Genomic DNA, 100,706 nt, shown 5'->3' on the forward strand with positions numbered 1-100,706 from the left:
CAGACTCCGTCAGTCCCGGACTCACACGCGGCATTCTAAGGACCTGGTGGCTTCCGCTCCACAGGGGAAACGCGCGTACGGCCGGACTAACAGAGTTTCAGAGAAACGCAGTTTCCCCCGCGTGTCAGCCGCGGGCGAGGAGTGGGCTGGCCTCAACTTCCCAACTCTGTTACTCCGTAATTACAGTGTTCTGTTGGCCCGGACTTACTCCCCAACTGCAGCCTGAGCTCATGAGGCGCAAAGCTGGCCGGGTCGCGGCATCTAGGTCACGGCCTACGACGCCAAACTCATAGACTCACAGACTCTGTTTAATGTGCAAAGGGGACATCTGCGTCCAGAGAGTGCCGGTGTGATGGACGGTCGGTTTAGAAAAGAGCTGGACAAATAGAACGAGCTGCCGGGCTTTTAGAAAGACAGACATTTGCAGGGTTGCGCAGTCCCTTATCGCTGGTTTCCTCGTGGTGCGGCATCAACCCTGCCTGAACGGGCCGGGGGAGCCGATATTGACGCTGGTGGGCAAGAAGCGGAAGCGGGCCGCGGTCACATGCTTCTCCAGCAGACTGACGGACTTCCAGAGTTACATACTCTCTCCGCACAGTTGTCACCGCTGGCTGCACCAAGGGCCCCGTGGTGAGTCCAGGTCCTTGGTGCACCCTCTTAACTCTGGGACTAACAGAGTTAAGAGGCTCTCCCGTAGACCACGTCCACTAGTGATTGGTCTTCTGGAGGTCCGTCGTCCCAGTATGGGTAGTCATCTGGCACCAACGCCAAAAGTGGCTCGCTGTAGAGGGTGCGTTTAGCCAGCCATTGGTGCCAAATTGCCCGTTCGGTGCGGTACCGCTTGAGTTGGGCTCCAATGGTTTCCAGGACGCCGAAGCGTTCAGCCAGTGCCCGGAGACTTGTCGCTTCTACGACCTCCCAGCCTTTGTGGGTGCGTTGGATCATGTTCCACGCCGCCAGGATTTCCAGTGCTTGAGTGGTGGCTCTGGGGGAGAGGCCGCTGGATCGCGCGATTTCGGCTGCTGTGGGGGTGATATCGCTTTGTTCGATGGTTTCGTAGACAAAGGCGCTGACAACGCCGAGTTCGCGGAAGACGGGTCGGAGTGCGTGCATTTTCCCTGGCTTCCAAGCTTTACGTTCGGCACTGTCTCTGAGCTCATCGGGGATGGTGAGCTCGTAGAGGTCCGCGTGCACACCGCGTCCTTCGTTTGCGAGCCGAATCAGGCGATGGCCTCCAGTGGCTAGGTCACGCAGTTGTCTGGCAACTGTGGTCTCGTGTGTGCCCGTTGCCAGTGCAAGAGACCTCACACCAAACTCGATGAAGCGGCTGCCGGCCTTGCTGGCTGCTTCGCCCATCGCCCGCAACAGCATTCGGGTTCCAAGCCCTGCCCTGGAACCGATCAGTGAACGTTCGTAGGTTGCTAGCGCATTGCGCCAGGTCAGCAGGTATTGGTATTCACCGGGGGACTTCGGTTGCGGCAGCAGGGTTAGTGCAGGGGGGTGTGTATTAGGCGGGCTTGTGTAGCTTTTATGCCGGTTGTTATTCCCTTCTGCGGGAGTCTCGTGTTTTTTGCGGAAGCTCTGGACGTAGGCGACGGCTTTTTGCCAGTCCCGGTGCAAGGCTTTGCTGCGGTGGGTGGAGGAGTAGCGGGAGTAGAAGGCGACCATGCCTGCCCAGATGTTTTGGTGCATCAGACGCTGAACATCTGTCAGGGACCAGCCGGCGGCGGCCGCCGACGCCAGAACGCCTTGGCGGGCTTCGGACGGGCTGGAGTACCGGCTGGTGTCGTAGTTGCCGCTTCGGGCAATGAACTCTTTGGCTTGGGGCAGTGCCCGGGGGCCGCCGGGGCGGGGGAGGGTTTCCGCGGGTTCCAGCAGCTCCAGGGGCTGGCTGCGGCGCTGCCTGACAGCGTCCAGCTCGTCGCGCAGGTCCTGGCGCAGGTGCTCCCAGGCCGGCCACTTGTTGCGCCTGGCCTTGGCGACGTCGTAGGCGGTGTTCAGGCTCATTGTGAGTCTCTGGTGACCACCTTTTTTCCAAACGCTGCCGGGAACGCGGATGGCTCCGGTGGCAGCGTTTTCGTGCGGGCCGGGGTCGATGCTGGTAAATCGCTTTGAGAGGGCTTGGACGAATTCCTTGGCGTCAGTGAACACCACGGCAAAAGCCAGAGGGATGTAAAGGTGGCGACCGCCGCTGGGGGACTGGTCTTCGATCCAGCGCACGTCGTTGGCCGTGAACCAGGTCCGCAGCCTGCGGTAGTCGTCGTCGACTTTGTTCTGGCCGCCGCGGCTGACGTCCAAGTCCAGGCAAAGGGTACGTACCATTCCGTCCCGGCCGCAGGTCCGCACGGCAGCCGGGAATGAGGGTAGGGCTTCGGTCAGGGCGCGTTCGCCGCTGTTCCGGTAGGTCTTGCCGCCGTCTTTAGACAGACGCATATACGGGCCGGAGGCTATCAGCGGTGCGAGGGCACGCCATTCTGCCGCTGCCTGGTCCCGGTCCGAGGAGACCACATTGGAGCCCTCTTTCGACACGCCGGGAGGCGTGGTCGTCGGGGCATCACCCATTGCAAATGCGCGTGCGTGTATGATGGACTCAATTCCATATGGAAGAGGGCATGAAAATACCCGGTTCTGTATGAAGCTCGCTGTTGAAGAATCTTGGCGGAGACGCAACAGTGAGCTTGGATAACTTGATAGGAAGGCCCGCTTCGTGCGGGCCTTCTTCGTTTAACTGGCCCGGCTGATAGGCAAAGCCTCCTGACCGTGCAGTGAATCTAGATCGATGGACATCAGGTGTTCGTGCATGACTCGGGCAACGTAATCGCTGACCGTGCTGCCTTCAGCCTCGGCGACGCTGCGGAGTTTGTCTGCGTCGGGTACCGGCATTCGGGCTCCAATAAGGTGACGTTCGCCTTTGCTGCGACGCCCACCGCGGCGGTTTCCTGAGATAGCCATGGAGCCATTCAAACGGTTACTGTAACCAATTGCTGTGAATTGGTTCGGCGTGTCGGGAAACACTTGGTTGATCCTCAAACCACTGCTCGAGCTGCCGCCGACGAACTCAGCTCGTCGAGTACGGTGTCCACTTGATAGAGCCAGGGCTTAGTCGAAGCTGGCCGGGGTGATTTGGATGCTGCAGCTGCACCTAGTGACGGAGTTTCGCGGGTAGTTGCAGCTGGCGGGGCGGGCTGCGCCGGTCGTGCTGGATCATGCTTGATTCCGGGCATGTTTCCTTCCTTGTGCTAAACATGGTCATTGGATTGCTCGGGGAATGGGCCTTCCACGGGCATGGATACCGTCCTATAAGAGTGTACTCACACATGCGTGAACCGTGTGTGAAAGTTCGTGTAGTGGAGATGTAGTGCGCAGAAGTAGGGATGGGTTCGCAGAGGTCGGCCTGCCACGTCAAACGCCACAGGCCACCGTTGAGCAGCTGCAACTTGCGGGTCAGGTATCTTTTGACCAGCTGCTTGCCGCAGTGGAAGCCGTGCATGGGAAACCTATTACTGTTCGGATAGTGCCAGAGTCCGCCATTCCTGGCCTTTCCGGACTTTGGCTCGAAACAGACGTCAAGTCCCACGTCCTGGTTCCTGAAGATCACTCGGACCTCCACCGAATGCACGTGATCTGCCATGAGTTTGGCCATATCCTGCTCGATCACGACGGGTGCGACGGGCTCGCCGCTTCCATGCCGTCGGTCTTCAGTCATGTGGGGCAGAGGAAAGGCATCAAACGGATGCTTGCCCGATCCCCGCAATGGAACGACATGGAAAAGGCCGCCGAGGAAGTCGCCTACCTGCTTTCTCGAATAGTGCTGGCCACGCCGGCTGCCCCGATCAGTGACTTCGAAAAGGTTTTTGGATGAGCCTGCTGCAGATACTGCCTGCTCTCATCCTCTGGAGTGTGGTGCTTACTCGGATCGTTGGGTTGAGGTTCGGCTGGAAGCCTGGGATTGTCACGGCGATGGTTCCCGTGGCGATTGGCACGACACTCAATATTGATCCGGTGTACCTGGCCGTTGACGCTGTACTTGGCGACCGAAATATTCTGAACTTGGTCGTCCACATTGTTTTGGGGCTTGGCATGACCGAGCTCAGTCGTCTGATCGTAGCCGCGACGGGAGCCTCAGACACCCGATGGCGCTTACTGGTACTGGCGGGAATCGCGTTCTCGATTGTTCAAGCAGGTCTGCTGCTTACCTCAGAAACACCAGGGTCAGCCACTAACTTCACCAACGCTTTCGCGGGTATTCCAACTATCGGTTGGTATCAGAGCCTGTTCTTCGTCTGGATCGGGATCATCTCCGGTTACACCGGAATCGAATGTCTTCGCCGGGACAGGACCGGCGAAACGGCGTCCTTTCGCGTCGGGTTCGATATCACCGCTGTGTCTTGCCTTATCGGCGTGCTGGCAGTTGGAGTCAAGCTGCTGCTGGTGGGGCAGGCAGCGTCTGGGGTCGAAAGTAACGTCTCGAATATTGTTTATGTGGGCTACCGGGCGTTGGTCGCGGTCACCTTGATTGGCTTCGCTGTGGGTTTCGCGCTTCCTGCCTACCAGCGCATCCGGTTGCAGTGGGCTGAACGCAGGCGGATCCGAAGTGCCCTTATGAGGCTTCGACCCATTGTGGGCCGGCTCGTTGAAACGGATGCGGGTCAACGAGCTAGGGAAGGAGCGGCCCTTAGCCTGCGTCCGCGGGCCACCCGCAACCAGCTATACCGATGGGTGATCTTCATTCACGATATACGGGTTCAAAATCCAGGGCTTCTGTCCGCCGACGAAATCGAGTTAGTAGACACCATTGAGGCAAGAATTGCACACCCAGGTCCGGTTGGCGCCGCCCAAGTCCAGATTGGCAGCTAGTTTCTCGAAGGTGTTCGCACCCGCAGTTGTCCTGCTGGTGGTTACCGCCCTGGCTGGAGTGAATGCCGGGCTCGGGTTCTTGGGTGTCGTTGCGCTTGCCGTCGGCATCATCGTCGTCCCCGGATTCACGTACAAGAAATATTCGCTGGTCTCCGAGAAGCTGGGTTTGCCTGCAACATGGCGGACAGGGGTGGTTACAATACTGACTGTTGTTGGGGTAATTGCTTGTGCTTTGCTGAATGTCCCGGCTCCGGTTTCGGCAACAGCTGTAGGACTCGTTGCAGGGAATGCGGGGTTGGCCTTGGCACGACGCTGGCTGAACGCCTCGGCCCACGTGTCAGTTATATCCTTCGCTGCTCTATGGGGGACGGCGGTATTCGGCCCTCCCCTCGGTTGGCTGTTGGTACTATCGCCAATGATGATGGTGAGTCGAACCGCTCTGAAGGAACACACGTGGGGTGAAGCCTTGGCCGGGGCCCTTATCGGAATAGCCACCTTCGGCTGTTTCGTCGGAGCTACAAATTGGAGCTGGATCACTTGAGCGATTTCGATCTGTCGCCAGAGCGGGCCGCTGGGATCCGCCGAGCAGAAACGCTCGCACGGAAGATCAATCTTCTGCTGGACGTGATCATGTCCGACAGCGGTAAGCCTTTTGACTACCCGGCCATCCGTGATGGGGCGCAGAAGGCCGGCTACTATCTTTCCCGGACCAGATGGTCACTGCTGAAGGCAGGCAAAGAGCAGGTGGTCCCGAACGAAGCACTGCGCGCGATAGCTTCTGTCTTTGACGTGGATCCTGAGTATCTCCTTCAGGAGGGCGGTAAATTGCCTGAACGAGTGGAAGCTGAACTGGAGCTGCTCCGCAGTATGAGGCGCGCGGAGGTGCGGAACTTCGCCGCCCGCGCCCTGGGACCGGTCGATCCCGAAGCACTGAAGGCGATTACCAAGATCTTGGACGAGGACACCTAAGGCAGCGTCCGGCAGGTACCTTTTTCACCGACGCAGGTAACACCACTGTTCCGTAACCAGCAGCAGCAGCACAGCTGAATTTCACGCATGTGTGACACATGCGTGATAGGGTCAATCCGATGCAACGGGATGCCTGCACACATCTAGTCGTCGATGATCGCACCATAGAGCGCACCTCATTCGCCCAACAGATACCTCATGTATGTGAGCCCATGCTCGCGCAGCTTGGCGAGGTCAATGGTGTAGCGGACACGCTGTCCGATACGTTCACCGACCTCCCCGTCAGCAGAGACGAGCCCTTCGGCTTCAAGGGTCTTGATATGGACGTAGACCTGTCGGTAATCGACGCCGATTCGTTTTGCGACATTGCCGGTGGTGTCACCACTCGATTGCTGAGCCAGGTCGCGGATAACCGCCGCCCTCAAGGTGTTCGCGTTGAAAACACTCAAAGCATTTCCAACCTCATGGGGCAGCCCGGAAATCGGCTTGTAGATGCGCGGCACTTCATAATTCTCGCCTACCTTTGCGAGCCATTGAACTTACATCATCATTAAAGTGATGCTAGTATCACTTTAAAAGTGATACTTGTCCAATCCTTTCTAATGCTCCGACGGGGGATCAACCTTTGCAATCGACAGGACTCCTTACCGGCGCCGTCGCTTCGGTGCCCGTGTTGTCACTAGGTTTGATCTTCGCGTTAGTGCTGCAGCCCGCCGGGTCGGAACCAGCCTCGGCAGTATGCGCACCGGCCGTTTCAGCCGCCTTCGACGGCAACGCAGCGGTTGAGGGGTACACGGCGGAGCAGCTGGAGAATGCTGCGGCCATCATCAACGCAGGCGACAGACTGGACCTGCCGGTCAAAGGGCAAATGATCAGCGTGATGGTTGCCCTGGGCGAGTCCGATCTTAGGGTCCTGGACCATGGCGATGGTCCAGGACCGGATTCCAGAGGCCTGTTTCAGCAGCGGGACAACGGGGCCTGGGGCTCGTACGAGGATCGCATGGACCCGGCTACTAGCACCACCAATTTCATCAGGGCTCTCCAAAAAGTGGACGGCTGGGAGCTGCTGGAGCCGACCATTGCCGGTAACAAGGTCCAGCGCAACGCTGACCCGTACCACTACCAGAAGTACTGGCCCGAGGCCGTGAAACTTGTCCAGGCACTCTCTGACGGCAAGTTCTCACTGGAAGGCAGCGACTGCGCCATCCCTGGGAATTCCGGTGCCGGGGATGACTACCCGTGGAAGGACTCTCCCACTTGGATGCAGGCCGGAGCGGGCGCAGCGGCCGCATCGCCCCTAGGCATGTTTTACCGCGAATGCGTGGACTTTGCCCTGTGGCGCGTGAACCAACAGATGGGGTCCAGCAGCGCACCGTTCAAGTTCCTCAACGCCACCTTCCGCCCGGACGGCCAGAAGTTGGGTTCTGCGCTGACGTGGAAGGCCGGCTGGGACGCCAAGGGCTGGCCCACCGGTTCCGTTCCTCGTGTCGGGGCGGTTGTCTGGTACGCGCCGGGGGTCGGGGGAGCGGACCCCACTTTCGGCCACGTCGCGGTGGTCAAAGCGGTCAAAGACAACGGCACCTACGTCGAAGAGGGATACAACGGCAACCCGCCCCCGGATGACCACAACTACTACACCCGGACCGTCAGCAGCGATGTCCCTTCAGCCTTCCTGTACCTGCCTACTCAAGAGGAGAGAACGTGAAAAAGTCTCTGGTCCTCATCGCGGCGGCCCTGCTCTGCGCCGCGTGCGCACCGGCAGCGAACACCACACCGGTCCCGGCGCCCAGCACGGCCGCCACAGCCTCAGCACCGGTCTCCCTGAGCGCGGGCAGCGGCCCGCAGGCTCCAGAAGGCACGGTGCCGGCCACCATCGGCATCAGCTGGGATCAGGCAAGCAAGGACGCCGCCGTAGACACCGCCCAGAAGGCCATGGCGGACTTCGCCCGCCCGGGCGTGGAGGAAAAGCAGTGGGTCAACGACCTGGCCCGCTGGCTCACGCCGCAGGCCACCGCCGATTACTCCGCCGTGGATCCCGCCAATGTCCCCGCCACTCGGGTCACTGGCCCCGCGACGCTGACGGTCGATGAGGCGAACGGCTACGGCGTTATGGCAGCCGTGCCGACTGATGCCGGGACCTACACCGTGCAGCTGCTCCGTACCGGCCCGGAGGCCGCGTGGAAGGTCAACCGGCTCACCCCGCCCACGTCCTAAGCGCCCGCACCTCACCAACCCCGTCAAATAAGGAATCAGGTTTCATGAGCACCACTCCAACAGAGGTCCTGGCCTTCCCGAACATCAAGGCCATCATCAGCGACAACGGCACAGCCGAGGTCATCGTCGCAGGAAACTCCCGCGTCGTCCCTGCAGGGGAGACGCTGCAGGACCTGCGCGACAACGCCCTGGCCCTTGTCATGGCCGAAGCCAGGACGCTGCAGCGCCCCGTCCGGGTCCGCATCGAAGATCCCGAAGGCCACGGCGAACTGATCGTCCACCCGGGCGGCAACGTCGAATCCGTCTCCTACGAGCCCCGGCCCGGCCGCCGCCGCACCGCCGCACCCGCCAACACGCCCGCTGCGGCCGCCGCCGAAGTCACCGACACCACTCCAGCGCCAACGCCTGCGGTGAAGCCTGAACCTGCCCAGCCGACGGTGGAACGCCAGCCGTGGCCGCGCCTTGCCGCCGAGACTGCATTGGCCGAGGACGTGGCTCCGGCCGCCGAGGCTCCGCAGCAGGCTGTTGCAACGGATGCGCCGGTGACCCGACGCAGTTTGAAGGAGACCTCCTTTCTAGTGAGCGCCCCGGTGCTGGAGCCGGCCACGCAGGGCTGGCGCGGGACCTTGACTCGCTTGGGCTTCCGGATGGACCCCTCAGAGGAGGAGCTGTCCGAGCGTGAGGATATCCGCACCGTAAGCCAGCACTGGCCCGGCCCGCGGACCATCGCCGTGGTCAACCGCAAGGGCGGGGCCAACAAGACGCCCACGGTTGTGATGCTCTCGGCGATCCTTGCCCGCTACAGCGGCGCCGCAACGGTGGCCTGGGACAACAACGAATCCCAGGGCACCCTGGGATGGCGGACCGAGAAAGGCGCCCACGACCGCAGCGTCCTGGACCTAATCGATTCCTCCACCGAACTCCTGTCCCCTTCCACGAACGCGGCCGAGATCGCCAAGTTCGTCCACCACCAGACCGCCGACAAGTTCGATGTGCTGCGCTCGGACGAAAACGAAGAAGGCGACCACGAAGTCACCGCAGAGGAAGTGGACATCGCCCACCAGGTCCTCACCCGGTACTACCGACTGGTCATCATGGACTCCGGCAACACCGCCAGGGCCGCCAACTGGCGGCGGATGATCGACCACACCAACCAGCTAGTCGTCCCCGTCACCGCCATCGAGGACCGTGCAGAAGCAGCCCGGCTGACCCTGCAGACCCTCGAATCCCGTGGTGGCCACGACGCCGAGCTGGCACGCAACGCCGTCGTGATCGTCTCCGAGTCCACCGACGCCAAGCGCAGCATGACCGGCGATGCCCTGAAGCGGGCGAAAGCCGAGGCGCAGCGGATCGCGGACGGCTTCGAGCCGTTCGTGCGCGCCGTCGTCCGTATCCCGTACGACCCCGCCCTGGTCAACGGGCCGATCCGTTACGAAGCGCTCCAGCCCGTGACCCAGCGGGCGTGGCTCGCGGCAGCGGCAGCTGTCGCCAAAGGCTTCTAGAACGATCCCTAGAACTTGAGAGTTGAGAGGAGGATCAATGCAACAGACCCTGAACCCCTGGGTTACACGCCCCACGGCTGATGAACCGGCTGAGGAAACCCGGGCTGCGGCTGTCCCGCCGGCGGCGGTCATCAGCACACCGCTGCGGGGCATGCTCGAGCCAGACGCGGCAGACCGGCTGGCGTCCCGCAGCATGGCCGGCACAGCCCGTCTCTGGGTTGTTGGTACCCATGGGGGAGCGGGTGAAAGCCGGATCGCTGACCTCATCGAATCTGCCCGTTCCACGGATCATTGCTGGCCTGTCCTCCCCAGCGGCGGCAGCCCGCAGGTGCTGCTGGTCTGCCGCGCAGACATGCGCGGCCTGACAACTGCCAGGAACGCACTCACCCAGTGGGCATCAGGCGCCGCCCCGCAGGTCGATCTGCTCGGCCTCGCCGTCCTTGCAGACGCCCCGGGAAAGACACCCAAAGCTCTTCGGGACTTCACCGCCCTCGTAGGCGGCGGAGCGCCACGATTCTGGACTCTGCCCTGGGTAGACGCCTGGCGGCACACGGACACCACAGCGCTGCCAGCCGTCCGCGAATACCAGCGCTTCATTACCGACGTGGCCGCCCTGGCCACGGCAACCAACCACTGAAAGGTCTCACCGTGAACACGCTCACTGCACTCTCAACCAGCGTTATTCCCAACCCCACCCCCGTCGTCCCGGCGCAGGCCGGCGGTCTGTTGACCATCCTGAACTGGGCCTCCGGCATCGGCCTGGTCCTGGGCGTCCTGGGCGTCATCATCGTCGGCATCGGCATGGTCATCCAGCTCCAGCGCGGTGAAGGCGCACAGGCCATCGGCAAGCTCGGCTGGGTCCTCATGGGCTGCATCATCATCACCGGAGCCGCGGGCATCGTCCGCGCCTTCGTCTAAGCCAGCACCATCAACGGGAGGTTCCGTATGAGCCAGTCAACAGAGAGCACCACCGAAAGCAATCCGTTCACCAAACCCGGATTCATCATCGCGGCCGTGCTGGTGGTCGCGCTGCTGGCAGCAGGAATTGTCATCTTCCTGCTCCCCAAAGGACAGAGTGACGCACAGCCAACACCACCGGCTACCGGAACCGGCAGCACGCCTGCTGCCAGCCCCAGCGCCTCTGCCGCTGGCAGCAGCGTCTGCGGTCTTCCAACCTCGACGGAAACGTCACTGGGCGCAGCACCGGAAACCAAATGGGAGCTGGTAGGAACGATGGCTGCGCCCACCGACCCACAAATTGGTCCGGGGAAGACAGACGCCCAGGGGATCAGATCTTGCTTCGCCCACACCCCAAAGGGTGCGCTCTACGCGGCTGTGAACCTTTGGGCTCTGGGCAGCGACCCTTCAAAGGAACGCGCTATCGCCGAACAGCTCGCTGCAAAGGGACCTGGTCGTGAGGCAGGCATGAAAGCGCCCCAGACTCAGGCTCCCGCTTCATCAGTGAAAATTCAGATCGCCGGATTCAACGTCTCCTATACGGCCAACCAAGCCGTCGTCGACTTGGCGTTCAAGGCAGACAACGGTGCGCTTGCCTCCGTTCGCACCACGTTGCTTTGGCAGGACGGTGACTGGAAAGGCGTCGTCGCCGATAACGGCGCGCCGCTGGAAGAACCGCGACAGGTACGGGACCTGTCCGGCTTTATCCCGTGGAGCGGAGCATGAAACCCACATGGAACCCCGTTGGGGACTGGGTTCAGGGCCTCGCCGATGATGCAATCAGCAACTTGGCGAAGTCCATCATGGAGGGAATGAGCCAGATGGTGACGACCCTGTCGACCTTCTGGGTCTCTATGCCAACGGTGAACCTGATCAGTGAGGACCGCACCGGAGCGAGCCCGGTTGTCTCCACAATGAACAGCCAGCTGTGGCCATGGACGCTAACCTTGGCCGTCCTGGCAGTCATCATCGGAGGAATCCGCATGATTTGGGAGCAGCGGGGCGCACCGTTGAAAGATCTTCTGCGCTCACTCATCACCCTCACTGTGGTGTCCAGTCTTGGTGTGGGTGTCATCTCCATCTTGATCATCGCGGCGGACACATTCGCGGCCGCCATTATTGACCGATCCACCGACGGGAAGGGCTTCGCGGAATCGATGCACGTCCTTGTCGTAACGGGACAGACCGGTGTCGGGGCTTTCGTTCTGATCGTTCTGGGCCTCGTCGGCTTGATTGCATCTCTGGTTCAGATCGTGCTGATGGTGGTCCGCAGCGGCATGTTGGTGATCCTGGCGGGCATCCTGCCCACCACGGCCGCATTCACGAATACGGAGATGGGCAGGCAGTGGTTCCAGAAGGCAGTTGGTTGGACCATCGCCTTCATTCTCTATAAGCCGGCTGCCGCCATCGTGTACTCGGTCGCATTCCTGCTGATGGGCAACACCAGCGGGAAGGATGCCCTGGTTGGCTCCATTACGGGGTTCACGTTGATGATCGTTGCCCTGTTAGCCCTTCCAGCCCTGATGCGGTTCGTCACGCCGATGGTGGGAGCCGTTGCCGCTGGCAGTGGGGCAGCGGCAGGAGCCGCCGTGGGTGCCCTTGCCACCGGAGCTGTGTCCATGGGCCGAGTTGGCAGTGGACGGGGCAATGCAGCGCCCACCCCAGCCAGCACCAGCACCAGCAGCACAACCAGCACGAACACAGGCAGCTATCCCAAGGGCAGTTCTGGATCTTCAGGCCCCCGCGGTGGGGGAGGGCAGCCAACGCCTGGCTCTTCGGGTCCGCGTGGCGCCGCTGGCACCGCAGGCAAAGCGGGACCGGCAGCACCGGCCGGAGGTGCTGGGGCTGCTACGGGAGCGGCAGCCACGGGCCCGGCTGGCATGGCCGTAGCCACAGGCGTACAGGTGGCGTCCAGGACGTCAGAGGCAATCAAGACGACCGCGCAGGATTCAACCGGGGAGGGCCCCAGTGGCAGCAATTAACACCGAATACAAAGAACCGTCCTACGGCAACTGGCGCGTTCCGCGCTCAGCCGGCCTGGGCAACCTCGGCGCTATCGGCACCGCGATTGTCATGGTCGGCCTCCTGCTGGGCATCGTCAGCTTCGCCATCTGGGGCCTCTTCGCCGGCCTTGGCGTCCTCGCGGTCGCCGGCTCCTGCGCCCTGCTGCTGACAGTCAAAGACAAGCACGGCCAGTCAGTAGTGGACCGTCTCGGTATCCGCATGGCGTTCAAGGTCTCAAAGTCCTCAGGGACGAATCTGTACCGTTCCGGTCCACTGGGCGTGACGGAGTGGGGCATGTACCAGCTCCCAGGGCTGGCTGCGAAGTCCACCCTCTACGAGTTCACCGACTCCTACAAGCGCCCCTTCGCCATGCTGCACGTCCCGGCCACCAGCCACTTCACCGTGATCTTCTCCACCGAACCCGACGGGGCCTCCCTCGTGGACCCGGAACAGGTCGATGCCTGGGTCGCGAACTGGGGCGGCTGGCTCGCCGGACTGGCCGACGAGGCCGGCCTGGACGCGGCCGCCGTCACCGTTGAGACCGCACCGGACTCCGGCCACCGGCTGCGGAATGAGGTCATGTTGAATATCGACCCGGACGCCCCTCAGTTCGCCAAGGACATGCTCCACGAGGTCGTCGAAACCTACCCGGAAGGATCAGCCACGGTCCGCGCCTGGGTTTCCCTGACCTTCAACGCCTCCCTGCGCGCGGGCTCGAAAAAGCGCACCCCGGAGGACGTCGCCCGCGACCTGGCCGCGCGGATCCCCGGGCTCTCGGCCCGGCTGCAGTCCACCGGCGCCGGGATCGCCCGGCCCATGTCCGCACAGGAACTTTGCGAGGTCGTACGGATCGCCTACGACCCGCCCGCAGCGCTGATCATCGACGAAGCCCACGCGGCCGGCACCCCGGTGTCGCTGACCTGGGGCGAGGTCGGCCCGACCGCGACGCAGGCAAGCTGGGACGACTACCGCCACGACTCCGCGTTCTCTGCCTCCTGGACCATGACCGGGGCTCCCCGCGGCTCCGTGAACTCCTCCGTCCTCTCCCGGCTTCTGGCCCCGCACGGCGACATTGACCGCAAGCGCATCTCCCTGCTCTACCGTTTGATGGACTCCGCCCGTGCCGCAGCGGTAGTTGAGCGGGACCAGAACAACGCCAACGTCCGCATCACCTCGGGCACCCGACCGACAGCCCGGGCACTGGTGGATGCCCGCTCTGCTGTGCAGACCGCCCAGGAAGAAGCCCAGGGCGCGGGTCTGGTGAACTTCGGCATGGTCGTCACCGCCACGGTCACCGACAAGGAACGTCTGCCGGACGCCGTTGCTGCCATTGAACAGACCTCCGGTACCGCCCGCGTGCTGCTGCGCCGCGCCTACGGCTCCCAGGACACCGCGTTCGCGGCGTCCCTGCCCCTGGGGTTGGTCCTGCCCAAGCACAGCATGGTGCCCTCCGAAATTAAGGACGCCCTCTAATGGCCCGCATGAAGCTTTTGACAGTAAAGAAGTCAAAGACAGTAAAAGCCCCGGCAAAGGAAGCAGGGCCTGGTTCGCGGGGCTGGACCGGACGGGGCGGCGGCATGGCCCAGCTGCTCCCGTCCGTCCGGGAGTACCGGGGAACCACCGTCCAGGTCTGCGGACTGTGGCCGTTCTCTTCGGGTGCATCCTCGCCCATGATCGGTGTCCCGCTCGGCCGCCACGAGGAAACCCAGGCAACGGTCTGCTGTGACCCGATCAGCTGGTTCCAGCGCGCACGGCTGATTTCCAACCCGTCCGCGTTCATCCTCGGCAAACCCGGCCTCGGAAAGTCCACCGTCGTCCGACGGATGTTCATTGGCCTCTCGGCCCAGGGAGTCCACCCCCTGATCCTTGGCGACCTCAAGGGCGAGCACGTCAAAGCCGTGAAAGCCCTCGGCGGCCAGGTCATCAAGCTCGGCCGCGGCGTCGGCTACATGAACATCCTCGACCCCGGCCAGGCAGTTGAAGCAGCCCAGCTGCTGGAAGACAGCGGCCACCATGAAGACGCCACCCGGGTCCGGGCCGACGCGCACGGCCGTCGACTGACCATGGTCGTCTCGCTGATCACCATCAGCCGGAACAACCCGCCGACCGACCAGGAACAGACCATCCTGGACCGGGCACTGCGGGTCCTCGATGACCGGTTCGACGGCATTCCGGTCCTGAAAGACCTGCTCGATGTGATCGTCTCCGCCCCGGATGAGCTGCGCCAGGTCGCGCTGGACCGTGGCGACATGAACATCTATCTGCAGGAAACCCGGGCGTTGGAAGCCACTCTCCTGGGCTTGACCGGCGGAGGAAAGCTGGGAGAAATCTTCTCCCGTCAGACAACTAACCCAATGAAGCGTGACCGGGCCGTGGTCTTCGATGTCTCCAGCATCGACGAGACCGAGACAGACCTGCAGGCCGCTGTGCTGCTGGCCTGCTGGTCTTACGGCTTTGCGACTGTGAATGTCGCCAACGCCCTCGCCGACGCGGGCCTGGAGCCGCGCAGGAACTACTTCGTGGTTCTGGATGAGCTGTGGCGGGCCCTGCGTGCCGGGAAAGGCATGGTTGACCGAGTGGACGCCCTCACCCGGCTTAACCGCTCCGTCGGCGTCGGGCAGATCATGATCTCCCACACCATGTCCGACCTGCTGGCGCTGCCGGCCGAAGAGGACCGGATGAAGGCCCGCGGCTTCGTCGAACGCTCGGGCATGGTGATCTGCGGCGGCCTTCCCGCATCCGAGATGCCGCTGCTGACCTCCGCGATACCCCTGTCCCGGCAGGAACAGCAAAAGCTCATTTCCTGGCAGGACCCGCCAGCGTGGGACTCCCGTGGTGTAGACGTCGAACCGCCAGGGCGTGGGAAGTTCCTCATCAAGGTCGGCGGCCGTCCCGGGATCCCGGTCCAGGTCGGCCTGACCTCGGTGGAGCACGGCCCCGACGGGGTCAACGACACCGACGGCAAATGGCACGGATCCCCGGAACCGATCCTTGACCCGGCCGCACCCATCGTGGCAACTGAAGGAGGCGTACTGTGAGCGCACCGAACCGCAAAGGCATGGGCCTCGGCGACGCCATCCTCGTATGGCTGGCCATCGGCTTTATCGTCGTCTTCGGTGGCGGCACGTATGCGGCCGCACACATCGGCTCCTGGATGGCAGGCATCGACGCGCCGCCGGCGCACCCCATTGACCTGATCGCCGGGCTCATCAAGGGCAAGGTGCCCTGGCCCGCCCAGTCCACCGTCGTCGTCTGCGTCATGGCCGGCCTGATCCTGGCACTGGGCGTCGTCGTCCTGGTGGCGTGGCGGCAGGGCGCGTCCAAGCGCGCCCGCGTGGACAAGGCCGCCCGCTACCTGGGCCGGGGAAAGTCCCTCGCCGCGTTCTCCGAAAAGGGAGCGCAGGCCAAAGCCGAACGGCTGGGAATCAAGGACAACCCGGGCATCGTCGTCGGCAAGGTGGTCTCCACCGGCCAGAAATTCATCCAGTCCTGGGAAGACCTCAGCCTCGATATCTGGGGTCCACGAACAGGTAAGTCGACCTCCCGGGTGATGCCCGCAATCCTGAACGCACCAGGGGCTGTGGTTTCGACGTCGAACAAGCGTGACGTCGTGGACGGCACCCGTGGCGTCCGCGAGGCTACGGCCCCGGTGTGGGTGTTCGATCCGCAGAAAATCGCCCAGGAGGAACCGGACTGGTGGTGGAACCCGCTCTCCTACGTAACGGACGAAGAGAAGGCCTACAAGCTCACCCAGCACTTCTCGGTCGGTTCACGGGTGCCGGGATCCAAGCCGGATGCCTACTTCGATCCCAAAGCCGAAGACATTCTCTCCTCGTACTTCCTCGCGGCCGCGTTGGGCGGGCTGCCCATCACCCAGGTCTACCTCTGGGTGACGGAGCAGGTAAACCGCGAACCCATCAACATCCTCAGAACACATGACTACGAGCTGCAGTACAAAGGCCTGGAGTCCACGCTGGAACTGGCAGACAAACAGCGCGACGGCATCTTCGGCACCGCCGAGAAAATGATTCAGTGCCTCAAGAGCAGGAACACGCTGCGGTGGGTCGCCCCGACCGGCGGCGCGAGCGTGGCTACCGATACGCGCCGTCAGTTCAAGCCGCGCGCGTTCGCTGCCTCACAGGAGACGATCTACATCCTCTCCAAGGAAGGGGCCGGCTCGGCTGCCCCGCTCACCACGGCACTGACGGTAGCCATCGCCGAGGCCATGGAAGAACGCGCCGAGCGCAGCGGCGGACGCCTGCCCAAGCCTGCGCTGTTCGCCCTCGACGAGTTGGCCAACGTCGTCCGCTGGGCCGGGCTGCCCGACCAGTTCAGCCACTACGGATCCAAGGGCCTGATCGTCATGGGCATCCTGCAATCCTGGTCCCAGGGCGTCGAACTCTGGGGCGAGGCGAACATGCGCAAAATCTGGTCCGCCGCGAACGTCAAGGTCTACGGCGGCGGCGTCGCGGAAGAAGGATTCCTCCGGGCGCTCTCGGATCTGATCGGTGACTACAGCTACATCAATGTCTCTGTCTCTTCCGGCAAGTCCGGGTCCAGCCGTTCCCGTCAGGAAGGCAAGGAACGCATTTTCGATGTCTCCAACCTCGCTGAACTCGACCGCGGCCGCGCGGTGATCCTCGCTTCGGGGGCACCGGCAACGCTGGTGCGCACACTGCCCTGGTACACGGGCCCGCACAAGGAAGCCGTGGAAGCGTCCATCCAGAAGTACAGCCCGCAGCCCGAAGTTGAGCCAGCCCCGGTCCCGGCCGTGCCGAACGCTAATCCCTGGGTCACGAAGTAAGGAAGCGCCTCCCTCATGGAAGATGATTTCGGGCTATTCGATACCGAGACCCCCGCCCCCACTCCAGACCGGAGAGGGGACGGAAAGACCGAGGAGACACCGGAGCTCGTCTACGGCTCGGCCGAAGAATTCCTGCACGAGCAACTGCTGCCCACCTACGTCCGCAGCGTCACCGGGAAATCAGCAAAATGGTGCATCGAGTGGTACTTCCACCCCGAAGCAGTCTCACGTGTCGCGGGCATGTGGCGTTCCTGGGAACACCTACGCCTGGACGCTGCCACCGGCATGAGCGTCTGGTGGCGGGACCACGCAGACCACCACATGAGAGTCCTCCTGGACCCACAAGGACCGTTCTACAACTGCGACATGAAAGAACACCGCGACCCCGAACACCTGGAACCGAAGAAAGCACCGGAGGGCTGGTTCCCAGACGTGCGAGTCCAGGACAGGTAGTTCTGGCAGAACCAGGTGACTCTAAGCTGTCCATGGCTGGGGTCAATCCGGGTTATCCACGGCTGGAAATCGGGAGCCAGCGGGGTAGCTCCCTCAGCAACAGCAGCGGTGGATAACCAACCAGAATTGTCCCCGGCTGTGGGCAGTGGAACTATTTGCGATCAACAACTGGGCCCTCGGACCGCCCGATGACCTGTCGACGATCACGCATCCGACGCTGATCGTCAACGGCGACAACGACCGCATGGTGCCGTCCCCTCTCTCCAGCGAGCTCGCGCAGCGAATCCCCGGGTCGGAACTGGTCATCTACCCCGACTCCGGCCACGGCAGCATCTTCCAGAACCACGAGGAGTTCACGCCGGTCGCCATCCGATTCCTCGCCGGCTGAACGACCCGACGAAGAGCCAGTCGGCTTCGGGGTTGCGCCGCGGGAGCGTACTGCGCCGAGTTGGCCAAGGTATCACCAGCCGCGGAGTGCAGTGGGGACGGAGTGCTTCCCTGGAGCAGACCTTGGAAGCATCGGCCGGGCGGGTCAGGTGCGTTTGGGCGAGGCGAAGGATGAGTCGAGAGCCGATGTTCGCATCCTGATATCGACGATCATGAGAACGAACAGGGAGGTGCTCAGGCCTGCCAGTGACAGCGCGGCGATGCCGACGGCGGTGCTTAGGCCGTTGCTGGTCGCGAGTGCGCCAACGCCGATGGCGGTGCCTGCCTGGAAAGCGTAGGCGATCAAATAGAGCAGAGACAGTGTCGCCCCGCGGTGACGTTCGGGAGCGGCTTGGTTAATGAGTCCGAGACCTCCGGTGAAAGCGAAGGAATAGGCGGTCCCGCCGACGAAACACCAGCCGAGGAAGAGCGAGATCGACCCGAATGCGCTGGCGGCAGCCATGAGTCCGAGGCTCAGGACCGTCAGGGCCGCACCCACCCAGACCGAAGCGCATGCCGGGACGCGGGAGAGGAAAAGTGCGGTGATTCCGATGGCCGCTGCCGAGCATCCCAGCAGGAGACCGACGATCGCGGTGTTCCCGGCTTGGGCGAACTCGGTGATCATGTGCGCGCCGAGCGAGAGGAAAATCGCACCCACGCAATAGGCCAGGGATACCGACAAGGTGGCGATGGAGAAACGCAGTCGAATGACCCGGGGCACGCTGGGTGCCTGCGGTTGCCAACGTTGGACTTGGCTCGGCCTGTCGTCGGGAGTGCACAACAGCGCAGCGATTGATGCCAAGGACAGGATGAGCAGGACGATGTAGCTCCAGAACAGTGGCATCGGGAAGAACTGCGCGAGCGCGCCACTGACTATGAGGGCAAGGGTGAGTCCGGTCGCGGTGGCCAGGGTTGCCATGGAGCTGGCGAAACGTGGGCTGCCGGTGGTGTTATTCTCGATCAGTGCCGCAGTCCCTGCTCCCATTGCCAGTCCTGCGCCAGCGCCTTGCAGCACGCGTCCGGCAAATAGGAATGCCACGTTGGGCGCGAGGGCGAAGATCACGGCGGAGGCGGCGATGAGCACGACGCCGGCAATCATGACCAATCGCCTTCCGAACCGGTCCGAGAGGTTCCCAAAGATCGGAAGGACGACGAGTAGTGCGAGCGGGTAGGTCGCGAATACTGCGGTGACGATGAGCGGGGTCAGGTCCCACTGCGCAGCGTAGATCGGATACAGCGTGCTTGGGGCTCCCGAGGACCAGAGCACCAAAGCGAGCACGGATGCCGACGCCCAGAACGCCCCGCGCCTGCCCATCCGGCTTCGACTACGGGGAGGGAACGTAGAATCCGGCCGCGCCGCGCTTATTCGCGTCATCGGCCATGACCCGGGTGGATGATCAAGCAGGTGCTCGATGCAGTGGCCAGCACCCTGCCGTCACTGTCCCGGATGTCGGCTTCGGCGAAGGCAGCGCTCTTGCCGCGGCGGGTGATCCAGCCGAGTGCAGTGACGGCGCCGGTTCCGGCGGTGATCGGCCGCAGGAACGAGACCTTGATCTCCAGGCTCGTGTACCCGACTCCCGCAGGCAGGGTGCTGTGCACGGCACACCCGGCCACCGAGTCAAGAACCGTCGCGAAAAATCCGCCGTGGACCGATCCGATCGGGTTGTAATGCGACTCGTCAGGCTGTGCTGTCATCACGACATCGCCATCGGCGACGGAGACGAATTCGAGCCCGATATGGCTGCTGATAGGGGGCGGTGGGGTCCGGCCGTCGGCCAGCGCGCGCAACTGCTCGACCCCGGTCCGCTCGAACAGCTTCGTTCTGTCTTCTTCGGGGCTGTGGTAGCGGATGGTGCGCGAACGGTTCGTCAAGGGGGCGAGCGGTGATGCCATTAGCGTTCCTCCGTGTGATCGATAAGAAATGGGGATCTCAGGCGACGGGGAGAATCGATCGGCGCCAAGTCGTCTTGGTCCGTGCGGATGGATTCACCGACCGGCTTCTCCCACTGGTCGAACTGGTAGGTGACGGGGGGTTGATGATGTTACCGGAGCACCGATGTTCTGCAGCGCACGCATCACCTCCTTGACGGAAGGTAAGTGATGTCGTGCGAGCAGTTGGTTTGATCCTATTGGTGCTAGCTTTGTTATAGCAACCCAGATCGGGCTGTAACGCGTGAATCTAGGCAACATGAGGAGCTTTTGGCAATGCCGGTATTTCAGGTTCATGTCCCTGAGGGTCGATTCTCCTCAGCTCAGAAGCGTGCACTGGCAAGCGCGCTGCCACGGACGCTAAACGAGGCTCTGGGGATTCCTGCCGAGGATCAGTTCGTCGCGATCACCTCGCATCACCCGGACGAGCTCTACTTGGATCCCGGATACATGGGGATGAATCGAAGCGGCGATGCAGTCATCATTACCGTGCTCTTCACTGCCGAGCGACCCCTGGCGGACAAGAGAATGTTGACGAAGGCAGTCTGTGAAAATGTCGTCGACGCGCTGGGTATTGGTGCTGACGACGTATTCATCGCACTGATTCCAGTGCCGAAGGAGAATTTCTCCTTCGGCAGGGGAGAGCTGCAGCTCGCGCCGCGCAGCTGAGTCGGGTGCCCCACCGCCTGTTGTGCACCGGATGTCCTTGGATTGGTTGTAGAGAGCCAGAGTTAGGATTGGAGCATGCCTAGAATGTCGCAAGCCTTGACGGATGCATTGACGGGCCAATGTGCCATCGCACGCAGTCTGGGGGTTCTCAGCGATTCATGGAGCTTTCTCCTGCTTCGCGAGGCACACCTTGGCAAGCGCACTTTCGCGCAATTCCGAGATTCTTTGGGCATTGCAACTGACGTGCTCAGCGCGCGACTGGACGCGCTGGTTGAGCACGGAATCCTAGAGAGGATTCCTTACCAGGAACCAGGGCAGCGCATGCGCGATGGCTATGGACTGACCGCAGCGGGCGATGAGTTGAAGGTCGTCCTGGTGGCAATGCAGCAATGGGGTGAAGTGCACGTCCCACGGGAGCAAGGTTTGAGCGTACTTCCCGTGACTCGAGACGGTCGAAAGCATGTGAGAGCAAGCTTGGTCGACGCCGAGGGCACGATCGTGGCCCACGAGAACGTAGAGTTCGTTCGCGTCACCACCCCTGGATGAGGAACGGCGCACGTCCTGGCACAGGGCACGAAAAATGACTGTGCCATAACCGTCAGGCCGTGATCCTCCGGCATGGCGCGATACCGGTTATGCTTTTTTGACGGACTTTTAGAAAGCGGATGGCGGAACCGGGGCGCCGGCCCCGGATCGGTGGGGCCGAATCCCTGGGGCCGCGACTTTGGTCTGTGATCCGTCGCCCTGTCTGCTGACACTATCCGTATCTGCCGCGGTTGGGGCACCTTCACCGGGCCTTTTTGCGGGTGGGGTTTACGCGAATCCAAGGAGTCCTGAAATCCGCTCCTTTTTAACTGTGGGGTTTTGCCGGGGGAGTAGTGCGCTGAAGGACCGACTTATAGGACCTAGGCATGATCGCGGCCGCTCCTCAGCAACTCTGAACATCGACGTTCAGGATCCCACGCCCACCAGCGTTTTCATGAGAGCATCATCGAGTGGAGAGCCTGCGTATAACCTGCAGATCGATGCGCTGGTTGTCGTTTGGAGCGGCTGCCCCCGCCATACGTCTTTCGAGCAGGTTTAGGATGGCTTCGGCGGATTTGTGAGCGTCGATGCGCAGTCCGGTGATGGGCACCGAAGCAAATTCTGCCAGTGGACCATCCGTCATTGTGGCGATCATCAGTCCTTCGGGGATGGGAATGGAGGCGCCTTGCGCCGCATCCAGTACCCCTGCCGCGAAGATGCTCGACGTAGCCACTATGGCATCAGGAGGGTTGGAGATGCGGAGTAACTTTGTGGCTATTTCTGATGCTGCGGGGCGTCCGCGTTCAGTATCTGCAACACGGATCAATGGGTCGCCTGTGTTGACACGTATGAAATGCATGTAAGCCGATACGACAGCTCGCCTGTACATGTTGTCGGTCCCGCCTACAAGAAGTCCGATTCGCCGGGCCCCGCTGTCGTAGAGATGTTTCAACAGTTGGATGGTTGACTGCTCGTATGCTGCGCCGACCCACCAGCGAAATTCGCGGGTCCCTGGGTCGGGGTCGTAAGACACTACGGGTAGGCCGGAGGCCATGATCTTCTTCAGTACTTCGTCGTTGTGGTTCGGGGAGATGAGAATGCATCCGTCAAGGCGGGGTATACCGCCCGCGACATCGTCGATGTCGCGGGCGGTGGTGACATTGAAGCCCTTGGTCATAGCCGCCACGGCCATTGCTCCGGCGAGATTGGGGAACGATGTGGTGCCAAAGCCCGAGGAGCGAAGCGATTCCGGTGGTCGCAGCAGGACCGCGACGTTTTTCGGTGCCGCGGAGGTGAGGTATCCGAGGTCAGTGGCGGCCTGCCAAACCCTTCGCTTCGTTTCTGGGGCCACGTAGCGTTTCCCGCTGAAGCTGTGGGAGGCAGTTGTCAGAGAGACTCCGGCGGCGAAGGCAACGTCAATGAGCCGCGCCGAACGATTTCCATCCGGTTCAGATGGAGGAGAGGTCCTTTTGGTTATCATCAATGTCCGCATTCGATAGGTGCGCGGTTTCGCGCAGTCCCAACGAGCATAGAACGAGCACGAGCATCGCAAAGGATCCGTATGCTGCCACCGAGGTCGGGTTGTTGTCCGAGGCGACGAGCAGTGCCGTGGCAATGAATGCCGCGGTCCCGCCACCGAGAGCAGCGCCCAGCTGGTACGACGCTGACATTCCGCTGTAGCGCATCCGAGCTGGGAACTGTTCCCCAAGAAAAGTGGGAACCGGTCCCTGAGTCACGCCTGTGAGCGCGCCGACAATTGCGAAACTCAGCACGACCATGAGAACGCTGTGCGTGTTGACCATCGGGAAATACAGGTAAAGGAACCCGGCCATAGCAATTCCTCCGGCGACCATGACCTTTTTTCTGCCGTACTTGTCCGACAGCAGGGCAAAGAACGGCGCGCTGAAGATCAATAGGGCGCTGTAGGCGAGCTGGCCAATGAGACTTTCAGACGCTCCGTATCCAATGCCGGTGAGATAGGACAGGAAAAACGTAAATCCGATGTAGGCGATCGTGTTGTAGCCGTAGCTCACACCGATGCCGAGGAGGATGGTCCGAGGGCTGCGACGGAAGGCCGCAACCAATGGGATCTTATGGTCATCAGTGTCGGCTTCAGTTTTCTCTTCCTCGGGCATGGACATCCGGGCGAAGAGCCCGACTATGACGAGCACGCCTCCGATCAGGAACGGAATCCTCCACGCGAACGGAGTGAGTTGATCTTGGAAAAGAAGGCTCACGACGGCGAACACTGCTATGCCAAGCACGCCTCCGATACCAACGCCCATGCTGGTGAAGCTGCCCCAGAAACCTCTGCGGTTCTTGGGAGCGTTCTCCATGCCGAACAAGGCGGCGCCGCCCCATTCTCCGCCGGCTGCGAAGCCTTGTATCAGGCGGAGCGTCACGAGCAGTACGGGCGCCCAGAATCCGATGGTGGCGAAATCCGGAAGTAGCCCGATCATGAAGGTGCTCACGCCCATAGTGATCAGGGTTAGGATGAGCATTTTTCGGCGCCCGAACTTGTCGCCGAAGTGGCCGATGATGATGCCTCCAAGCGGGCGAGCCAGGAAGCCAGTTCCGAAGGCGGCGAATGCGTACAGGGTTCCTATGAGTGGGTCGACGGCGGGGAAGAACACTGAGTTGAAGACCAAACCTGCGGCCAGGCCGTAGATCAGGAAGTCGTAGTATTCCAAGGCTGTTCCGAGCCCTGAGATCAGGAAAGCTCGGAGCGGTGACACTTTCGTGAGTTCTTTGTTCCTGGAGGGCGGGGTGTCGGCGATAGGGGTCATGTCAGAGCTTCTCTCAATCTCCGTATGCGGCGGATTCGATGGCGGAAGAGGTTGCGCCAGCACTGCTGACAGCAATGTTGGGGCGGGCGTAATCGATGGCGTAGGGGTCATTTACATCCGGCAGGATTGTGCATCCTAGGTCCTGCAGGGACGCTGAAGCGGCAGCACGGGCCTCGGGTAGGGCGATCGTGGGACCGCTGGCGTCGATTCTGGGTAGCTCCAGCGCGTCCCGGACGGACATGCTGCCGTCGATTAAGTTGATGATTATTTGTGCAACGGCGCTGATGATACGGCGGCCGCCGGAAGCACCAAGTGCAATGCTGCGGTCTCCATCCGTGACGATTGCTGGGCCCATGTTGGCCAGGGGGCGTGCGCCGCCGGAAATGCTGTTTGCCGCTCCCGGCAGGGCGTTGAACCAGGCCATCGAGGAATCGAAGAGCAGGCCGGTGCGGGGACAGATCATGCCGTTGCCGAAATGGTTGGCCGCGGTGTGGGTGATGGCCACCGTCCGCCCGTGCACGTCTGTAGCGGATATGTGCGTCGTTCCGCTTGTGGGGACAGAGGCTCCCCGAGGCGCCCAAACGGGGATATCCACGTCGTCGCCGAACGAGGGCGTGTGTGCGGGTCGGGCAGCAAACGTCCGCCAGGGAACTCCGTCATTCCAGTGGGGTACGTCCTCACCGTCAGCGCATAGAGAGGCGATGCTGCGGACGTACGCCGGCTGAAGCAATCCGGTTTCGGGGACCGGTACGACTTCGGGGTCGCCGAGCCAGTGGTAGCGGTCGGCGAAGGCGTGGCGGATCGCCAGAGCAAGGCTCCTTGTATGGGCCGGGCTCTCGTGCGATGTCGCGGGGTCTGGGGTAAGGGATTCCCAGATCTTGAGAATTTGCAGCTCCGTGAGCCCGCCGCCTGGGGACATGGGAACCGAGACGTACGCGTCGCGGTATTGAACTGTGCGGGCAGCGCCGGTGAGTGGGATAGCTGCCCGGAAGTCTTCGAGAGTGAGAAGTCCTCCAGCTTCTCTTGAGCTCTGCACTATACGAGAGGCAATGGCGCCATCAATGAGCGTCTGCAGTGGAGAACCCGCAGCTTCTTCCAACATGGCGCCAAGCTCGGGCTGCCTGATTTTCTCACCGTCACCGAATGAAGCGCCGTAGAAGCGCTGGGAGGACCGTCCTTTAGGCAGGCCATCATCTGCCAGAAATACCTTCTTGCACATCTCGTCTGCGCTCAGCCGTTCCAGATCGCTCATAGCATTCAGAACGAACCAGGAGTCCGACCTGAATCCTTCATAAGCTGCCTTGATGGCCGGTGCGCAGACAGTTTCCCGGGTGAGAATGCCCCACTTTTCGTGCGCCGATAAGAGGCCCAAGAGGGTCCGCGGAACGCCTGCAGCCAATGGGCCGTCGACGTTCGCGTTGCCCTTGACCGGGTGAATACCCAGTATGGCGGCATCTGCTGCGTCGTCGTCCAGATCGAACATCTGTGCTGACGCTGCCAGAGGGGCTTTGGGGCCGAATTCAACAGACCACGGTTTTTCTGATCCGTCGCTGTAGAGCAGGAATCCAGAACCGGCAAGAGTCGTTTCCGTAGGTTCAATAACTCCTGCCACTAGGGCCGCAGCAACGGCTGCATCGACCGCGTTACCGCCGCGCTGGAACATTTCCAGTCCAGCCTGCACGCTTTCGTCGCGTGCCCCGACTACCGTCCCGAACCGGGAATCGGCGTGGTGTGAGACGGGTGTGTGGGTGCGCGTGTGGGATCGCAAGGGTTCAAACCTCCAGGTCGGGAAAGCACTCAGAGGACTCTATGGTCCGCCCTATAAGCGGAACAATGGATTTTGCTGAATTTTGCATGATGGCTGTCACACGAAGTCAGGGAAGACAGTCTCTACTCCGCACTTGAGACCCACTAGCCATTGCACCCGGCGACGGGTTCGGCATCCGAGGAGGCAAGGTCGTTTCTAAGCGCCGGTCAGCGAACTGGCTTTTCTTGCCCCGGAACCGTGCGTGCAGCGCCAAGGTGCCTACGACTTGCACGGTGTTCCGACGCTGTCCTTCTTCTTTCGCGTCCGACCGTCGAAAAAGAACAGCCCGTTCCAAAGATTGGGGTCCGTAGCAATGCGGGTGACTGGGGACGACGGTCTCGGCCGCGTCGGTGCGCCGGTGGCGCTTTCCGGCGCGCCGCCACCGCGGCCGGTTGGGACGTCCTCGACGCGATCATGGGAGCGGGGAAAGAAAAGCGGCACCGCGCAGTTCGGAGAAGCCTCAGTTGAAGCTATGGTCCCAGTGTGACAGCAGGCCGCCGTCCACTAGGATGGACGATCCAGTCATGCTGCGTGAATCATTTGAGGCAAGAAATACCGCTGTAAGTGCGATGTCTTCAGGGGGAATCATCCCAACGAGCGGTTGATATGACGTCATCCACTTTTCGGCCTCTTTGCGGCCTCCGATGGCGTTGAAGTATGAGGTGTTCAGGGGAGTATCTGTGGTCCCGGGGCAGATCAGGTTGACCCTGATGCCCTTGTCCGCACATTCTGCGGCGGCGTTTTTCGTCAGCATGAGAACTGCTCCCTTGGAGGTCACATACGCCGTGTGCAGCTTTTCGCCAATGTAGCTGTTGATTGAGCCGATGTTGATGATAGAGCCGCCACTTCCTGTTTCCTGCATCGCCGGAATGGCATATTTGCAACCGAAGAATGCTCCGCGGACATTTGTTTCCATGATCTCGTCCCACATCTGCTCGCTGGTATCCACGAGCGGTGACTGGCGGAGGATTCCGGCGTTGTTGCACATGATATGCAGTCCTCCGAAGCGGTCGACTGCGGTCTCTATGAGGGCTTTTACGTCCGAGGCTTTTCGGACATCGCATGTCTGCGTCACGATTCGACCGAAGCCCCTGTTGGCGGTTTCCTCGAGTTTATCTGCGCTGCGCGCACCCGCGACCACCTGCGCACCTTCACGGGCGAAAGCAACGGCGATTTCACGGCCGATCCCCTGCGAGGCTCCGGTGACTACGGCAACCTTTCCTGTCAAACGCCGGCTGTCTCTTTCCATAACGTATCTCCTTGATAGGGGGTGGGGCTCCAGTTGTCGGTCCTTACGGAAGACATGAGTGCAGGGTTGAGGGCCGAATACGGCCTCAGCGTGACAGCAGCAGCGCCTCGCCCTGCCCGCCCCCGCCGCAGAGCGCGACTGCGGCCCTGCCTCCATCGCGTCGGAGGAGTTCATGGACGGCAGAGACCGTTAGGCGTGCGCCGGAGGCGCCGATGGGATGACCGATGGCGATGGCGCCACCATTAACGTTGACTTGATCCAGCTCTATGCCCAATTCGGTTGCGGCATGCACGGCGACCGAGGCGAAAGCTTCATTGATTTCCGCGAAATCCAGATCCTCAATGCTCCAGCCTGCGTGGTCCAGTGCTTTGCGGAGGGCGAGTGCTGGCTTGTCGGGCAGGGAAGTGTCCGGCCCGGCAATTTGGCCCGGGGAGTTGACGGTCGCCAGGATAGCCAGATCGTGCGTCTCGGCGTAGCCGCGTGTGGTTAGGACCAGGGCAGCGGCTCCGTCGTTGAGCGGTGACGCGTTCCCGGCGGTCACGGTTCCTCCGGAGGAGAAGGCCGGCTTCAGCCCAGCAAGCACTTCCGCCGTAGTATCGGCTCGAACACCCTCGTCCCTCGTGACCAGTATGGCTTCCCCGCGGCGCTGGGGCACCTTGACCGCAACGATTTCGGCATCGAAGAAGCCGCGCGCTTGTGCTGCCGCAGCACGCTGGTGGGAGGAGACGGCGAAACTGTCTTGTGCCTGCCGCGTGATCCCGAGCTGTTCGTTTGCGTTATCGGTGGTTAGACCCATTGACTCGTGGTCGAAAGCGTCGGTCAGTCCGTCATGGGCGGCCGAATCTAGGAGGGAGGTGTTGCCATAGAGCGTTCCGAAACGCGAGCCGGGCAGCAAATGAGGGGCGTTGCTCATGGACTCTTGGCCGCCGGCGATCGCTACGTGCGCTTCCCCCAAGCGCAAGAGCCGACTGGCATCGATGACCGCTGTCAGTCCCGAGAGGCAGACTTTGTTGATCGTGACGGCATGGGCGGTCAGCGGAATGCCCGCGGCGGCCGCTGCCTGCCGGGCCGGGTTCTGGCCCGTACCGGCCTGTAGCACCTGACCCATCACGACGGCGTCGACCGCCTCGGTGCTGATTTTCGCCATATCTAAGGCCCCGGCGATGGCCACGGCGCCGAGCTCGGGGGCGGTTAACGGTGCGAGCTGGCCCATTAGCTTGCCCTGAGGCGTTCGGGCGGCCCCGATAATGACGATGTCGCTGCTGTCCATCTCTCTCCTAAATGGCTGGATGACTAGTGTTTCGGTTGTCGGTTTGAGGGACGCCGACGCGAAGGTTGGGCTGGAAGCTGCTGCCCGTTTCGCGGTCAAGCAAGGGGGTTAGACCGCCGGTGTGCAACGGATAGTTGGCGCCGAGGATCATGCACAGATCGATTTGATCGGGTCCGGCAACCACGCCCTCGGCCAGCAGATGTTCCGCTTCGTCGGTGAGGGCGGTCAGGAGTCGGGTGCGCACCGTGTCAGGGTCGACAGGAGTGACCGGCGGCAGCAGTCGCGCCGCCGCGGGGGAGATCTTACCGTCGGCCGTTAGGTACCCAGGCAGGCCAGCGTCGGCCACGGCCGACAAACTGGGGCTGACGGCGAAACGGGCGGGGTACGCGCCGTGCAGGGTTTCGCAGATGTGCAGCTGAACCTGTGGGCCGATGAACTGCAGCAATTGCAGCGGTGTCATGGGCAGTCCAAGTGGGTCCAGCGCGCGGTCTACAGCGGCAGGGTCTGCGCCCTTGTCGATGAATTGGAGGATTTCGTTGAATAGGCGGGTCAGCAGGCGGTTGACCACGAATCCTGGGGCATCTTTGACCAGAACGGGTGTCTTCTGCAGTGCTTTGGCCATCTCGAAGGCTGTGGCAATAGTGGCCTCGTCCGTCCATGGGGTCGCGGCGAGTTCCACCAAGGGCAGCACTGCGACGGGATTGAAGAAATGGAAGCCGATGAGCCGACCGGGACGGGCCAGGCTGGCGCCCATCGCTTCGACGGAGAGCGACGACGTGTTGGTCAGCAGCAACGCATCCGGCCGCAGGACCGACTCCATTTCGGCGAAGACGCGGCGCTTAACCTCCAGCTCCTCAAACACCGCCTCGATCACCACGTCGCAGGCGACGAAGTCGTTCTTGTCGGTCGATCCGGAGACCAGTTCCCTGATCTGCCTGGCGTCTGCGGAGTCCAGCTCTCCGCGATCCACAAGCTTGTCCAACTGGGCGCTGATCCATGTTAGTGCACTCCCAATGCGATCCATGGACAGATCGGTCAGTCGTACGGGTACACGAAGCTGCCGGGCAAAGAGCAGGGCTAACTGGCTGGCCATAAGCCCCGCACCTACAACACCCACAGAGCCCACCGGACGCGGTGCAACTTCGGGGACGCCTGCCGGCTTACGCGCCAACGACTGCGTCAGGCCGAAGGCATAGATGCTGGCTCGGGCTTGATCGGAGAGCAGCAGGTCGGCGAATGCCCGGATTTCCTCGTTCCGTCCCGGAGAAATAGACCTATCAACACGGGGGAGACTGCGGTCCGCCGCCTCGATCAGCTCCAACGCTCGATACGGGGCGGGAGCCGCGCCCCGCAACCGTTCGTCCAGCTGGCGACGGATCCTCTCCAGGTTGCCGGATTGATGATCAGTGAAGTGTGGAGCCTGACGATTGTACTGGCCGGTGAGCACCTCAGTCGCGAAGTTGAGCGACGCCTCGAGGAATTCACTGTCCGGCAAGACTGCGTCTAGCAGATTAAGCTCTGCAGCGGCCCGAGCGGTGAGATTTTTGCCGGCGAGCGAGTTGGCGACTATTAACCGGGCCGCTGTTTCCGTTCCAACCAGCGAGCAGGTGAGGGGAATACCGCCCCAGCCCGGAATTAGCCCCAATCGAACCTCGGGAAAGCCCAAAGCCCGGACTGAACCCGCTGCAGTGCGGTAGTCAGCGTGTAATGCGAGCTCCAGCCCGCCGCCAAGCGCCAGCCCGTTAAGAAAGGCAAACGTTGGGATTGCCAGGGCCCGAAGACTGCCGAAAACCTCGAGTCCCCGGACCGCAACATCTTCGGCCTGCTCTCGGGTTGACGCGTGGGTCATCTGCTTCAAGTCCGCACCGGCGCAGAAAACGCGGCCCGTCCCGGTGATGGCGACAGCATCCGTTCCGGCGATTGCAACCGTGCTGATCGCGTTGTGCAGCTTAGCCAGGGACTCGGGGCCAAGGGTCGCGGGTCGGCCGCCGCCGTTGTCCAGGGTCAGTAGCCCGATGCGAAATCCTGCACGGTCCAGATATTCGATACGGACATCAGTAACGATCTCGTTAGTCACGAAGGCTCCTAGGCTGATTACCAGTGGAGCCAGTTCTACCTGAAACTCAGTCTCAGGTCAACAGGGACCGAGTATCACAATGGTCGAGAATGGTCGGTCCTGAGGGTGTCCTGCAGCCGACGGGCGATTTCCGTTGCCGGCATGGATCGAGGGAACACTGCCACGACGATGTCGTCCGCGGGGGACCTTCCATCCGGGTTGTCCACGAGCACGCCATGGAGGCGGCGAACGTCGTCAAGGGCAGATCGCAGGGCGGCTTCGGAGGCAGTTTTGTCTTCGCGGCTGAGCTCGCGCAGAAAGAAATTGTTAGTGGCAATGACGGCAGCGGTAAACCGAATTCCCTCCAGCGGCGTCAGTCCCGGTAGCGCGTGACGGAGGTACTCATTGAACAGCCGATCGTAGCGGAATACCGTGACCAGTTCCTTGTCACGCAGCGCAGGTACGGCGTTTACCACGCGGTAGCGCTGCAAGGCCAGCTGACCTTGGTCCGCGTAGTGATTGAATACCATCATCGCTGCGTCACAGACGGCTAGCCAAGGATTCTCGTGCCGGGCGGAGAGGAAGTCGGCTGTCCGTTCCAGCAGTTCGTCATGGTCGGCGAAGATGACATCTTCCTTTGACCGGAACTGCCGAAAGAACGTGCTGCGGGAGATGCCGGCAGCTTGCGCCATGTCCTCGACGCTGGTGGCTTCGTATCCGTGCTGCGCGCACAGCCGGACCGCTGCCGCTGCAACCTGGGACCGGAGCCTCAGCTTGGAGGCTGCGGGATCCGGTTGCTGTTCGGTGGTTTTGCCCATGACCGCCTATCCGTTTTAAGTGCCGTGTTCATCTTCCACGGTACCCGGCGGTGCGGGCGGCCCGGCTGCGTCTGCCGGGCCGCCCGCGGATCAGGGGTACAATCCGCGTCGCTGGTGGGCATCGGCCACCCGGCTGACTGCTAGCGAGGTGGCAGCGGAGCGTAACGTAACGTCCAGCTTCCCGGCCGTCTGCACTACTTCCTGCCATGACCGCTCCATTCGGTCTTCGAGCCTGGATTCCACTTCCGCCTTGCTCCACCAATAGGCCTGATTCGCCTGGACCCATTCAAAGTAGGAGACGATGACCCCGCCGGCGTTGGCCAGTATGTCCGGGACTATCAGCTGGTCGTTGGCGGCAAAAATTCGGTCCGCTTCTGATGTCGTCGGGCCGTTGGCGCCTTCCACAATGACTTTGGCCTTGACCCGTGCCGCGTTGCCTTCATGTAGTACGCCCTCGACGGCGGCAGGGACCAGAAGGTCCACGTCGGCCTCCAGCAGTTCAGCGCCACTGATTGGCTCTGCGTAAGGAAAGCCGACTACGGAACCGGTGGTATCGACATGTTCCTCGAGCTTGGGCACATCGATCCCACTGCCGGACCAGATCGCGCCGTATTGGTCTCCGATGCCGGTTACTGCGACGCCAGCCTCGGCCAGGAAGGCAGCAGCACCTCGGCCCACTTTGCCGAATCCCTGGACGGCTGCTGTAGCGCCCGCGACCCGCAATCCACGGTGTCTGAGCGCGGCCAGGGCCATATGAGCCACGCCGCGTGAGGTGGAACTGGCGCGCCCCAAGGACCCCCCTAGGGCCACAGGCTTGCCGGTCACGACGCCGAGCACCGTGTGCCCGGTGTTAACGGAATAGGCGTCCATCATCCATGCCATGGTTTGTTCGTCAGTTCCGATGTCCGGTGCTGGAATATCCGAGTTGGGTCCGATCAGGGGCATTATTTCGCTGGTGTAGCGGCGCGTAACCCGTTCCAGTTCGCCAGTTGAGTACTGCCTCGGGTCTAGCCGGATGCCTCCCTTTGCGCCGCCGTACGGAACGTCCAGCAGGGCGCACTTCCACGTCATCCACATGGCAAGCGCGCGCACCTCATCCAGACTGACATCGGGGCTATACCGCAGCCCGCCCTTGGCTGGGCCGCGCGATAAGTTGTGCTGAACCCTGTGCCCGGTCAGCACTTCGACGCTTCCGTCATCGCGGCGCAGCGGGATGCTCACCGTTACTTCACGTCGGGGGGCGGCCAGCATAGCGTACATGCCTTCGTCATAGCCAAGAATCTCAATGGCTGCTGCAAGCTGGCTGCAGGCCTCCCGCAAGGGGTCGGCAAGGACTGTTTGAGGGGCATTCACCATTGAATCTCCTGAAATTGGGTTAGGCTGGGTAAGGACTTGTTCAGCGGGCAACGCTTCAACGTGGCAGTTCTAGGTTTGTAGTTAACTGATTTGGCAGAGACGCCAATTGACGCCCGGGCCGCCAATTTGGTGGGCGATTGATGCAGGAATCCGGGCACGTTCACCGGGCGAGTAGTCGGCGGAGCTGGAGGCTACAACCCGGTTCTCGGGGCTGATGATGACGACCTCCATCTTGGACCCGGCAAACATCTTGAGCACAAGTGGCTCAAAGAGGGACACGGGAACATCGGCGGCGTTGACGCCGATGAAGTCGCCACCGACGCGGACCGGCACAGCGAAGGTAAGGACGTACTGATCCGAGCCGGCCAGATCCATATACGGGCCGAGCACGCTGTTACGTCCTTCCCGTGCGCCGGTGAACCAGGACATCTGGGAGTAATCGTAAATCTCTCCCGTTGACGAGCCTGTCTCGACCGAAAGGAAGCTCGGCTCCCCGCCCGGTTCCGGGCGCCACCACTCCTGGTAGCGCTGCGTGTCCAGAAGTGCTTCCGGGGCGGCTACAAAACCCGTGCCGTTGAAACCCGGGTGACGAGCCAGCCGGGCAAAAATTCCCGGACGCAACTGGCGGAAGTTGGCGGTAGCGATCCTGCCGCCCGCTGCCATGGCCCGCCACAGTTGTTCCACGTCAGCGGTTCCCGCAGTGAGGTCGCCGAAGATGTCCCGCACGACGTGGTCGATGTTAGAGGCGAGCGACTGGAGCAGCCCCTTTGTGTCGGCGATCATGTTCCTCCTTGGGCGACTGGCTGAGGAAGCCCCGCTTCAGTGTCCTCGGCGACTGCGCGCAGGAACATCCGGCGAATGCGCCGCGCATTCGCCTTCGCATGCTCTTGGGCCAGCTTTGACGCCTCCACCGGATCCTCGCTTTCTATGGCCAACACAATAGCGATGTGCTGCTTCGCTGCGGTTTCGGCTTCCAACGGCTCGTCATCGAAGGAGAGCCAAAGTACCTCGGCCGTTTCCGCCTGCAGCCTGACTTCCGCACGGGTAAGCCGTTCCGACTGCGAAACTACTGCGACGCCCAGATGGAACCTGCTGTCCGCCCGGTACCGATCAGCCGGATTCTTTGCCTCCGAGACCCGCGGAGCCAGGGAGTACAGCTTCTTGATGTCCGCCGCCGATGCCCGTTCCGCCGCGAAGGCGGCAGACGCGCCCTCGACAGCGAACTGTTCGTCTCCGATGTCGCGCCACTCGGTGGCGCTACGACTGAGTAGTTGCCTGATGAGGGCTGAAGAGGACGCACCGGTCTGCCTCCGGATGAAGGAACCCCCGCCACGGCCCCGCCGGGTCTCGACGATTCCCATCCCCCGCAAGGCAACCAGCGCCTCCCGAAGCGTGACCGTAGAGACGTTCAGCTCGGCAGCGAGGTCGGACTCCGGCGGCAGACGTTCACCATCCTCCATGAGCCCCAGATGCGCCGCCGCCGAAACCCGGCGCACAACGGAATCGACACGGCCGCCATCCGCCAAGGGGGAAAACACGGCCCCGCGCCATAGGGACTTTTCCGACTCGCTGCCCGCGTCCACCCTTTGACCCTCCTGTGCTCGGCAGCTTCAGGGCCTAACCTGTCGCTGAAAACCAATGACCTCAGATGCTATGTGTCATAGTTTATTCCCTGTTCGCTTCCCTAATGGCCGATTCGAGGACTTGCAGTCCTTCCACCAACAACTCTTCAGAGATGACCAGCGGAGGAAGCAAACGAATGACATTGCCGAACGTTCCCGTGGCCAGTACCAAGACACCGGCTCGGTGACATGCCGCGGTGACTTCTGCGCAGGCAGCGGCATTGGGCTCGGTGGTGCCGGGAATTACGAATTCGATTCCACGCATAGAGCCGCGCCCGCGAACCTCCCCGACAATGCCGTACTGCGCCTGAAGCTCTTGGAGCTTGGCTTCGATGATGTAGCCCAACTGTCGGGAACGCTCTACCAAGCCCTCATTCTCTATCGATTCAATGGTTCCCAGTGCCGCCGCGCAGGCCAGGGGGTTGCCTGCGTATGTTCCCCCTATACCGCCGATCTGTGCCCTGTCCATGAGATCGGCGCGTCCCGTGACCGCGGACAGAGGAAGCCCACCGGCCAGACCCTTCGCTGTGACGACCATGTCGGGGACGACGTCCTCATGCTCGACGGCGAAGAGGTCCCCTGAACGGGCGAAACCGCTTTGGATTTCATCGGCCACAAAGACGGCCCCCGTCTGGCGGCACCACTCGGCCAGTGCCGGCAAGAAGCCCTCGGCGGGGACAATGAACCCGCCCTCGCCCTGAATGGGCTCGATGACCACCGCGGCCACATTGTCGCGGCCAACCTGCTTCTCTATCAACTCGATGGTCCGCTGTGCAGCCAGGCGGCCGTCGGGTTCATGATCCCGGAACGGGTACGAGCCCGGAACCCGGTAGATTTCGTTGGCGAAGGGCCCGAAGCCCTGCTTGTAGGGCACGGCTTTGGCCGTCATGGCCATCGTGAGGTTGGTGCGGCCGTGGAAGGCATGGTCGAAGACGACGATGGCATCCCGGCCGGTTGCGGCGCGCGCGAATTTCACGGCGTTCTCTACCGCTTCGGCACCCGAATTGAAGAGAGCGGTCTTCTTGGCGTGGCTGCCCGGGGTGATCCGGTTCAGGGCTTCGCAAACTTGGACGTACCCTTCGTACGGCGCCAGCAAGAAGCAGGTGTGAGTGAAGGCGTCCGCGGCCTGGTGGATGCGTTCGACGACGGCTGGGGCTGAATTCCCGACATTGAGGACGCCGATGCCGGAACCAAAGTCGATGAAATGGTTGCCGTCGACGTCCACGACGATGGCGCCTTCGGCTCGTTCAACATAGACCGGTAGCACGGACGCGATGGTGTGCGCGACTTCTTTCATCCGGCGTTCATGCAGTGCCTGGGATTTTGGTCCCGGATAGGCAGCCTGCATGCGGCGTACCTGTGGGATGGACGTAGTTGTGGAGGTCATTTCTGTCGTACTCCTATTCGGAAACTGGTGCGTTGGCAGCGGCGCTGTTTTTCGTTGGGACGGCATCCCCGTAGGGTGCCTTGCTTAGGGTTGCCCGGCCTGTGGTGAACATGTAAATGAGCCCGGATCCCACGACGGCCATCCCGGAGATCAGCACGATGTAGTTGTCGTACCAGGGAACATCCGGCGTGCGCGGCCAGACCATGTTGATAATGGCCGCAACTCCCCAGACCAGGGCGGCAACGTTGACTGTCATCCCCCACTTGCCGAGCGTGAAAGGTCCGGCAGGCACCCATCCCTTGAGCCTGGCCCGCAGGGCGGCGAATACCACCATCTGGAAGCCCAAATAGATGCCGAAGGTCGCAAAGGACACGATCTTGGTCAGCGCGTCCGCGGAAATATAGGATCCGACCACGAGGGCGGCGGGCACGACGCCGGAAGCAATCAGCGCCCAGACCGGCACACCGAGTTTGTGGGAGAACCGGGAGAGCCAGCGGCTGCCGAAGATCATCCTGTCCCGGGCGTAGGAGTAGAGCAACCGGCTGGAGGCCGCCTGCAGGCTCAGCGCTCCGGAGAGAAAAGACAGCAGCACAATACCCAGGACTACTTTGGATCCCACGGGACCAAAAGAGGCCATCAGAATCGTGTTGATCGGGTCAACGTCTTCACCCCGGATAACGGCGCCGAAATCGGTGACCGCCAGGATGAAGCCCAGGGTCACGAAGATCGCGGCGCTGCCGCCGACGTAGATCGTCATCCGCATGGTCTTCGGAATCCGCCGGCCGGGATCTCTGACTTCTTCCGCCACATCGCCGCAAGCTTCGAATCCGTAGTACTGGTACACGCCGATCAGACCAGCAGCTAGGAATGCGGCGGCGTAGGATCCGTTGCTTTCGGAGCCGAATGACTGGAACAGGACGCCCAGATCATGTTGTCGGGCCGTGACTAGCAGCCACACGCCTACGGCCACGGCGCCGATCAGCTCGGCGGCGAAGCCGAACTTCGCGAATGTCGAGAGCGTTTTGGTTCCGCTGAGATTGACCACGGTGGCAACCGCGATGATGATGACACCGACGACGACGGTGTTCGTAGTTGTCTGCTCGATCCCCAGCAGGGCACAGACATAGGGCGCGGCACCGTAGGCCAGCGCGGCGATCGTAGTGAACAATGCCGCGGTATAGATCCAGCCGGTCAGCCAGGCCCATTTGCGCCCCCACAGCCTGCGTGCCCAGGGGTAAAGTCCGCCGGCCACGGGAAACTGGGAGACGACCTCGCCGAAAACCAGAGCCACCAGCAGCTGCCCCAGCCCGGCGATGACCAGTGCCCAAATCATCGGCGGCCCGCCGGCAGACAGCGCAATGGCGAAGGTGACGTAGATGCCGACTACCGGCGAAAGGTAGGTGAAGCCGAGGGCGAAATTCGCCCACGGGCTCATGTCGCGTTTGAACTGCGAGGTGTACCCCAGTTTCGCGAGTTGTTCGTCGTCGGTGTCGATACTGTCGTTGGGCGGTTCCCCGAATTTGTTAATAGTCACTGCAATGCTCCTTGCCTCACGTTTTCAAAGCGGGATTTATCGAAGGGCTAGCAGCGTGTTGCGCTGTTCCGCCGCTTCATGGAGGGCTGCCTCTGCCATGGACATGTTTGGGGCCTCCACGAGGCTCTGTTTGATGAGGCGTGCCAAGCGCGGGTTTTTTGCCGTTTGCCTGGCCAATTCCAGCGCTCTGGTCTCGACCTCGTCAGCGGGCAGGGCTTCAAGAGCCAGCCCGAGCCGGGTGAACTCTGCTCCGTGCAGCGGCTGGTCGAGAATGGCGAGCGTTACCGCAGCCTCGCGGCCGCCAAGGTCATGGATCATTTTCAGGTGCCCGCCGCCGGGATGGATTTTGTTGGCCATGAACATGGAACGCAGGTAGGCGTCTTCGGCCACCACCCGGACATCCGATGCCAGGGCTATGTTGAGCCCTGCTCCTACGGCCGGGCCGCAAACCGCGGAGATGATAGTCACAGGTGATTGTCGGATTTCCTCGAAGATCCGGTAGACATCTGCGATGTCTTCCTGGGCTACCGGGTCCCCCTCGGCAACGTTGGCCAGTAGCTCGCGGTGCGCTCCGGCACAGAACGCTTCGGACCCGCCGGTGATGATGCAGACGGCCACGTCTTCGGCGCGGGCGACCTGATCCAGGGCTTGCAGCAGCTGGCGCGCGCTCGAGCCGGTGAGGGCGTTTTTGCGTTCGGCTGCATTGAGACGAATCACTGCGATGCCGCCTGACGGGTGTTCGAGCTGGATATCGTCGCTCACGCGGTCCACCTCAGGTGTGCGGCACGGGTCTTCGTATAGAAGTCAACGGCCGCACCCAGCTCTGCCGTGCCCAATGCCGAAGCCTTGGCGCCGCCGAACGGCAGGTGCGGCTCCGCCCCGACGGTGGGCCGGTTGACGTGGACCATGCCGGTGTCGGTTTCACGGATGAAGCGGTGGGCAGCGTTCAGGTCACTGGTGTAGATGGAGGCGGACAGGCCGTACTCCACCGCGTTGTTGAGCGAGATCGCCTCGTCAATTGTGTCGAATTCATGGATCGAGACAATGGGGCCGAACAGCTCTTCATGGAACGCAGCGCCTTCGTTTTCGGCCTTTAGCAGGGTGGGCTCCATGAACCAGCCATGGGCGTATCCGCCCTTGTCCAGGCGGTTGCCCCCGCGTAGTATCTTCGCGCCGTCAATCAGGGCACGTTCGAGTCCTTCCATCGCGTCCGTGAGCGCCTGCTCCGATGCCATCGGACCGAGTGTTGTCTTCTCCTCCAGTCCCGGACCGACCACGAGGCGATCCACGGCGGCTTCCAAGCGTCGCTGGACCTCTTCTGCAACTGCCCGGTGCACGAGGACACGGCTGCTGGAGGTGCAGCGCTGACCGGAGGTACCGAACCCGCCAACGATGATGGAATCGAGGGCTTCGTCGAGGTCGGCATCAGCCATGACAACCAGCGCGTTCTTGCCGCCCATTTCGGTCTGCGCGCGTTTCCCGTTGCGGGCTGCCTCGGCCGCAAGCCCCAGCCCAACAGGCGTTGAACCGGTAAAGGTCACGCCCGCGACATCTTTCGCCTTCAACAATGCCGGACCCACCCGCGATCCTTTGCCGAGCACCAGCGAGAGGACCTGGGGCGGGAGGCCGGCCTGCAAGTAGGCTTCAGTTAGCAGGGTCGCTGACAGCGGAGCGATTTCGGCCGGCTTGAAGACGACGGAATTCCCGTGGACCAGGGCCGCCGCCAGTTTCCAGTTCGGAATCATCAGCGGGAAGTTCCACGGGCAGATTACTGCCACTACGCCGAGCGGGGCACGCAGTGTGAAGGCCATTTCGTTGTTGCCGGCCAGCCGCGAGGTGGTGCCTTCAGGTTGGCGGCCGGCGGTGGCGAAGTGGCGTGTGTGCTCGATGACACGGCCGACTTCCACCCGGGATTCGCGAATCGGTTTGCCCATTTCCAGCGTCACGGCTTCAGCGAATTCCTGCTGGCGTTCCGCGATAATGTCGCTGGCACGCTGCAGAACCGCTCCCCGCTCGAAAGCGGGGGTGGCGGCCCAGATCCGCGCCCCTTCCACCGCCACCTGAACAGCTTCGGCAATTTCGGTCTCCGTGGCCACCGGCACTGAGGCCAGAATCCGCCGTGAATCCGCTGGATCACGGACTTCCCCGCTGATGGTACCGGGCCGCCATTCACCGATGTGCTGCCGCGGCTGGAACGCGGTATGCGTTTCGATACTCATTTTTCTTCCGTTCTTTTGTCTTGGAACCGATACGTTCAGTGCTGTGCGACGGGCACGCTCGTCCCGACGACTCCGGCGTCTGCCAGCCGGGTCACTTCATCTGGGGTCATGCCCAGATAACTGCCCAGAATGTGGGCGGTGTCGTCGCCCAGTAGCGGCACGGTGGCCGGTGCGGTGTCATTGGCTGGCCCCGAGACCCGGGAGGTCAACAGCTTCGGCTGCCCCTCGACACCGGCGAACAGGCCCAGACTTGCCGTGTTTGGATCGGCAATCATGTCCGCGACGGAGCGGATGGGCGCGGCCAGCAGGCCCTGGCCTGAGAGGATGGCTACCAGTTCTTCCGTCCCGAACGCCGACGTTGCCGCGGCCACCGCGGACTCGACGCGTTCCCGGTTGCGGACCCTTCCGGCATTGGTCGCCATGGACTCATCCGTGAGCAGGTCCTCAGCACCGATGGCACGGCAGAAGGCCGGCCATGTGCGGTCGTTGACGACTCCCGTGATCACATCGCCGTCCGCGGTAGGGAAGCCACCGTACGGCACGATCGTCGGATGATGGGACCCCCAGCGTTGCGGCACTTCTCCCGACAGACTGGTTGAGGCCACTAGCGTGCCGAGCACGCCGACGGCTGTCTCGTACAGCGAACTTTCGATGTGAGTACCCTCACCGGTGGCGCGTGCGACCGGGAGAGCGGCGAGAATGCGTGTGGCGACGCCCAGGCCGGTGGCGATGTCGGTCATCGCAATGCCGAAACGCACGGGTTGTCCGTCGGGGCTTCCGGTGACGCTCATCAAGCCTGACATGGCCTCAACCACGATTTCCGTACCGGGATAGCCTGCATACTTCCCAGTCCGGCCGAAACCGGAAATGGAAGCCGTAATAATTGCTGGATTCGCCTTAGCCAGCGAGGCATGGTCCAGCCCATAGCGCTCGGCGACCCCCGGACGGAAGTTCTCGATCGCGACGTCGCTTTTTGCAGCTAGGGCATGGATGATGTCTTTGCCTTGGCTGGTTGTGATGTCGATTGCCAGACTGGACTTGCCTCTGTTTACTGCCGCGAAGTAGGTGCTGATGGAATCCGCGTCGTCTATGAAAGGCGGGCCCCAGGCCCGGGTGTCGTCGCCCACTCCGGGCCGCTCGATCTTGATGATTTCCGCACCCAGTTCGGCCAGGAACAATGTGGCGTAGGGCCCGGAGAGAATGCGGGTAAAGTCGAGGATCCGCACGCCCTGCAAAGGCTTGGCATGGTCCTGCAACGCAGCGTTCATAATCAACGTGCTCCTAGGGTTTGGGGGTAGACGTCAGGATCTGAGGGACTGCGGCTACGTCGTCTATACGTTTTTTGAGATCTTCGAGCAGGCGCGTCAGTGCCTCGGGAGCTGCTTCAGCGTGTTCGGGATGCCACTGGATGCCCACGAAGTTGAATTCTTCGGATTCGATGCCCTCGATCAACCCGTCGTCGGCGCGCGCCGATATCTGAAATCCTGCAGCGACGCGGTCGATCGCCTGATGGTGACCGTTGAGTACAGCGGCCAGGCGGCAGCCGTAGATTTTTGCAATGCGGGAATGCGGTTCCAGCCAGACCGGCTCCCGGATGAAGACCTGATCCATCCCCTCTCCGCGGTGAAGCGACCAGTTGGCGATGTCCGGGATGAGGGTACCGCCGAAGGCCACGTTGGTCAGCTGCATTCCCCGGCATATCCCGAGTACCGGCAGGTTCCGGTCCACCGCCCGCTTCAAGACACCGATGGTGAAATCGTCCACCTCCCGGTCTACGCCGTACATGTTCGGCTGCTCCGCAGGGAGCCCGTAGAGCTCAGGGGCAACATCTCCACCGCCGAGGATGACAAGCCCGTGGACCCCGGCCCGCGCGTCTGCCGTCAGGGGCAGGGGCCGCTCCGCAGTGTCGACGAAGACCGGTTCCATCCCGATTTCCAGCAGTGTTCGCAATGTTTTGTCGGCGTGGTTGACAGCGAGGTCGCGCAGCGGCAGGGGCAGGCTTCGGTCCTCGTAAGGCCCGATGACCAGGACCCGGCGGGGCTGGCCGGTCATTGGAGTGGCTCCGATGGCAGCGGGAAGCGAATTGACGGCATCCATCGTTCCCATGCCTGTTGGATTTCACCGGCGGCAATAGCTTGGGCTAAGACTTCGTCCAGCGCCCGGAGCAGAGCAGGCTGCTGTTTGGCCACTGCGACGGCCCACCTGTTGCCGGTGGGGCAGGAGAAGGCTACCTCCAGGTCTCCGGAATTTAGCAGCGGCTGCAGGACCACCTCGTCGTCGACGACGGCGTCGACGCGGCCGGCGCGCAGTTCTGCGACCATGTCACCGAGCACGTCTTCGGAATCGCCGGCGAAAGGCACCAGCTCCGCCCCCTTGAAGGTCTGGGCTAGTGCCATGTTGGTGGAGCCGGCAATGGCCAGTACCCGCCTGCCGTCCAGGTCTGCCGGATTGGTGATTCCGCTGCCGGTCCTGGTCAAGACGGCCTCGTCGAAGACAGCGTAGGGGCGGGTGAAGTCCACCAGCTGCTGCCGTTCGGCAGTGATGCCTTGCCCGCAAAGGATCGCGTCGCCGCGGTTTTCGCGCAGGGCGGGGATCATTTCGGCCCACGGCAGGAAAACCCACTCCACCTCTACTCCGAGTTGGGCGGCGATGGCGTTAGCTACATCGACTTCATAGCCCTCACGGGACATTGTGGGGGTCTGCTTAGTAAAAAGTGGCTCGGACGCCAGGTTGACGCAGATGATTCTTAGCGTTGCGGTCATCGCGTTTGTCCCCGCTTGGTGAAGGAAATGGGCAGTTTGGTCGGGCCGGTGTTCCCGGTGTTCGGCAACCAGACATCGCCGGGTAGCCGGGCGGGAGTGGCCATCCGGCTGGCCAGCAGGGGCAATGCCTCGCTCATGTCGCTGCGGGCGATGAAATGGCCGAGACAGTGGTGCACGCCGCCGCCGAAACCGAAGTGGGTACGCCGTTCGGCCGTGATGTTGAAGCTGACGTCCGCGCCGGAAGTGTCATCGGTGCCGGCGAGCCCGCTGAGCAGGTGGATCGTGGTGCCGGCCGGAATTTCCAGGCCTTGGAAGGTGAAAGTTTCGCGGGCCTCGCGCGTCACCCAGGTAACTGTCGGGGCCACACGCATGACTTCCTCAACTGCGGCAGGACCGAGTTCCGGACGGGCAGCCAGCAGTTCCCACTGGTCGGGATGGTCTATAAAGGTGGACATGGCCAGGCCAAGCTGATTCCGGGTGGTGTCCATTCCGGCGAAGATTAGATTTACCAGTGCTGTGCGCAGTTCGTCCAAGCTCATGGTGCCTTCGGCCCGCTGGCCGGCAATCAACTTGGTGACGAAATCTTCCTGAGGTGCGGCTGTACGGTCTGCAATGAGGCTGTCCGCGTAGCCGTACAGGCCCGCCATGGCCTCCTCGATCTTGTCCAGGTCCTCTTTGATGGTCACGCTCAGGGCCAGGCCCGCGGTGGCCGACCAGTCTGCGATGCGCTTCCATTCGCTTTCTGGCAGGCCGAGCATGATCGAAATGACCCGGGCAGCGTACGGTTCTGCGAATTCGGCGATGAAATCGCAGCTTTCCTCATCAATGAAAGCGTCGATCAGTTCGTTGGCCAGGGCCTGGAAGCGCGGGACGAGGCCACCGATGAGCTTGGGGGAGAAGGCCGGATTGTGCAGCCGGCGCAGGCGGGCATGTGCATCGCCTTCATAGTTGATGAGGGTTGACGACCAGAACTTGTAAAACAGTCCCTCAGTGACACCGTTCTTCTGGGGCCACGCCCAGCTGCCCTGGCGGAGCCGGCGGTCCTTGAGCAGCAGGGACACCTCGTCGTAGCGCAGTACTGCTATCCCATAATTGGTGCGGGCGTACCAGTGCCGCGCCCGTGCCGCCTTCGCCTCTGCAGAGGCAAGGTCAAAGGTGGGGTCACCTAGGTCAAGGTAGGCGACGTTCGGTTCGAGTGTCTGAGTGTCTTCCATTTTTGGGTCCCATCAGCGAAGTAAGTTTTTATAACCTTTGACTTCATAGGTTCAGTTGTCAAGAGTTTCGTGTGACATTAGTCTCTATGACATGACCGACGTCACATATGGCACCCTTCACGGGGACCCCCGCATCGCTGAAATAGTCATGGCGCGTGGCAAAGCGCTGAACGCCCTCTCAACCAGGCAGGCAGACCTGCTGGCTGCGGCGGCCACGCAATTGGCCTCCACCCCAGGGGTTAGGGTGGTGCTCCTCCGATCTGCCCTGCCCAAGGCGTTTTCGGTCGGAGCCGATCTCAAGGAGCGCAGCCAGATGGATGCGGATCAATTGCTTCAGGCACGTCAGAGTTCCCGTGCCGCCACGGCTGCCCTGCTGGCCATCCCGGTGCCGACCATCGCTGCCGTCCACGGTTTCGCCTTGGGCGGCGGCATGGAGCTGGCACTGGCATGCGATCTGATCGTTGGGGACGGAACGACGGTCGTTGGCCTGCCTGAGGCCAACGTCGGGATTATTCCCGGAGGTGGCGGGACGCAGTTGCTCGCACGGCGTGTGGGGATGGCCCGGGCGGCTGAGATGATCTTCACACGCAGAAAGATCGGTGCTGAGGACGCCCGCGGCCTCGGTGTACTCGATGTTCTTGCCTCGGATAACACCACTGCCGACGAAGCAGCCCTGGAACTGGCCCGGAGCATCAGCACCGGCAGCCCCACAAGCTTGCGCAACGCCAAGAGGGCCCTTCGCGAAGGCCTCGGAATGGACCTTCATCAAGCTTTGGACCTTGAAGACCGGTACTGGCGGGATTCAGCACTATCGCCGGACTACCGGGAGGGAGTGGCCGCGTTCCTGGAACGCCGTGAGCCGTCATGGCCGGAAAACTAACCGGCAGCGCGCCGGTTGCCCGGAAGGATACCCGGGCAACCGGCGCGACCTAGTTCAGAGCTGGATCCACGTGGTTTTCAACTGGGTGTACTTGTCCAGTGCATGAAGGGACTTGTCTCGGCCGATGCCCGATTCCCCGACTCCGCCGAACGGGACGGTAATATCGGCTGCGTCATAGCAGTTTACCCAAACGGTGCCTGCGCGGATGTCCCTGGCCGTCAGATGCGCGGTAGTAAGATCCTTCGTCCAGACAGAGGCTGCAAGGCCGTACGGCGTGCTGTTGGCCAGTGCCACTGCTTCCTCGGCTGTGTCGAAGGGGAGCACTACCAGTACCGGTCCGAAAATTTCTTGCTGGGCTGCGGTGGAGGTCGGGGTTACTGAGTCCAAAACCGTCGGGTCCATATAGAATCCGCCTGTTTCTTCTAAGACGCGTCTGCCGCCGGTCAGCGCCACTGCTCCTTCGTCTAAGGCGCCTTCCACGTAGCCCAGGACCCGCTGGAGGTGACTTTCTTCAACGAGCGCACCGAGTCTCGCCTGGGGATCCAGAGGGTCTGACGGTTCCAGAGCTTGTGCGGCCTCAACCACTGCCTGCGTGAGTTCCTCTTTTCTGGACCGGTGCACGATAAGCCGTGAACCGGCAGAGCAAATCTGTCCCTGATTGAAGAAAATGCCATCGGCAATGGAGGCGGCGACAAGTTCCACGTCCGGGGCGTCTTCCATTACGATCTGCGGGCTTTTGCCGCCCAGTTCCAGGGAGACCTGCTTAATGTTGCTATCGGCTGCGTACCGCAGGAACTGGCGGCCAACCGGGCCCGAGCCTGTGAAGGTAACCGCGTCCACATCCATGTGCAGACCTATGGCAGCACCTGCCGTCTTCCCGAACCCGGGCACAACATTGAGTATTCCATCCGGAAGCCCGGCCTCGGCGGCCAGCTCGGCAAAGCGCAGTGCCGTGAGCGAGGACTGTTCGGCGGGCTTGAGGACGATGCTGTTGCCGGCGGCGAGGGCGGGCGCCACCTTCCAGCTGGTGAGCATCAGCGGAAAATTCCACGGAACGACGGCCCCGACCACGCCGATGGGCTCTCGGGTGATCGTGGCGAGCGTCCGATAGTCGGTTGGAGCTACCTCCCCGTAAATTTTGTCAATCGCTTCCGCGTAGAAGTCAAGGCACTGAACCACTACCCGCATGTCGACGGAAACCGCATCGGAAACGGGTTTGCCCATGTCCAGGCTTTCCAGCAGGGCCAGCTCATCCTTGTGCTCTTCAACTAGGCGTGCCAGTCGCTGCAGGATCACGCGGCGCTGCCGTGGGGCCATTCGGGACCAGCGGCCGTCGTCGAAAGCCCTGCGGGCGGCTGCCACGGCCGCGTCGACATCCGGCGCATCGCACGCGGCGATCTGAGCGATTTCCTGCCCGTCCCGGGGTGAAATGCTCACGAATCGCTCGCCGCTCAGGGAGGGCAGGAACGCGCCGTCGATGAAGGCATCGGTTCGTGTCACGACCTCTTTGCTTCGGTTGAGATTACGTTCGTATGTCATTGTCATCGGAGAGCTCCTAGAGAGGTGTGCCAGGACTGCGGTACCAGCAGCGAGTTAAACAACTGCTGCCCGAATTTTTGTGTTTCCCCTTCGTCCTCCGGGTGCCATTGAACGGCCAAGATAGGGGCGGTCTCGTGCTCGATCGCCTCGATACAGCCGTCTTCTGCGTACCCGGTCGACCGTAGCCCGCGGCCGAGGATGCTTACGGCCTGGTGGTGGTAAGTGGAAACCGGTACGTTACGGGTGCCAAGAGCCCGTGCCAGGGCACTATCCTCATCCAAAGTAACGCGGTGGATGCCGCGACGGTGGTTCACCGGTCCTGTCGGCAGATCCTGAATGAGGGTGCCGCCGAGGGCAACATTGAGAACCTGCAGGCCTCGGCAGATGGCCAGCAGAGGCTTGGATAGTCTGAGGCATTCCCGAATGATCTCGAGTTCCACGCTGTCTTGCCGTATGTCGAAGCGGGCCTGGGCGTCCCGGGAGGTCTGTCCGTAGAAGCCAGGTTCCATGTCCCGACCCCCCGCCACGACGACGGCGTTGTAGCGGCTCAAGTCTGGGCAATGCTCGGCATGGACCGGTGGTAGTACAACGGGTTCACCGCCAGCGCGGTACACCGACTCCACAACCCTTTCAGCAACGGCGAAACCCGAGAACCTCAGTCCGTCAACCTGAGACGAAGCCATGGCGGTGATGCCGACCAAGGGGCGGCTCATTGGCCCGTCCTGAAGTACATTTCACGCTCCCAATCGGTGACAGCGCCGCTGTATCGCGCCCATTCGTCGGTGCGGAGCGAAATCAACAAATCGGACATCTCGGTGGGGAAAGCCGTGCGGATGACTTTGCTGTCCGAGAAGGCATGGACGGCTGCACCGAGATTTTTAGGGATTTCGGCGGACGTGCAGTTGTCGGGGTCGGTCTCGTGAAGTATTCCATCTTCGATGGCTGCCAGCAGCAGATTATGGGACAGGTAAGGATTGACGCTGGCGTCGGGCAGTTTGTATTCAAGCCGGCCATTAGCGGACAGACGGACCGTGCAGGTCTTGTCCTCCACACCCCAGTCGATCTTCGTCGGCGCGAACTGTCCGTCGTCCCAGTAGCGTTTGTAGCTGTTCACGGTCGGACCCATTACCATCATGGAGGCGGCCGCATGCTTGAGGAGGCCGCCCAAAGCAAAACGGCCCGTGTCCGTCAGATGCAGCTCGCTGCGCGTGGGGTCCTGCATAACGTTGATCCCGTTGCGCCAGAGGCTGAAGTTATGGTGGCAGCCGCTGCCCATTGATCCGGCGGTAATTTTGGGCATGAAACTGGCCGTGACGCCGAACTCTCGTGCTACCTGCCGGCAAATCATCCGGTAGGTAATCAACCTGTCCGCAGTCTTCTCAGCGTTGTCATACATCCAGTTCAGTTCCAGCTGGCCGGCGTCCTCATAGTCCCCTTCAGTCATCTCGAACCCGAGGGCGGTGGCGTAGCGTACCAACTGTTGGTAGATCGGCCGCATGCGTTCAAGCTGCTCGAATTCATAGGAAGGATTCGACCCGGGACGTGAATGTACTTCCAACCCGTCGCCTACCCACGTCATTTCCGGTTCGCAGCCCGTCCGCAGCTCGTACCCGAGCCGTTCCTGGAAGCCTGCGTGAGCCAGGCGCAGCTGGCCGCGAGGATCACTGGCGAACGGTGAGCCGCCGATTCCGGGCCGATGCTGCGGCTCGTAGATGGTGCACAGGAACCGTGCGGTGCTGTTGTCCCAGGGCAGCACCGCGAAGGTGTCGGCATCCGGCATTGCCTTGAATTCGGAGGCGGTAGCGCCGCCGCCCAGCAGTTCACCTGACCGGGTTGTTTGAAAGTCGGCAACCGCGGAACGGTGCATCAGAATCCCGTCCAGCAGATTGCGTCTCAGTTGGGTGGCGGGAACGACCTTGGCCAAAACCTTTCCGCTCAGTGTCACCACCTGGTAGTAGATAAATTCGACGCCGGCCTGCCTGACCCTTTCGGCGAGTTCCTCGGTGAGCCGGGCGTTTAATTCCTGGTGGTCGTTGAGGGCTGTCATCGTAGTGCTCCTGTTTGAAGGAATAATCCGGCAGCGCTTTCTGCAGCGAGCCGCTCCCTATACGGCACATGCTCGGCCGCCGGGATATTGATGGCGAGGAAGCCGACAAACTGCTCCCCCTTGTGGTACTCGACAATGACTCCGTTGGGCAGTCCTGCCGCGTCCAAGCAGCCGCGGGTGACCACGGTACTGTCCGCGAGAGCAGGGCTGCCGTAACCCTGCAGGCGCAAAGCGCCCTGATCACTCCAGAATGTCGGCAGCGGGGCAAAGGGCTCCGCGGGCAGGTCACTGCCCATAAGGGCTGCCAGAAGCGTTCTTGCGGCATACTTGGCTGTCTCTGTCGGCATGCACCAGTGCTCCACACGGCGCGGGACGTCATCAAAGCGCGGGTTAGGAAAGCGTGCAATGTCACCTACGGCAACAACATTCTCGCTGCCGACCACGCTGAGGTTGTTGTGGCACAGAACGCCGTCGGAAACATCCAAGTCATTTCCTGCTAGCCATTCCACATTCGTGTGCGAGCCAACAGACTCCACGATTACGTCGGCGACGATCTGCTGGTCGCCGGCCAGGGTGATGGCAGGTCCGGCGCCGTTCCCATGACTGTCAATGATCTCTTCGACGACGGTGCTAGTGAGGAAACGGACACCGGTGGACTCATGATATGCGCGGATGGCGTTTCCCACCTGCTGACCGAGGGCACGCATCATTGGTGCCGCCATCGGCTCGACAACGGTTACGTGGCATCCTATCTTTTGCGCAGTAACGGCAATTTCACACCCGATGAACCCTCCGCCGATCACGGTGACTCTGGTGCCTTCGCGCAACTGTCCGCGCAGCCGCATCGCATCCTCTAGCGTCCGCAGTACGTGGCGTCTAGCTGGAGTGGCTTGGAAGGGCAGGCGCCGTGGCCTTAAACCAGTGGCAATGACGAGTCCCGCATACGCAATGGTTGTACCGTCGGCCAGTGAAACTGTACGGCCGGACAGATCCGAGGCTACGACTTCCTGGCCCAGGAGCCATTCGACGTCGGCTACGCTCGCGCGCTGTCTGAACACAGTGTCCCGATGCCACTCGCCCACGGTTGCCCTGTCACCGCTCAGAAGCACGTCCTTGGACAACGGAGGTCGGTTATAGGGCAGATGCTGCTCAGCCCCGATTGCCGTAATTCGGCCTGACCAGCCTGCGGCACGGAGCTGTTCGCAGGCGCGCAGCCCAGCCATTGATCCGCCGACTACGACGATCGGAAGTCGAAGAGAACTTTCCCCCGCCATGACTATCCTCGGCCGACCAGAATGGCCTGCACCGGGCAGACATCAACGGCTTCCTCCACTAGCTCCAGAGCCGAATCCGCTGGTTGCGGGTCATACTCGAGCTCGTTGTCTGCATTCATCGTGAAAACCTCTGGCGCTGCAATAGCGCATTGACCGTGGTTCTCACATAGCTTCCGGTCTACCTCTATATGCATCCTGGTCCTCCTTTTCTGCGGGGCCATCGAGTTGTGATGTAGCTTACACATAAAGTTTATACATATGAGGTTTAGGGTCAAGCCCGTGCAAGCTTTCGCCGCTTCGTCAGTGAGAGTCATCGCGGAGCTCGCGGGCGATCCGCTCGATCTAGCCGCGCACGAGCTGAACAATTTTTGTCACATCTCACGCCGCTCAGGCCTGAGGCGGGCCACTCCGTGCTGCCGACACCATCGCTTGGTTCCCTACCCGCTGCGTACGTCACTGATGACTAGCGGTTATTCAGGAAAAGACCTCGGCGGAGCTGGGAGTCCCGCAGGCCTCCCAGGAGGGAACCAGTGACATCGACATCGAACTGATCAGGCGGGCTGGCGCATGCGGTACCTCCACAACAAGTGGTGTGACATCCGGCCACCTGGACGACGCCATCTCGCCGACCCGCTGGCAGCTCTATCTTGGTGGGGGCGCTGTTCATCCTCCACGAGTAGGCCTGTCGGGCGGCAAGGCGGATTAAGGAGTTGGGCGGCCCGGGGCTGAACTGTTGCCCACCTAGGGGCTGAAGTGTTGCCCGCCTGGGGGCGGCGTGGCCGAACGGGGCGGGCCGGAGCGCTCGAGCCGAAGTCACGTGCCGCTGTGTGCTCCCCTTCTTTAGCCGATAATCGACGTTATGTAAAGTAGTTGCCTGAGGCAACGGGAGGGCTGCTCTTTCGCGTCGTTCGTCGAGCCGGATAAAAACCGCAACGAAGCGGCGACCCTCCCCGTTCAAGAGGGCCGCCGCTGTCATATCGGAGTGGGCCACATCCCGCCAGTGTGGGACTGGTGGGCCGTTCGCATGAGGAGCCACTGACCCTACGCTGTCATCGCATTTGTGAAACGTCCAGCCTCTCGCGCCCTTACGCAGTAAACCGATGAGGAATCAGGCTTGGAATTGCCGATTGGTGTGATTAGGACAAGTAAAACAGTGATTATTGCATCCGATGCACGATGGCTCCCATAAAGATAGCCTGTTCACAGGAGCCTCAATAGATTCAGGCCAAGGGGCGGGAGGGACGAAATGCGCAGGACGGACGTTGTCGTCGTGAGCACGATGTTCGGAATCGTACTGGTCATCGCAGGGATGTTCCTGTCCGGCAACAGGGAATGGGCGGCGTATGTGTTCCTGGCTCTGATGCTGGTCACCGTAGTGCTCACCGTCATCAATACAATTCGAGGCGGCAAGGGCGCTGTCTCCAGGCCGAGTGCTGAGTCTGGCAGCGTTCTGAACGACCTCTATTTGGGAACCGTCTACAGCGGCCCAAGACATGTGGCCCCTCCGCTTGGAAAGCACATTGAACTGATTGCGGACGACACGGATCAAGTGGAGTTCCTAAAGGCGCTCGATGACGCTGACAGACGCAGCAGCAATAGCGACTAGCGGGACCATTGGCGATGAACCGAGTAGAGCCCGAGTGCCTGTCCCTCGGTTCCTCACGCTGGATGCCACGTTCTACCCCCTGGCAACCACTTGTTCAGGACAGATGGGCGTGTAAGACAGACAGGCCTGCTTCCGGCAATTAGATTTGGCGGAAACCCGAAGCGTCTGACGGAGGAGTACCCGCCGTGGTAAATGCCGACCCCGAGCACCTGTGGCTGACCTACGGAATGTCCACGGCCCCGGGACCTGATCGAGAACATGCGCTCTGTCGGGCTGCATCACCCGGGGCTAGAGCAAGGCCTCAGAGATCTGGACCCAGGTGGCTCGGACCCGGAATGGAACCCCGACCAGGCGAAGTAGGTTTCGGATGCCCTCGGGCCGCGGCCAGCGCGACAACGACTCCAGTGCCCGCCAGGATAGCGCCAAGACGCTTTCGACCCGGTGAACCGCTGCCGGCTATCTCGCCCGAAACGGGGTCGTAGGCGAACCACCCTCTGGACTCGGTCCCGCTGCTGCGCAGCACAAGGGCTGCGCCGAAGCCGATCAGGAAGCCCGATGCTACATGCGCTGACTGCGGTATCTTTGGCACGACTTGGCTCCGGTTCGGGCCATCTCGCTGCTAGAGCCCGATCACCAACAGGTTGGGATGCAAAAACTCCCACCCGTAGGCCAGCTCACTGGATGCGTCGTACCCGTCGCGGGTCAGCTTCGCCCTGACGCTCCCGGGACCGCCAACACTAACGACCGGGCCGAGTCCGGCGCCTTTCATATCGCTCGGCGGAGGCCCTCCGCAGCCAACAACCCAGTCTGAGTCGTCTACCGTACTGACGACGACGGCGCAGGCACCGCCGCTTACTTCATCGGCGGCGTAGAAGGCATAATCGCTTTTCTCAGCCAGCAGGACGATGTTGCCGCCCATCTCCTTCGGCGCCTGGACATGGGCTGGCAGTTGAGCCGGGGCCAAGGATGGCTCGGACAGCGCGGAAATGCCGGCTGGACCTTGTGCGCCGCAGCCCGTCAGCGAAAACAGCACGATCACCCAGAGAATCGTCTTCGACCAACCCTGCATGACACCTCCGTCGGCATTTGACCTCACGCTACCTGACCCCGTCTTAGTGGCGAAGCAAGGGACGTTGCGAAACTATAACTTCAAGAGTTGCGCCCGGAGAGCCCGCCGCCAGGAGTGGTCTGGGCACACTTCTTCGTGGTGTCGTACGCTCGCCTCCTAGGCGCGACGGCTAAGACTGGATGCTTGGGGCGCGGTAGCTGGCGTCGGTGAGCTCACCTTCTACACCGCGGATATGTGATCACTGCTTTGCCACAATCGGCCAAGCCACGCCCTTCCTCGTTGGTCGTGCAGGTTAGCCCGTCGTATCCTCGGTCCAGTCGAGAGCGGCGGTCAGCCGGTCGGCGTCGGGCAAATCATTGCGGACCTCGGCAGGCAGGGACTCATAGGTGTAGGAGGCGACGGCCATGGGTGAAGTGGACCTACCGAGGCTGTAGCGGACGGTGTGGTCGTTCTTGCTGCCGCAGATCAGGATGCCCACCGTGTCGTTGTGCGCTTCGCGGCGGAGCCTGTCATCGACGAGGGCGATGTAGAAGTTGAGCTTGCCTGCGTATTCGGGCTGGAACTTGCCGGTTTTAAGTTCGATGACGAAGTAGCGCAGCTGCTCGACGTGGAAGAACAGCAGGTCAAGGTAGAAGTCGTCACCGCCGACGTCGAAGTGAACCTGACGGCCGACGAACGCGAACCCGGGACCCATTTCCCGCAGGGTGTCGGTGATGCGGTCCATGAGCGCTTGCTCGAGATCGCGCTCGGCGACCTCCCCGGAGAGGTTAAGGAATTCGAAGTTGTAGGGGTCCCTGGCGGCCTGCTGGGCCAGCTCCGAATCCGGTGCAACAAGCCGTTGCACAAAGTTTGACGGCGCCGTGCCGGTCCGTTCCATGGACTTGTTCATCATCATGTTCATCAGGACGTTCCGCGACCAGCCGTACTCCACGGCGGCCGACGCATACCAGACCCGTTGCTCCGGTGTCTGCGCCTTGTCCAGCAGCACGGTGATGTGGCCCCACGGCAATTGTGCAACAGGCTGTTGCACAATTGGACCCGGCCAGGCAGCGGCGAATCCTCGCATGTAGAACAGGTTGCGCCGCGACAATCCCTTCATCTCCGGGAACTCTGCCCGCAGATCGTCTGCCAGCCGTCCCATCACACCACTCCCCCAGCTCTCGACCTCCTGGCGTTGAAGGATGGTCTGGCCGATGGACCAATACAACTCGATCAGTTCGGTGTTTACGGCCCGCAGCGCCTTGGTGCGCGCGGTCCTGACCCGATTTTTGAGTTCGCCCAGCAGGTCGGTGTAGCCGTTGGGGAGGGAAAGGTCGCCGGCTGGAGTCATGGATTCGATCCTATCTATCCGGAAACTACATTCATGGACCCGAAGGTGGTGGCGGGCAGTCGAAGACGCCCGGTTCGGGGCGTGTGTTGGGGAGATCAGGAAGCAGACCGAAGTCTGGAACCTGCTCTCCCCGGAGGAACAGCAGGATCAGCTTTGCCGGGCAGCTCAACAACGCGCGACTATCAGTCAGTAACTAAAGGTCAGGACCCTTCATCCAAAATCCGCAGCTATCACGACAATCTGCAAGATGGTGACTGCCAGGAAGGGAACCACGCCGAGCGTCAACGCCGTCCAACGCCACCGCAGATGTTCCGGCTGCAGCGTCATCCGTTGGACCAGCGCCACGATTGTGACGAGCAGCGTCACGGGCAGATACATATTGGTCACCAATGTCCTCATTGATGGGTAGACAGGGGCGTCGGGAAGAGTCATTGCAGCTTGGATCAATGCCACCGTGAGCCAGATCGCTGGCAGGACAAGCAGCAACAAGAGTACGAGCGCCCAAGCCGGTACGACGGCGCGTCCGGTAGGGAAGTAGAGCGTGGCCAGGATCCCGAACAGCCCGAAGCCTGCCATCGCAACTGCCCCCCACAGTGCAACGTCACCTACCGCAGCACCGAGCGTCTGGGAATTTGTCAGGTTGGCGTTCCCGGACAGGAATGCGAACCGATGCAAGAGGAGCACGTAGGCAGGGACCAACGCTAGGCCAATCGCCGTTCTTGTCCAGATGGACGACCACCATCGAGTAGTGGGCTGGTCGGTGAGTTGCGGCATCGGCTAACACGTTCCTAGTAGACGGCACACGAACCGGAAGGTTCTGTCCTTCTCTGTGTCTGGAGTCGGATGGGGGCAGGTGAGGGAGCCTGGCCTCTTGGCTAGACGGTCGGACGTTTCCTGTCATCGGCTTTCGCCGGCACACCCACGTCGCTGATGTTGTCGACTCTGCGTAAGGCGCGAAAGATACTGGCGATAATCATGACCGTTCCCGCGAGTATGAGGACGCCCCCGCCTAGCGAGAGGAGGGTGTAGAGATCTTCGTCGCTGCGATAGTTCGCATCAGCTGCCCGACCGCCGAGAGGAACGAAGAGTATCCAGCCGACGACAATCAAGATCACTCCGGCAAGGAAGGTCGGTGCGTGGTGTGTTTTGGCCATGTCTCCCGACCTTAGCTGCGGTTGTGCTCCTTGTAGAACGAGCAAGATGCGAAATACCCCTTGAGGGGTCTGGCATTGCCCTCCAGTGCCGGACCGAGTATTTCCTTGCGCCACACTTTGTATGGGTCTTCAACGTGCTGCTCGTAGTACGGAAGGCTTTCCCAATCGGTGGTCATCCGTTCGAAGGCTTCATCGGCTGCCGCCTGATCGCCTGAGGCGTCTGCCTTTAGGAACACGTCTAGCCATGAGCACAACCAGTAGAAGGCGGCCACGCCTTCGCCGGCGCCTGCTTCTGCTACGTAGTTATTCTTCAGGAATGCGGGAGGCAGTGTATTTGGGAAGCTGACGCCCGCGGGAAGCGCTTCCGGGAACTCGGACGCTGCCTTCTGGTACTCGGCCATGACTTCCTTGGCCTGCATCGTCAGTGGCTGTGGCTGCTCCACTGCCGCCGATTGGGTCGCCGGCGGCGTTGTTTCTGAAGCTCCTGCTGAAGCAGTGCAGGACATCAGCATGAGGGAGCCCGAAAGAACACAGAGCAGCCCGAGCGATGAAGTTGTCTTGGCCAATGCACTCCCCCAGCCCTTAAGCGATCGACGTCTATGTCAATTAGACGCCAGCCTACATGCTTCAATTGCCCGGCCTAGGAGGCGGCGCAGGAGAGCAGCGGCCAAACCTGGTCATTTTGGCGGACAGACAGCGCCCCATACCGGTCCTTGGCCACCCGGTATGCGGTTTCGCCGCAGCTTCGACCAAACGCAGCTGAGTGCTGGTGCAGGTGCGCTCCGTCACGCGGCGTGAACGTCGTTCACGAAGGCGTCCGCGGCGCCCAGCACCTCGCGAGTGCGCTGCTGCTGGATGTACATGACCGGAAGGTCTTCATCCAGCCGCGGGTTAGAACCCAACAGCCATGCCAGGGCAACGCTCCGGCCCTCAGCAGATTCAAGGGTTTTCCAAACGCGGTAGCCCAGCCGCAGCCTGGCCTCCACCTCGGGCCGCGGTTCCGGTCCGTCGGGCTGTGCCCACTTGTGCGGCGATGTCCGGTCTTTGACGCCGGCCATGGTTTGCACCACCGTGGTGCCGACGTTGGCGTTCAACTCCCGGACCAGATCGTGGATATTCATCCGGGTGGTGTCCCGGAAAATCTGGTTGCGTGTGGCTGATTCCATATCAGGATCGTCTCGGGAAAAATCCTTCCAGTCAACTAAAAAGCAACACAAAAGCAACGGCAGAGCCAATCGACTCTGCCGCGCAGCCCTTGCGCCTGCTTCGGTATGCCACGGCCCCCACTCCCCCGGTTCTTGCGCAGAGAACCGGCGGCGGCCGCGTACCCGCGAGCTCGGGAAACCGAAGGCACCGTCAATTGTCCAAACTTCCCTGGACAATTACCGTGCCGCACTGGCGTTCGTCTTTAGAGTCGTTCTCTGCACCTATACACTCCTGAGAATCGGGAGACCGGCACGGGAAGTCTCCCCATCGTTAGCCGGGCGGCCTATCGGGAGGGGCCGCTCTTGGTCCGCTCGGCACCCATGGCTGCCCCTGGTCGGGTCTTTTTGGCTTTGGCTGCGCCTTTACCTAGGGTGATGGCTGCGCTGGGGTGCGTGCCCTCGCTGCGTTCCGCGGCGGCGCGGCCTCGGATTTGGGTTTCGTTGGCCCCGGTTGTTGCCAGCGAGGCGGCGAAAGCTTCCTGGCGCTCGGCTGAGCCGTAGTCGGTGGCCGAAGCGGTTTCTGCTCTGAGGCCTTGGTCTTTGAGCCGGCTGCTGTCGTTGCCGGTGACGCGATACTCGATGTCGCGTCCGACGCCTTCGAGGCGGGCGAAGAGTTCCTTCTCGGCTCGTTCGTAGCGCTGTTCCATTGACGCGGACTGGGAACCGGTGAAGCCACCCTCGGCGAGGAGTTTGGCTTCGTGCATGTTTTGGGCGGCTTTGACGAACGCAGGATCTTTGAAGTGTGAGTCGTCGGCACCGTTGACGGTGGCGGCGGTTTCGTGGCGCAGCTGGTCAATGTCGGGTCCGTTGATCCCATCCTTGCCGATAAGGAACAGACGTTCCTTAATCTCGGCATCGGCCGCTGCCATGGCGTTGGGGGTTTTCGCGTTGTGCGCCCGTTCCAGCGCCTGGGCGAGCTCGGGGTTGGCCAGGTACTCGACGGGTACCTGGTGGCGTTCCATTTCAGGGGCCAGTTTCTGGGCCTGGGCGCGGAGTTCTTCGGCACGGGCCGCTGCGAGCAGCGCCATGGCCTTCTCGTGGTCGGCGGCCGCCTTGCGCGTCTCGTCCTGGCTGGCTGCCAGCGCGTCCTGCCGCGCTTTTGTCGTGGTGATGGTGTGGAGATAGGACTCCAGATAGGCGCCGTCCTTACCGACGTCGCGGGTGTCGATGGCGTAGCGCGTCAGGACTTCCTGACGGATTCGTTCCGAGGCTGCCAGGGCGGCGGGGTCGTGGCCTTTCCAGCTCTCTGCGACAGCATGCGCGGCGGCGATGTCATTGGGTTGGGCTTTGTCCCACCACTGGTCTTTCTCCACCGGTGCCAGTGCCGCGCGCGCGGCACTGCGCTCGGCTGCGAGGCGTGTCCCGGCTTCGTGTGCTGCTTGGGCGTCCAGGTGTTCCTGCTGCCGCAGGGATTCCTGCCGGCGCCGGGCCAGTGTTTCGGCAAGGCGTGAGGCCATGAGCAGGGCCTGCCGCATGCCGTTGTCCAGGACGTCATCCATTCCGTCTGAGTCACTCACGGTGTCCCCTTATCCCTTGGTATCCCTTGGTGTGGTTCTTTAGCGGTCGAGCACAGGTCCGGACCCGTGCCCGGTGTGTTGGCTGGTTCTTGCCGGGGTTGGAGTGGCCGGCACGGCCGACCCTGGGCGGACAGGTGCCATGCCGCGCAGGCCAAGCTCCACCGACTTCGGCACAGTCCTCCGCTCTGGTGCTGCCTGTCCCGGTGCGCCGGCCGTGACGGGTTGGGGCATGGTCGCTGCGAACGGTTTCAGCTGCTCGGTGACGATGGCACGGATCCGCTGCGCTTCTCTCGTTCGCCCGGACTGTTGGTGCATTTCGTGGATGGCGAAGGCCGTGTTGACCAGCTGCAGCATGAGCGCTGACTGGGCAGCCGTCTTGTTCTTGGACGAGGCCGCCATGAACAACATCGCCGTCCCGGCAATGGACGGCAGCGGCACGGGTTTTCCGTGTGCCTTGGGTGTGCGGAGTTGGGCTGTGCGGGAGAGTTCAGCCGCGGTGGCCGCCAGCGGTCCGGGTGTTGGTTCCAGCCGGTGCGACCATGCCGCAAACGCACCGGATACTTCCCGTGCAGCTTTCGCCCACGTGGCGTGATCATCATGCGGCAATACCCGCAGCTGCTCGACCAGGTGCGTAACGTTACGGGTGTACTCCACCCACAGTTCTGCCGGCGGAATGGTCTTCTCGGGGCCGGCTCTGGAGACCTTGCGCTTATTGCGTGCGGCGGCGTTCCATTCGGCTGCAGCTTCCATCGCCAACTGTGGCGAGTCCATCCATCCGTCCCGCAGGGCGGTGAGCTTGAGGTCGGAGGCGAGGGTGCCGCCACCGAACCAAATAGGCCGCTCCCCCGGTCTGGGGCGTTCAGCTACCGAGTAGCCAACAATGACTTCTGTGGTGTTCTTCGCGTAGCGCGGCCGGACCAGTAATCCGGTGTCGCGGGCGCGGCGGACGAACTCCGCCTCGGATACCGAGGCGCCTGCGCTGGCACGCACCTTCCGTGCCAGCGAGGACCGGTGCATTTCGCGCTCATCCCTGACCGCGGTGGCCTTCTCGGCACGATCGTAGCCTCGGGCGGCGTGCACCGTGGAGAGCTGTTCCAGCCCGTACTTGACCTCCAGCTCCCGGCAGGTTTTCTGCGCCCGCTTGTAATCACCGTGGGTGGAGGCTTTGGTGCCGTCCTCGCGGACCAGGGAGACCGCGATGTGGATGTGGTGGTTGCCGTTCTCGCTGGTTCCGTGGTTGATCGCCGCCCACCGGCACTGCGCCTTGCCGCTGGCCTCGGTGAAGCCCATCGCGTCCACGAAGTCGTTGGCGATGTCGCCCCACTGCTGGTCCGTCAGCGGGCCTTCCTCTGCGCGCAGGCTCAGCGAGCAGTGCCACACATCGGCCTGCTTATACCCGTTCTCCACCCGCCGCTTCGCCGCCTGGTCCCAGCGGAAGTCCTTCTGCCGGACCTCGACCCCGAAGGCCCTGCGCGGCTGGTCCAGATGCTTCGCGATCGCCAGCGCATCGGCGTGGTCCAGGACCCCGTCGTCGTACCACGCCATGATCGCGGCATCACCCGCGACCAGGTGCGGATCCGTGTGGGCGTTCTTCGTCTTATCCGCATCGGTCGACGCCAAATACACCAGCAGCCCGGCCATCCTCGAGCCACGGGTAATGTTCGGAATCATCTCCCTACATCAGCCCCTCGACCGCGCGGTCGATCCGTCCCGCCACCTGACGCACATACCCCAGCACCGCGGCCGCATCCTCTGGGAAATCCTTCCCCGCGTTGGCGTGCCGGGCGATCTGGTTCACGTTATTCGACACCCGCGCCAGCAGGGTGTGCAGGGCCATCAGCTCGGCCATCGCCGCCTTGCGCTCCGTGGGCGTCTCGGCTGACTCGGACAAAGCAGCGGACATCAGCAGGTTCGGCACCGTCACCCGCTCACGCGCAGCCCGGGCAACCAGCCGGGCTTCCTCCTCCGCTGTCACCCACACGGTGCGCCGCTTCTTAGAACCGGCCGGCGCGTTCTCCCGCCGCCGCTTCCCCAAACGGCCCCGCACCACGGGCTCCTCAACCAACGCGCTTTCACCGCCCTTCCCAACGACCCTCCGAATGCCCAACGCAGCGACCCCGGAACCCCGGGGACCACACCCCCAGTGTGCCCGACTCGACAACAAATGTCGAAAGGATTCACCACTTACGGGTACGTAAGTGTATAGCTTGCTCCGCCGGGGCTGAGTTTCGGAGGTGAGGCGCCCTGAGGGGCATGAATCGAACCTGTCGTTCCGTCCGGTTAGGCTGGCTCCATGGCTACCCTCGATATTGAACAAACACGCAACCAGGCCCGCGCACTCCTGGACTCACGCATCGAATCCGTCACCGCACTGGTGAAAACCCGCCAACGGATCACCGACCTCAAAGAACAGCTCGCCGAAGCCGAGCGCGACGACAAGCGCGCCTACGTCCGCGCCACCAAAGACGGCTGGAGCCCCGAGGAACTCAAGAAACTCGGACTCGAAACCGGCGCCGCCAGCCGCCGCAGAAAGGCCGCCGGCCGCCCCGCCGGAGACAATTCCGCGGCGCGCACAGAGAGTGCCACTCCCGCAAACCAGTAGCATCTCCCCTCGCCCACCTGTGCACGGCAAAAGCTAAATCCTCCGGGCTTTTCCCGCACACACGTGGACGACGGGACCCAGCCGGCCGGCTGCACACAACCGCCAGGCCACCACCGGTCCCGACACTCACCACCGCGCCCCGGCGGTCATGCACAGCCTCCACTTCGGGGCGGTTGCCAGCGGCAGACTTTCCACCGTCCCCGCCATGCTGTGCCCGGCCCGCCGGCGATGCGGGGCCGGTTCCTTTTAGCCGTGGACAAGACCGGCTGAGGACGGCACAGACACGAGAAGGCCGGCACCCGTTCCAGGTGCCGGCCGGGATCAAACGCCCTGGTGCAGCAGCCGAGCCTCCGGGACAGGTGTTGAGGGGCGCGCAAACGAGTGGAAAAGGAAGTCCGTGATCCGCGCCCAGCGGAATTGTCTCGAACCCGGGCACCCGACACGGCAAAGCACAGCGCCCGAAGATCCCACCTCGTCTGCCTCTTATCCCGCCGGGATCCGCGGCACTTTGTTGCTTGCGCGGTCGCTAGTATGGCCGCGAGCACTGCATGTGAGCACGGCTGGTCTCGACGCCCAAGGAGTTCACGCAGGCCAGGATTGCGGGCGAGGACCGGTGCAACTTCGCAATGTACCTATCGTTCCGACTTCGCAAACTTGGCGGTCACTGCACTTGCAAGCACAATGACTAAATAACTTACTTGTCCGGAAATGCTGGGGTTGAGGGGGAACCGATGGCCGGGTTCGACGCGTCCGCGTCCGCGCTGGGGTTCCTTCATCAGGTGCGGTGGGCGATGTACGAGCTACTCGTATCATCGCGCCGGGCGTCGGATCAGTCCATGCGGATGACGTTGGAAGTGTTCGACGACGTCGCGTTAACTGACGCGGCCGGCCGTCCGCTTAGTGCAATCCAACTGAAGCAGCATGTGTCGCAGACTTCGTTGACCGACAAGAGCGTCGACCTCTGGAAGACAATCCGGGTATGGCTTGAAACCCCTTCACTCGCCGCCGCGGACGGTCCGATGCTGACGTTGGTGACCACATCCCCGGTGCAAGCCGGCAGCGCGGCGTCGTTGCTCGGCATCGATGACGCCGAACGGAACGTTGCAGAGGCGCTGACCCTCCTCGATGCGGCCTCGGTGACCGGCTCCGTCGCAACGATGCAGGGACGGCAGGCGTGGACGCAAGCGCCTTCGTCCGTCCGGGCATCGTTGCTCACCCGCATGCGGGTGCTTGGTGAGCAGGCGTCCGTCGCGGAACTCGATGTCCTCTTGGATGCCGAATTGGCACCGTTCGTCCCAGCAAAGCATGTTGCTGAGTACCGTGCCCGGCTTTGGGGCTGGTGGGACAGCCGCGCGGTATCGATCCTTCGACAGAATCGCACCGTCGCCGGCGGCGGTTCCGTGTCCGCGGCGGAGCTGTACGACCGGATGCAGTATATTCGGGACGATTTTCGTGTCGATTCGCTCGTCGTGGATTTCACCCTTAACTTCGACGACGAGAAGGTTGCCGCCCGTCACAACGAGCGCTTTGTTGACCAGCTCCGGCTAGTGAAGGTCGGATCCGGCACGCTCCGTAAAGCGGTCGTGGACTACTTGCGTGCGTACGCCCACACGACAAAATGGGTGCAGAACGGCGACCTGTTCGACGACGAGCTTGAGCAGTACGAGTCGGCGTTGAAAGACGAATGGTCCCGCCGGTTCGACGAGATGCTTGAAGATCTGGAAAGCGACGGGGTTACAGACCCGCACGCGCGCGCGATCCGTGGACGTGAGCTGTTTCGCGCTCTTGGCCAATCGGCTCAGGTGAAGATCCGTCCGGAGTTCGACGTCCCGTTTCACGCGCGAGGCACCCGCCACAGCATCGCTAACGACGATGAAGACGGTAAATACGGGTGGCATCCCGACTTCGAACAACTCCTCGCCGGTGTTCTGTCAGGAGCGCGGGAATGACCGGCGGCATCGTAGCGTGGCCGCATCGCCCCCAGCCTGCATCGGACATCCTGAACCCTGCTATCAGCGCAGTCTGTGTGGCATGGTGCACGGCCCGCTATGAACGGGAGGCTAGGACGGTTCTGCCGTGGCCGCTGGCGTTTCTCGTCGCACCTCTGACGTTGCATGCTCCGACAAGGGCCCGTTTGCCCAGGTCAATCGCGACCCATTTCCCGACCTGGGTCAACGACAACGCCGACGTGCTTGCGGGTTTCCCTGCTCGAGCGAGAGCATTCGCTCCGTATGTACGTGAAGGGCTCCGTTTCGGGCTCCGGACCGGGCTGCTGAGCCTCGAAGGCGACGGCGGTCTGCACGCCACAATTGCCGATCACACGAAGGTCGCTTCCGGTACGGAACTGCGAAGCATAGCTGTAGCTTCGGCGTTGACCGGCGGATGGTTCGCCCGGTCCGGGTCCACCGCAAATGTTTTCACTCAACTTGGAGTCAGTCCGTAGTGCAACTGCTGAAAATCAGGATTTACAACCATGTCGGCGACATCCGCGATGTCGACTTCCGGCCGGGCGAGCTGAACATCATCACCGGCCAGTCGAGCACCGGCAAGAGCGCCCTGCTGACCATCGTCGACTACTGCCTCGGTAGAGACGAGGCGACCGTTCCGCGAACGGCTATGTTCAGCACCCTCGCCTGGTACGCGGTGATGTGGCAGTTCAACGACGGCAGCCGTGTTGTCACGGGTAGGAGAGCATTGCGGGCGAAAAGCAATTCTCGCGCAATGCTTCAGTTCGGTGGCTCGGACTTGAAGATGCCGACGTTCGATGAACTCCGCGAGAATGTGGACTCCGAGGCGCTCAGGGTGCAGATAGGCGCTCGCATCGGACTCGACAATGTGATGCTGGAAGCCAACGACTACGGCGCCGGCCCTCGCACCGTCAGTCTCGGCACCGCCGCACTGTTCTGCCTGCAGGAACAGGAAGAGATTGGCACTAAGTCGACGCTGTTCCACCGACAGGCAGAAGATGGCATAAAACTTGCCCTTCGGGACACCTTCCCGTTCTTCCTCGGCGCCGTCGACGGGGACCAGGCACGAAAACGTGAAGCTCTCCGGGACGCCAAACGGACCCTCCGCCGTGCCGACGCGGCCCTTGACCGTGCCGAGAGTGCCGCGAACGAACACGACAACGTGTTCCGGGACCTGCTCGGGGAGGCGCGCGCGGTCGGTCTCTTCCCGAACGACGTGCTCATCGATGCGGGGGACTACCGGGCTGCAGCGCTGTCCATCCTGTACGCAGGGCAGTCCACGACGCCGCAACCGGTCGATCCTGAGGCGGATGTTCGTGCTCAGGACGACCGACGGCGTCTGGAAGCAGACCTCGCACGCCTACGCAGCGAATTAAATCATGCCATCGCCACCCGTGACCTCGTTCTCGACCAGCGCGGCGGCGAAACCGAATACTCGGGATCACTTCAAGCGCAGGTCGGCAGGCTTGAAAGCATCGGTTTGCTCCCGGATCACGACGGGGACGCGCAGACGTGCCCGCTGTGCGCGCAGGAGCTTCCAGAACGCGATGCCACGGTCACGCAATTGCAGGAGCGGCTCGGCGAACTCCGCAACAGTCTCGCCGAGGTGCAGCAGGTGCAACCTCACCGCGCCCATGCAGTGACGAGAATCAGCGCCCGCATAGTAGAGATCCGGGACGCTCTCGACTCCGCCACCAGGGCCCTCGACGCGGCAGCACGCTCTGTCGGCGAGGCCGGACCGAGCGACATCACTGCCCAGCAGTCGTTCGTGCGTGGCCGCATCGACGCCATCCTGCGCGGCGCAGAATCCTCCGACCAGGAGGGACTGGACCGACTCCGCGCCGCGCAAAGCGCGGCGGAGCTGCGTGTCAAACGTCTCGACGCGGAACTCAGCAGCGACGAGGTGCGCGAGCAGACGACGTCACGCCTGAACGTTATCGGCACATACCTCGGTGAGTACAGCCGCGAATTCGAAGCGGAGAGCGCCGACCGGCCCGTCCGGCTGGACATCAACGCGCTCACAATAGTCGTCGATGAGGAGTTCGGACCCGTGGAGCTGACCGGCTTCGGCAGTGGTGCGAACTGGGTCGGCTACCACATCGCAGCACACCTTGCCCTGCACCGGTACTTCATAAATCAGAACCGGCCTGTGCCGCGATTCCTGATGCTCGATCAGCCCAGCCAAGCCCACTTCCAAGGTGATCTGTCGGCATCGGCCGCCGGAAACGCCGACCGTGAAGGCGAACGAGTGCGAGCCATGTTCAAAGTGGTCGCGGACTTCGCTGAGGCCCACGCCGGTGCGATGCAGGTCATCATCATCGACCACGCACGGTATGCGGACGAATGGTTCACCAGCCACGTTCGCTACGACTGGCACGGCGGAGAGAAGCTCATTCCCGACAACTGGAAGCAGTACGCACGGAAATCCAAGGGCGACGAAGGTGAACTGCAACAGTCATGACCCTCTTTTATCGTTTTGAGGCACGGACTGACCCGTGATATCGCCGGATGCGCCCCCCTGCCAGGCGGGTCGGCCCCAGTGCACTGTCCGTAAGCCGGTCCCTCACCGCGATACAGACGAGAGACTATGCAAGCCGGTGAATAGCTCGAGCGCGAGCGAAGTTCCGCCTTCACCAAGGCGCCCCTGCCCCTTTTGAACATGCTTCCACGAGACACCATGTCCGGACATACTCACGGTTATCGGCGTTTGCCTCATCAGGCTGTAACTCTGCCATTTCTGCGGAAACCGAGCCACCCGGGCGGCACGAGACAGCTCCGGTAGTCCTGGCCGGCCGACAATAGATTGCCAATGCTTACAGTTTCATCTGTTGGAGGATAGTGGCGGAGATTTCCTCGACTGACATGGATGCCGAGTTCACGTACGGGATTCGGTTGACCTCGTAAAGGTCCTCGGCGTTGCGCAGTTCCCAGCTGCACTGGGACAACGAGGAGTAGGTGCTGTCCGGCCGGCGCTCCTGGCGGATTTGGCTCAGCCGGACCGGCAGGGAGGTCAGGCCGAAGCATTTGCGGGCGAAGGCGCGCAGCGGTTCCGGCAGGGCCCGGCTGGTGAAGTCCTCGTCGATCAGCGGGAAGTTGGCGGCCAGGATGCCGTGCTGCAGCGCCAAGTACATTGTCGTCGGGGTTTTGCCGCACCGCGAGGGGGCGATCAGGATCAGCTCCGCCCGTTCCAGGGCGCGGATGGACTGCCCGTCGTCGTGCTCGATGGCGTACTCGACAGCGGTCATGCGGGACTGGTAGCGGATGGCGTCGCCAAGGCCGTGGGCCTTGCCAGGTTCCGCGCTGGCCGTGGTCTGCAGGACGTCCTCCAGCTGGGCGATGTGGGCGCCGAGCAGGTCGATGAAGTGCCCGCTGTTCTGCGAGAGGAGCGCCCGGATCTCCGGATTTACCACCGTGGAGAAGACGATCGGCCGCCTGCCTACCGCGGCGACGGCGTCGATGGCCTTCACCACGTTTTCCGCTTCCCCGGCAGAGGTGATGAAGGGAATGGTGCGGCGTTCGAACTGGTTGCCGGGAAACTGGGTCAGCAAGGTATTGCCCAGAGTCTCGGCGGTGATGCCGGTGCTGTCCGATAGGAAGAACACCGCGGGGGCGGGATGCTGTCCGGCCCCCGCGGTGTCCTTCCTGTGCATGTCGGTCACTCAGACCGCGGAGCGGTTGCCGGCCTTCGCTAGGCGAAGCCAGGTGTCGGTCACGGCGTCGGGGTTGAGTGAGATCGAGCTGATGCCCTGCTCCAGCAGCCATTCGGCGAAGTCCGGATGGTCGCTGGGGCCCTGGCCGCAGATGCCCACGTACTTGCCGCGGGCGCGGCAGGCGGAGATGGCCATTTCCAGGAGCTTGGTGACCGCCGGGTTGCGTTCGTCGAATGCCCCGGCGACCAGCGCCGAGTCCCGGTCCAGGCCGAGGGTGAGCTGGGTAAGGTCGTTGGAGCCGATGGAGAAGCCGTCGAAGTACTCCAGAAAATCATCGGCCAGCAGGGCGTTGGCGGGCAGCTCGCACATCATGATGATCTCCAGTCCGTCCTCGCCGCGGCTCAGCCCGTTGGCGGCGAGCAGTTCGGTCACGCCGCGCGCCTCGTCCAAGGTGCGCACGAAGGGGACCATGAGTTTGATGTTGGTCAGGCCCATCTCGCTGCGGGCGAACTTCAGTGCCTCGCACTCGAGCTCGAAGGCCTGCCGGAACGAGTCCGAGAGGTATCGGGAGGCTCCCCGGTAGCCGATCATGGGGTTCTCTTCGGCCGGTTCGAAGGCGGGACCGCCGAGCAGGTTGGCGTACTCGTTGGACTTGAAATCCGAGAGCCGGATGATCACCGGCTCGGGGGCGAAGGCCGCGGCGATGGTGGCAATGCCCTCGGCCAGGCGCCTCACGTAGTAGTCCCGCGGCCCGTCATAGGCCGTGACTTTTTCCCGGATCTGCTGCATGGTGTCGTCCGAGAGCGTGGCCGGGCGCTCGATCTCGCCGGCGACGGCCAGCAGGGCGTTGGGGTGGATGCCGATCTGACGGTTGATGATAAATTCCAGGCGGGCCAGCCCGACGCCGCTGTGCGGGAGCCGGGAGAAGCTGAAGGCCTGTTCGGGGGTGCCGACGTTCATCATGATCTTCACCGGTGCCGGCGGCATCGTGTCCAGGCTGGTCTCCTGCAAGGAGTAATCGAGCAGGCCCTCGTAGACGTAGCCGGCCTCGCCCTCGGCGCAGGAGACCGTCACCGGCGCACCGTCTGCCAGAACCTTCGAGGCGTTCCCGGTGCCGACTACGGCCGGGACGCCCAGTTCCCGGGCGATGATGGCCGCGTGGCAGGTGCGCCCGCCACGGTCGGTGACGATGGCGGCGGCTTTCTTCATGATCGGTTCCCAGTCCGGGTCGGTCATGTTTGCCACCAGGACGTCGCCGGGCTGGAACGAGGCCATCTGGTCGATCGAGGTCAGCACGCGGACCTGGCCGGCGCCGATTCGCTGGCCGATGGCCCGGCCCTCGGCCAGGACCGCCGAGCGCTCGTTGAGCGTGTAGCGGGAGACGGTGCCCGTGGCCTTGCGGGACTCGACGGTCTCGGGCCGGGCCTGCAGGATGTATAGTTCCCCGTCCACCCCGTCCTTGCCCCATTCGATGTCCATGGGTCGGCCGTAGTGGGCTTCGATCGCCACCGCATGCCGGGCCAACTGCTGGACTTCCTCGTCTGTGAGACTGAAGCGGCGGCGCTGCGCCGGGGGCACGGGCACAAAATCGACGGTCCGGCCGACCTCCCGGGACTCGGTGTAGGTCATCTGCACGGCCTTCTCGCCCAGCCCGCGTTTAAGGATCGCCGGGCGGCCCGCGGTCAAGGCAGGCTTGTGAACGTAGAACTCGTCCGGATTCACGGCGCCTTGGACCACCGATTCGCCCAGACCGTAGGAGGAGGTGATGAACACCGCGTCGGTGAACCCTGACTCGGTGTCCATCGTGAACATGACGCCGGAGGCGCCGAGGTCGGAGCGGACCATGCGCTGGATACCCGCCGAAAGGGCGACCTCGGAGTGCGTAAAGCCGTGGTGAACCCGGTAGGCGATGGCCCGGTCGTTGTAGAGCGAGGCAAAGACGTCCTTGATCGCCCGCAGGACATTCTCCACACCCCGGATGTTCAAAAAGGTCTCCTGCTGGCCGGCGAAGGAGGCGTCGGGCAGGTCCTCGGCCGTGGCGCTGGAGCGCACCGCCCAGGAAACCTCTGCATCCCCGCCGTGCTTATCGGTCAGCGCGGCGAAAGCGGTGCGAATCTGCTTCTCGAAACCGGCCGGGAACGGGGTCTGGACGATATGGTCCCGGATCTGCGTCCCTGCCTGCGCCAAGGCTTCTACGTTGTCGCTGTCCAGGCCCTCGAGGATCCCCGCGATGCGCCTGTCAAGGCCGGACTCACGCAGGAAGCGCCAGTAGGCGTCCGCCGTCGTGGCAAAACCGTCCGGGACCCTGACCCCGGCCCTGCTCAGGCTGCGGATCATCTCGCCAAGCGAGGCGTTTTTGCCCCCGACCTGGTCAAGGTCGTTCAGGCCAAGTTCGGAAAACCAAAGGACGTCGGTCATAAGTGGTGCTCCTTGTGGGGCCGCTTATAAAAGCGCGGTGGACAAAACATGTTGATGCCCAAGGCTGTACGATGTGGCCCTGCGGAGGCAACCAATCGTGATGCACGCAACAACGCATAAAGGGCCGGTCCCTTCACGGTTACTTTGGTGGGCTGCCGGCACAGCTGCCTGTTGTAGGTTCAGCTGTTTGGCTTGGGGTGGTTGTTTATGCGTTGGGCGCGGATGCGGTTCTGCAGATCTGGTTCTTAGTCATCCGGTAGCGGAGGCCGTCGGGCAGTTCCTGCGGCGTGACCCACACCTGGTGTCCCTGGGACGCTTCAAACATTTGGCGCGGGCCATTGGTGTCCGCGGCGATCCAGAGTACGGAGGAGTCAGGCATGGCGTCTTCGACGAAGCCAGTTCTGATGATCTGGCCGTTGTGCCGGATTTCCACCAGGGCGTTGATCAGCAGGCTCCATGCGCGGTGTTTACCGGGCGTTGCTCGGTTGCGTGTCACGTGGCTTACGGGGGCTTGGGTAGCAGCGGATGCGCCCGTTTGGGCCGGCAGCCGCCATTGCTGGGGAGGAGGAGGTGCGGCCGTGAACCGCTGGTTCGATGCGGTGCCTTCGGGTTGCCGCGCGTGATCTCTCACGACCAAAATTCCTCGCCAGCGCCCAGGGCCCAGTTACGTGCGCACGCCACGTCGTCCCTGATCTGGGTTACCAGTTCATCGGTTCCTTGGAATCTGCGCTGGGGGCGTATATAAACGTGCAGATTCACCAGAACGATGTGATCGTACAAGTCACCGGTGTAGTCCAGAAGGTGAGCTTCCAGCAGGCGAGTTCCTTTGCGGTAATAGGTTGGGCGGCGCCCCACTGAAACGGCGGCAGCATATGTCTCGCCCAGCCCTTCCGGCCCAAGGCAGACAGTGCCCGCCCAGACACCGTCCCGGATCTTCGCGTCCGGCACGGAGATGTTAGCCGTGGGGTAACCAAGCTCCCGGCCGCGGGCATCACCATGCTCAACTACGCCTTCAAGCCGGAGGGCACCGCTGTTTCGGGCGCCCGCTCTGCTCAAAACTTTCATTGGCTCACTCACTAATCTGGCAGGTTTGGGGAAATGGTTCGGCCTAGGGTTGGCATGCAGGGAGGGTTGCGGGGCTGTGACCGGTTGCCTCGAGCACGTTGTCCAGCCAGCTGACCCGGTTGGCAAAGCGCTTCGCCTTGTGCGGGGCGGTCCAACGGTAGGAATCGTGTTCCCAGTCGATTTTCAACCGCCGCCGGGAGGTGCGGGCAGTAAACGTGTGCACAAGCCAGGGGGTTCCCGAGCCGTCAGGGACCACTAGGTCCGGTCCCTGCCGAAGGTCCAAAAGGTCTTTGGCCTGCAGACCTGTTTCTTCAAACAGCTCTTCAAAGGCCTGCTGTTCAGGCGTGGCCCCGGCTTCCACAAACCCAGTAACACAGTGCCAACGACCGCTGTCATGGCCAAGGCTGCGGCTCCTCCTGAAAAGGGCAATCCTGCCCCGCCACTCGACCACCGCAGCGATGACAACGTGATCCGGTGTGATCTCAGCGTCAGAGGGAAACCTGACGCCAGGAGATGCATTGATCGTGCTCATTATCCTGTCCTAACAACATGCCCCTAGGGCGGGCACTTCACTTTCCTTGGCGACCACTGGCCATAACAACCAAGCCGCCGCCGCAACGTCCACTAAGGCAGCACACGCCGTCTAGCTCGCCCGTTGGGGGGGGCGAAGTCGGTCACAGCGCCAGCAACGTTCGCAAAGCGCTGAAGTTAGCCGTTCGTCGAACCGGTCAACGCTGAGATAAAAGCCGCGGCCCGGAACAATCGCGCCCAACTCCGCAAGAAGCGGGGTTTGCGTGTTGAACTGCTGCGAAGCCGAACACCGCAGCCGGAGGTTCTGTTCGATAGAGCCGCCCTCGAAACCCTAACCAGCTGGAGGGGAGACCGACCGTTCCTCGGGGCGTTCGCTGCAAAGGAACGGCCGATCATCCTCGGGAAAGTTCAAGACTCTGAGCCGACGCCATGACCGAGCGGCATTCGGAGCGAGCTAACTCGCGGCTGACTGTTCGTTGAGCCTATGCCATGTACGTGCGTGGTAGACGAGAGGGTCGATAGCCGTGGCGGCCTCGACGGAGTCCGGTAGCCGCGCCTCAGTCACATGGACGATGCAGATCGTTGAGTTGCCTGCTTCCAGTCGGAACACCACCTTGCCTCGGAGCCAGGCGTAGACGCCGTGGAACACCGGCTCACCGGTCTTCAGTCGTTTCCAGCTGTCCTTGTCGGCGAACCGGTCCACCCCGCTGGTTGCCCCCAGCTGCGCCAGCCGAAGATGATCGGCGCCAAGCATGTGGACGACAACGGTTTCCGATCTCTCAAGTGCCGGCGTCGACGATGAGAGAGCGGATGCCGAGAACATGAGGAGCGGAGGCTCGGTGCTCACCGACGCCAGCGAACTCACCGTCATGGCTACTGGCTCATAACCGGACGGATCAGCGGTTACAACCGCGACACCGGCGGGGTGCAGCCGGAAGGCGGATTTGAACTGGTCCGCGCTCACCGACTCGGCCAGATCCAACTCAGGGATTTGGATCGGATGGCGTGTCAGGTAGTCGTAGGTTTTCATGTCTGAGGGTTCCTAATCAACGAGTGGCACGATGAGGGAGTCCGAGGCGCTGACGAAGCGTCGGAGCTTCCTCTAATTCGGGGACCAATCCACGGCGCCGAAGCACCGGGACGACCAACCGCGTGAAGTCTTCGAATGTTCCCGGTGTGTCCGCAGGGACGATCGCGTAGCCGTCGCATCCCCGCTCGACAAACCATTCCTCGAGCTGGTCCGCCACCTGCTCCGGATTCCCCGTGAAGCGGAAGACACTGTTGCGGGTCTGGCTCTCCGCCAAGTCCCGCAGGGTCGCGTCGGGGCCAAACTCCTTTCGCGCAGCATCGACATACCTGGCCACAAGCCCCCTCGCCCCGCCTACGGAATCCAAAAGATCATCTGGCAGCGGCTTGTCCATCGCCAGCTTGCCGAAATCGAAGTTCGCCTGTTCGGAAAGGAATATCAGCTCTTCTTCGGGTGCGGAAAGTGAGTCAAAGTACCTTTCCTTCGCACGGGCGGTCTCCTCGTCCTCGCCTACGATGACCTGGACCCCGGGCAGAATCTTCATCATCGAACCGTCACGTCCCGCGTCTGGAAGCAGCCGGTGCTGCTCGGCATAGTGTTGCTGAGCTTTTTCCAGGTCCCGCGGCACTGTGAAGGTGAGGTCTGCCCAGCGCGACGCGAACTCCATGCCTCGTCCCGACTGTCCTGCCTGCAGCAAAACAGGCCAGCCCTGCGGGGGCTGCGGGACGGTCAGCGGCCCCCGTGACGACAGAAACTTGCCCACATAGTTGATCTCGTGGACCTTGTCCGGGTCAGCGAAGATGCCGGTCTCATGATCGAGTTTCAGGGCGTCATGTTCCCAGCTCTCCCACAACGACGTCACGATCTCGAGGAACTCATCGGCCCGGTCGTAGCGGCTCTCAGGATTTTTGTAGTCGGTGCCGTAGTTCTCCGCCTCGTTAGCGTTGAGCGAGGTAACGACATTCCAGACGGCGCGCCCGCCAGTCAGGTGGTCCAGCGTCGCAAAGGCCCGGGCGACCTGGTAAGGGGCATGGTACGTCGTCGAATAGGTCGCGCCCAACCCGATTCGCGTGGTGTGCGACGAGACCATCGCGAGGATCGTCAGAAGGTCGAGCTTGACCGCGCGGGACCCAAAGCGTGCGGTCTGTGCCACCGAGCCGCCGTAGACGCCAGGCATCGCGAGCCGATCGTCGAAGAACAGGACATCAAACCCGCCCCGGTCCAGGATGCGGGCCAGATTGATGTAGTAGTCGGCCGTGAGAATGCGCGGATCTGTGCGCGGATGTCTCCAGGCGCCAAGCGAGCCATAGGTGCTCGAGGCGGACGCGAAAGCGGCAAGGGTCATGTGATCGGTACGTGTCGTCATAGGGAAATCCACTCCTATTCATGGGTGCAAGGCGTTGTGAAGAAGGTCACCACCACCATGCTCGCCCGCCCCAATCCCATCTGTCCAATGCATGCTTTGCGTTGACAAATGTATTCAGTGCATGCCAGGTTGATGCACATGACGATCGACCTGCAAAAGCTCCGGTACGTCGTGGAGGTAGCCCGCGAGGGCAGCTTCACGACCGCCGCCACAAACTTGTTTCTCTCCCAGTCGGCGCTGACGCGAAGCGTGCAGAGCTTGGAGCGGGAGTTCGGACTGCGCATCTTCGAGCGAAGCCGCACAGGCGCCCGCCTGACCGAAGCCGGCGCCAAGTTCATCGCCTTGGCAGAGTCGCTGTTGAAGCGCTCTGACGGTGTGGCGGAGGAGATCAGCCTCATTGCATCGGAAGGCCGCCAGGCACGTGTACGGGTCGGAGTGGGCGCGGTTTCTGCACTTGCGTTCCTGCCCGAACTGCTGCCGGAACTGGCAGCGATGGGACTACGTGTGCAGGTTGTGGTCGAGACGAACAGCCGCTTGGCCGCGATGCTGTCTCACGGCGAACTGGACTTTTTTGTCGGAGGCGTGCCGAGGAACTCCGATGACTTTGCCACCGCAAAGGGATACATCACCCACCGGATTCTCGGCGGAGAAGTCGGCCTGCTTGTGCGGGCCGGTCATCCGCTGGACCAGGATGACTTCACCCCCGAGCACCTGGCACAGTATCCGGTGGCGGGTGGCAGCTTCCTGACCGACACATTGCAGCCCGGACTTCTGGAAGGACTCAACCTCCATCGGCCGACCGTCGAATCCGACGACTACGGGCTCCTCTGCGCGCTCGCGCGGAACACAGACTATATCGTTGTTGCGAATACGGTTCTTGCCCGGCTGCGCCCGGAGCTGGGTCTCGTGGCACTTCCCATCGAGCTTCCCTCACCCACGGATACGCACTGGGTTCTTCAATGGTCACCGCATCTGGGCCTATCGGGTCAGGCGGAGAAAGTCTTCGAGGTCGTGCGCGACTTCATCACCCGCGCAATGAGCTGATTTGCGACGAGCGCATAAGTCTATGCCAACTATGCAATGGACTCTGCCGGAGGGGCTTGGTTGCATTGTCCTCTGTGACTCCCGTCGCATTTGGTGTCCCTGAGGAAGGTTTTGGAATACCAAAAACGGGCCATCCTGCCGAAGAGGGCCGGGCACGGCCGCAGGGCTACCGATGTGACCAGACCCAGATCCTCAGTGGCGTCATTGCTAATCTCCGCCACCCCAGGTCGAACGCCCGACGGCGCGTAAAACCGTCTGTCCTCACGTTCACCCGGTGGCAGACTGAAAGGACAACCATGGAAGCTGCCGCAACAGCGCCCCAGCTCACCGCATCGAATCTGAACTCCCGGCTCGACCGATTACCAATTACGGCGACCCACATAGCTTGGCTCACGCTTCTAGGACTTTTTTACCTTGTAGAGACTTTTGACGTCACCGTCTTCTCGGCTCTGGCGCCGTCCATCCGAGCGGAATGGGGCCTTTCCATCGGCCAGATCGGTGTCCTGACTTCGGCCGTCTTCATTGGGATGGCCTTCGGCGCAATCATCGGCGGCCAACTCTCCGACAAGTTCGGACGACGACCGGTCCTCATCTACTCTGCAGTCTTCTACTCGTTGGCGTCCCTGGTTTCGGCAGTCGCGCCGAACTTCGAAATACTCCTCGCCGGCCGAGTTCTGACCGGCTTGGGCGCCCAGGCAGCGACCGGCGCCGTGATCGTTTATATGAGCGAACTGTTTCCGAAGATGAGCCGCGGACGGTTCTTCACCGTAATGACGTTTATAGGATTCGTCGGAGCTCCCCTGACTACATTCACGGCGATGGCTATCGCGCCCAACTACGTGGCGGGCTGGCGATGGGTCTTCGTCATCGGCGCCTCCGGACTTGTGCTTGCCGTTTTCGCGGCGATCTGGCTGCCCGAGTCGGTCCGATGGCTGACGGCCAATGGCCAAGACAAGAAGGCCGCAAGCCTGGTGACAAGGCTGGAGTCACGCGCGCAGGCCCGTGGTCTGGTCCTGCCCGACCCCGAGCCCGAACCTCCCGTAACGAAGCAGGGCACATCGCGCGACCTGTTCCAGCCTGTGTACCTGCGGCGCCTCATCGTCACATCACTGGCCTGGTTCCTCTTTCTCTTCGCAAATTATGGATTCGTTGCCTGGATCCCGACGATCCTTACCGACCGCGGCATGGATCAGACAGCCGCGCTTTCGTTTGCCGGAACCGTAGGCATCGCCGCTCCAGCAGCTGCAGTTGCCCTCTTCTACTTCGCCGACCGCTTCGAGAGACGAATGACAGTCTTTATCGGCTGCGCGCTCTCATCTGCCTCACTACTTGTCTTCGCGTTCGTCCCGGATCCAACCATCAACATGATCACCGCCTTTCTAGCCGTTTTCGGCATCGGGGTGACAACCGTAGCGTTCTTCACCTACCTGCCCGAGGTCTTTCCGACACACGTCCGCGGAGTAGGCGCGGGCACTGCCAACGCCGCAGGCCGGATGGCAGGCATCGTGTCCGGAGTTGTCGTCGCCTCGATCTACAGCTCGCTTGGGTTCCAGATGCTCTACACCATCCTCGCGGCGGTGATTCTCCTGTCAGGATTGCTGCTTCAGTTCTTCGGGCAGCGGACTACGCAACAGTCACTGGAAAATATCTAAGCCCTGACCGACGCCGCCATGGAATGAAACCGGCGACAGGCTAAGGCAGCCGCACGATCTGCATGCTTGACTGCCAACACAAATCTTCTGTGGGTCGACGAACAGTCGACCCACAGAAGAGCCATTTTCACCACCGGTCGTGCCGTGCGGTGGCTGGCGATCTAAGGCCTGTCAAGCACCGGCAAGTCCTGCCCTCTGGTGGCGAATTAGGCTGCGGGTGCGGCATTTTCAGCTGCTGCATCAACTCCTCGAGCTCGGCCGGCAGCGGCGGCGTTGCCCAGGGCACGGCGACTGCAGCTGTACCCGCGATTTTGGCCAGGTTATGGCTATGTCTACTGTGCGGGCCTTCCCGAGGCGGTCACCGAGGGTTTTCGCGCGGCTGTCGGGGATAAATGCTCGTCGCGGATGGCGGGGCTGCCCGGGCGGGCCAGCTCGTGGTGGCATGCGACCTCGACCGGACCCGAGCCGGAACGCGACAGGGTGTGTGGCGTTCGTCGCCGGATCGGACGGCTGGTATGTCCGCACCTTCAGCCGGGTGCTCCCCCAACAGGTCATTCATGCATGAAGCGCATGGATAGACGTAAACGATGCAATAGACATCCAATTGCTGCTTCTGGTTGAGTATCGAGCATCACGTGTCTGGGCATGTGCTCGTCGTCGCTTATGGCGAATCCAAATCCGTGCCCCAAAACCCTTCAGTTAGGAAAAATGTGCCTACTAAACGTCTGATCATGGGCAAGGACGCCGAAGGCGTCAGCCGCGTTCTCTTCCATGACGAAGCGCCTCGTGTGGTTCAGTGGCAGGCCGGCGTGGACAACATCGCGGTCCTGTGGGAGGAGGACCTCTCGTCGCCGCTAAACTTCCCCGGGGACGACCCCACGCTCGACTTCAAGAACCTGTTCCCGCCCTTTGGTGCGGTGAACTTCCAACTGCTCCGTTTTCCCAAGCACGCAGGCGACCACTTGGGACCGGAAACGTATGCAGAGGCACTCGACCGTGCGGGGGTGGTGATGAACAGCCTCACCGAGGACGGCGGCTGGCATTCCACTGCCACGATCGACTTCGGAGTCGTACTTGAGGGAGCGGTAGACGTGAAAATGCGCAACGGAGATACGGTAACGCTCCACGCCGGGGACACCTTCGTTCAGCGAGGTGGAGAACATGCCTGGGCCCCGCATCCGGATCAGGACGTGAAGATCGCAGTCGTTGAGGTCGGCCACCAGGTCTGACACCGGCTAGGAGGGCTGGATGCAGCACCAACTGCGAGCACAACTGACTCCGTGAAAGCTCTGCGTGATCCCCGCGAACCAAACCCCACCCACACCGAAAGGTAGGCCCGGGCAGCATGACCCGAAAAAGAATCCTCAAAGAAATGGTCACCGAGCAGGATCTGGTGATCGGCATGTTCCAGCAGATCGTTTATCCGGAGATCACCGAGTACCTCGCACGGTGCGGTGTCGACTACTTGATAATCGATCTGGAGCACACAGGCAAGTCAATCGAGTCCGCAGCGGCCTGCATCATGACCGGCGCGGCGATGAATGTGCCGATGCTGGTGCGCGTCCGCGAGAAGGAGCAGAGCCTCATCGAGCAGGCCCTGGACGCCGGTGCACAGGGAGTTGTCGTCCCGACCGTGGAGACCGTCGAAGATTGCGAAATGATGGTCCGGGCAGCCCGGTTCGCCCCCGAAGGGGAACGCGGTTGGTGCAACGTCCCGCCGGTGAAACGCTGGATGAATGAGTGGGAGGGGGACGATTTCGGAGACGACTTCGCCCCGGAGACGTACTGCCGGCAGGCGAACGACCAGGTGTTCGTCGCCGCTCTCGTCGAGACCCCGCTCGGCATAAAAAACCTGCCCGAGATGCTCAAGGTGGACGGCATCGACGCCTTCCTGCTTGGCTCGGGAGACCTGTCCATTCGCATGGGACGGAGCCTGTGGGACCCGGAGGTCGCAGAGATCGTCGCCGGCGCTATCGAGGCGATCCAGGCGGCAGGGAAGATCAGCTGTCCAATTGGGCTGGCGTCCAATGTCGAGAAGCTCTATAAGAACGGATCGCGCATGATGATGCTAGGTATCGGTGAACGCCAGGGGATGCAGAGCGCCCTGCGCGGGGAGATCAGCGAGATGCGGTCCATCGCCTCAGCCGCCCAATGAATGCCTCCCGGTTGGCCCTCGGCCCCGGCCTCCCTCTGACCGCCCGGCCGATGCCTAGATCACCGGCCTGCCTGCGGACGGTGGCTGGGCTGCCAAGGCGGCACGCTCCCATCAGGATGCCGACCAGTTAGAGCCCATCTGGAATGAGACGATTGGCACGGCCCAGGCGGCAGGTATTCACCACGTGCACCGTTGAGCTACGGCTTCGAGAACGGCGCATTCGATATCGTCGAGGGTGATCTCGGACTGCTTCGGTCCGCCGCTGACAATGCACCGCCAGCTATGCGTGAAATGACATCAGGGAGCATGGCAGCGCCTGCCGCTGCCCAGTAACTCGATCCCGCTGCAACTGACCCTCGCGAGCCCTCCCGCACTGCTGCTCGTTGAGCACGATCTTTCGGATCAGCACACGCCACGCCCCTTCCCTCGACGACACACGCACGCACGGAGATACTCGATGCGATGCGAGGCGCAACTGAGACAGGTCTAGCCATTACTTCCCCTGGCTGAGTCAGCCCCAGGGCCGACACTAATAACCGGAGTTCCGTACGCCGATAGACACGGCATGATCCTTCCACCGGTGCCCGGCAGGTATGTATTTCCAAACGCCCATTCGGGCTGGCAAGGCCACCCTTTCAGTCCTTGATGTGGAATGGCTAGCGGCACAGCGTCGCCGACGCTACAGGATGAAGCGGCAGGCGAGTAGCAACCCGCCGCTCGACTCATAACTGTCCAATGCTGCTTCGTGGCGACCTATGAAAGGCGTCCACACGCAAATCCGGGCATATTGCCTCACGGGGCATATAGCGTCACGTGGCTGTTTCGCCGGCCATCCGCCCTTGCCAGAAGGCTCAGCACTTCGGGCGGCAGGCCGGTGAGGTGAGCCGGGTTGACGCGATGTTGTCAGCGATTCGATGTCTTGTCGAAGGTACGCCGACGAACTTTCAAAATCGAGCCGCGAAACAGATTTCCGGAATACACCTCCCGAGTGGCGTTTCCTTCTGATGAGGCCCTGTCGGCCAGGACGGGAAGGCCTGCCGCTCGGATTCCAACACCTCAAGAGAAATGATTGCATTGGATGCATGGATCGCTTCGAACTATGCATTAGACATCTCGTCTCGGGGCTGGTCAAATATTTGATGTGGCCCGGACCACAGCCCACAGTGAACGGATCAGGCAAAGATGATTCAAGCGGGTCCGTTTGGTGCAGGGAAGGGATTGAAACGCGAACGTAGTGCCGCCGCATGGCCCCCCCCCCCCCGCTTCGCCTCAGACGGCAGGTGAAGCGGGAACGGGGTTGACGGAGCGGAGCAACGCAACCAGTCGCCTGGGGGCGCCCTACGAGAGCGTCCCCGCGAGTAAGTGCAAGTGGAAAGTTGCGAGGATGGTTTAGTCCCCTCAATAACCAAGGAGACAATACGAAATGGATGCCGCAGCTTGGAGGGGCCTCGTTGAGGAGGACCCGATCGAAGCCGATCTTGAGATCATCGACGCGCACCACCACTTGTGGGAAAAGCCGCCTGTTCCGGTGTTCGAGACCTACGGCGAGGACGCGGTGCTGGCCGACCAGACGGCCGGTCACAACGTAGTCGCGAGCGTCTACGTCGAAGCCCAGTCCTTCTACCGGCAGTCCGGGCCCGAACACCTCCGCCCCGTCGGCGAAACCGAGTACATCGATGCCGTGGCGGCTCGCGCCCTACATTCTGGGACTTCAAGCGCCCACCCCTGTGCGGGCATCGTTGCCCACGCCAACCTCCTCCTCGGTCGGCGCGTCGAGGAGGTGCTGTCGGCGCACCGCGCGGCATCCCCGGATCGATTCGTAGGAGTGCGGCACCGGGTGCCCTTCGACCGCCATATACCGTTGCACAGCGGGCCACGGGAGGGGATCCTCAAGGAGGCGGACTTCCGCGAAGGATTTGCCCAGCTCGCACCGGCCGGGCTGACCTTCGACGCCATGGTCTTCCAGACTCAACTCCAGGACGTGACCGACCTGGCTAAGGAGTTTGAAGACACGACGATCGTCCTCAATCATGTCGGGGCACCGCTCGGCGCCGGCCCATACGCGGGCCGCAGGGACGAAATGTTCCAGCAGTGGTTGCGCGAAATGCAAGCTCTCTCCGTGCACGAGAACGTCCACGTCAAGCTGGGCGGCCTCTTCATGGACCTCACGGGCCTCGACACCCGCGACAGTCCTCTTCCGCCAAACTCAGACGCGGTCGCAGCGATACAACGTGAGTACATCCTGGCCACGGTAGATTTGTTCGGCCCAGAGCGATGCATGTTCGAGAGCAATTTCCCGCTTGACATGCACAGTGTCTCGTACGTCGTGCTCTGGAATGCTTTCAAGAAGATGGTGCGCGACTTCTCGAACGAGGAGAAGGCAGCGATGTTCTCGGGGACCGCCCGCCGTGCCTACGGCCTGCCATTGTCCACTGAGAAGCCAGGGTTCGTGGAGCCGAGTGTACATCCAGAGACCGGCTTTGCTGCTGAGTCAACGTTCCACCGCTGACCCGCTAACCTACAGACCCGATTAATAGTGGACCTAGCGCCACACATATATGAAATGAGAAAAATGCAACTACAGGATAAGCGGATCGTCGTCGTCGGCGGCGCCAATGGGACCGGTGCGGCCATTGTCCGTGCTTATGTCGCGGAAGGGGCCCACGTAGCCGCCTTGGATATCCGCGATTCAGACGGCGAGGCGGTTGTCAGCAAGGCCAATCAGAGTGGCCCTGGGAAGGCCTTTTACTTTCACTGTGACGCGTCCGTGCGCACCGAGGTGAAGGAAGCGTTCGCATCGGCAGCGAGTGCGCTCGGCGGAGTCGACGCACTAGTAGTCACCGCTGGTGTGATGGGTAAGCAGATTGCCCCGGAGTCAATCGATGACAATGAGTTCGACCGGCTCATGACCATCAACATGCGGTCGATATTCCTGACGAATCAGGAGATCTTCCCGTATCTCGTCGAGAACGGGGGCGGCCGCATCATCAATTTCGGTTCCGGTGCTGGCCTTCGCGAATACCCGGCCGCGGCGCACTACTCGGCGTCGAAAGGAGCTGTCATCTCCTGGACCCGTTCGCTCGCATTTGCGTGGGGCAAGCACAACATCACGGCGAACGTGGTCAACCCTGCGATCGCAGGAACACTCATGTTCCGCGAATCGTCCGAGACGCAGGCAAAAGCCGGTCAAGAGCATGTGGCGAGTAAACTGGAGAGCATGTCCCCGCTCGGTACCCGGCGATTCCCGCCCACCGACGAGGAACTGCAGGTGGGGTTCGGTAACCCGGACACGGACCTCGCGCCCGTCCTGGTCTTCCTTGTCGGGGACGGAGCCCGCTTCATCACGGCGCAGATCATCCCTGTCGATGGAGGCCTGACTCCAGGACGCTAATTCCAGAAGCTGCGCTGTGCTTGCAGACGTGGGGTCGACGGTGAGAGGCCCCGTCATCACTGGGCTTCTCACCAGAGCACCGGCACCGCCACCAGACAGAAGCAGAAGGCAGGGACGGGGTCTCTGAAAAATGGGACGTCCTATAAATCAGAGATTCCGGCCAACCTGCCACACCCAGACCTCCCTGAGACCTGGCGGCCCCTAAACCGGCGCGGCTGGAGACGGACGCCTCCGCCGAGGACAGCACCGCCCTGCCGGCTGCCGGTGCTCCCTGAGGCTCCGTTCCGCCGGCTACTGCCGGCAACCGTGCCGGATCCGGCCCCCCCTACAAGGTCCGGATCCGGCAACGGCCGAAGCCCTGCTTCGACAAAACCGCTCGGCTCCCCGCAGACCTCCCTTCGTCGCGCAAGCCGGTCCTTCACAGCGACACCGAATGCCACTCCCCCGACGGAACAAATCCCTTGGAAATACTGGCTTCGCGGAATCGCGTATACCCCGCCCGCAAAAAAGCCCGGTGAAGGTACCCTGAACGCTACACTTTTCCATATGACGGCCCATATCGTCGGCTACGCCCGCGTCTCGACCAATGAACAGGACCTCACCGCCCAAAGAAACGGCCTTGCCGCACTGGGGGTACCCGAGGACAGGATCTACACCGACCACGGGCTCACCGGCACCAACCGGGATCGGCCCGGCTTACGTGAAGCCCTCGCAGCCGTCCGCGGCGGCGACACCTTGGTCATCACCAAACTCGACCGGCTCGCCCGATCCATGCCCGATGCCCGGGACATCGTCGAAGAACTCACAAAGAAGAAGGTGAAGCTGAGCATCGGCGGATCCGTGCACGATCCGACCGACCCAGTCGGCCGGCTGCTCTTCAACGTCCTGGCCATGGTCGCCGAGTTCGAATCCGACCTCATTCGCGCCCGTACCCGCGAAGGCATGCAGGTCGCCAAGGCCAAAGGACGGCTCCGCGGCAAACAGCCCAAACTCTCCAAAAGCCAGGAAGCCCACCTCGTCTCCCTATATAAGGGAGGGCAGCACACGACCGCCGAGATCGCCGAGCTTTTTAAGGTCGCCCGGTCCACGGTGTACCGCATCGTGCAGCGAACGCTGCACGCCTGATGCTCTATTAACCCTGCGCTACCGAGGGGGAAGCCGCTTTCGCTTCTCGACCCGATTGCCACCTTTCATGCATCGGCCGAGGACACATCCCTCTGCCTCCACTCGCATCGGCAAAAATGCACCAGTGCCGGCACTAGATTAACCCTGCAAAAATCTCGTTGCGGACCGATTTCGGAAGGGCTTCGCTTAATTTTTCTTGACGAAAAGTCAGCATTTCAGCCTCCTTGAACTTTTCTAGCGCGCGTACACTTTCCTCTTGCCGCCGCATGGCGGGTAGGTTGATTTTCATAGCCAATAGTCGAGCTTCTTTGAACCGGTTTCTGCTGCCCGGAGTACTTCCAGTGCATTGGTTTTCAACTTCGCGCCATATAGACGGTTGCCTAAACCACGCAGCGAGATACTTTGGATTGATTCGCGCCTCGTCTATCTCAAAACTAGGGAACTCATTTGAAGCATAAACGCTGCTTGTAGAGTTAGGAACGAGCCCAAACGATCCCTGCCAAGCAAATAGCCGACTGTATACGAAGTCTCCGGGAACAAGCTCCTGCAATCGTGATGCTTTTATGGGACCACTCTGCTTAATAAAGGCCCCTCGCCCGGCTTTACTCATTCCGAGAGTCGGATAGCTACCACCCTCGTCAAGAACGATCCACCTGACCCGCTGTTTCAGCAGCTCTCCAAGCTGGACCGGAGCTCCCGAGCGGTCGATGAGCGACTGAAGAAGGGGGCCCTCTAGGGCCCGCCTTTCTGCGGCCCGTTCAGTGAGACTCCGATGGGCATCAGAGACTTTGCGGACCCTTTCAACGATGCGACCCTGCACATCGATCTCCGGGAGCGGGATCTCGATCTTTTCGAATTGACTCGGCTGCAAGCGACGGCGGCGGACGTTGGTGCCTGTAGCTCCCGACTTTACTTGGGACATGAATTGTTCAGATTTTAGGAACTCACCGATGAAGGACGGCAGCGCGCGCGACGCGTCAATATCGAATAGACAGAACTCGGGCGAAACGTACCTGCCTGACAACTCCTGCGAGACGATGTCAAAGGCGCCTTCCCACGCCATCAGTTTCGGATAAACCACTTGTCCGGCGTTGCAAGAAAGAAGCTTTGCGTAAGAAGTCTCTGACCCCAACATTTCTCCAGCGTCGAAAGCACCCTTTCCAAAACTTTTGACACCTAAGAGGGGATAAACACCTTCATCTTCCACATCGGTACTATCCGTCCGACGCCACAATATTTCACCGAGTTTGACCTTAAGCAAAACCCTACCGTCCGTCCGTCAGAGCCTTGTGGAGCAGTTCAAGGGAACCAAGAACCTGCTTCTCTACGCTTATCAGCTCTTCCAAAAGTTCAGTCGGGGGTCGGTGTTCAAGGATGTCAGCAGCATTGGGATTATGAAGATCGAGATTGTAATTATCAGCAATGATGTCCTCAGCAGAAACCTGCCATGCTCGATCGTTCTCCACCCGGCCGTCACGGCTCTCGTCGCCCCACCATGCCGAGCACTCTGCGAATTCCTCAAAGCGCAATGGTTTCGTCTTGGTGTAGTTTTTGCGTCCTTCAGGCAGGGAATGCTCGTAGAACCACACATCCTTGGTGGGGCCGCCCGTCTCAAAAAAGAGTACGTTTGTGGGAATCGATGTATACGGCGCGAAAGTGCCGTTTGGCAGCCGAAGTACCGTATGAAGATTAAACTCCTTGAGTAGCTTCTCCTTGATCTTGGCCCCGACACCATCCGCGAACAGGACGCCATTCGGGATGATCACTCCGGCGCGACCCGTCCTGCTCTTGGATATCCGCTCCATGACAGAAATCAGGAACAGCCATGCCGTTTCCGAAGTCCTGAGCCCGGAAGCGAAGTTGTCTTTGATGTGGGACTCCTCTTCACCGCCGAAGGGTGGATTCGTTAGGACGACGTCTACGCCGTCACGCCGTTGCTCAGCCTGGGTGAACGCTAGGGCATTAGATCGGACAATCCGAGGTCCGTCGACCTCGTGCAGCAGCAGATTCATCTGGCCCAGCAGGTAGGGCATCGGCTTTTTCTCGAAGCCTCGCAGGCAGCCCTTCATGCTGGCACGCTTTTGCGCTGTGTCTGCCTTCGTGACCATATGGTCCCAGGCCTCAACGAGGAAACCGCCGGTTCCGACTGCAGGGTCCATGACGGATTCACCGGGCTTTGGATCAATCCGGTCCACTATGAAACGAATGAGGGGCCGGGGAGTGTAGAACTCGCCGGCGTCGCCGGCTGCATCCCGCATTTCACGTAGCATCGTTTCATAGAGGTGCGCCACTGTATGGATGTCGTCAGACGAGGCGAAGTTCACTTTGTCCACCTGATCTAGCAGGTCCGCCAGCAGGTTGCCGGACAGCATCCGGTTCCGTGTTTCCTTAAAAATCTCCCGAATGATTGTCCGGGAATCAGAGGCATCCCCGCCGGCGCCGACCTCGCGCAGGTGCGGAATCAACGTCCCCTCGACGAACTCGATGAGATCATTCCCAGTTCGACGGCCCGGGGTGTTCGCCGCCCAATCCTGCCACCGGTACGGCGGTTCAAGAATTGAGCGATAATCAGCGTCCGTCATAGCCCGGTTGACTTCAAGATCATCGAGGGCCTTTAGGAACAGCAACCAGGCGAACTGCGGAATGCGATCGACGTCGCCATTGAGACCTGCGTCTTTTCGCATGATATCCCTGCCACGCTTAATTACAGCGGTCAAGTCGGCTCGCTTTAATGTGGCTGTTGCCATAGTTACTTCGTTCCTCCTGTTTCGAAACCGATCAGACCCCTGGCCTCCCGGTGTATAAGGTAGGCAGCGTCGAATGCCTGCCTAAGGGTCTCCGGCCGCAGGCCCAACCCGTTGATGATTCTGATGAATTCATGTTCTAAGTGGCAGGTTCGTCGGGGCCCGGCCCCGGCTACGGGGCTGCAGGAACCATATCGGGCCAATCTTCGCCTCGATCAGCTGACGGGATACCTCTGGATCCCGAGCCCTCACTGTGCCTCTGCCAGTTCCGCCAGCACCCGTTCAATCCGCAGGGCGGTCGCCGGTGACCGCAACTCTGCAGCTATGCGAAGACTCTGGCGCGTAGTCCTCGAATCCTCTAGAGCATCACGTACTGCAACGGTCAACCGCTCTTGCGGTACGTCCTCATCGGCCAGGTCCACGAGGGTCCGCAGGACAGACGTTGCCCTGTATGCCCCGCATTCCTCCACATCCGTCTCAGACAGTTTCCCTACATGCAGCACGGCTCCCACAGGCCGAGCTTGAGTTGTATGGGGCAATGTCAGGTGAACAGGACCATTGTCGAAGCCTCCAATGCCGTGGATCTCCGCTGCCGTCTGATGGGAAAGCACCCCTTGGCCATTCGCCCAGACATGCCACCGAGCAAATACGTCGGTCGCATCCGAGGGCCAATCTGCGATCCGGAAAAGCCCCCGATCTACCCGGATCCAGTTGCCCCGGTCAACGTGATACTTCTGAGCTTGATGCGAATATCCCTCGCTCAATGCCTGGCCGGCGCTGAAGTAACCGGCCTGACGAAAGGCTAAGGCATTCAGCCTTCTCTTGAGGTCAATTCGATCGCCCATGAAACGAGCTTATCACAATGTAGAACTATATAATAACTTTAGTTTAAAATATAGTCTAGTTTTAAACTACAGTCAATTTCAAGCTAACTGGCATAAAGCCACTGTTGGACGTGCTTACGGGCGGCGTGCCATGCTTGGCTGCCGCCGAACGCTTGGGCGATGGTGGGCAGGTCGCCGATGTCAGCGACCGGGGGAACTTGGGCGATCTCGGGCAGGCTGATCTCATCGATACCTCGCTGGCCGTAGAGGTCCAATAGGGCGCCCAGGACTTGCCGGGCGGTATCGGACATACGTGACAGTTCCTCCGCGTGCTCCCTCTGAGCTCGGCTGGCGCGTTCTGCGCGAGTCAACTGAGGGACACCCCAGACGATCTGCAGCAGGTTATCCACGAGATCAATCCCATCCGCCGCAGTCAGCCCCAGTTCGTCCATAAGGAGGCGCTCGTCGATCCGGCCGTCCCGAAGGAACAGTCGGACGTTGGCCCGTGTCTCGGGGTCCGCCCACGCTTCCAGCAATGCGCGCGGCTCATCGAACCTGTCCAGCACCCGTTCCCGTACCCAGTCCACGACCTTGACCAGCCGCGGCTTTCCAGTCTCGAAGTCATAAACGAAGAAGCCCTCCTCACGTTTTTCGACCTCCACATCGCCAAGAAGAAAACGGGCGAGCCGGGGCGGCACCGGATCCTGCGGCAGCACAGCGCCGTCATTCCCTCTTACGTGCCCTGAACCTCCAGCCCCAAAGTCAAAGGTGGGGTCCGTCCCAGCATCTGTCTGGCCGTCCTCATCCGGCCTCTTCACATAAGATTCCGCAGGATTCCTGGTATCCGCGTCTATATCAACAATTACCGGATCTTTCAACGGCGGACCGTCAAAATCCCTATCGTGGAAGCGGCTAGTGGCTCCAACGTAATCGATAATCTGGAACTCAAATTTGTCCTTGTCCGGATAGAGCCGGGTCCCCCGGCCAATCATCTGCTTGAACTCTGGGACCGACCCGACCGGCCGGCAGATGACAACGTACTTAAGGTCCTGAATATCCACTCCGGTAGTCAGCAAGTAAGTACTGACCGCCACTTGGGGAGAATCGGATTCCGGGTCCGTGAACTCCTCAAGCAGCCGATCCTTCTCGCGCTCAACGGTCATGATTCGGGCGGCCCATTCCGGATTTTCCCGCGTCTTATCGGGGCGGAGATTGCGCAGTTCGCGCACCATGTCCGCTGCATGATCTGCGTCGACGCAGAAAACAACAGCGCGGTCCTGCGCATCTCCGAGTACCGCGGTGAGGTGTTCTGCCATCTTTCTGGTGCGGCTTGGCAGGCTGAGACGGCGTTCGAAATCCCTCGTCCCGTAGATTCCCTCCGGCATCAACTGACCCAGGTCATCCAATTGACCATCCAGCACCTCGATACCATCGGCGTCGGGACTGTACGTTACCCGGCGAATTGTATAGGGGGCGAGGAAGCCGTCCTCGATCCCCTGCCCCAGAGTGTAGGTGTACACGGGGTTGCCAAAGTAACCAAAAGTGTCGATCTCACCCTTCAGGATTGGAGTTGCCGTCAGGCCCAACTGATGAGCTGGGGCGAAATGCTCAAGGATGCCCCTCCACGACGATGATTCACGCGCACTACCGCGGTGACATTCATCCACAATGACCAGATCAAAGAAATCTGATGGATAGTTCAGCAGATTCGCTGCTTCTACGGCGTCCGAATCTGTGTCCCCCGAATCGGAAGATGTGACAGTATCGAGGGCCTGATAGGTGGCGAAGTAGATGTTCCGGGAAAACCGGACATCCTTGGTATTGATACGGGCAACGGAGTCCCCGAAGACCGGTCTGAACGTCTTGTTCATCGGGTCATTGACCAGCACCTTGCGGTCGGCCAGGTACAGCACACGGAAGGGTGCACCATCGCCTGCCGGGTGATTATTCCGCCGGTGGTAGTTCCACAGTTTCCACACCAACTGCATCGCAGTGAACGTCTTCCCGGTACCGGTAGCCATGACCACCAGATGCCGCTTCTGGCCGGCTGCCATGCGGGCAAGGACCTTATGGATGGCTAGACGCTGATAGTAACGAAGTTCTTTAGGCGAACCATCTACATTTTTGAGATCATCGCTGAAATTCGACAGCAGAAGTTCCTTGGCGCTCTCGTTGAGGCCTTGTGATTCACAGAAAAGGTCCCAGGCTTCCACGGGGCCAGGTATAGAGTCGATGTCCTGTTGGTGTCCGGTCACCATATTCAGGAGAGTCCAGCCGGTACCGTTTGTTGAGATCGCGAAGGGGACCTCAAGCCGTGCGGCGTAGCGAGCAGCCTGCTGGATGCCGTCGTCGGGACGGGCCCAGGCACGCTTGGCCTCAATTGCGATCAGCGGTTGGCCCGGTTCCAACTCGAGGACGTAGTCGCAGCGCCGTTTTGTGGTCTTGCCACTCAGTCGGTGAATGTTATCGCCGAGGACGGGGAATTGTTCGCGCAACTGCGTGGATAGCCACCCAGCCTGCTCAATAGCAGGCACCACATACTCACGGCAAGTATCTGCCTCGTTAAGCCCCCAAACCGTCATGCTGCCATGCTACATATTCTCTGATGCCAAGCTGGCCATGCTGATGACTGGGCCCACGTATTCTCTTGGCTGCAGCACCCGAACGAATGGCTGTATACGACGAACGAGCCCAGACTGCGCTGGAGACTCTGGGATTCCCGCTCTCGGCCGCGCGCGGCAGGTATGGGCGCTACATGGAATTGTTGGAGTTTCTGCGATCGACGGCTGACGCACATGGTCACATCTGGTCAGCGAGAGATGTAGATGTCGCGCTCTATTGGCTTGGCGGCCGAAAGCCCTAGTCATATTCATGCCGCATCGAAGGCAACAAAGAGTTAGCCGCAGTAGATTCCGCGATAGCCTCTCTGGGATTGAACCGATGCGTTTTGACGACGCCCTGGGAAAGGGATTACGCCCAAGCGGGGTCAGCGGCAGTTACAGTCTCGGCCAAGAGGACGGCAAAGTCAGCGCGGAGGCGGGGAAGGGCAGCATCTGCGTCATTGTCGAGGAGGTCTTCGAGAGTCCACGCTGCGAAGAAAGGCTGCCGGGGGAGCAGGATACCCACCCTGCGGATGCCTAGCGAATCGTCTAGGTCGAGGAGTGCGTAACCCAGCAGCTGGAACAATGTGTCCCTAATCCAAGGGTTAGTGATCTCTTCCCTCGTCTTCAGCTCCACGAGGGTGTCGCCGAGAGCCCAATCCGCGTCCGCCCCTCCCACTGCCACGCTTCCCAAGAAACTCGGGTTAGACACGTAGTCCACCCCACCCTCGATGGCACGGTTCCACTCTTCCAAAAGCGGTCCGACCGCGTCGCGCATGATTGCTATGTCGAACACCAGCGCATCGTCGATGCTCATCATGAGGTCGGCAGCGCTTTTCATTCGCTTGATTCGGCGCCCCAGGTCGCCTGAGAGCGCGTTTTTCGGTCCTGAACGCGCGATACTCTCACACCAGGCAAGGGGCACGGATGCGCGGGCGAGGCTCAGCGGGTGGCTGTCCCGTTCCTTCCAGGTGAGATAGGAGAGGCCTAATGCCGCCTGATCCAACAACCTGTGTATGTGCTTTCCCCTGTGTACGACGCTCAGGTCCGCCGCAAGGACGTCCAGGCCTCTCCGCGCCATAGTTTCCACGAAGTCGAAGCCGGGAAGTTCCATGCGGAGGCGATAGTCGAGAGCCATGCCCGCCATCGTGGCGTGGCTCTGGCGTTCTTCCACCTCTGTCGGAATGGGAAGCCGTGTTTCAAGCGCAGTCAGCTCGTCGAACCCGAATGATGTGGCGAGCAAGGCTCCCTGGCGCCCTCGTGTTCCGGCTAGCGCAAGCCGCGGGGCGCTTTCGTAGATGAATCGCCGAATCGGCGAGTCTTTGTCGGCGAGGTGCGTTGTGAGGGACATGGTGCGACCCTACCGCGCACGTCGGACACCCCTCCTAAAGGGTCGTTTTGAGCGAGGTGCCTTCAACTGCGTGGGCAACTAAAGATCGTCAAAGGCCGAAGCTGGTACAGAACGTCCCGCCCTGCCAAGCAGGTCCATCGGCGTTCCTTCAGACTTGCTGAAGGGTAACAGAGAACAGCCGGGCGGCATCAACTTGCTATTGTCATTTCATGTCGGGGGAAGAGACCCATGAAAAGGGTCGCGAAGGTGCGCGTCGCGCAAAGGAGTGGCTCGAATCAACCACTCGTGTAAATGCCTGTTGGGTGAACCCCGACAAATTTGCCGTCGATAAGCTGACCTTCCCATGGGCCGCCGGCAAAAGAAAACCATTCTCCTATGATCTCGGCGGCCTACTGCTTCGCGGTGACCTTGAAGGACGGGGGTTCTACGCCGAGGTCAAGAACTACACGAACGCCAGTAACAACCAAGGCGCGGAGTACGTCGAATACCTAGCCAAGTGCTACTGCGCATACCTGGACAGTCCCAAGTACTGCGACCACTTCATGTGGATAACGTGGCACCCCTTCAGCCTCAAGAAGTGGTCGGAACTCTGCTCCGCAGAGGAAGTCCGCGACGCAGTTCTCCTGCACCGCTTGAACACCTTGGGCATAGAAGACGAGGCCGAAGCCAAGGCCGCCATCAACATGGACATCTGTAGCGCGGTAGCCGAAAGGCTATGGATAATCGTCTTGTCAGAGCGGCAGGAGACACTAACCATCTCGGCCGAGCATCGGGGCCTCATCGAAAAGTTCGACACCGAGAGGGGGCGGAGATGACCCAAGTTCGATCAGTTGGCTTCGCGCAAGAGATCGTGAACGCGTTGGGTGTAAGGTCACCCCAAGACTCAATCAACGCCATCAAAAATGCAGTAATCAAGGAACTAGAAACTCTCGATCGTTCCGTGAGCATTAGAGACACTTCTTACTTCAATCACACCTACGCACCCGATCTGATTCTCAATTGGGACGCAACAACCGAGCGACCCGTTTACCTCAGATTCACAGACAATCTCCTTGAATTACGGGAAGGAATCTCACGACTCGATTTTGAGAACGCTTTCGTCTTCGGTCTTACTCGTCCCCAGGAAGATGCTGAAGGCTTTCCTCAACTGGAACAATCAGCTCAGGATCATCAGGCACTCATAACGGACGCCGACGGCATCGAAACCTTAATCAAGCAGCGAAGTGAAGATGCCGGTATCAACTTGCTTGGTCAAGCCTTGACCCGTGGCGGCCGTGGGCTCCTTGCCCAGCCGCAAGCAGAGGCTGTAGCGAAAACAGTATCTGAGGGGTTCAGCGCCGCCCTCGAAACGCAAAGCGTTCCGACGCGGATGGCAGTAGATGCTATTGCCCAATACCTCGATGATCCTCAGGCAGCGCGTATGACGCGAGTGCTGCAAGCCGTCTGGGAAGGAAGCGACGGGCGCCTGGAACAGTTCCCAGGTCCGACTGACCTCTCTCGAAGCCTTAACGACGACTCTCTGCAGTACATCCTCGATGTCGTTTCGGCAAGCGATAAAAACTTTTGGCGCCGAATCGGCAGATTCCTCACGACGTCGCAGCTGTCCCGCATGAGCCTGAACGCCTTAAACAGCGAGAGCTTTCAGAACCTGATAAACGCGAATTTGGATGTTATACCCTGCAGGGCGGCTGCCGTGGGTTCCGGCGCGGAAACCCTTTTTTCAGCGGACAGCGAGCCGTTCCTTTGGTCGATCCGCAACAAAGCTCTTGCCCTGGAAGGTCCTGATTTCACCGCTTTCGTCGCTGATCGGAAGGAACTTGTGGAGGGCAAGGTCGCTGCCAGCGACGTCGCTTCCACCGATGGCCTCGACGTGGAAACCCTCAGTAGACGAGCTGCAGAGTACGAACTCACCGAAGTCACGCTGAGGGATGGGGGCGCGACGGTGCAATTCACCTCCAATGAGGGCGTAGGGCATGACGAGCGCCTTGCCAAGCTCGCCGAGGGCCTATCCTCGAGCAGCACGGTAGTCAAGGCTGTCGTACCACTTCCCGAGGGCCAATTGGCTCTGAACTTCAAAACCAGTCTCGTCAATGCAAAAACGACCAGAACGCCGCTGCTGAAGGATGTACTCGCAGTTTCCATTCCACTGCTGCACGAGCTGCCTGAGGATCGAAGGCAAGCGCTGAAAGCATTCCTGCAAGTCGGAGATTCAGTCCCGACGGGCAACGTTGAAGACCTACTGGGCCTACTCGCTGAAACACTCGGCGACGATTGAACCAGTGTCAGACTCGATCAGTACCCATCCGGACCCGGATCTGGACAGAAGGCGGGCAGCTTGGCACGCCCACATCCCGCATCACACGCGTGTGGTGTTCATCGCTGAAGCACCACCCCCTGACGAACGCTACTTCTACTACCCCGAAAGCACCCGACATGATTACCTTTTTTTGGAACTGTTGCGGGTCCTTTACGCGGAGTTGAGAACCAACGGCACCGATTACATGCGGAGCAACAAGCCGGCCTTGCTGCAGCGCTTCGCCACCGACGGCTACCTGCTGATCGACGCCATCGAAGGACGGATCGCCCTCCGCAAACCGGCTCTCCGCAAACAGGCGATCAGCGCTAACCAAGAAGACCTGCTGAATAGGTTGCGCGTTGTGGGACGCAACGACTTTGTGGCCATACCGGTAAAAGCGACAGTCCAGGACGGGCTGAGCCAACTAACGAAGTTGCGGATCGGGTCGCGCTTCATCCAGGACCGGATACCATTCCCGAGCAACGGACAGCAGAAAAATTTCCGTCACAAGCTCAGCCGGGTCATGGAGACACTAGACCAAGACCGTGAGCCCTGAACGGTGTGTTAAAAGTTCACTGCGAGCCGCAGGCAATCAGGAGAGGATCGAGCAGCGCGCCGCGTAGATGCAGAAGGGTCGGCACTACGTGTGCCGACCCTTCCTGGGTTTCCCTCTGCAAAGGAAATTTCTGATTCAGCTTAGCTGAAAGTGGTTGTAGTGCTGCCGCGGTGCCGGGTACGGGGTACCTCGTTGTTCTTGGTCCCGCGGCTGGGCGGTTGGTCGGTCGTGTTGTCGCGGTGAATGGCGGTCCGCCGCTGGTGAGTGGCTGTTGTGGATCGCCCTGGCGGCGGACCGCCCCACTTCTGGGAGGTTTTTGGACGGCGTGTGGGGGTTGGTGCCTTGCCGGGCGGTTCTCGTGGCCGCCCGGCAAGGTTTGTTTTAGGCGCCTTCGGTGGTCATCTCTTTGCCGCTGTCGATGATGATCTGCTCGTTCTCGGAGGCGGTGTAGCCCCAGGTGACCAGCTGGTTGAGGTAGTCGCGGTGGCTTTGGTGCGGTGAGCGCCATGAGTCCTTGGCGATGGTCTTTTCGTATCCTGCGCAGATCAGTGCGATCAGGGAGAACTCGGGCCGGGCGGTGGTGTTGGCGACGTGGTCGCGGAGCGGGTTCCAGCCCCAGCGTCCGTTCTTGTCTTCGGTTTTGGCTCCGATCATGTCTGCGGCGACTTCGCCCTGGTAGCCGCTGGCGGTCTCGGGGTGGTGGGTGATGGCGTGAACGGTGAAGTACTGCCAGCCCTTGGGTGCCTGCTTCCGGGCCAGCAGGTTCTTCACAAACTCCCGGCGGACGACAGTCGCGGATTCCATGGCCTTGTTGTTGGCGATCAGAATCTTGCGTTCTGCTTTCTGTTCCTCGGTCATGGGGCCGGACTGTGCCTGGCGGCCGCCGTCGTAGCGTTCGTGGCGCGGGGTGAAGCCGAGTTCCTTCCACCCGCTGATGACTGGTTTGGCGGAGTGGTTGCCTTGCCAGTCGCGCTGGATGATGTAGGCGTTGGCGTCGTCCTCGGTGGCCGGTTCACCGTCGGCCCGGTTCGCGGCCGAGACGTACAGGGCGTCTTCGTCGGCGTAGTGGCCAGCGTCCTCGACGATGGTCTTGCCCTGGCCTTCGAGTTCGGCTATCAGCGCGGCACGGGCGGCGGCGATGTCCCGCTTGTCCCGCAGGCGCTGGGTGACGTGCAGGAGCATGTCGGGTTCGTCGGCGAGGACTGATTCCAGTTCCTCGGTCGCGTCGGGGTCGTCTTCAAATTCAGCCAGAATCAGGGCTTCTTCGATGGTGCATCCCCTGCCCAGGGCGGCGTCCCCGGCGGTGGTGGACTTGGCTTTCAGCGCGTCCTCAACGTTGATCTTGGTCCGCCCCGTTTTCTTGGCGATCTGCGCCGCTGACACCCCGATCAGGGAGAGCTGGTGGTAGGCCTCGGCCTCGTCGGCCTCGGTCAACGCGGAGCGTTGAATGTTCTCCACCACCTGTGTGACGATGCGTTCTGCTTCCTCGGGGCTTTCGGTGACCATGACGGGGATCTCGGGTCGTTCGGCCTCGACGGCGGCGCGGGTGCGGCGCTGTCCCATCAAAACGTGCACGGTGCCGTCGTCCTTGCGGTGTGCGATCACGGGCTCGAGTACGCCGTGTTCTTTGATGCTGGCCACGAAGGCGGGGGTGAGCGCGGCGTCCTTGCGGACGTTGATGTCGATGGTCAGGGTCTTGGGGTTGAGCATTTCCAGCGTGGGTGTGGTGTTCATGGTGTTGCTCCTTTTGCAGAGGATTTTGGTGGGTGGGGCGGCCAGTGGTGACCGGCCAGCTTCCCCTCTCCCCCGGTTGTTTTTTGGCTGCTGGCGGAGCTTGCGGAGCTGTGCCCGACGGAGGCCCGTCTACCCGAAGGGCAAAGGGTGGGAAATTCCTGGAGGAAATAAGCGAGGCACGAGCGCCGGAAGGACATTCACGCCCTGCAGGCCCCGACGAAGGAGGGGCTAGACGGGGTGGAGCGGGCACGTACGATCCGAAGGACAGCAGCCAAAAACGTCGTAGACACACCAGGTTCAGGGACGGCGGAGCTCTGCGGAGCCGGCACTGAACCCAACAGCCGGCCGCGCCAGCGGACGCCCGAATCAGTGCGAGCCCTCGAGCACCCTCTTTGTCCAGCAGCGTGTTGGACTTTTCCCGTGATGGCCAGGGCCCCGGGGCGGGTCCGGGGCGGCAAGGTGATGAGCGTCGGACTTTTCGGGATTGGCGGGCCGCCGCCGGGGACCATGGCGGCAGCTGCACCGTGCGGCGGCCCGCCCGAACTTTCGCCGGGACGGGCTGGTGGCCGGAGCTGAGCGGTCCGGCCACCATAGGTGCTGGTTAGGCGGCGTGGACGGTGTAGGGCATCCGGTACCGGCTGGGCAGTTCCGCGGCGGCTTCGGGCAGGTCGGCCGGGCCGTGGGCCTGCCCGTTCTTCCAGTGGAAGAATGCCTGCTCGGTGATGGCGTCCCACTGCCGGGCCTTGGTCCGGTAGTAGGTGGTTTCCACGTCGCCCTCGCAGTAGGTGGCGATGCCGAACAGGTTGCCGATGGAATCGGCGGTGCGGATGGCAGCGACCATGACGTAGGGCCACTGGCCAAGGTCCCAGCCCTCGCTCCCCCAGCTGGGAATCACGGTCCAGCCGTGTTCGGCGATGAGGTCCATCCACTCGTACCCGCCGTCGGCGTGGTAATCGCGCAGAACCGGGGCGTCGGTGATGACCTCGCCGGTATCGGCGGTGGTTACCGTCTCGGTGGTGATGGCGTTCATGGTGCTACTCCTTTTGCAGAGGAATGTGGTGGGTGGGGCGACCAATGGTGACCGGCCAGCTTCCCCTCTCCCCCGTTGTTTTTTGGTTGCTGGCAAGCTTGCTTGCTCGGCGGCCGACGGAAGCCCGTCTACCCGGAGGGCAAGGCCGGGAAAATCCCCGGAGGAAATAAGCGAGGAACGAGCGCCGGAGAGGAATTTCCGGGGCGCAGGCCCCGACGAAGGAGGGGCTAGACGGGGTGGAGCGGACGCCTAGAATCCGTAGGACAGCAACCAGAAAACGTCGTAGACACAACAGGGTCAGGGGTGGCGGAGCTCTGCGGAGCCGGCACTGGACCCAACAGCCGGCCGCGCCAGCGGACGCCCACCAGGTTTAGCGCAGCGAAACCCCCAGCGCGCCCCGCGCGCTGCTTCTGCGTAGGAGTAACGCATGAATGACTCGGCCCTGCATGATGGTGGGCGCCCGGGCCGCGCGCAACGCGCCCCTGGGTGGGATTCTCTGCGGGTTTACCAGGTCCTGGCCGTGGTGTTCACGGTCGCTGCCGGCGGGGCGCTGGCGTTGGTGATCCTGGATCTCTTCATCCGCCGGCCGATCACCGGCGACCTCTTCATCCTCACACTGAACAGCCTCGCGGCGGCCGTTTTCTGGCGGCATGCCCAGGCAAGATCCCGGGCATGAAGAAGGCCGGCACCTTGCGGTGCCGGCCTTCTCGTTTTCCCTTGGGCAAAGGAAATCTGTGGGGCAGCGTCTCGCTGCCAGTTCGTTAGAAGTTGTGGTGCTCCTGGGCCCATTCGGTATCAACCGGGCCGGTGGTTTCGCCGGCGGTGAGCAAGCTGAGCTCGATGACGTCCTCGGCGATGCTGGGATCTGCGGGTCGTTCGTCGTCGGTACGGGTGTTCTCGGTGCTCATGCTCGCGGTCCCATGGTCGATGCAGTGTTCGTTTCTCCACTGTATCGGGGGTTTCTGCCCGTTGAGTGGGTTTGGTAGCTGCGCCCGCGCGAGCGTATGGCGGCCGGAGGAGCGCCAGCGGGGGAGGCCGCCCCGCCACCGAAAAAAGCCGGCCCGGGTCCTGTGAGCCCCGGGCCGGCCTGTTCCTGCCTAGATCATGCGGCGCTTGTATGCGGTTTCGACGTTCCGTGCGACCTCGGCAATTGAGCCGCGGTTGATGAGTTCCTGCATGAGGACCGCGAGCCTGAAGCCGGGCACGTCGTTGGCGGCGTGCTTGAGGTAGCGGGTGGCGCCGGTGGCGTTGCCTTTGAGCCATTCCAGCCAGCCCATCAGGGTCAGCATGGGTGCGCGCTGGCCGGTGGGGACTACTTTCATCAGTTCGAAGGCCATGGCTTCGGCGCGGTCGATGCGGTCCCAGTCGGGGCGGCCGGTGAACTTGCCGAGCATCACGTCGGCGAAGCTGCCGTTGTGGGTGGTGATGGTCTCCCGGAACATGAAGTCCCGGATGAACTTGTTCTGGAACGCGGCCGCGAGGTCCCGGGCGCTTTGCCCGTCCGGGGTCGCCGAACCGTCCAGCAGCACCGCCCACGCCGCGCAGGCCGCATCAGTCTGGGCTTCCGTGCCCTCGGGCGCTTCGACGCGCAGCGCCCAGGTTCCCAGCAAAGCCGGGTTGTAGACGTCGACGTCGGTGGCGCTGCCCATGTAGGTCAGGGCTGCGTTGGCTTGGCTGTCGGTGATCTCATCCAGCGGGTTGTGTTCGTCGGTGCCCAATTCGGCCCAGTGGGTGGAGGTGACAAGCCAGACGTTCCGCACGGGCATCCGGGCCGCTGCGAGTTCGTTGACCAGGGCCGCGACGTGGGCGGCGTAGGGGTAGCCCTCCGGGTCTTCGTCGGTGTAGACGATGACGTAGGACGCGGTAGCTTCCTCGTCGTTGGCCGCGTGGCTGGTCAAGGTCTGCGCGTAGGGCACCGGTTCGGCGTGCTCCGGGGCGTCCACCCGCAGGGTCGCGCCCAGGGCGCCTGCCCGGGCGGTGAGGACGACGAACGACTCTGTGGGCTTGCTGCCCAGCAGGTGCGGGACGGTGGCGAGCAGGTCGGCGGGTCCGGTGAGGTTCAGTTTCTCGTTCATGGTGTTGCTCCTTTTTGCCCAAGGATTTCGGTCGGTGGGGCGGCCAAGGTGACCGGCCAGCGTCCCCTCTCCCCCGTTGTTTTTTGGCTGCTGGCGGAGCTTGCGGAGCTGTGCCCGACGGAGGCCTGTCTACCCGCAGGGCAAGGGGCGGGAAATTCCCAGAGGAAATAAGCGACGAAGGAGCGCCGCAGGGACATTTCCTGCACCGCAGGCCCCGACGAAGGAGGGGCTAGACGGGCTGGAGCGGGCACGTACGATCCGAAGGACAGCAGCCAAAAAACGTCGAAGACGTGGAAAAGGGCCAGGGATCCCGGAGCTCTGCGACGGAAGCCCTGGACCCAACAGCCGGCCGCGCCAGCGGACGCCCACCAGGGCGTAGCGCAGCGAAGACCCAGGGCTTTTAGGGGCCCGGGTTATGCCCATTGGCGGGCAGGTGGAGCCCTCCGCACAGCTCAAAGCTGTCCCCACTGGGTATAACCCGGGTCCTCGAAACGGCTATCTACGGCATTCTTTCTCCCGCGGGATGGGTCACCGATGCCGGATCCAGCTCCGGTCGGGCCCTCATGAAGCGTACGGCGTGCCGGAAGGATGTACCGGACATCGCGGTGTCGGCCGAGACTTCGACGACGAGCGGTTCCACCAGGGTCAGCTCGGTTTCGCCGGCGTCCGCCTTGAACCGGTCCAGCACCGTGGATTTCACCCGGTGCGGCCAGGGATGTTCCGGGCCCGCTGCCTGAAGCTGCGATCCCAGGAGTTTCGCGGCGGCGGCCTTCAACGGCGCCGAGCGTCCGACGATGCGCAGCTTTCCGTCGACGGGCAGCCCGACGACGATCGACTGCGGCCTGGCGATTGGACCGATCACCGCTGCGCAGACAACGTCTGCTGAGTGGCGGCTCTTGATTTTCTGCCACTGCCGCTGGCCGCCCTCATACGGTTGGCCTGCATCTTTGATCATGAGCCCTTCCAGGCCCAGGGCGGGCAGTTCCTCGAACCATGTCGCGGCTGTTTCCGGGTCACTGGTTCCGGGGCACAGTTCGAGGCCGCCAACCCAGTCTTTCGCGAGCTCTTCGAGCAGCCGCCGTCGGACCCGGAACACCTCGCCCCGGAGGTCGTGTCCTGCGATAGCGAGCAGGTCGAAGGCGACGAAGTGGGCCGGCACCTTACGCACCAACGTGGGGAGAGCCTTCGCCGAGGTGACGAGCCGCTGTTGCAACGCAGTGAAGTCCAGCCGGTCCTCGGACCAGATCACGACTTCGCCATCAAGAAGGCAGCCGGGAGGCAGCAGCTCGGCTGCCGCGTTGATCAGGTCCGGGAAGTACCGGGAAAGGTCCTTGCCCTGCCGGGACCAGATGGAAGTCTCATCCCCGTCGCGGCTGACGACCGCACGATACCCGTCCCATTTCGGTTCGTACCAGGCTCCCCCGGGCAGCGCGCCGGGACCCGGCAGCTTTTCCACCGCTCGGGCCAACGCCACCTTCACCGGCAGACTCAGACCCACCGGCAGCCCGGCATCCATGACCCCACGATACAAGGCACACCTTGGACTCACTGGGCGGGGCAAGACGCTGGAATCTTTGGTTCGGGCGCTTCGCTTAATTCGAACATGTGTTCTATTTTTAAGGGATGGATCGGGACGCGCTGGCGAAGCTGGCGGCCGGTTACACCAGGCGGGCCGAGCCGGTGTCGCTGACCCCGGAGGAACTGGACCTCGAGCACTGCAAGGTGACCCGTGTGGTGCCGGGTGTTCCGGTGTGGGCGTGGATCCGGTTCCCGGGTTCGGCTGAGCTGGTCGCCGGTGAGGCGTTCGGCTGGACGTCCCGGGCGGTACAGGTCACTTGGGCGGACGCAGTGGTCCGGCGGGTGACCTGGGTGTGGGCGTCCGCGGTGCGGCGGCGGAACGATCAGGTACGGAGCACGGCTTTGGGAGACAGGATGGGACAGGCCAATGACAGCGGTACAGGAACAACCAGGCCAGAGAAGGCTCAATGAGCCGGTCGACATCCGGTTCACACCCCAGGGTGTGCCGCTGGCGGTGCGCTGGCGGGGCCGGCTCTGGCCGGTAGCGGCCGAGCCGCTGCGCTGGTTCACCCGGTGGAACTGGTGGGAATCAAACCTGCCGGCCGGGCGCGGGCGGGGCAACATTGTCGACATTGAATTCTGGCGCCTGCAGGTACGGGCGACCTCAACCTCTCCGCTGCGCACCCTGGAAGTCCGCAAACACCCGGGATGGGAAGGCTGGCATCTCGTCCACGTCTCCGACGAAACCTAAGACGCAAAGAATGAACAGGCCTTTTGTTTCTCTCATCGGCAAGAGGTTCCTGGTACCAGTCCTGTCGTCTCGTGGCCGGTAACTCGGTCTTGTCTGTGATGATGTGCGCTAGATCGCTACGCGCTTCTCCACTCGGCCAGCCGGCTCAGGCAGTGTCTAGGCGTGCTCGTCGACTCCGGTAAAGCTCCGTCTTGTGCAAGCCGGTGTGCGCACACGGATAGGGGAAGCGGCCAGGAGGGGGCCGCTTCCCCTAGGTCCTGAATTGGTTGCGGACTTCCTAGCCGTCGCCGGGCTTGCGCGGGTTCAGCCCGAGGCTCGCAGCTAACTCTTCTTCCGTCGTCCCTTTGAGGTCATCGGTTCTGGCGAGAAGGAGATCTATAGCCAGCCGGAGAAGAGTGTTGTCCGTAATTCGCTCCCCCGTTGTTGTCCCATCGGGAAGGCGGCGGGCCGTGTTCAGCCGTCGAGTCAACAAAGTTAGTTCGTCCGCTTGTTCGGCGTACACGCGAGCTTCACGACGTTTTAGTTTCAGATACTTCGGAACTCTGTTAGTCACAGGCTCTGGCGTTCCAGTTACGGACTCGGCAGCGACGGTCGCCGATTGCATCGGCGCGACTTCTTCGGGCGCGGGTTTTGGGGCTACCGGCTCCGTCCTGTTAGATCGAATGAGTTGCCTTACTTCGCTCTTTGGAGCCGCTGCCTTAGGTGTCAGACCGCTAAGAGTCCGGCGCATGGGTGCACTCAATGGGTGGCCTCCCCTGCCGCAGCTGGGGCTTCTGAAGTTGCTACACCTTCATTGGCAGTGATCCGGGCGACGATCTCTTCTCCCAGAGCTTGGAAATCTTCGGCAACACCGACAGCACTTTTTGATCTGGGGCCGTCGTGCTGAACGTTGTTACGGCGCAACTCCCACCATTTTGGTGCAGACAGAACCGCTTCTTCCAGTTCGAAAGCCAGCAGCCCTCTTTCACGGCTCTCTTGCGCTGCTGCCTCTGCATGTCTAATTGACGTCGTGAAAATCGGTGCCCCCTCCCCCAGGTCGTTTAGCACAGCTTCTCGAGCAGCCTCGGAAACTCGCTTGGCTGAGCGATTGACACCGAACAGCACGACACCAAGAAGGTCAATATCCGGATTGATCTCTACGACCGCGTCCAGCCGGCGTGCGACATCTCTGAGTCCCTTGCGCGAAGAAGCATCAGTCTTCACTGGGATCAATGCCCAGCGGGCCGCCGCTAATGCCGCTTGCTGAAGCGTCTCTTGGCCCGGCGGACAGTCGATAAAGATCAAGTCGTAGTCAGCTGCTACTGGTCCGAGGGCTGCAGCCAATGCGGCCTTGGCACCTTGGGGATCCTTTTGCGCCTTCATGGTGAGACCGGCCGCTGCCATATCTAGATGCGAACCACCGACTAACACGTCGAGATTCTCCCTGATTCCCACGACGGGTTGGAGTGCGCTACCGAATGCCAGTGTCTGGGCAAGCCCCAGCCCGTCATCGTTGACCTCACTCGCGGTGTAGCCCAGCTCCTCGGCCAAATTGCCCTGGGGATCCATATCCACCAACAAGACTCTGTAGCCGCTCGCGGCAAGCATGCCCCCAATGTTGGCGGTGATCGTTGTCTTTCCTACACCCCCTTTGCCGTTAACGACGGCAACCACTCGCTCCAGTCCCTGTGTCATATGATCTCCCTTCACTCTTTGACCATCTTCGCGCCCGACCTAACACAATCTCGGGAGGCGCGCCGTGACTCTGTAAGTACGTGACTACAGGACTCTGTAAGTTCCGGACTCCGCTTCTACCTGTCCTGCGAGGATCTGCCACTCCACAAGGGCAGTTTGGCCGCATGTCCGGACCACATAGTCCAAGAAAGTTCGAGACCGGCGTTTTTCCAGGTTGTCAGCCTCGGGACGAGAACAGGGAATTTGCACCTGCTGCACCTGCCAGATACCTGTTACTCCGCGAGTAACAGACTCTGTCAGTCACACGCGTCACTCTAAGGACCTGGTGGCTTCCGCTCCACAGGGGAAACGCGCGTACGGCCGGACTAACAGAGTTGCAGAGAAACGCAGTTTCCCCCGCGTGTCAGCCTCGCGGCGAGAATCCAGTCCGCTGCCCTGTTACTCCGTGAGTAACAGACTCCGTCAGTCCCGGACTCACACGCGGCATTCTAAGGACCTGGTGGCTTCCGCTCCACAGGGGAAACGCGCGTACGGCCGGACTAACAGAGTT

92 protein-coding genes are annotated in these 100,706 nt (G+C 61.9%); 36 read left to right on the forward strand and 56 right to left on the reverse strand.

The features are described from left to right. Positions 1–678: 678 nt before the first annotated feature. Both AC5RVS_RS16985 and AC5RVS_RS16990 read right to left on the reverse strand, forming a co-directional pair. Entirely contained in the window at positions 679–2,562 is a 1,884-nt protein-coding gene (locus tag AC5RVS_RS16985; RefSeq protein ID WP_494109002.1) for a MarR family transcriptional regulator, read from the reverse strand. A 162-nt stretch (positions 2,563–2,724) separates the two neighbouring features. Beyond that, positions 2,725–3,015 (reverse strand): hypothetical protein, encoded by a 291-nt coding sequence (locus tag AC5RVS_RS16990; RefSeq protein WP_494109003.1) that lies wholly within the window; start codon positions 3,013–3,015, stop codon positions 2,725–2,727. A 499-nt stretch (positions 3,016–3,514) separates the two neighbouring features. On the opposite strand from AC5RVS_RS16990, the gene AC5RVS_RS16995 reads away from it, so the two are divergent. The 3 genes from AC5RVS_RS16995 to AC5RVS_RS17005 all read left to right on the forward strand — a co-directional run bounded on the left by AC5RVS_RS16995 (position 3,515) and on the right by AC5RVS_RS17005 (position 5,826). Continuing rightward, a complete protein-coding gene (locus AC5RVS_RS16995; RefSeq protein ID WP_494109004.1) occupies positions 3,515–3,862 on the forward strand; it encodes a hypothetical protein in 348 nt (115 codons plus the stop codon). Then, the gene (locus AC5RVS_RS17000; RefSeq protein WP_494109005.1) at positions 3,859–4,857 is read left to right on the forward strand and encodes a hypothetical protein; all 999 of its coding nucleotides are present in this window, start codon (positions 3,859–3,861) and stop codon (positions 4,855–4,857) included. Before AC5RVS_RS16995 ends, AC5RVS_RS17000 begins: the two co-directional genes overlap by 4 nt. A 537-nt stretch (positions 4,858–5,394) precedes the next feature. Continuing rightward, positions 5,395–5,826, forward strand: coding sequence for a hypothetical protein (locus tag AC5RVS_RS17005; protein ID WP_494109006.1), 432 nt, complete (start codon positions 5,395–5,397; stop codon positions 5,824–5,826). Between the two features lie 176 nt (positions 5,827–6,002). Here AC5RVS_RS17005 and AC5RVS_RS17010 read toward each other — a convergent pair whose 3' ends face one another. Beyond that, entirely contained in the window at positions 6,003–6,329 is a 327-nt protein-coding gene (locus AC5RVS_RS17010) for a helix-turn-helix domain-containing protein (RefSeq protein WP_494109007.1), read from the reverse strand. 122 nt (positions 6,330–6,451) lie between these two features. Here AC5RVS_RS17010 and AC5RVS_RS17015 point away from each other — a divergent pair, with 122 nt between their 5' ends. The 12 genes from AC5RVS_RS17015 (at position 6,452) to AC5RVS_RS17070 (ending at position 18,148) form a co-directional block, all read left to right on the forward strand. Then, on the forward strand, positions 6,452–7,531 hold the full coding sequence (locus AC5RVS_RS17015; RefSeq protein ID WP_494109008.1) for a CHAP domain-containing protein: 1,080 nt from the start codon (positions 6,452–6,454) through the stop codon (positions 7,529–7,531). Then, on the forward strand, positions 7,528–8,040 hold the full coding sequence (locus tag AC5RVS_RS17020) for a hypothetical protein (RefSeq protein ID WP_494109009.1): 513 nt from the start codon (positions 7,528–7,530) through the stop codon (positions 8,038–8,040). The genes AC5RVS_RS17015 and AC5RVS_RS17020 overlap by 4 nt, the downstream gene beginning before the upstream one ends. 44 nt (positions 8,041–8,084) lie before the next feature. Next, complete coding sequence (locus AC5RVS_RS17025; protein ID WP_494109010.1) at positions 8,085–9,542, forward strand: MinD/ParA family ATP-binding protein; 1,458 nt, start codon at positions 8,085–8,087, stop codon at positions 9,540–9,542. A 37-nt stretch (positions 9,543–9,579) separates the two neighbouring features. After that, a complete protein-coding gene (locus AC5RVS_RS17030; RefSeq protein WP_494109011.1) occupies positions 9,580–10,179 on the forward strand; it encodes a DUF6668 family protein in 600 nt (199 codons plus the stop codon). Between the two features lie 11 nt (positions 10,180–10,190). Further along, positions 10,191–10,460 (forward strand): hypothetical protein, encoded by a 270-nt coding sequence (locus tag AC5RVS_RS17035; RefSeq protein WP_494109012.1) that lies wholly within the window; start codon positions 10,191–10,193, stop codon positions 10,458–10,460. A gap of 27 nt (positions 10,461–10,487) precedes the next feature. After that, a complete protein-coding gene (locus tag AC5RVS_RS17040) occupies positions 10,488–11,225 on the forward strand; it encodes a DUF8175 domain-containg protein (RefSeq protein ID WP_494109013.1) in 738 nt (245 codons plus the stop codon). Next, positions 11,222–12,481, forward strand: a complete 1,260-nt coding sequence (locus AC5RVS_RS17045) for a TrbL/VirB6 family protein (RefSeq protein WP_494109014.1) — start codon at positions 11,222–11,224, stop codon at positions 12,479–12,481. The genes AC5RVS_RS17040 and AC5RVS_RS17045 overlap by 4 nt, the downstream gene beginning before the upstream one ends. Further along, positions 12,468–13,976 carry an SCO6880 family protein gene (locus AC5RVS_RS17050; protein ID WP_494109015.1) on the forward strand — a complete coding sequence of 503 codons (1,509 nt, stop codon included), beginning with the start codon at positions 12,468–12,470 and terminating at the stop codon, positions 13,974–13,976. Before AC5RVS_RS17045 ends, AC5RVS_RS17050 begins: the two co-directional genes overlap by 14 nt. After that, on the forward strand, positions 13,976–15,541 hold the full coding sequence (locus AC5RVS_RS17055) for a helicase HerA domain-containing protein (protein WP_494109016.1): 1,566 nt from the start codon (positions 13,976–13,978) through the stop codon (positions 15,539–15,541). Before AC5RVS_RS17050 ends, AC5RVS_RS17055 begins: the two co-directional genes overlap by 1 nt. Continuing rightward, positions 15,538–17,307, forward strand: a complete 1,770-nt coding sequence (locus AC5RVS_RS17060; protein ID WP_494109017.1) for a type IV secretory system conjugative DNA transfer family protein — start codon at positions 15,538–15,540, stop codon at positions 17,305–17,307. The genes AC5RVS_RS17055 and AC5RVS_RS17060 overlap by 4 nt, the downstream gene beginning before the upstream one ends. Before the next feature lie 15 nt (positions 17,308–17,322). Then, on the forward strand, positions 17,323–17,760 hold the full coding sequence (locus AC5RVS_RS17065; RefSeq protein ID WP_494109018.1) for a DUF4913 domain-containing protein: 438 nt from the start codon (positions 17,323–17,325) through the stop codon (positions 17,758–17,760). A 145-nt stretch (positions 17,761–17,905) separates the two neighbouring features. After that, on the forward strand, positions 17,906–18,148 hold the full coding sequence (locus AC5RVS_RS17070) for an alpha/beta fold hydrolase (protein WP_494109019.1): 243 nt from the start codon (positions 17,906–17,908) through the stop codon (positions 18,146–18,148). A 144-nt stretch (positions 18,149–18,292) separates the two neighbouring features. On the opposite strand, the gene AC5RVS_RS17075 is transcribed toward AC5RVS_RS17070, so the two are convergent. Next, a complete protein-coding gene (locus AC5RVS_RS17075; protein WP_494109020.1) occupies positions 18,293–19,561 on the reverse strand; it encodes an MFS transporter in 1,269 nt (422 codons plus the stop codon). Continuing rightward, entirely contained in the window at positions 19,558–20,079 is a 522-nt protein-coding gene (locus tag AC5RVS_RS17080) for a PaaI family thioesterase (RefSeq protein WP_494109021.1), read from the reverse strand. Before AC5RVS_RS17080 ends, AC5RVS_RS17075 begins: the two co-directional genes overlap by 4 nt. 312 nt (positions 20,080–20,391) lie before the next feature. On the opposite strand from AC5RVS_RS17080, the gene AC5RVS_RS17085 reads away from it, so the two are divergent. Further along, the gene (locus tag AC5RVS_RS17085) at positions 20,392–20,784 is read left to right on the forward strand and encodes a tautomerase family protein (protein ID WP_494109022.1); all 393 of its coding nucleotides are present in this window, start codon (positions 20,392–20,394) and stop codon (positions 20,782–20,784) included. 96 nt (positions 20,785–20,880) lie between these two features. Then, entirely contained in the window at positions 20,881–21,330 is a 450-nt protein-coding gene (locus AC5RVS_RS17090; RefSeq protein WP_494109023.1) for a winged helix-turn-helix transcriptional regulator, read from the forward strand. Positions 21,331–21,772: 442 nt separating this feature from the next. On the opposite strand, the gene AC5RVS_RS17095 is transcribed toward AC5RVS_RS17090, so the two are convergent. The 18 genes from AC5RVS_RS17095 to AC5RVS_RS17180 form a co-directional block, all read right to left on the reverse strand. Beyond that, positions 21,773–22,801 (reverse strand): LacI family DNA-binding transcriptional regulator, encoded by a 1,029-nt coding sequence (locus AC5RVS_RS17095; protein WP_494109024.1) that lies wholly within the window; start codon positions 22,799–22,801, stop codon positions 21,773–21,775. Beyond that, positions 22,758–24,095 carry an MFS transporter gene (locus tag AC5RVS_RS17100; RefSeq protein ID WP_494109025.1) on the reverse strand — a complete coding sequence of 446 codons (1,338 nt, stop codon included), beginning with the start codon at positions 24,093–24,095 and terminating at the stop codon, positions 22,758–22,760. The genes AC5RVS_RS17095 and AC5RVS_RS17100 overlap by 44 nt, the downstream gene beginning before the upstream one ends. A gap of 13 nt (positions 24,096–24,108) precedes the next feature. Continuing rightward, positions 24,109–25,776 carry a gamma-glutamyltransferase gene (locus AC5RVS_RS17105; protein WP_494109026.1) on the reverse strand — a complete coding sequence of 556 codons (1,668 nt, stop codon included), beginning with the start codon at positions 25,774–25,776 and terminating at the stop codon, positions 24,109–24,111. A gap of 586 nt (positions 25,777–26,362) precedes the next feature. Continuing rightward, on the reverse strand, positions 26,363–27,151 hold the full coding sequence (locus AC5RVS_RS17110) for an SDR family NAD(P)-dependent oxidoreductase (protein WP_494109027.1): 789 nt from the start codon (positions 27,149–27,151) through the stop codon (positions 26,363–26,365). 85 nt (positions 27,152–27,236) lie between these two features. After that, positions 27,237–28,421, reverse strand: coding sequence for an acetyl-CoA C-acetyltransferase (locus tag AC5RVS_RS17115; protein WP_494109028.1), 1,185 nt, complete (start codon positions 28,419–28,421; stop codon positions 27,237–27,239). A 7-nt stretch (positions 28,422–28,428) separates the two neighbouring features. Next, entirely contained in the window at positions 28,429–30,498 is a 2,070-nt protein-coding gene (locus AC5RVS_RS17120; RefSeq protein WP_494109029.1) for a 3-hydroxyacyl-CoA dehydrogenase NAD-binding domain-containing protein, read from the reverse strand. 74 nt (positions 30,499–30,572) lie between these two features. Then, on the reverse strand, positions 30,573–31,295 hold the full coding sequence (locus AC5RVS_RS17125; protein ID WP_494109030.1) for a TetR/AcrR family transcriptional regulator: 723 nt from the start codon (positions 31,293–31,295) through the stop codon (positions 30,573–30,575). A gap of 90 nt (positions 31,296–31,385) precedes the next feature. Beyond that, the gene (locus tag AC5RVS_RS17130; RefSeq protein WP_494109031.1) at positions 31,386–32,651 is read right to left on the reverse strand and encodes a Glu/Leu/Phe/Val family dehydrogenase; all 1,266 of its coding nucleotides are present in this window, start codon (positions 32,649–32,651) and stop codon (positions 31,386–31,388) included. An 81-nt stretch (positions 32,652–32,732) separates the two neighbouring features. Then, entirely contained in the window at positions 32,733–33,434 is a 702-nt protein-coding gene (locus tag AC5RVS_RS17135; protein ID WP_494109032.1) for a cache domain-containing protein, read from the reverse strand. After that, positions 33,431–34,189, reverse strand: a complete 759-nt coding sequence (locus tag AC5RVS_RS17140) for a FadR/GntR family transcriptional regulator (RefSeq protein ID WP_494109033.1) — start codon at positions 34,187–34,189, stop codon at positions 33,431–33,433. Before AC5RVS_RS17140 ends, AC5RVS_RS17135 begins: the two co-directional genes overlap by 4 nt. Positions 34,190–34,316: 127 nt before the next feature. Continuing rightward, positions 34,317–35,726 (reverse strand): 4-aminobutyrate--2-oxoglutarate transaminase, encoded by a 1,410-nt coding sequence (gabT, locus tag AC5RVS_RS17145; RefSeq protein WP_494109034.1) that lies wholly within the window; start codon positions 35,724–35,726, stop codon positions 34,317–34,319. Then, a complete protein-coding gene (locus AC5RVS_RS17150) occupies positions 35,674–37,194 on the reverse strand; it encodes an APC family permease (RefSeq protein WP_494109035.1) in 1,521 nt (506 codons plus the stop codon). The genes gabT and AC5RVS_RS17150 overlap by 53 nt, the downstream gene beginning before the upstream one ends. Positions 37,195–37,230: 36 nt before the next feature. Then, positions 37,231–37,956: an enoyl-CoA hydratase/isomerase family protein gene (locus AC5RVS_RS17155; RefSeq protein ID WP_494109036.1), complete on the reverse strand. Its 726-nt coding sequence runs from the start codon at positions 37,954–37,956 to the stop codon at positions 37,231–37,233. Beyond that, the gene (locus AC5RVS_RS17160) at positions 37,953–39,413 is read right to left on the reverse strand and encodes an aldehyde dehydrogenase family protein (protein ID WP_494109037.1); all 1,461 of its coding nucleotides are present in this window, start codon (positions 39,411–39,413) and stop codon (positions 37,953–37,955) included. The genes AC5RVS_RS17155 and AC5RVS_RS17160 overlap by 4 nt, the downstream gene beginning before the upstream one ends. 35 nt (positions 39,414–39,448) lie before the next feature. Then, complete coding sequence (locus tag AC5RVS_RS17165; protein WP_494109038.1) at positions 39,449–40,681, reverse strand: CaiB/BaiF CoA transferase family protein; 1,233 nt, start codon at positions 40,679–40,681, stop codon at positions 39,449–39,451. A gap of 13 nt (positions 40,682–40,694) precedes the next feature. Next, positions 40,695–41,519, reverse strand: a complete 825-nt coding sequence (locus AC5RVS_RS17170) for a gamma-glutamyl-gamma-aminobutyrate hydrolase family protein (protein WP_494109039.1) — start codon at positions 41,517–41,519, stop codon at positions 40,695–40,697. Further along, positions 41,462–42,103: a substrate-binding periplasmic protein gene (locus AC5RVS_RS17175; RefSeq protein WP_494109040.1), complete on the reverse strand. Its 642-nt coding sequence runs from the start codon at positions 42,101–42,103 to the stop codon at positions 41,462–41,464. The genes AC5RVS_RS17170 and AC5RVS_RS17175 overlap by 58 nt, the downstream gene beginning before the upstream one ends. Positions 42,104–42,171: 68 nt before the next feature. Further along, positions 42,172–43,389, reverse strand: a complete 1,218-nt coding sequence (locus AC5RVS_RS17180; RefSeq protein WP_494109041.1) for a cytochrome P450 — start codon at positions 43,387–43,389, stop codon at positions 42,172–42,174. Between the two features lie 91 nt (positions 43,390–43,480). Between AC5RVS_RS17180 and AC5RVS_RS17185 the strand changes: the two genes are divergently transcribed. After that, complete coding sequence (locus tag AC5RVS_RS17185; RefSeq protein WP_494109042.1) at positions 43,481–44,269, forward strand: enoyl-CoA hydratase/isomerase family protein; 789 nt, start codon at positions 43,481–43,483, stop codon at positions 44,267–44,269. A gap of 54 nt (positions 44,270–44,323) precedes the next feature. On the opposite strand, the gene AC5RVS_RS17190 is transcribed toward AC5RVS_RS17185, so the two are convergent. The 5 genes from AC5RVS_RS17190 to AC5RVS_RS17210 are packed head-to-tail and all read right to left on the reverse strand — an operon-like array spanning position 44,324 to position 49,443. Then, complete coding sequence (locus tag AC5RVS_RS17190) at positions 44,324–45,814, reverse strand: aldehyde dehydrogenase (protein WP_494109043.1); 1,491 nt, start codon at positions 45,812–45,814, stop codon at positions 44,324–44,326. Beyond that, positions 45,811–46,521 carry a gamma-glutamyl-gamma-aminobutyrate hydrolase family protein gene (locus AC5RVS_RS17195; RefSeq protein ID WP_494109044.1) on the reverse strand — a complete coding sequence of 237 codons (711 nt, stop codon included), beginning with the start codon at positions 46,519–46,521 and terminating at the stop codon, positions 45,811–45,813. The genes AC5RVS_RS17190 and AC5RVS_RS17195 overlap by 4 nt, the downstream gene beginning before the upstream one ends. Beyond that, entirely contained in the window at positions 46,518–47,855 is a 1,338-nt protein-coding gene (locus AC5RVS_RS17200; protein ID WP_494109045.1) for a glutamine synthetase family protein, read from the reverse strand. Before AC5RVS_RS17200 ends, AC5RVS_RS17195 begins: the two co-directional genes overlap by 4 nt. Then, entirely contained in the window at positions 47,852–49,129 is a 1,278-nt protein-coding gene (locus tag AC5RVS_RS17205; RefSeq protein ID WP_494109046.1) for an NAD(P)/FAD-dependent oxidoreductase, read from the reverse strand. The genes AC5RVS_RS17200 and AC5RVS_RS17205 overlap by 4 nt, the downstream gene beginning before the upstream one ends. A 2-nt stretch (positions 49,130–49,131) precedes the next feature. Then, positions 49,132–49,443 (reverse strand): ferredoxin, encoded by a 312-nt coding sequence (locus tag AC5RVS_RS17210; protein ID WP_494109047.1) that lies wholly within the window; start codon positions 49,441–49,443, stop codon positions 49,132–49,134. Between the two features lie 956 nt (positions 49,444–50,399). Between AC5RVS_RS17210 and AC5RVS_RS17215 the strand changes: the two genes are divergently transcribed. Next, positions 50,400–50,735, forward strand: coding sequence for a hypothetical protein (locus AC5RVS_RS17215; RefSeq protein ID WP_494109048.1), 336 nt, complete (start codon positions 50,400–50,402; stop codon positions 50,733–50,735). A gap of 619 nt (positions 50,736–51,354) precedes the next feature. Here AC5RVS_RS17215 and AC5RVS_RS17220 read toward each other — a convergent pair. The 9 genes from AC5RVS_RS17220 to AC5RVS_RS17260 form a co-directional block, all read right to left on the reverse strand. Beyond that, positions 51,355–51,804 carry a hypothetical protein gene (locus AC5RVS_RS17220; protein ID WP_494109049.1) on the reverse strand — a complete coding sequence of 150 codons (450 nt, stop codon included), beginning with the start codon at positions 51,802–51,804 and terminating at the stop codon, positions 51,355–51,357. A gap of 292 nt (positions 51,805–52,096) precedes the next feature. Then, on the reverse strand, positions 52,097–53,134 hold the full coding sequence (locus tag AC5RVS_RS17225; protein WP_494109050.1) for a PDDEXK nuclease domain-containing protein: 1,038 nt from the start codon (positions 53,132–53,134) through the stop codon (positions 52,097–52,099). A gap of 210 nt (positions 53,135–53,344) precedes the next feature. Continuing rightward, positions 53,345–53,908 (reverse strand): hypothetical protein, encoded by a 564-nt coding sequence (locus tag AC5RVS_RS17230; protein WP_494109051.1) that lies wholly within the window; start codon positions 53,906–53,908, stop codon positions 53,345–53,347. A gap of 101 nt (positions 53,909–54,009) precedes the next feature. Further along, positions 54,010–54,288, reverse strand: coding sequence for a hypothetical protein (locus AC5RVS_RS17235; protein WP_494109052.1), 279 nt, complete (start codon positions 54,286–54,288; stop codon positions 54,010–54,012). Between the two features lie 11 nt (positions 54,289–54,299). Continuing rightward, entirely contained in the window at positions 54,300–54,854 is a 555-nt protein-coding gene (locus AC5RVS_RS17240; RefSeq protein ID WP_494109053.1) for a hypothetical protein, read from the reverse strand. Positions 54,855–55,073: 219 nt separating this feature from the next. Further along, positions 55,074–55,454 carry a hypothetical protein gene (locus AC5RVS_RS17245; RefSeq protein WP_494109054.1) on the reverse strand — a complete coding sequence of 127 codons (381 nt, stop codon included), beginning with the start codon at positions 55,452–55,454 and terminating at the stop codon, positions 55,074–55,076. Positions 55,455–55,777: 323 nt separating this feature from the next. Further along, on the reverse strand, positions 55,778–57,010 hold the full coding sequence (locus tag AC5RVS_RS17250; protein WP_494109055.1) for a hypothetical protein: 1,233 nt from the start codon (positions 57,008–57,010) through the stop codon (positions 55,778–55,780). Positions 57,011–57,049: 39 nt separating this feature from the next. Then, on the reverse strand, positions 57,050–58,681 hold the full coding sequence (locus AC5RVS_RS17255) for a relaxase/mobilization nuclease domain-containing protein (RefSeq protein ID WP_494109056.1): 1,632 nt from the start codon (positions 58,679–58,681) through the stop codon (positions 57,050–57,052). A gap of 4 nt (positions 58,682–58,685) precedes the next feature. Further along, complete coding sequence (locus AC5RVS_RS17260) at positions 58,686–58,991, reverse strand: MobC family plasmid mobilization relaxosome protein (RefSeq protein WP_494109057.1); 306 nt, start codon at positions 58,989–58,991, stop codon at positions 58,686–58,688. Between the two features lie 312 nt (positions 58,992–59,303). Between AC5RVS_RS17260 and AC5RVS_RS17265 the strand changes: the two genes are divergently transcribed. From AC5RVS_RS17265 to AC5RVS_RS17280, 4 genes are all read left to right on the forward strand, one after another. Next, positions 59,304–59,612 (forward strand): hypothetical protein, encoded by a 309-nt coding sequence (locus AC5RVS_RS17265; RefSeq protein WP_494109058.1) that lies wholly within the window; start codon positions 59,304–59,306, stop codon positions 59,610–59,612. 731 nt (positions 59,613–60,343) lie between these two features. Then, complete coding sequence (locus AC5RVS_RS17270; RefSeq protein ID WP_494109059.1) at positions 60,344–61,561, forward strand: ABC-three component system protein; 1,218 nt, start codon at positions 60,344–60,346, stop codon at positions 61,559–61,561. Then, positions 61,558–62,055 carry a three component ABC system middle component gene (locus AC5RVS_RS17275; RefSeq protein WP_494109060.1) on the forward strand — a complete coding sequence of 166 codons (498 nt, stop codon included), beginning with the start codon at positions 61,558–61,560 and terminating at the stop codon, positions 62,053–62,055. The genes AC5RVS_RS17270 and AC5RVS_RS17275 overlap by 4 nt, the downstream gene beginning before the upstream one ends. After that, positions 62,055–64,040: a DUF3732 domain-containing protein gene (locus AC5RVS_RS17280; protein WP_494109061.1), complete on the forward strand. Its 1,986-nt coding sequence runs from the start codon at positions 62,055–62,057 to the stop codon at positions 64,038–64,040. The genes AC5RVS_RS17275 and AC5RVS_RS17280 overlap by 1 nt, the downstream gene beginning before the upstream one ends. A gap of 352 nt (positions 64,041–64,392) precedes the next feature. Here AC5RVS_RS17280 and AC5RVS_RS17285 read toward each other — a convergent pair whose 3' ends face one another. The 7 genes from AC5RVS_RS17285 to AC5RVS_RS17315 form a co-directional block, all read right to left on the reverse strand. Beyond that, positions 64,393–65,229, reverse strand: coding sequence for a pyruvate, water dikinase regulatory protein (locus tag AC5RVS_RS17285; protein WP_494109062.1), 837 nt, complete (start codon positions 65,227–65,229; stop codon positions 64,393–64,395). Positions 65,230–65,238: 9 nt separating this feature from the next. Beyond that, a complete protein-coding gene (gene ppsA, locus AC5RVS_RS17290; RefSeq protein WP_494109063.1) occupies positions 65,239–67,647 on the reverse strand; it encodes a phosphoenolpyruvate synthase in 2,409 nt (802 codons plus the stop codon). A 205-nt stretch (positions 67,648–67,852) separates the two neighbouring features. Next, complete coding sequence (locus AC5RVS_RS17295) at positions 67,853–68,143, reverse strand: hypothetical protein (protein WP_494109064.1); 291 nt, start codon at positions 68,141–68,143, stop codon at positions 67,853–67,855. 131 nt (positions 68,144–68,274) lie between these two features. Next, a complete protein-coding gene (locus tag AC5RVS_RS17300) occupies positions 68,275–68,712 on the reverse strand; it encodes a riboflavin kinase (RefSeq protein WP_494109065.1) in 438 nt (145 codons plus the stop codon). A 43-nt stretch (positions 68,713–68,755) separates the two neighbouring features. After that, positions 68,756–69,244: an NUDIX domain-containing protein gene (locus AC5RVS_RS17305; RefSeq protein ID WP_494013034.1), complete on the reverse strand. Its 489-nt coding sequence runs from the start codon at positions 69,242–69,244 to the stop codon at positions 68,756–68,758. A 453-nt stretch (positions 69,245–69,697) separates the two neighbouring features. Beyond that, on the reverse strand, positions 69,698–70,273 hold the full coding sequence (locus tag AC5RVS_RS17310; protein ID WP_494013035.1) for a flavin reductase family protein: 576 nt from the start codon (positions 70,271–70,273) through the stop codon (positions 69,698–69,700). Between the two features lie 16 nt (positions 70,274–70,289). After that, complete coding sequence (locus AC5RVS_RS17315) at positions 70,290–71,636, reverse strand: NtaA/DmoA family FMN-dependent monooxygenase (RefSeq protein ID WP_494013036.1); 1,347 nt, start codon at positions 71,634–71,636, stop codon at positions 70,290–70,292. Positions 71,637–71,774: 138 nt separating this feature from the next. On the opposite strand from AC5RVS_RS17315, the gene AC5RVS_RS17320 reads away from it, so the two are divergent. The 7 genes from AC5RVS_RS17320 to AC5RVS_RS17350 all read left to right on the forward strand — a co-directional run bounded on the left by AC5RVS_RS17320 (position 71,775) and on the right by AC5RVS_RS17350 (position 81,003). Beyond that, positions 71,775–72,680, forward strand: a complete 906-nt coding sequence (locus AC5RVS_RS17320) for a LysR family transcriptional regulator (RefSeq protein ID WP_494109066.1) — start codon at positions 71,775–71,777, stop codon at positions 72,678–72,680. 296 nt (positions 72,681–72,976) lie between these two features. Beyond that, entirely contained in the window at positions 72,977–74,332 is a 1,356-nt protein-coding gene (locus AC5RVS_RS17325; RefSeq protein WP_494013038.1) for an MFS transporter, read from the forward strand. Positions 74,333–75,042: 710 nt separating this feature from the next. Continuing rightward, entirely contained in the window at positions 75,043–75,561 is a 519-nt protein-coding gene (locus AC5RVS_RS17330) for a cupin domain-containing protein (RefSeq protein WP_494013039.1), read from the forward strand. A gap of 143 nt (positions 75,562–75,704) precedes the next feature. Beyond that, positions 75,705–76,487: an HpcH/HpaI aldolase family protein gene (locus tag AC5RVS_RS17335; protein WP_494109067.1), complete on the forward strand. Its 783-nt coding sequence runs from the start codon at positions 75,705–75,707 to the stop codon at positions 76,485–76,487. A gap of 1,423 nt (positions 76,488–77,910) precedes the next feature. Continuing rightward, on the forward strand, positions 77,911–78,996 hold the full coding sequence (locus tag AC5RVS_RS17340) for an amidohydrolase family protein (protein ID WP_494109068.1): 1,086 nt from the start codon (positions 77,911–77,913) through the stop codon (positions 78,994–78,996). 54 nt (positions 78,997–79,050) lie between these two features. Then, positions 79,051–79,878 carry an SDR family NAD(P)-dependent oxidoreductase gene (locus AC5RVS_RS17345; protein ID WP_494013042.1) on the forward strand — a complete coding sequence of 276 codons (828 nt, stop codon included), beginning with the start codon at positions 79,051–79,053 and terminating at the stop codon, positions 79,876–79,878. 546 nt (positions 79,879–80,424) lie between these two features. Next, positions 80,425–81,003: a recombinase family protein gene (locus AC5RVS_RS17350; RefSeq protein WP_494109069.1), complete on the forward strand. Its 579-nt coding sequence runs from the start codon at positions 80,425–80,427 to the stop codon at positions 81,001–81,003. 133 nt (positions 81,004–81,136) lie between these two features. Here the strand turns inward: AC5RVS_RS17350 and AC5RVS_RS17355 are convergent, their stop codons facing one another. The 5 genes from AC5RVS_RS17355 to AC5RVS_RS17375 all read right to left on the reverse strand — a co-directional run bounded on the left by AC5RVS_RS17355 (position 81,137) and on the right by AC5RVS_RS17375 (position 88,522). Next, positions 81,137–82,264 carry a hypothetical protein gene (locus tag AC5RVS_RS17355; protein ID WP_494109070.1) on the reverse strand — a complete coding sequence of 376 codons (1,128 nt, stop codon included), beginning with the start codon at positions 82,262–82,264 and terminating at the stop codon, positions 81,137–81,139. A 4-nt stretch (positions 82,265–82,268) separates the two neighbouring features. Next, a complete protein-coding gene (locus tag AC5RVS_RS17360; protein WP_494109071.1) occupies positions 82,269–83,750 on the reverse strand; it encodes a class I SAM-dependent DNA methyltransferase in 1,482 nt (493 codons plus the stop codon). 245 nt (positions 83,751–83,995) lie between these two features. After that, the gene (locus tag AC5RVS_RS17365; RefSeq protein ID WP_494109072.1) at positions 83,996–84,592 is read right to left on the reverse strand and encodes a type IV toxin-antitoxin system AbiEi family antitoxin domain-containing protein; all 597 of its coding nucleotides are present in this window, start codon (positions 84,590–84,592) and stop codon (positions 83,996–83,998) included. An 83-nt stretch (positions 84,593–84,675) separates the two neighbouring features. Next, complete coding sequence (gene hsdR, locus AC5RVS_RS17370) at positions 84,676–87,153, reverse strand: EcoAI/FtnUII family type I restriction enzme subunit R (RefSeq protein ID WP_494109073.1); 2,478 nt, start codon at positions 87,151–87,153, stop codon at positions 84,676–84,678. 388 nt (positions 87,154–87,541) lie between these two features. Further along, on the reverse strand, positions 87,542–88,522 hold the full coding sequence (locus AC5RVS_RS17375; protein WP_494109074.1) for a hypothetical protein: 981 nt from the start codon (positions 88,520–88,522) through the stop codon (positions 87,542–87,544). 302 nt (positions 88,523–88,824) lie between these two features. Between AC5RVS_RS17375 and AC5RVS_RS17380 the strand changes: the two genes are divergently transcribed. The 3 genes from AC5RVS_RS17380 to AC5RVS_RS17390 are packed head-to-tail and all read left to right on the forward strand — an operon-like array spanning position 88,825 to position 91,374. Beyond that, positions 88,825–89,337, forward strand: a complete 513-nt coding sequence (locus AC5RVS_RS17380) for a hypothetical protein (RefSeq protein WP_494109075.1) — start codon at positions 88,825–88,827, stop codon at positions 89,335–89,337. Then, the gene (locus AC5RVS_RS17385; RefSeq protein WP_494109076.1) at positions 89,334–90,797 is read left to right on the forward strand and encodes a hypothetical protein; all 1,464 of its coding nucleotides are present in this window, start codon (positions 89,334–89,336) and stop codon (positions 90,795–90,797) included. Before AC5RVS_RS17380 ends, AC5RVS_RS17385 begins: the two co-directional genes overlap by 4 nt. A 4-nt stretch (positions 90,798–90,801) precedes the next feature. Beyond that, complete coding sequence (locus AC5RVS_RS17390) at positions 90,802–91,374, forward strand: hypothetical protein (RefSeq protein ID WP_494109077.1); 573 nt, start codon at positions 90,802–90,804, stop codon at positions 91,372–91,374. A gap of 381 nt (positions 91,375–91,755) precedes the next feature. Here the strand turns inward: AC5RVS_RS17390 and AC5RVS_RS17395 are convergent, their stop codons facing one another. Both AC5RVS_RS17395 and AC5RVS_RS17400 read right to left on the reverse strand, forming a co-directional pair. After that, positions 91,756–93,108: a ParB/RepB/Spo0J family partition protein gene (locus AC5RVS_RS17395; protein WP_494109078.1), complete on the reverse strand. Its 1,353-nt coding sequence runs from the start codon at positions 93,106–93,108 to the stop codon at positions 91,756–91,758. 601 nt (positions 93,109–93,709) lie between these two features. After that, positions 93,710–94,138, reverse strand: a complete 429-nt coding sequence (locus AC5RVS_RS17400) for a hypothetical protein (protein WP_494109079.1) — start codon at positions 94,136–94,138, stop codon at positions 93,710–93,712. A 427-nt stretch (positions 94,139–94,565) separates the two neighbouring features. Between AC5RVS_RS17400 and AC5RVS_RS17405 the strand changes: the two genes are divergently transcribed. After that, positions 94,566–94,814: a hypothetical protein gene (locus AC5RVS_RS17405; RefSeq protein WP_494109080.1), complete on the forward strand. Its 249-nt coding sequence runs from the start codon at positions 94,566–94,568 to the stop codon at positions 94,812–94,814. 85 nt (positions 94,815–94,899) lie between these two features. Here AC5RVS_RS17405 and AC5RVS_RS17410 read toward each other — a convergent pair whose 3' ends face one another. The 3 genes from AC5RVS_RS17410 to AC5RVS_RS17420 all read right to left on the reverse strand — a co-directional run bounded on the left by AC5RVS_RS17410 (position 94,900) and on the right by AC5RVS_RS17420 (position 97,729). Next, complete coding sequence (locus AC5RVS_RS17410; protein ID WP_169304042.1) at positions 94,900–95,046, reverse strand: hypothetical protein; 147 nt, start codon at positions 95,044–95,046, stop codon at positions 94,900–94,902. Between the two features lie 189 nt (positions 95,047–95,235). Then, on the reverse strand, positions 95,236–96,213 hold the full coding sequence (locus AC5RVS_RS17415; protein WP_494109081.1) for a DUF4192 family protein: 978 nt from the start codon (positions 96,211–96,213) through the stop codon (positions 95,236–95,238). A 499-nt stretch (positions 96,214–96,712) separates the two neighbouring features. Further along, the gene (locus AC5RVS_RS17420) at positions 96,713–97,729 is read right to left on the reverse strand and encodes an ATP-dependent DNA ligase (RefSeq protein WP_494109082.1); all 1,017 of its coding nucleotides are present in this window, start codon (positions 97,727–97,729) and stop codon (positions 96,713–96,715) included. Between the two features lie 107 nt (positions 97,730–97,836). On the opposite strand from AC5RVS_RS17420, the gene AC5RVS_RS17425 reads away from it, so the two are divergent. Both AC5RVS_RS17425 and AC5RVS_RS17430 read left to right on the forward strand, forming a co-directional pair. Continuing rightward, positions 97,837–98,202, forward strand: coding sequence for a hypothetical protein (locus AC5RVS_RS17425; RefSeq protein ID WP_494109083.1), 366 nt, complete (start codon positions 97,837–97,839; stop codon positions 98,200–98,202). Next, a complete protein-coding gene (locus AC5RVS_RS17430; protein WP_494109084.1) occupies positions 98,159–98,482 on the forward strand; it encodes a hypothetical protein in 324 nt (107 codons plus the stop codon). Before AC5RVS_RS17425 ends, AC5RVS_RS17430 begins: the two co-directional genes overlap by 44 nt. Before the next feature lie 277 nt (positions 98,483–98,759). Here the strand turns inward: AC5RVS_RS17430 and AC5RVS_RS17435 are convergent, their stop codons facing one another. Continuing rightward, entirely contained in the window at positions 98,760–99,086 is a 327-nt protein-coding gene (locus AC5RVS_RS17435; protein WP_494109085.1) for an SH3 domain-containing protein, read from the reverse strand. A gap of 134 nt (positions 99,087–99,220) precedes the next feature. After that, positions 99,221–100,156: a ParA family protein gene (locus AC5RVS_RS17440; protein ID WP_494109086.1), complete on the reverse strand. Its 936-nt coding sequence runs from the start codon at positions 100,154–100,156 to the stop codon at positions 99,221–99,223. Between the last annotated feature and the right edge of the window lie 550 nt (positions 100,157–100,706).

Source organism: Arthrobacter sp. Y3221048 (assembly GCF_059092685.1).

Bases quoted from the DNA above. Each gene is read 5' to 3' on its own strand.
- AC5RVS_RS17100 (WP_494109025.1), bottom strand. From the start codon at position 24,095: ATGACCCCTATCGCCGACACCCCGCCCTCCAGGAACAAAGAACTCACG.
- AC5RVS_RS17375 (WP_494109074.1), bottom strand. From the start codon at position 88,522: ATGTCCCTCACAACGCACCTCGCCGACAAAGACTCGCCGATTCGGCGA.
- AC5RVS_RS17085 (WP_494109022.1), top strand. From the start codon at position 20,392: ATGCCGGTATTTCAGGTTCATGTCCCTGAGGGTCGATTCTCCTCAGCT.
- AC5RVS_RS17095 (WP_494109024.1), bottom strand. From the start codon at position 22,801: ATGCGGACATTGATGATAACCAAAAGGACCTCTCCTCCATCTGAACCG.
- AC5RVS_RS17420 (WP_494109082.1), bottom strand. From the start codon at position 97,729: ATGGATGCCGGGCTGCCGGTGGGTCTGAGTCTGCCGGTGAAGGTGGCG.
- AC5RVS_RS17235 (WP_494109052.1), bottom strand. From the start codon at position 54,288: ATGGCCAAAACACACCACGCACCGACCTTCCTTGCCGGAGTGATCTTG.
- AC5RVS_RS17115 (WP_494109028.1), bottom strand. From the start codon at position 28,421: ATGGACAGCAGCGACATCGTCATTATCGGGGCCGCCCGAACGCCTCAG.
- AC5RVS_RS17300 (WP_494109065.1), bottom strand. From the start codon at position 68,712: ATGAAAGTTTTGAGCAGAGCGGGCGCCCGAAACAGCGGTGCCCTCCGG.
- AC5RVS_RS17110 (WP_494109027.1), bottom strand. From the start codon at position 27,151: ATGGAAAGAGACAGCCGGCGTTTGACAGGAAAGGTTGCCGTAGTCACC.
- AC5RVS_RS17180 (WP_494109041.1), bottom strand. From the start codon at position 43,389: ATGGAAGACACTCAGACACTCGAACCGAACGTCGCCTACCTTGACCTA.
- AC5RVS_RS17175 (WP_494109040.1), bottom strand. From the start codon at position 42,103: ATGTCCCGTGAGGGCTATGAAGTCGATGTAGCTAACGCCATCGCCGCC.
- AC5RVS_RS17135 (WP_494109032.1), bottom strand. From the start codon at position 33,434: ATGATCGCCGACACAAAGGGGCTGCTCCAGTCGCTCGCCTCTAACATC.
- AC5RVS_RS17285 (WP_494109062.1), bottom strand. From the start codon at position 65,229: ATGCACAGGAAGGACACCGCGGGGGCCGGACAGCATCCCGCCCCCGCG.
- AC5RVS_RS17385 (WP_494109076.1), top strand. From the start codon at position 89,334: ATGACCCAAGTTCGATCAGTTGGCTTCGCGCAAGAGATCGTGAACGCG.
- AC5RVS_RS17430 (WP_494109084.1), top strand. From the start codon at position 98,159: ATGACAGCGGTACAGGAACAACCAGGCCAGAGAAGGCTCAATGAGCCG.
- AC5RVS_RS17365 (WP_494109072.1), bottom strand. From the start codon at position 84,592: ATGGGCGATCGAATTGACCTCAAGAGAAGGCTGAATGCCTTAGCCTTT.
- AC5RVS_RS17270 (WP_494109059.1), top strand. From the start codon at position 60,344: ATGGCCGGGTTCGACGCGTCCGCGTCCGCGCTGGGGTTCCTTCATCAG.
- AC5RVS_RS17040 (WP_494109013.1), top strand. From the start codon at position 10,488: ATGAGCCAGTCAACAGAGAGCACCACCGAAAGCAATCCGTTCACCAAA.
- AC5RVS_RS17185 (WP_494109042.1), top strand. From the start codon at position 43,481: ATGACCGACGTCACATATGGCACCCTTCACGGGGACCCCCGCATCGCT.
- AC5RVS_RS17410 (WP_169304042.1), bottom strand. From the start codon at position 95,046: ATGAGCACCGAGAACACCCGTACCGACGACGAACGACCCGCAGATCCC.
- AC5RVS_RS16985 (WP_494109002.1), bottom strand. From the start codon at position 2,562: ATGGGTGATGCCCCGACGACCACGCCTCCCGGCGTGTCGAAAGAGGGC.
- hsdR (WP_494109073.1), bottom strand. From the start codon at position 87,153: ATGACGGTTTGGGGGCTTAACGAGGCAGATACTTGCCGTGAGTATGTG.
- AC5RVS_RS17255 (WP_494109056.1), bottom strand. From the start codon at position 58,681: ATGATTCCGAACATTACCCGTGGCTCGAGGATGGCCGGGCTGCTGGTG.
- ppsA (WP_494109063.1), bottom strand. From the start codon at position 67,647: ATGACCGACGTCCTTTGGTTTTCCGAACTTGGCCTGAACGACCTTGAC.
- AC5RVS_RS17170 (WP_494109039.1), bottom strand. From the start codon at position 41,519: ATGGGAACGATGGATGCCGTCAATTCGCTTCCCGCTGCCATCGGAGCC.
- AC5RVS_RS17350 (WP_494109069.1), top strand. From the start codon at position 80,425: ATGACGGCCCATATCGTCGGCTACGCCCGCGTCTCGACCAATGAACAG.
- AC5RVS_RS17245 (WP_494109054.1), bottom strand. From the start codon at position 55,454: ATGGAATCAGCCACACGCAACCAGATTTTCCGGGACACCACCCGGATG.
- AC5RVS_RS17205 (WP_494109046.1), bottom strand. From the start codon at position 49,129: ATGGCGGGGGAAAGTTCTCTTCGACTTCCGATCGTCGTAGTCGGCGGA.
- AC5RVS_RS17190 (WP_494109043.1), bottom strand. From the start codon at position 45,814: ATGACAATGACATACGAACGTAATCTCAACCGAAGCAAAGAGGTCGTG.
- AC5RVS_RS17415 (WP_494109081.1), bottom strand. From the start codon at position 96,213: ATGAACGAGAAACTGAACCTCACCGGACCCGCCGACCTGCTCGCCACC.
- AC5RVS_RS17425 (WP_494109083.1), top strand. From the start codon at position 97,837: ATGGATCGGGACGCGCTGGCGAAGCTGGCGGCCGGTTACACCAGGCGG.
- AC5RVS_RS17000 (WP_494109005.1), top strand. From the start codon at position 3,859: ATGAGCCTGCTGCAGATACTGCCTGCTCTCATCCTCTGGAGTGTGGTG.
- AC5RVS_RS17195 (WP_494109044.1), bottom strand. From the start codon at position 46,521: ATGAGCCGCCCCTTGGTCGGCATCACCGCCATGGCTTCGTCTCAGGTT.
- AC5RVS_RS17230 (WP_494109051.1), bottom strand. From the start codon at position 53,908: ATGCCGCAACTCACCGACCAGCCCACTACTCGATGGTGGTCGTCCATC.
- AC5RVS_RS17395 (WP_494109078.1), bottom strand. From the start codon at position 93,108: ATGAACACCACACCCACGCTGGAAATGCTCAACCCCAAGACCCTGACC.
- AC5RVS_RS17310 (WP_494013035.1), bottom strand. From the start codon at position 70,273: ATGAAAACCTACGACTACCTGACACGCCATCCGATCCAAATCCCTGAG.
- AC5RVS_RS17220 (WP_494109049.1), bottom strand. From the start codon at position 51,804: ATGCAGGGTTGGTCGAAGACGATTCTCTGGGTGATCGTGCTGTTTTCG.
- AC5RVS_RS17400 (WP_494109079.1), bottom strand. From the start codon at position 94,138: ATGAACGCCATCACCACCGAGACGGTAACCACCGCCGATACCGGCGAG.
- AC5RVS_RS17025 (WP_494109010.1), top strand. From the start codon at position 8,085: ATGAGCACCACTCCAACAGAGGTCCTGGCCTTCCCGAACATCAAGGCC.
- AC5RVS_RS17320 (WP_494109066.1), top strand. From the start codon at position 71,775: ATGACGATCGACCTGCAAAAGCTCCGGTACGTCGTGGAGGTAGCCCGC.
- AC5RVS_RS17305 (WP_494013034.1), bottom strand. From the start codon at position 69,244: ATGAGCACGATCAATGCATCTCCTGGCGTCAGGTTTCCCTCTGACGCT.
- AC5RVS_RS17345 (WP_494013042.1), top strand. From the start codon at position 79,051: ATGAGAAAAATGCAACTACAGGATAAGCGGATCGTCGTCGTCGGCGGC.
- AC5RVS_RS17080 (WP_494109021.1), bottom strand. From the start codon at position 20,079: ATGGCATCACCGCTCGCCCCCTTGACGAACCGTTCGCGCACCATCCGC.
- AC5RVS_RS17160 (WP_494109037.1), bottom strand. From the start codon at position 39,413: ATGAGTATCGAAACGCATACCGCGTTCCAGCCGCGGCAGCACATCGGT.
- AC5RVS_RS17055 (WP_494109016.1), top strand. From the start codon at position 13,976: ATGGCCCGCATGAAGCTTTTGACAGTAAAGAAGTCAAAGACAGTAAAA.
- AC5RVS_RS17130 (WP_494109031.1), bottom strand. From the start codon at position 32,651: ATGGTGAATGCCCCTCAAACAGTCCTTGCCGACCCCTTGCGGGAGGCC.
- AC5RVS_RS17440 (WP_494109086.1), bottom strand. From the start codon at position 100,156: ATGACACAGGGACTGGAGCGAGTGGTTGCCGTCGTTAACGGCAAAGGG.
- AC5RVS_RS17335 (WP_494109067.1), top strand. From the start codon at position 75,705: ATGGTCACCGAGCAGGATCTGGTGATCGGCATGTTCCAGCAGATCGTT.
- AC5RVS_RS17435 (WP_494109085.1), bottom strand. From the start codon at position 99,086: ATGCAATCGGCGACCGTCGCTGCCGAGTCCGTAACTGGAACGCCAGAG.
- AC5RVS_RS17065 (WP_494109018.1), top strand. From the start codon at position 17,323: ATGGAAGATGATTTCGGGCTATTCGATACCGAGACCCCCGCCCCCACT.
- AC5RVS_RS17075 (WP_494109020.1), bottom strand. From the start codon at position 19,561: ATGACGCGAATAAGCGCGGCGCGGCCGGATTCTACGTTCCCTCCCCGT.
- AC5RVS_RS17030 (WP_494109011.1), top strand. From the start codon at position 9,580: ATGCAACAGACCCTGAACCCCTGGGTTACACGCCCCACGGCTGATGAA.
- AC5RVS_RS17340 (WP_494109068.1), top strand. From the start codon at position 77,911: ATGGATGCCGCAGCTTGGAGGGGCCTCGTTGAGGAGGACCCGATCGAA.
- AC5RVS_RS17045 (WP_494109014.1), top strand. From the start codon at position 11,222: ATGAAACCCACATGGAACCCCGTTGGGGACTGGGTTCAGGGCCTCGCC.
- AC5RVS_RS17200 (WP_494109045.1), bottom strand. From the start codon at position 47,855: ATGACAGCCCTCAACGACCACCAGGAATTAAACGCCCGGCTCACCGAG.
- AC5RVS_RS17210 (WP_494109047.1), bottom strand. From the start codon at position 49,443: ATGACTCTCACTGACGAAGCGGCGAAAGCTTGCACGGGCTTGACCCTA.
- AC5RVS_RS17275 (WP_494109060.1), top strand. From the start codon at position 61,558: ATGACCGGCGGCATCGTAGCGTGGCCGCATCGCCCCCAGCCTGCATCG.
- gabT (WP_494109034.1), bottom strand. From the start codon at position 35,726: ATGCCGTCCCAACGAAAAACAGCGCCGCTGCCAACGCACCAGTTTCCG.
- AC5RVS_RS17225 (WP_494109050.1), bottom strand. From the start codon at position 53,134: ATGACTCCAGCCGGCGACCTTTCCCTCCCCAACGGCTACACCGACCTG.
- AC5RVS_RS17405 (WP_494109080.1), top strand. From the start codon at position 94,566: ATGAATGACTCGGCCCTGCATGATGGTGGGCGCCCGGGCCGCGCGCAA.
- AC5RVS_RS17325 (WP_494013038.1), top strand. From the start codon at position 72,977: ATGGAAGCTGCCGCAACAGCGCCCCAGCTCACCGCATCGAATCTGAAC.
- AC5RVS_RS17360 (WP_494109071.1), bottom strand. From the start codon at position 83,750: ATGGCAACAGCCACATTAAAGCGAGCCGACTTGACCGCTGTAATTAAG.
- AC5RVS_RS17265 (WP_494109058.1), top strand. From the start codon at position 59,304: ATGGCTACCCTCGATATTGAACAAACACGCAACCAGGCCCGCGCACTC.
- AC5RVS_RS17125 (WP_494109030.1), bottom strand. From the start codon at position 31,295: ATGGGCAAAACCACCGAACAGCAACCGGATCCCGCAGCCTCCAAGCTG.
- AC5RVS_RS17165 (WP_494109038.1), bottom strand. From the start codon at position 40,681: ATGAACGCTGCGTTGCAGGACCATGCCAAGCCTTTGCAGGGCGTGCGG.
- AC5RVS_RS17315 (WP_494013036.1), bottom strand. From the start codon at position 71,636: ATGACGACACGTACCGATCACATGACCCTTGCCGCTTTCGCGTCCGCC.